Annotated in this window: 104 protein-coding genes, 1 tRNA gene and 3 riboswitches (2 of these 108 only partly in view); of the genes, 54 read left to right on the forward strand and 51 right to left on the reverse strand. The window is 70.4% G+C overall.

Features of this window, described 5'->3' with window-relative positions; genetic code table 11:
- Both N787_RS12190 and N787_RS12195 read right to left on the reverse strand, forming a co-directional pair.
- Positions 1-181, reverse strand: the beginning of a protein-coding gene (locus tag N787_RS12190; RefSeq protein ID WP_034214544.1) for a proline--tRNA ligase. Its footprint begins 1,523 nt before the window's first position; only the first 181 of its 1,704 coding nucleotides appear in the window; the start codon lies at positions 179-181; its stop codon lies beyond the left edge, outside the window.
- Between the two features lie 94 nt (positions 182-275).
- Positions 276-662, reverse strand: coding sequence for a hypothetical protein (locus N787_RS12195; RefSeq protein ID WP_034214547.1), 387 nt, complete (start codon positions 660-662; stop codon positions 276-278).
- A gap of 103 nt (positions 663-765) precedes the next feature.
- On the opposite strand from N787_RS12195, the gene pssA reads away from it, so the two are divergent.
- From pssA to rimI, 3 genes are read left to right on the forward strand one after another with little or no spacing between them, the layout of a single operon-like run.
- Complete coding sequence (gene pssA, locus N787_RS12200) at positions 766-1,527, forward strand: CDP-diacylglycerol--serine O-phosphatidyltransferase (protein WP_034214550.1); 762 nt, start codon at positions 766-768, stop codon at positions 1,525-1,527.
- Positions 1,524-1,784: a hypothetical protein gene (locus N787_RS12205; RefSeq protein WP_052575439.1), complete on the forward strand. Its 261-nt coding sequence runs from the start codon at positions 1,524-1,526 to the stop codon at positions 1,782-1,784. The genes pssA and N787_RS12205 overlap by 4 nt, the downstream gene beginning before the upstream one ends.
- Before the next feature lie 3 nt (positions 1,785-1,787).
- Entirely contained in the window at positions 1,788-2,264 is a 477-nt protein-coding gene (gene rimI / locus N787_RS12210; RefSeq protein WP_034214552.1) for a ribosomal protein S18-alanine N-acetyltransferase, read from the forward strand.
- 107 nt (positions 2,265-2,371) lie between these two features.
- Here rimI and N787_RS12215 read toward each other — a convergent pair whose 3' ends face one another.
- Entirely contained in the window at positions 2,372-5,194 is a 2,823-nt protein-coding gene (locus N787_RS12215; RefSeq protein WP_034214556.1) for a valine--tRNA ligase, read from the reverse strand.
- Positions 5,195-5,374: 180 nt separating this feature from the next.
- A complete protein-coding gene (pepQ, locus tag N787_RS12220; RefSeq protein ID WP_034214559.1) occupies positions 5,375-6,691 on the reverse strand; it encodes a Xaa-Pro dipeptidase in 1,317 nt (438 codons plus the stop codon).
- 63 nt (positions 6,692-6,754) lie between these two features.
- On the opposite strand from pepQ, the gene N787_RS12225 reads away from it, so the two are divergent.
- Positions 6,755-9,427, forward strand: coding sequence for a bifunctional diguanylate cyclase/phosphodiesterase (locus N787_RS12225; RefSeq protein WP_245594014.1), 2,673 nt, complete (start codon positions 6,755-6,757; stop codon positions 9,425-9,427).
- Positions 9,428-9,431: 4 nt separating this feature from the next.
- On the opposite strand, the gene N787_RS12230 is transcribed toward N787_RS12225, so the two are convergent.
- The 8 genes from N787_RS12230 to rph all read right to left on the reverse strand — a co-directional run bounded on the left by N787_RS12230 (position 9,432) and on the right by rph (position 18,371).
- On the reverse strand, positions 9,432-10,541 hold the full coding sequence (locus tag N787_RS12230) for an FAD:protein FMN transferase (protein WP_052575440.1): 1,110 nt from the start codon (positions 10,539-10,541) through the stop codon (positions 9,432-9,434).
- Positions 10,516-10,860 carry a PilZ domain-containing protein gene (locus N787_RS12235; RefSeq protein ID WP_034214886.1) on the reverse strand — a complete coding sequence of 115 codons (345 nt, stop codon included), beginning with the start codon at positions 10,858-10,860 and terminating at the stop codon, positions 10,516-10,518. Before N787_RS12235 ends, N787_RS12230 begins: the two co-directional genes overlap by 26 nt.
- Complete coding sequence (locus N787_RS12240) at positions 10,857-13,190, reverse strand: DUF1631 domain-containing protein (RefSeq protein WP_034214562.1); 2,334 nt, start codon at positions 13,188-13,190, stop codon at positions 10,857-10,859. The genes N787_RS12235 and N787_RS12240 overlap by 4 nt, the downstream gene beginning before the upstream one ends.
- Before the next feature lie 153 nt (positions 13,191-13,343).
- Positions 13,344-15,158 carry a TonB-dependent receptor domain-containing protein gene (locus N787_RS12245; protein ID WP_034214566.1) on the reverse strand — a complete coding sequence of 605 codons (1,815 nt, stop codon included), beginning with the start codon at positions 15,156-15,158 and terminating at the stop codon, positions 13,344-13,346.
- A gap of 140 nt (positions 15,159-15,298) precedes the next feature.
- A riboswitch (cobalamin riboswitch) is annotated at positions 15,299-15,486 on the reverse strand.
- Between the two features lie 13 nt (positions 15,487-15,499).
- Complete coding sequence (locus tag N787_RS12250) at positions 15,500-15,685, reverse strand: CPXCG motif-containing cysteine-rich protein (RefSeq protein ID WP_034214569.1); 186 nt, start codon at positions 15,683-15,685, stop codon at positions 15,500-15,502.
- A 48-nt stretch (positions 15,686-15,733) separates the two neighbouring features.
- Entirely contained in the window at positions 15,734-16,891 is a 1,158-nt protein-coding gene (gene hemW / locus N787_RS12255; RefSeq protein WP_034214572.1) for a radical SAM family heme chaperone HemW, read from the reverse strand.
- Complete coding sequence (gene rdgB, locus N787_RS12260; protein ID WP_034214574.1) at positions 16,888-17,484, reverse strand: RdgB/HAM1 family non-canonical purine NTP pyrophosphatase; 597 nt, start codon at positions 17,482-17,484, stop codon at positions 16,888-16,890. Before rdgB ends, hemW begins: the two co-directional genes overlap by 4 nt.
- A gap of 158 nt (positions 17,485-17,642) precedes the next feature.
- The gene (rph, locus tag N787_RS12265) at positions 17,643-18,371 is read right to left on the reverse strand and encodes a ribonuclease PH (protein WP_034214577.1); all 729 of its coding nucleotides are present in this window, start codon (positions 18,369-18,371) and stop codon (positions 17,643-17,645) included.
- Between the two features lie 66 nt (positions 18,372-18,437).
- Between rph and N787_RS12270 the strand changes: the two genes are divergently transcribed.
- From N787_RS12270 to N787_RS12310, 9 genes are all read left to right on the forward strand, one after another.
- The gene (locus N787_RS12270) at positions 18,438-19,301 is read left to right on the forward strand and encodes a YicC/YloC family endoribonuclease (protein ID WP_034214580.1); all 864 of its coding nucleotides are present in this window, start codon (positions 18,438-18,440) and stop codon (positions 19,299-19,301) included.
- Between the two features lie 5 nt (positions 19,302-19,306).
- Positions 19,307-19,918 (forward strand): guanylate kinase, encoded by a 612-nt coding sequence (gmk, locus tag N787_RS12275; protein WP_034214889.1) that lies wholly within the window; start codon positions 19,307-19,309, stop codon positions 19,916-19,918.
- A 119-nt stretch (positions 19,919-20,037) separates the two neighbouring features.
- A complete protein-coding gene (rpoZ, locus tag N787_RS12280) occupies positions 20,038-20,340 on the forward strand; it encodes a DNA-directed RNA polymerase subunit omega (protein WP_034214583.1) in 303 nt (100 codons plus the stop codon).
- A gap of 189 nt (positions 20,341-20,529) precedes the next feature.
- Positions 20,530-22,704: a RelA/SpoT family protein gene (locus N787_RS12285; RefSeq protein WP_034214586.1), complete on the forward strand. Its 2,175-nt coding sequence runs from the start codon at positions 20,530-20,532 to the stop codon at positions 22,702-22,704.
- A 64-nt stretch (positions 22,705-22,768) separates the two neighbouring features.
- Positions 22,769-23,152, forward strand: coding sequence for a RidA family protein (locus N787_RS12290; protein WP_034214588.1), 384 nt, complete (start codon positions 22,769-22,771; stop codon positions 23,150-23,152).
- A 4-nt stretch (positions 23,153-23,156) separates the two neighbouring features.
- Positions 23,157-25,286 (forward strand): ATP-dependent DNA helicase RecG, encoded by a 2,130-nt coding sequence (recG, locus tag N787_RS12295; protein WP_052575441.1) that lies wholly within the window; start codon positions 23,157-23,159, stop codon positions 25,284-25,286.
- A 17-nt stretch (positions 25,287-25,303) separates the two neighbouring features.
- Positions 25,304-26,239: a nucleoside hydrolase gene (locus N787_RS12300; protein WP_034214591.1), complete on the forward strand. Its 936-nt coding sequence runs from the start codon at positions 25,304-25,306 to the stop codon at positions 26,237-26,239.
- Between the two features lie 78 nt (positions 26,240-26,317).
- Positions 26,318-26,560: a type B 50S ribosomal protein L31 gene (locus N787_RS12305; protein WP_034214594.1), complete on the forward strand. Its 243-nt coding sequence runs from the start codon at positions 26,318-26,320 to the stop codon at positions 26,558-26,560.
- Positions 26,561-26,794: 234 nt separating this feature from the next.
- Positions 26,795-28,084: a citrate synthase gene (locus N787_RS12310; protein ID WP_034214597.1), complete on the forward strand. Its 1,290-nt coding sequence runs from the start codon at positions 26,795-26,797 to the stop codon at positions 28,082-28,084.
- Positions 28,085-28,229: 145 nt separating this feature from the next.
- Here the strand turns inward: N787_RS12310 and N787_RS12315 are convergent, their stop codons facing one another.
- Together N787_RS12315 and N787_RS12320 are read right to left on the reverse strand one after the other, a co-directional pair.
- Positions 28,230-28,850, reverse strand: coding sequence for a hypothetical protein (locus tag N787_RS12315; protein WP_034214600.1), 621 nt, complete (start codon positions 28,848-28,850; stop codon positions 28,230-28,232).
- Positions 28,851-28,867: 17 nt separating this feature from the next.
- Entirely contained in the window at positions 28,868-31,363 is a 2,496-nt protein-coding gene (locus N787_RS12320) for a penicillin-binding protein 1A (protein ID WP_034214603.1), read from the reverse strand.
- Positions 31,364-31,607: 244 nt separating this feature from the next.
- Between N787_RS12320 and N787_RS12325 the strand changes: the two genes are divergently transcribed.
- From N787_RS12325 to tkt, 8 genes are all read left to right on the forward strand, one after another.
- The gene (locus N787_RS12325; protein WP_034214606.1) at positions 31,608-32,666 is read left to right on the forward strand and encodes a pilus assembly protein PilM; all 1,059 of its coding nucleotides are present in this window, start codon (positions 31,608-31,610) and stop codon (positions 32,664-32,666) included.
- A complete protein-coding gene (locus N787_RS12330; protein ID WP_034214609.1) occupies positions 32,666-33,295 on the forward strand; it encodes a PilN domain-containing protein in 630 nt (209 codons plus the stop codon). Before N787_RS12325 ends, N787_RS12330 begins: the two co-directional genes overlap by 1 nt.
- Positions 33,292-33,945 carry a type IV pilus inner membrane component PilO gene (locus N787_RS12335; protein ID WP_034214612.1) on the forward strand — a complete coding sequence of 218 codons (654 nt, stop codon included), beginning with the start codon at positions 33,292-33,294 and terminating at the stop codon, positions 33,943-33,945. Before N787_RS12330 ends, N787_RS12335 begins: the two co-directional genes overlap by 4 nt.
- Positions 33,945-34,469 (forward strand): pilus assembly protein PilP, encoded by a 525-nt coding sequence (locus N787_RS12340; protein WP_052575442.1) that lies wholly within the window; start codon positions 33,945-33,947, stop codon positions 34,467-34,469. Before N787_RS12335 ends, N787_RS12340 begins: the two co-directional genes overlap by 1 nt.
- A 15-nt stretch (positions 34,470-34,484) precedes the next feature.
- Positions 34,485-36,656, forward strand: a complete 2,172-nt coding sequence (locus N787_RS12345) for a type IV pilus secretin PilQ (protein ID WP_245594015.1) — start codon at positions 34,485-34,487, stop codon at positions 36,654-36,656.
- 83 nt (positions 36,657-36,739) lie between these two features.
- Positions 36,740-37,915, forward strand: coding sequence for an EAL domain-containing protein (locus tag N787_RS12350; RefSeq protein WP_052575443.1), 1,176 nt, complete (start codon positions 36,740-36,742; stop codon positions 37,913-37,915).
- Between the two features lie 31 nt (positions 37,916-37,946).
- Entirely contained in the window at positions 37,947-39,227 is a 1,281-nt protein-coding gene (locus N787_RS12355; RefSeq protein ID WP_034214617.1) for a dicarboxylate/amino acid:cation symporter, read from the forward strand.
- A gap of 98 nt (positions 39,228-39,325) precedes the next feature.
- Positions 39,326-41,326 carry a transketolase gene (tkt, locus tag N787_RS12360; protein WP_034214620.1) on the forward strand — a complete coding sequence of 667 codons (2,001 nt, stop codon included), beginning with the start codon at positions 39,326-39,328 and terminating at the stop codon, positions 41,324-41,326.
- Positions 41,327-41,347: 21 nt separating this feature from the next.
- Here the strand turns inward: tkt and N787_RS12365 are convergent, their stop codons facing one another.
- Positions 41,348-41,683, reverse strand: coding sequence for an ArsR/SmtB family transcription factor (locus N787_RS12365; RefSeq protein WP_052575444.1), 336 nt, complete (start codon positions 41,681-41,683; stop codon positions 41,348-41,350).
- Positions 41,680-42,069 carry a rhodanese-like domain-containing protein gene (locus N787_RS12370; RefSeq protein WP_034214622.1) on the reverse strand — a complete coding sequence of 130 codons (390 nt, stop codon included), beginning with the start codon at positions 42,067-42,069 and terminating at the stop codon, positions 41,680-41,682. The genes N787_RS12365 and N787_RS12370 overlap by 4 nt, the downstream gene beginning before the upstream one ends.
- 104 nt (positions 42,070-42,173) lie before the next feature.
- Here N787_RS12370 and N787_RS12375 point away from each other — a divergent pair, with 104 nt between their 5' ends.
- Genes N787_RS12375 through trxC form a run of 5 tightly spaced genes read left to right on the forward strand, consistent with a single transcriptional unit; the run spans position 42,174 to position 48,414 of the window.
- Positions 42,174-43,442, forward strand: coding sequence for an NAD(P)/FAD-dependent oxidoreductase (locus tag N787_RS12375; RefSeq protein ID WP_034214625.1), 1,269 nt, complete (start codon positions 42,174-42,176; stop codon positions 43,440-43,442).
- A gap of 25 nt (positions 43,443-43,467) precedes the next feature.
- On the forward strand, positions 43,468-43,671 hold the full coding sequence (locus tag N787_RS12380; RefSeq protein WP_034214628.1) for a YgaP family membrane protein: 204 nt from the start codon (positions 43,468-43,470) through the stop codon (positions 43,669-43,671).
- A 9-nt stretch (positions 43,672-43,680) separates the two neighbouring features.
- Positions 43,681-44,745 carry an efflux RND transporter periplasmic adaptor subunit gene (locus N787_RS12385; RefSeq protein ID WP_034214631.1) on the forward strand — a complete coding sequence of 355 codons (1,065 nt, stop codon included), beginning with the start codon at positions 43,681-43,683 and terminating at the stop codon, positions 44,743-44,745.
- Positions 44,738-47,977, forward strand: a complete 3,240-nt coding sequence (locus tag N787_RS12390; RefSeq protein WP_034214634.1) for an efflux RND transporter permease subunit — start codon at positions 44,738-44,740, stop codon at positions 47,975-47,977. Before N787_RS12385 ends, N787_RS12390 begins: the two co-directional genes overlap by 8 nt.
- The gene (gene trxC / locus N787_RS12395; RefSeq protein ID WP_034214637.1) at positions 47,974-48,414 is read left to right on the forward strand and encodes a thioredoxin TrxC; all 441 of its coding nucleotides are present in this window, start codon (positions 47,974-47,976) and stop codon (positions 48,412-48,414) included. The genes N787_RS12390 and trxC overlap by 4 nt, the downstream gene beginning before the upstream one ends.
- Positions 48,415-48,441: 27 nt before the next feature.
- On the opposite strand, the gene N787_RS12400 is transcribed toward trxC, so the two are convergent.
- Positions 48,442-49,308 carry an MBL fold metallo-hydrolase gene (locus N787_RS12400; RefSeq protein WP_034214640.1) on the reverse strand — a complete coding sequence of 289 codons (867 nt, stop codon included), beginning with the start codon at positions 49,306-49,308 and terminating at the stop codon, positions 48,442-48,444.
- A 128-nt stretch (positions 49,309-49,436) separates the two neighbouring features.
- Positions 49,437-51,371, reverse strand: a complete 1,935-nt coding sequence (locus tag N787_RS12405; RefSeq protein WP_034214642.1) for an acetyl-CoA hydrolase/transferase C-terminal domain-containing protein — start codon at positions 51,369-51,371, stop codon at positions 49,437-49,439.
- Between the two features lie 108 nt (positions 51,372-51,479).
- On the opposite strand from N787_RS12405, the gene N787_RS12410 reads away from it, so the two are divergent.
- Together N787_RS12410 and N787_RS12415 are read left to right on the forward strand one after the other, a co-directional pair.
- Positions 51,480-51,848: a BlaI/MecI/CopY family transcriptional regulator gene (locus N787_RS12410; protein ID WP_034214645.1), complete on the forward strand. Its 369-nt coding sequence runs from the start codon at positions 51,480-51,482 to the stop codon at positions 51,846-51,848.
- Positions 51,838-53,079, forward strand: coding sequence for a M56 family metallopeptidase (locus tag N787_RS12415; RefSeq protein ID WP_169742307.1), 1,242 nt, complete (start codon positions 51,838-51,840; stop codon positions 53,077-53,079). The genes N787_RS12410 and N787_RS12415 overlap by 11 nt, the downstream gene beginning before the upstream one ends.
- A gap of 4 nt (positions 53,080-53,083) precedes the next feature.
- On the opposite strand, the gene N787_RS12420 is transcribed toward N787_RS12415, so the two are convergent.
- From N787_RS12420 to N787_RS12430, 3 genes are read right to left on the reverse strand one after another with little or no spacing between them, the layout of a single operon-like run.
- Positions 53,084-53,842: a sulfite exporter TauE/SafE family protein gene (locus N787_RS12420; protein WP_052575447.1), complete on the reverse strand. Its 759-nt coding sequence runs from the start codon at positions 53,840-53,842 to the stop codon at positions 53,084-53,086.
- A 1-nt stretch (position 53,843) separates the two neighbouring features.
- Positions 53,844-54,677, reverse strand: coding sequence for a S1/P1 nuclease (locus N787_RS12425; RefSeq protein ID WP_052575448.1), 834 nt, complete (start codon positions 54,675-54,677; stop codon positions 53,844-53,846).
- A gap of 47 nt (positions 54,678-54,724) precedes the next feature.
- Entirely contained in the window at positions 54,725-55,348 is a 624-nt protein-coding gene (locus N787_RS12430) for an OmpW/AlkL family protein (protein WP_034214647.1), read from the reverse strand.
- Between the two features lie 163 nt (positions 55,349-55,511).
- On the opposite strand from N787_RS12430, the gene gap reads away from it, so the two are divergent.
- Positions 55,512-56,525 (forward strand): type I glyceraldehyde-3-phosphate dehydrogenase, encoded by a 1,014-nt coding sequence (gene gap, locus N787_RS12435; RefSeq protein ID WP_034214650.1) that lies wholly within the window; start codon positions 55,512-55,514, stop codon positions 56,523-56,525.
- Between the two features lie 236 nt (positions 56,526-56,761).
- Here the strand turns inward: gap and N787_RS12440 are convergent, their stop codons facing one another.
- Positions 56,762-57,727: an L-threonylcarbamoyladenylate synthase gene (locus N787_RS12440; RefSeq protein WP_052575449.1), complete on the reverse strand. Its 966-nt coding sequence runs from the start codon at positions 57,725-57,727 to the stop codon at positions 56,762-56,764.
- Complete coding sequence (locus N787_RS12445) at positions 57,724-58,284, reverse strand: GNAT family N-acetyltransferase (protein WP_034214652.1); 561 nt, start codon at positions 58,282-58,284, stop codon at positions 57,724-57,726. The genes N787_RS12440 and N787_RS12445 overlap by 4 nt, the downstream gene beginning before the upstream one ends.
- Before the next feature lie 89 nt (positions 58,285-58,373).
- Here N787_RS12445 and N787_RS12450 point away from each other — a divergent pair, with 89 nt between their 5' ends.
- The 9 genes from N787_RS12450 to N787_RS14490 all read left to right on the forward strand — a co-directional run bounded on the left by N787_RS12450 (position 58,374) and on the right by N787_RS14490 (position 70,776).
- Entirely contained in the window at positions 58,374-59,549 is a 1,176-nt protein-coding gene (locus tag N787_RS12450; RefSeq protein ID WP_034214654.1) for a phosphoglycerate kinase, read from the forward strand.
- Positions 59,549-60,178 carry an HAD-IA family hydrolase gene (locus N787_RS12455; RefSeq protein WP_034214656.1) on the forward strand — a complete coding sequence of 210 codons (630 nt, stop codon included), beginning with the start codon at positions 59,549-59,551 and terminating at the stop codon, positions 60,176-60,178. The genes N787_RS12450 and N787_RS12455 overlap by 1 nt, the downstream gene beginning before the upstream one ends.
- Before the next feature lie 110 nt (positions 60,179-60,288).
- Positions 60,289-61,755 carry a pyruvate kinase gene (gene pyk / locus N787_RS12460; protein ID WP_034214658.1) on the forward strand — a complete coding sequence of 489 codons (1,467 nt, stop codon included), beginning with the start codon at positions 60,289-60,291 and terminating at the stop codon, positions 61,753-61,755.
- A gap of 140 nt (positions 61,756-61,895) precedes the next feature.
- On the forward strand, positions 61,896-62,906 hold the full coding sequence (locus N787_RS12465) for a class I fructose-bisphosphate aldolase (protein WP_034214660.1): 1,011 nt from the start codon (positions 61,896-61,898) through the stop codon (positions 62,904-62,906).
- Positions 62,907-63,239: 333 nt separating this feature from the next.
- Positions 63,240-64,304, forward strand: a complete 1,065-nt coding sequence (locus N787_RS12470) for an efflux RND transporter periplasmic adaptor subunit (protein ID WP_034214662.1) — start codon at positions 63,240-63,242, stop codon at positions 64,302-64,304.
- A gap of 19 nt (positions 64,305-64,323) precedes the next feature.
- A complete protein-coding gene (locus N787_RS12475) occupies positions 64,324-67,446 on the forward strand; it encodes an efflux RND transporter permease subunit (protein WP_034214664.1) in 3,123 nt (1,040 codons plus the stop codon).
- Positions 67,447-67,749: 303 nt separating this feature from the next.
- Positions 67,750-68,616: a TrmH family RNA methyltransferase gene (locus N787_RS12480; protein WP_425387879.1), complete on the forward strand. Its 867-nt coding sequence runs from the start codon at positions 67,750-67,752 to the stop codon at positions 68,614-68,616.
- A 37-nt stretch (positions 68,617-68,653) separates the two neighbouring features.
- Positions 68,654-69,883, forward strand: coding sequence for a M61 metallopeptidase family protein (locus N787_RS12485; protein WP_034214667.1), 1,230 nt, complete (start codon positions 68,654-68,656; stop codon positions 69,881-69,883).
- Positions 69,880-70,776 (forward strand): class I SAM-dependent methyltransferase, encoded by an 897-nt coding sequence (locus N787_RS14490; RefSeq protein WP_052575450.1) that lies wholly within the window; start codon positions 69,880-69,882, stop codon positions 70,774-70,776. Before N787_RS12485 ends, N787_RS14490 begins: the two co-directional genes overlap by 4 nt.
- Before the next feature lie 13 nt (positions 70,777-70,789).
- Here the strand turns inward: N787_RS14490 and N787_RS12495 are convergent, their stop codons facing one another.
- From N787_RS12495 to N787_RS12510, 4 genes are all read right to left on the reverse strand, one after another.
- Positions 70,790-72,205 carry a M28 family peptidase gene (locus N787_RS12495; protein WP_034214669.1) on the reverse strand — a complete coding sequence of 472 codons (1,416 nt, stop codon included), beginning with the start codon at positions 72,203-72,205 and terminating at the stop codon, positions 70,790-70,792.
- A 61-nt stretch (positions 72,206-72,266) separates the two neighbouring features.
- Positions 72,267-72,680 (reverse strand): large-conductance mechanosensitive channel protein MscL, encoded by a 414-nt coding sequence (gene mscL, locus N787_RS12500; RefSeq protein WP_034214671.1) that lies wholly within the window; start codon positions 72,678-72,680, stop codon positions 72,267-72,269.
- A 62-nt stretch (positions 72,681-72,742) separates the two neighbouring features.
- The gene (locus tag N787_RS12505) at positions 72,743-73,435 is read right to left on the reverse strand and encodes a fumarylacetoacetate hydrolase family protein (RefSeq protein WP_034214673.1); all 693 of its coding nucleotides are present in this window, start codon (positions 73,433-73,435) and stop codon (positions 72,743-72,745) included.
- Between the two features lie 81 nt (positions 73,436-73,516).
- Positions 73,517-73,783, reverse strand: a complete 267-nt coding sequence (locus N787_RS12510; RefSeq protein WP_034214675.1) for a hypothetical protein — start codon at positions 73,781-73,783, stop codon at positions 73,517-73,519.
- Positions 73,784-73,815: 32 nt separating this feature from the next.
- On the opposite strand from N787_RS12510, the gene N787_RS12515 reads away from it, so the two are divergent.
- Entirely contained in the window at positions 73,816-74,151 is a 336-nt protein-coding gene (locus N787_RS12515) for a Rieske (2Fe-2S) protein (RefSeq protein ID WP_034214677.1), read from the forward strand.
- Here N787_RS12515 and N787_RS12520 read toward each other — a convergent pair.
- The 4 genes from N787_RS12520 to thiS form a co-directional block, all read right to left on the reverse strand.
- Positions 74,148-75,986, reverse strand: a complete 1,839-nt coding sequence (locus tag N787_RS12520; protein WP_034214680.1) for an SLC13 family permease — start codon at positions 75,984-75,986, stop codon at positions 74,148-74,150. The genes N787_RS12515 and N787_RS12520 overlap by 4 nt on opposite strands.
- A 16-nt stretch (positions 75,987-76,002) precedes the next feature.
- Positions 76,003-76,710: a tRNA (guanosine(46)-N7)-methyltransferase TrmB gene (gene trmB, locus N787_RS12525; protein ID WP_034214682.1), complete on the reverse strand. Its 708-nt coding sequence runs from the start codon at positions 76,708-76,710 to the stop codon at positions 76,003-76,005.
- Between the two features lie 13 nt (positions 76,711-76,723).
- The gene (locus N787_RS12530; RefSeq protein WP_034214685.1) at positions 76,724-77,527 is read right to left on the reverse strand and encodes a thiazole synthase; all 804 of its coding nucleotides are present in this window, start codon (positions 77,525-77,527) and stop codon (positions 76,724-76,726) included.
- A 145-nt stretch (positions 77,528-77,672) separates the two neighbouring features.
- Positions 77,673-77,873, reverse strand: a complete 201-nt coding sequence (gene thiS / locus N787_RS12535; RefSeq protein ID WP_034214688.1) for a sulfur carrier protein ThiS — start codon at positions 77,871-77,873, stop codon at positions 77,673-77,675.
- A 58-nt stretch (positions 77,874-77,931) separates the two neighbouring features.
- Here thiS and N787_RS12540 point away from each other — a divergent pair.
- From N787_RS12540 to N787_RS12560, 5 genes are all read left to right on the forward strand, one after another.
- A tRNA-Gly gene (locus tag N787_RS12540) sits at positions 77,932-78,005 on the forward strand.
- 37 nt (positions 78,006-78,042) lie between these two features.
- Positions 78,043-78,492: an ATP-dependent zinc protease family protein gene (locus N787_RS12545; protein ID WP_034214690.1), complete on the forward strand. Its 450-nt coding sequence runs from the start codon at positions 78,043-78,045 to the stop codon at positions 78,490-78,492.
- Positions 78,489-79,421 carry a 30S ribosomal protein S6--L-glutamate ligase gene (gene rimK / locus N787_RS12550; protein WP_034214692.1) on the forward strand — a complete coding sequence of 311 codons (933 nt, stop codon included), beginning with the start codon at positions 78,489-78,491 and terminating at the stop codon, positions 79,419-79,421. Before N787_RS12545 ends, rimK begins: the two co-directional genes overlap by 4 nt.
- 213 nt (positions 79,422-79,634) lie before the next feature.
- Complete coding sequence (locus tag N787_RS12555) at positions 79,635-80,315, forward strand: response regulator transcription factor (protein ID WP_034214694.1); 681 nt, start codon at positions 79,635-79,637, stop codon at positions 80,313-80,315.
- 4 nt (positions 80,316-80,319) lie between these two features.
- The gene (locus N787_RS12560) at positions 80,320-81,603 is read left to right on the forward strand and encodes a sensor histidine kinase (protein ID WP_034214697.1); all 1,284 of its coding nucleotides are present in this window, start codon (positions 80,320-80,322) and stop codon (positions 81,601-81,603) included.
- Positions 81,604-81,778: 175 nt separating this feature from the next.
- Here the strand turns inward: N787_RS12560 and N787_RS12565 are convergent, their stop codons facing one another.
- From N787_RS12565 to metF, 3 genes are read right to left on the reverse strand one after another with little or no spacing between them, the layout of a single operon-like run.
- Entirely contained in the window at positions 81,779-82,696 is a 918-nt protein-coding gene (locus tag N787_RS12565; RefSeq protein WP_034214699.1) for a branched-chain amino acid transaminase, read from the reverse strand.
- Between the two features lie 53 nt (positions 82,697-82,749).
- Positions 82,750-83,433, reverse strand: a complete 684-nt coding sequence (locus N787_RS12570) for a DUF4124 domain-containing protein (protein WP_034214701.1) — start codon at positions 83,431-83,433, stop codon at positions 82,750-82,752.
- A gap of 21 nt (positions 83,434-83,454) precedes the next feature.
- Positions 83,455-84,279 (reverse strand): methylenetetrahydrofolate reductase [NAD(P)H], encoded by an 825-nt coding sequence (gene metF / locus N787_RS12575; RefSeq protein ID WP_034214703.1) that lies wholly within the window; start codon positions 84,277-84,279, stop codon positions 83,455-83,457.
- Between the two features lie 185 nt (positions 84,280-84,464).
- Here metF and N787_RS12580 point away from each other — a divergent pair, with 185 nt between their 5' ends.
- The gene (locus N787_RS12580) at positions 84,465-85,019 is read left to right on the forward strand and encodes a DUF3228 family protein (protein WP_034214706.1); all 555 of its coding nucleotides are present in this window, start codon (positions 84,465-84,467) and stop codon (positions 85,017-85,019) included.
- Positions 85,020-85,223: 204 nt separating this feature from the next.
- Here N787_RS12580 and ahcY read toward each other — a convergent pair whose 3' ends face one another.
- The 4 genes from ahcY to metK all read right to left on the reverse strand — a co-directional run bounded on the left by ahcY (position 85,224) and on the right by metK (position 88,917).
- Positions 85,224-86,648, reverse strand: coding sequence for an adenosylhomocysteinase (gene ahcY, locus N787_RS12585; RefSeq protein ID WP_034214708.1), 1,425 nt, complete (start codon positions 86,646-86,648; stop codon positions 85,224-85,226).
- A 74-nt stretch (positions 86,649-86,722) separates the two neighbouring features.
- A riboswitch (S-adenosyl-L-homocysteine riboswitch) is annotated at positions 86,723-86,810 on the reverse strand.
- A 106-nt stretch (positions 86,811-86,916) separates the two neighbouring features.
- Positions 86,917-87,225 carry a type II toxin-antitoxin system RelE/ParE family toxin gene (locus tag N787_RS12590; RefSeq protein ID WP_034214709.1) on the reverse strand — a complete coding sequence of 103 codons (309 nt, stop codon included), beginning with the start codon at positions 87,223-87,225 and terminating at the stop codon, positions 86,917-86,919.
- Positions 87,222-87,491, reverse strand: a complete 270-nt coding sequence (locus N787_RS12595; protein ID WP_034214711.1) for a YlcI/YnfO family protein — start codon at positions 87,489-87,491, stop codon at positions 87,222-87,224. The genes N787_RS12590 and N787_RS12595 overlap by 4 nt, the downstream gene beginning before the upstream one ends.
- A gap of 190 nt (positions 87,492-87,681) precedes the next feature.
- Entirely contained in the window at positions 87,682-88,917 is a 1,236-nt protein-coding gene (gene metK, locus N787_RS12600) for a methionine adenosyltransferase (RefSeq protein ID WP_034214713.1), read from the reverse strand.
- A 196-nt stretch (positions 88,918-89,113) separates the two neighbouring features.
- Here metK and olsF point away from each other — a divergent pair, with 196 nt between their 5' ends.
- From olsF to N787_RS12615, 3 genes are all read left to right on the forward strand, one after another.
- Positions 89,114-90,835 carry a bifunctional ornithine lipid synthase OlsF gene (olsF, locus tag N787_RS12605; RefSeq protein WP_084590798.1) on the forward strand — a complete coding sequence of 574 codons (1,722 nt, stop codon included), beginning with the start codon at positions 89,114-89,116 and terminating at the stop codon, positions 90,833-90,835.
- Positions 90,835-91,644, forward strand: coding sequence for a UDP-2,3-diacylglucosamine diphosphatase (locus N787_RS12610; RefSeq protein WP_034214714.1), 810 nt, complete (start codon positions 90,835-90,837; stop codon positions 91,642-91,644). The genes olsF and N787_RS12610 overlap by 1 nt, the downstream gene beginning before the upstream one ends.
- Before the next feature lie 134 nt (positions 91,645-91,778).
- Entirely contained in the window at positions 91,779-92,825 is a 1,047-nt protein-coding gene (locus N787_RS12615) for a metal-dependent hydrolase (RefSeq protein WP_034214716.1), read from the forward strand.
- Between the two features lie 33 nt (positions 92,826-92,858).
- Here N787_RS12615 and N787_RS12620 read toward each other — a convergent pair whose 3' ends face one another.
- From N787_RS12620 to N787_RS12680, 13 genes are all read right to left on the reverse strand, one after another.
- Positions 92,859-94,703 (reverse strand): serine hydrolase, encoded by a 1,845-nt coding sequence (locus N787_RS12620; protein WP_052575451.1) that lies wholly within the window; start codon positions 94,701-94,703, stop codon positions 92,859-92,861.
- Between the two features lie 113 nt (positions 94,704-94,816).
- The gene (dusB, locus tag N787_RS12625) at positions 94,817-95,815 is read right to left on the reverse strand and encodes a tRNA dihydrouridine synthase DusB (protein ID WP_034214717.1); all 999 of its coding nucleotides are present in this window, start codon (positions 95,813-95,815) and stop codon (positions 94,817-94,819) included.
- Between the two features lie 41 nt (positions 95,816-95,856).
- Complete coding sequence (locus N787_RS12630; protein ID WP_034214720.1) at positions 95,857-96,192, reverse strand: YegP family protein; 336 nt, start codon at positions 96,190-96,192, stop codon at positions 95,857-95,859.
- Between the two features lie 84 nt (positions 96,193-96,276).
- Positions 96,277-97,239, reverse strand: a complete 963-nt coding sequence (locus N787_RS12635; RefSeq protein ID WP_034214722.1) for a ribokinase — start codon at positions 97,237-97,239, stop codon at positions 96,277-96,279.
- Between the two features lie 83 nt (positions 97,240-97,322).
- Positions 97,323-98,615, reverse strand: coding sequence for a NupC/NupG family nucleoside CNT transporter (locus N787_RS12640; RefSeq protein ID WP_034214724.1), 1,293 nt, complete (start codon positions 98,613-98,615; stop codon positions 97,323-97,325).
- 66 nt (positions 98,616-98,681) lie between these two features.
- Positions 98,682-99,815, reverse strand: a complete 1,134-nt coding sequence (locus N787_RS14495; RefSeq protein ID WP_052575452.1) for a GGDEF domain-containing protein — start codon at positions 99,813-99,815, stop codon at positions 98,682-98,684.
- Positions 99,816-99,891: 76 nt separating this feature from the next.
- Entirely contained in the window at positions 99,892-100,458 is a 567-nt protein-coding gene (locus N787_RS12650) for a TMEM165/GDT1 family protein (RefSeq protein ID WP_034214727.1), read from the reverse strand.
- A gap of 93 nt (positions 100,459-100,551) precedes the next feature.
- Positions 100,552-100,647: riboswitch (yybP-ykoY riboswitch) on the reverse strand.
- Positions 100,648-100,752: 105 nt separating this feature from the next.
- Positions 100,753-101,724: a hypothetical protein gene (locus N787_RS12655; protein ID WP_034214731.1), complete on the reverse strand. Its 972-nt coding sequence runs from the start codon at positions 101,722-101,724 to the stop codon at positions 100,753-100,755.
- Entirely contained in the window at positions 101,721-102,743 is a 1,023-nt protein-coding gene (locus N787_RS12660; protein ID WP_156969029.1) for a hypothetical protein, read from the reverse strand. Before N787_RS12660 ends, N787_RS12655 begins: the two co-directional genes overlap by 4 nt.
- A 145-nt stretch (positions 102,744-102,888) precedes the next feature.
- The gene (locus N787_RS12665) at positions 102,889-104,019 is read right to left on the reverse strand and encodes a PDZ domain-containing protein (RefSeq protein WP_169742308.1); all 1,131 of its coding nucleotides are present in this window, start codon (positions 104,017-104,019) and stop codon (positions 102,889-102,891) included.
- A 65-nt stretch (positions 104,020-104,084) separates the two neighbouring features.
- The gene (locus N787_RS14500; protein ID WP_052575453.1) at positions 104,085-104,627 is read right to left on the reverse strand and encodes a hypothetical protein; all 543 of its coding nucleotides are present in this window, start codon (positions 104,625-104,627) and stop codon (positions 104,085-104,087) included.
- Positions 104,620-105,189, reverse strand: a complete 570-nt coding sequence (locus tag N787_RS12675; RefSeq protein ID WP_245594017.1) for an RNA polymerase sigma factor — start codon at positions 105,187-105,189, stop codon at positions 104,620-104,622. The genes N787_RS14500 and N787_RS12675 overlap by 8 nt, the downstream gene beginning before the upstream one ends.
- A gap of 122 nt (positions 105,190-105,311) precedes the next feature.
- Positions 105,312-107,507 (reverse strand): TonB-dependent receptor family protein, encoded by a 2,196-nt coding sequence (locus N787_RS12680; RefSeq protein ID WP_034214740.1) that lies wholly within the window; start codon positions 107,505-107,507, stop codon positions 105,312-105,314.
- A 183-nt stretch (positions 107,508-107,690) separates the two neighbouring features.
- Here N787_RS12680 and N787_RS12685 point away from each other — a divergent pair, with 183 nt between their 5' ends.
- From N787_RS12685 to N787_RS12705, 6 genes are all read left to right on the forward strand, one after another.
- On the forward strand, positions 107,691-108,683 hold the full coding sequence (locus tag N787_RS12685; RefSeq protein ID WP_034214742.1) for an extracellular solute-binding protein: 993 nt from the start codon (positions 107,691-107,693) through the stop codon (positions 108,681-108,683).
- Between the two features lie 4 nt (positions 108,684-108,687).
- Positions 108,688-110,271: an ABC transporter permease gene (locus N787_RS12690; RefSeq protein WP_034214744.1), complete on the forward strand. Its 1,584-nt coding sequence runs from the start codon at positions 108,688-108,690 to the stop codon at positions 110,269-110,271.
- A gap of 73 nt (positions 110,272-110,344) precedes the next feature.
- Positions 110,345-111,436, forward strand: coding sequence for a glycine cleavage system aminomethyltransferase GcvT (gcvT, locus tag N787_RS12695; protein WP_034214747.1), 1,092 nt, complete (start codon positions 110,345-110,347; stop codon positions 111,434-111,436).
- Positions 111,437-111,521: 85 nt separating this feature from the next.
- Positions 111,522-111,917 (forward strand): glycine cleavage system protein GcvH, encoded by a 396-nt coding sequence (gcvH, locus tag N787_RS12700; protein ID WP_034214748.1) that lies wholly within the window; start codon positions 111,522-111,524, stop codon positions 111,915-111,917.
- Positions 111,918-112,367: 450 nt separating this feature from the next.
- Positions 112,368-112,628 (forward strand): hypothetical protein, encoded by a 261-nt coding sequence (locus N787_RS15075; RefSeq protein WP_156969031.1) that lies wholly within the window; start codon positions 112,368-112,370, stop codon positions 112,626-112,628.
- A 39-nt stretch (positions 112,629-112,667) separates the two neighbouring features.
- Positions 112,668-113,074, forward strand: partial view of a hypothetical protein gene (locus N787_RS12705; protein WP_034214756.1) — the 5' portion only. It continues 28 nt past the right edge of the window; only the first 407 of its 435 coding nucleotides appear in the window; the start codon lies at positions 112,668-112,670; its stop codon lies beyond the right edge, outside the window.

The raw sequence follows: 113,074 nt of genomic DNA on the forward strand, positions 1-113,074 counted from the left end.
TTTCCTCGCGCACCACGGCCTCGACCCGGCGCAGCACCCGCAGGCCCAGCGGGCTCCAGGTGTACAGGCCGGCCGCCAGCTTGCGGATCATGCCGGTGCGGAGCATCAGCTGGTGGCTGACCACCTCGGCGTCGGCAGGGGTTTCCTTGCTGGTGTTGAGGTGGAACCGGGAAAGGCGCATCGACAGGACCCGAACCGCTGGAAGGGCCGCCATTGTAGCGGCCGTGCGGCCGGGGTGTGGGCGCCGGGGCGTGCCCGTGCGCCGGGGCGCGGGCTTACTTGGCCGGGGCGCAGTAGGCGTCGGCCTGGCGCTGGGCGAGGTCCTTCTCGGTGGCCAGCTCTTCCGGGGTGAGGTCCTCGGGGGTGCCGTCGCCATCCTTGTCGCGCTGCAGGCGCTGGCCCGAGCCCAGCAGCTCGAGGTTCTTGGTGGCGGTTTCGCAGGCCTTCTCGGCTTCGGACTTGGGCGCTTCCCCGGCCTGCGCGGGCGGCAGGTTCGGGTCGCGGCCGTCCACGCGCCGCACCTGGGCATCGCGGGTTTCCACCTGGCTGTAGACGGACGTGCCGTCGGCATTCTTCGACTTGTAGACCGTGGTCTTGTCGGCGAGCAGCGGGCCCGGCGCCAGGCCGAGGGCCAGGGCGATCAACAGGACGGGACGGGACATGGGGTGGCTCCGGGGGTTTGGCGTGGCCCCGTGATACCACCACCTTCCCCGGCCCGCAAGGCGCGGGCTATGGGGCGAATCCGGGAGCCGCTACACTTCCGGCATGGATCCCCAAGACGAACCCGTCCCGGCCCGCGGCCGCGGCATTTACCTGCTGCCCAACCTGCTCACGACGGGCGGCCTGTTCGCGGGTTTCTACGCCATCCTGGCCGCGGCCAGCGGCAATTTCGAGAATGCCTGCATCGCGGTGTTCGTCGCCGGCCTGTTCGATGGCCTCGACGGCCGGGTGGCGCGCATGACCGGCACCACCAGCGAGTTCGGCGTGCAGTACGACTCCCTGGCCGACCTGGTGAGCTTCGGCATGGCGCCCTCGCTGGTGATGTACCACTGGGCACTCGTGGGTTTCCGCGCCGACGGGCCCGTGCTGGCAAAGGTGGGCTGGGCGGCCGCCTTCCTTTACGCCGCCTGCGCGGCGCTGCGGCTGGCGCGCTTCAACACCCAGGTCGGCTCGACCGACAAGCGCTGGTTCATCGGCCTGGCCAGCCCGGCGGCCGCGGGCCTGATGGTGTCCTTCGTTTGGGCCATGAACACCTTCGGCTACGGCGGGCAGGGGCTGCGCTGGCTCGCCTTCGCGGTCACGGTGGCGGCCGGCCTGCTGATGGTCAGCCGCATCAAGTACTTCAGCTTCAAGGGTTTCCCGAAGGGCGGCCGGGTGCCGTTCTTCGTGATGGCGCTGGTGGTGGTGACGATCGCGGTGCTGTTCATCGCGCAGGCCAAGGGGCTGTTCGCGATCGCGATGGTGTACGTGCTTTCGGGTCCGGCCTGGTGGCTGTGGACCAAGCTGCGGCGCAAGCCCGCCGCATGAGCTGGCGTCCCGACCAGCAGGCGATGCTGGCGGCGATGGGCTACGCGCTCTATCGCCAGGTGCCGGCGCCGGTGCCGCCGCCGGTGGTCGTGGCGCGGCCGGCGGGCTTCCCGGAAAAGCTTTGGGAGTCGCTGGTGCGGGCGGCGGGCGGGCGCGATCCCTCGGCGCTGCTGCCGCCGGCCGAACAGCTGCGCGCGGACGCGCGGGCCAAGCGGGCGCTGTGGCCGGCGCTGCGGGCACTGCGCCGAAGGCGCTGAGCCATGAACGCGCGGCCCGCCCCGGGAAGCCAGGTCCGCCCGATGCGCCAGGCCGACATCGACGCGGTGTCGGCGATCGAGAACCGCGCCTACGTCTTCCCGTGGACCCCGGGCATCTTCCGCGACTGCCTGCGCGCCGGCCACCAGTGCTGGGTGCTGGAGGCGGGCTCGACCCTGCTCGGCTACGGCGTGCTGAGCGCGGCGGCGGGCGAGGCGCACATCCTCAATATCTGCATCGCGCCCGAATACCAGGGCCGCGGCCACGGCCGCCGCCTGCTGCGCCGGCTGGTCGACCTGGCGCGCTGGCACCAGGCCAACCAGGTCTTCCTCGAAGTGCGGCCCTCGAACCCGCGCGCGATCCAGCTCTACCGCGACGAAGGCTTCAACGAGATCGGCCAGCGCCCGAACTATTACCCCGCCGAAAAGGGCCGCGAGGACGCGATCGTGATGGCCATGGAGCTGCTTCCGCCCGAAAGCTAGGGCAAAAGCCGTACCAGGTTCATTTTCTTTTTCGATGAGACTCTGCGCTGCGCTGCGCAGCCTCGTCTCATCGAAAAAGAAAATGAACCTGGTACGGCTTTTCCGGCTCAGCCCAGCTTCGAGCGCTGCTGCTGCAGGGCGGCCTGCTGCGCGGTCCAGTCCGCCAGGCGCGCGCGCTCTTGCTCCACCACGGCGGCGGGGGCGTTCTGCACGAAGGTTTCGCTGGAGAGCTTGCCCTGGCACTTGGCGATCTCGCCGGCGATGCGCTTGAGTTCCTTGTCCAGGCGCGCGGTTTCGGCGCCCAGGTCGATCAGGCCTTCCAGCGGGATCAGCAGCTTCAGCGAACCCACGAGCGCCGCGGCGGCGGCCGGGGCCTCGCCTTCGAGCCAGGTGATGGACTCGAGCTTGGCCAGGAATTTCAGCGCCGGCGTGTAGCGGGTGGCGCGTTCGCGGTCGGCGGCGTCGCCGTCCTGCAGCAGCAGCGGCACGGCCTTCGCCGGCGCGATGCCCATCTGGCTGCGGATCGATCGCAGCTGGGTCACGGCGTCCTTCAGCCATTCGATGTCGGCGGCCGCGGCGGCGTTCTCCAGCGCGGCGTCGGCGGTCGGGTAGGGCTGGGTGCTGATGCTGTCGCCGGTGATGCCGAGCTTGGGCGCGACCGAATGCCAGATCTCCTCGGTGACGAAGGGGATGATCGGGTGCAGGGCGCGCAGCAGCTGTTCGAGCACGTAAAGCAGGGTGTGGCGGGTGCTGTCGGCCGCGGCCCGGTCATCGCCCATCAGCGCCGGCTTCGAAAGCTCGAGGTACCAGTCGCAGAACTCGTTCCACGCGAATTCGTACAGCGTCTGCGAGGCGAGGTCGAAGCGGTAGTCGGCGTAGCCCTTCTCGACTTCGCGCAGGGTGTGCTGCAGGCGGTCGAGGATCCAGCGTTCGGCGTCGGTCTGCGGGTTCGGGACTGAAGTCCCTCCTACAGAAAAGCCCTCGCAGTTGAGCAGGCTGAAGCGGGCGGCGTTCCAGAGCTTGTTGCAGAAGTTCTTGTAGCCCTCGCAGCGCTGCAGGTCGAACTTGATGTCGCGGCCGTGGGTGGCCAGCGAGGCGAAGGTGAAGCGCAGCGCGTCGGCGCCGAAGGGCGCGATGCCGTCCGGGAATTCCTTGCGGGTGGCCTTCTCGATCTTGGGCGCGTCGGTCGGCTTCATCAGGCCGGTGGTGCGCTTGGCCACCAGCGCGTCGGCGCTGATGCCGTCGATGATGTCGATCGGGTCCAGCACGTTGCCCTTCGACTTGGACATCTTCTGGCCGTCGCGGTCGCGCACCAGGCCCGTGATGTACACGTCCTTGAACGGCACCTCGCCGGTGAAGTGGTCGGTCATCATGATCATCCGGGCGACCCAGAAGAAGATGATGTCGAAGCCGGTGACCAGCACCGAGGTCGGCAGGCGCTTGTCGAAGCCGCGCTCGGCCATGGCCTGCGGGTCGGGCCAGCCCAGCGTGCTGTGCGACCACAGCGCCGAGGAGAACCAGGTCTCGAGCACGTCGCTGTCGCGGGTCAGCGCGACGTCGGCGCCGAGGCCATGCTTCGCGCGCACTTCCGCCTCGTCGCGGCCCACGTAGGCCTTGCCCGACGCGTCGTACCAGGCCGGGATGCGGTGGCCCCACCAGAGCTGGCGGCTGATGCACCAGTCCTGGATGTTGCCCATCCAGTGCCGGTAGGTGTTGATCCAGTTCTCCGGCACGAAGCGGACCTTGCCGCTCTCGACCAGTTCCAGGCCCTTGGCGCCGAGCTTCTCCATCCGCACGAACCACTGGTCGGTGAGGTAGGGCTCGATCACCTGGCCGGTGCGGTCGCCGCGCGGCACCTGCAGCTTGTGCTTCTTCTCCTCGACCAGCAGGCCCAGCGCCTCGAGGTCGGCCAGCACGGCCTTGCGGGCGGCGTAGCGGTCCAGGCCGCGGTACTTCTCCGGCGCGTTGCCGTTGATGGCGGCGTCCGGCGTGAGGATGTTGATCAGCGGCAGCGAATGGCGCTGGCCCACGGCGTAGTCGTTGAAATCGTGCGCGGGCGTGACCTTCACGACGCCGGTGCCGAAGGCGCGGTCGACGTAGTCGTCGGCGATGATCGGGATCTCGCGATCCGACAGCGGCAGCGCCACGGCCTTGCCGACCAGCGCGGCGTAGCGCGCGTCATCCGGATGCACCATCGCGGCGGTGTCGCCCAGCATCGTTTCCGGGCGCGTGGTGGCGACGACGAGGTAGTCGCGGGTTTCGCGCAGGGTTTCATTGCCGTCGGCGTCGTGCTCGACGTGTTCGTAGGTGGCGCCGCCGGCCAGCGGGTAGCGGATCGACCACAGCTTGCCGTCCTCTTCCTCGCTCACCACTTCGAGGTCGGAGATCGCGGTCTTCAGCACCGGGTCCCAGTTCACCAGGCGCTGGCCGCGGTAGATCAGGCCTTCCTCGAACAGGCGCACGAAGGTCTCGACCACGGCCTGGCTCGGGCCGGCATCCATGGTGAAGGTCTCGCGGCTCCAGTCGCCCGAGGCGCCCATGCGGCGCATCTGGCGGGTGATGGTGTCTCCCGACTCCTGCTTCCAGGCCCAAACCCTTTCAATGAACTTGTCGCGGCCCAGCGAATCGCGGGTCTCGCCCTTGCCCTCGAGCGCCAGGTTGCGCGACACGACCATTTCCGTGGCGATGCCCGCGTGGTCGGTGCCGACCTGCCAGAGCGTGTCGAAGCCCTTCATGCGGTGGTAGCGCACCAGCGCGTCCATCAGCGTGTGCTGGAAGGCGTGGCCCATGTGCAGGGTGCCGGTGACGTTCGGCGGCGGCAGCATGATGGTGTAGGCCGGGCCCTTGCCCGACGGCTTGAAGCAGCCGCTGGCTTCCCAGTGGGCGTACCACTTGGTCTCGAAGGTCTGGGGCTCGAAGCTCTTTTCCATGGGGGCTGACGGCTCTTGGCCCGGCGCGGAGGCCGGGCTTGGATGGGCGGGGAAGGCCGCAAAGCCTAGCAAATCAGGGCTTTGGCCGCGACCTGCAGCGTTGTGGGCGGGACTTCAGTCCCGATGCTTTCCGGCCAAAGGCATCGGGACTGAAGTCCCGCCCACAGGGTTCGGGCGGCCTCAGGCCTCGGCGAAGGCGTCGCGGCTGAGGTTTTCAGGCTTGCCGTCGGTGCAGTGCACCTCGTCCTCGATGCGCACGCCGCCGAAGCTCGCCAGGTGCTCAACCTTCCGCCAGTCCACGGCCTTGCCCTGCGGCGTGGCCTTGAGCTTGGCCAGCAGCGTCGGGATGAAGTAGATGCCGGGCTCGATGGTCACCACCATGCCGGGCTCCAGCGTGCGGGTCATGCGCAGGTAGGGATGGCCGGCGGGGCGCGGGATCAGCTGGCCGGCTTCGTCGGTGAAGCCGGCGACGTCGTGCACCTGCAGGCCGATGGGGTGGCCCAGGCCGTGCGGGAAGAAGGTGGAGGTGAGGCCGGTCTCGAGCATCTGGGCCGGGTCCATGTCCACGAGGTCCAGCGTGCGCAGCACGTTGCCCAGGCGCAGGTGGCATTCCAAGTGCAGGTCGCGGTAGTCCACGCCGGCCTTCACGCGCGCGCACAGGGCCTGCTGCTCGTCCTCGACGGCGGCGACCAGCGCTTCGAAATCGACGTCGCCATTGCCCCAGGTGCGGGTGATGTCGGAGGCATAACCGTCCACTTCGGCGCCGGCATCGATCAGCAGCGAGCGATGCCGGGACGGCGCGTGCGTGTCCTTGTACTGGTAGTGCAGCACCGCGCTGTGTTCGTTGAGGCAGACGATGTTGCTGTAGGGCAGGTCCAGGTCGGTGTGGCCGGTCGCCGCGAGGTAGGCCGCGTGGATGCCCGCTTCCGACAGCCCGGCCTTGAACGCTTCGCGCGCCGCCAGGTGTCCCGGCACCGCGCGACGCTGGGCCAGGCGCATCACGGCCAGTTCGTAGGGCGTTTTGTAGGCGCGGTGGTAGTGCAGCGCGGCGAGCAGGCCTTCGGGGTTGTTGGGCGTGAAGCCGGGCAGGGCGGCGTCGGCCTCGCCCAGGATGGCGGCGCGGCCGCCCGTGGGCAGGTGCTTCACGGCCTCGGCCGGGTCGGTGATGACCCGGATGTCGAAGTGTTCCACCCAGGCGCCCTGCGGCGGGGTGGGCGGCACGTGCCAGTAGTCGTCGGGCTGGTAGTAGGCCAGCACCGGGCGCTGGCCCGGGGTGTAGGCGATCCAGCAGTGCGGGTGCCGGGTCAGGGGCAGCCAGGCCTTGAACTGGGCGTTGGGCTTGAAGGGGTAGGGGCGGTCGTCCAGGAATTCGTGTTTTTCCACGCCCGACGCCACCAGAAGGTGATCGAAGCCATGTTTTTCCAGCAGCCGGTCCACCCGCGCCTTGATTGCGGACAGGTGCGCGGGATATAGAGTGGCTGTGTCCTGGGGAGTCATGGCCGGTCCTTCGTGGGCGAAGGCCCGATTTTGCCGCATCTGGCGCAGGGGCAGGAGAAGGGTTTGGAAAATCGGCGCAAAGACGGCGGCTTCCTCGGCCAGCCCGCCTGGCTGTGGAGCCTCGGGGCGCTGCTGGTCGGCCTTGCGCTCAGCCTGCTGGCCGCCAGCCTGCACCGGGATGCCCTGGCCCGCTCCGAGCAGGTCCGCCTCGAGCGCCTGGCCGAGCGCAGCTTCGACGCCGTGGACAGCCAGCTGCAGACCTGCGGCCTGCTGGTGCGGTCGGTGCAGGCCCTGTTCCTGGCCTCCGACGAGGTGACGATCGACGAGTTCGAGGCGATGTACTCGAACCTGCGCCCGCGCGAACAGTTCCCCAGCCTTCAGGCCGTCGCGTACGCGGTGAAGAGCGATCGACCGTCCCCTGACGCTGAGCCCGACGGCCAGCTGCGTTACCCCACCGTGCTGGTCGCGCCGATGCAGGGCAACCGGATGCTGCTGGGGCTCGACATCGCCACCCAGCCGGCCAACCTCGCCGCGGCCCGGTTCTCCCGCGATGCCGACCAACCGGTGATGTCGGCCGCCTTCCGGCTGGTGCAGCGCGCCAACATGCCGGGCAGCGACGACGGCCTCACCATCCGCCTGCCGGTGTTCACCCCCGGTCCGCAGCCGCGCGACCTGGCCGAGCGGCGCGCCCGCGAGATGGGCTCGCTGGCGGCCTCGTTCCGGATCACCCGGCTGATCGAGGACGCGCTCCCGCGCGAGGCGCTGGACCGCTTCGACCTCGAGGTGTTCGACATCAGCGACGGCGAGGCCAGCCCGCGCCTGCTCTACACCAACCCAAGGGAAATCGAGGCCCGGAAGGGCGTCGAAACCGCCACCTTCGTGCGCGACCTGGCCTACGGCGGCCGCACCTGGCGGATGATGGCCGACGCCGAACTGCTCGACGACGAAGCCGGCTGGCTGCCGCTGCTCACCTTCGGCATCGGCTGCCTGGCCAGCCTGCTGATGGCCACGCTGGCCCTGTCGATCGCCGGCACCCGCGCGCGGGCGCTGGCGCTGGCGCGCGACATGTCCTCGCAGTACCGCGAGAGCGAGGAGCGCTTCCGGGCCCTGAACGAACTGCTGCCGGCGCTGGTGCTGCTGGCGCGGGTGGGCGATGGCCAGCTGGTGTACGCGAACCAGGCCTGCCGCGACCGCTTCGGCATCAGCGACGAGTTCCTCAGCCCGACCTTGCCGGAGTTGGTGGAGGACCCGGCCATGCGCGAGCGCGTCGTGGGCATGGGCACGGATCCGGGCGCCATCTTCAACGAGACGGTGCGGCTGCGGGTTCCCGGGCAGGATCCGTTCTGGGCGACGCTGTCGGTGTCCCGGATCATGCTGGGCGAACAGCCGCACCTGCTGGCGGTGGCCAACGACATCACCGAACTGCGCGTGCTGAGCGAGGAGCTGAGCTACCAGGCCACGCATGACGCCCTCACCGGCCTGTTGAACCGCCGCGAGTTCGAACGCCAGCTCGACGCTGCCATCGCCGCGCTGGATGCGGGCGCGCCGCCGGCGGCGCTTCTGTACATGGACCTGGACCAGTTCAAGCTGATCAACGACACCTCCGGCCACTACGCGGGCGACCAGCTGCTGGCGCAGTTGGCGGCGCTGTTCGCCGGCCTGCTGCCGCGCGATGCGATCGTGGCGCGCCTGGGCGGCGACGAGTTCGCCTTCCTGCTCGAGCGCACCGACGAAGCCCGCGCCGCGGCGCTGGCCGAGAAGATCCGGGTCGAGATCGACGGCTACGTGTTCGGCTGGGAGCAGCGCAACTACACCATCAGCGCCAGCATCGGCGTGGTGATGATGCGCGGCCCGGGCCTGAGCCAGCGCACCCTGCTGGCGCACGCCGATACCGCTTGCTACATGGCCAAGGAGCGCGGCCGCAACCGCGTGCACCTGTTCTCGGAAGACGACCTCGAGACCACCCAGCGCCGCAGCGAGATGGAGTGGGCGGGCCGGATCCGGCAGGCGCTGGCCGACGGCCGCTTCCTGCTGCATTTCCAGGAGCTGGCGCCGCTGTGGTACGGCGAGCAGGCCGAGGGCGTGCACGTGGAGATGCTGGTGCGCCTGCGCGACGAGAGCGGCGCGATGGTGCCGCCGGGCGCGTTCATCCCGGCCGCCGAGCGCTTCGGCCTGATGCCGCAGCTCGACCGCTGGGTGGTGGACACCACGCTGGCGAACTTCAACCGCATCCACCCCTCGGGCAAGCCCGTGAAGCTGTGCGCGATCAACCTCTCGGGCCCGACCTTCGAGGACGACAGCTTCGCGGACTTCGTGCTGCAGCGGCTCGAGGACTACGGCGTGCCGCCGCAGCGCATCTGCTTCGAGATCACCGAGACCGCCGCGGTCAGCTCGATGGCGCGCGCGGTGGAGTTCATGCAGAAGCTGCGCGCGGCCGGCTGCAAGTTCTCGCTCGACGACTTCGGCTCGGGCATGGCCTCGTTCGGTTACCTCAAGAACCTGCCGGTGGACTTCATCAAGATCGACGGCAGCTTCATCCGCAACATCGAGACCGACCCGGTGAGCTACTCGATCGTGCGCGCGGTGACCGACATCGGCCACCAGCTGGGCCTGCAGGTGGTGGCGGAGTGGGTGGCCGACGACCGCGCCCGCGACCTGCTGCGCGGGCTGAGCGTGGACTACGCCCAGGGCTTCGCGATCCACAAGCCCGAGGCGGCGCTCTGCTTCCGCGGCTGAGGCGCTAGTCCGCGGTGGCCGGCGGGCCGGCGTCGCAAGCCGGCCCGAGGTCCAGCGGCGGCCCCAGCGAGACCGGGTTGCGCAGCAGCTCGACCCGTGCGGCCATCGCCGTGGTGACCATCATTTCGTTTTCTTCGGTGACCATCAGCACGCAGCCCAGCCCGAGCCGGCGCGCGGCGCGCTCGAACCCCGACGGGCCGGCGACGAACAGCGCGGTGGCGCCGGCGTCGGCCCGCACCGGGTCGCGGTGCAGCACCATCACCGCCGCCGCGCCGCGCGCCGGCCGGCCGGTGCGCGGGTCGAGCACGTGGCCCCAGCGTGCGCCGGTCGGCGACTCGCGGAACTTGTTGTAGTTGCCGGTGCTGAAGAGCGCCTCGTGGTCGTCGAGCTGGACGCTGCCCAGCGCGCCGCCGAACGGATCCTGCAGCCCCACGCGCCAGGGCCGGCCGTTGCCGTCCCCCAGCGCGACGATGTCGCCGCCCAGGCTGACCAGGGCGTGGCGCACGCCGTGGCGCGCCAGCACTTCGAGGATGGTTTCCGACGCCAGCCCTTCGGCGATGGCGCCGAAATCCAGCTGCACGGCCGGGTTGCTGCTCGACACCACGTCGCCATCCACGCGCACCTGGTCCAGCCGCGGGCGCGCCTCGCGCCAGCGCTGCAGCCAGGCTTCGCCTGGCGGCGCGGTCAGCACCGGGAAGGTCGAGGTGTGGAAGCCCCAGGCGGCCACCAGGCCGCCGACGGCCGGATCGAACAGGCCCTCGCTGGCCTGCGCCAGCGGCCGCGAGCGCGCGATCAACTCGACCACCGAGGTGGGCGCGGCAGCGGATCCGCCGGCCGCCAGCGCGGCGTTGATGCGGGTGAGGTCGGAGGGCTCCCAGGCATGCCATTCCGCCTGGCGCTGGGTCAGGAGCGTGGACACCTCGGCCAATGCGGCGCTGGATTGCGCCAGGTCGGCGCCACGGATTTCGACATCGGCCAGGGTGCCGAACACGTACAGCCGCTCCATGCGGACGGGCTCTTCGCGGCTGCAGCCGGCCGCCAGGGCCAGTGCGACGGCCAGCGCCGCCAGCGCGCAGCGGCGCGGGGATTCAGACGTACTGGCTGCCCGGCGCATCCACCCACTCCCGGATGAAGGCCACGTCCTCCGGGGCGACGTCGATGAAGCGGAAGCCGGTCCAGACCTGGCCCGGCGCCGCGGCTTCGTCCGACCACAGCTCGTGCGCGCCCACTTCGACCTGGCGCGACTTGCCGGACGAATCGTCCAGGGTGAAGCGCAGCTGGAACAGCGCGTCGCTGGTGATCGGTTCGCCCAGGATCAGCAGCATGCCGGTCTCGGAGAGGTTGCTGAGCTTGCCGATCAGCATCCCGGTCATGGTGTCGAGGACGTCGATGTTGCCGACCTTGCGGCGTTTGGCGCGGCGGTACTCGTTCATTTGGCGGGCGCCTCGGCAGGCGACTGGCCGGCGAAGGAACGCAGCGCGTTCATCACCGTGCTCCAGGCGCGATCGATCAGGGTGCCTTTCTCTTCCTCGACCACCTTCACCTGGCCCTGGACCATGGCCTTGGCCAGGCCTTCGAGCGTGTTCTCGCCGACCTTCTGGCCGCGGTGGTTCACGAACAGCACGTGGCCGGTGACGGTGGAGAACCAGGACAGGCGGCGGCGGACCTTCTCGCCCTGCTGGTTGAGCGAGAACTCGAACCAGGTGCCGAAGGGCAGCTGGCGGATCTGTTCGAGGCGCTTCTGCTCCTCGGGCGTGAGCGTGGACTTCTTGGTCTTCTTGGCCTGCTGCAGGTCCTCGCCGAGCCGGGCGCGCGCCTTCAGGCGCATGGTCAGCTCGGTGCGGCTGGCGGCGGAATCGTCGTCGGCATTGGCCTGCGGGTCGACCAGGCGCTGGGCGATCGCGAGCGCTTCCTCGGCGTGGTAACCCACCTGCGTCAGCGAGGACTGGATGTCGCCGCGCAGCGTGGTGGCGTCCTCGCTGCTGATCGGCGCGGCGCCCGGCGCCGCCTTGGCGACGCCGATCAGGCGTTCGGCGGTATCGAGGTGCTGCTTCCACTGCTCGGAGTCCTCGCCGTGGCGCAGCGAGGTCAGCGCCATCACGTCGGTCCATGCCTGGCTGAGCAGCGTGTGCGTGAAACGCGGGAGGTTCTGCTTCTTCAGCATGCCCTCGACCACGGTGGCGGCGCGCTCGCGCGCGAGCGCCAGCTTCTCCTTGCCGCGGGCGGCCTCGACGTGGCGCTTCTCGGCCACCTCGGCCTTGCGGGTCACCGTCTGCAGGTGGCCGCTGAGGTCCTCGAGCAGGTTGTTGAACAGGCCCAGGTCGCCGTCGAACTCGCGCACGGTGCGGTCGACCACCGACTGCATCTTGCCCACCAGCTGCTGGTCGGCGTCGTCCTCGCCCAGCCAGTAGGCGCCGGTCTCGGCGATGGTGTTGAGCATCTGCCGCGCCGGATGCTGCTGGCGGGTGAAGAAGGCCTTGTCCTGCAGCGCCACGCGCAGCAGCGGCACCTGCAGCTTGGCCAGCAGGGTGGACGCGGCGCTGTTGGGGCGCACGTCCTTCATGATGTGGTCGAACAGCATGCCGACCAGGTCGATGGCGTCGCCATCCTCCTCGGCCAGCGCCGGCGGCTGGTTGCCCGGGGTGTGCTGGCGCAGCTGCGCCAGGAGGTCCTGCTTGAGGTGGGTGACGGTGCGCGGCGTCGGCTTGCCGTTCACCATCATCGTGGGCGTGGCCTTCTGCTGCAGCTGGCCGAGCACGTCCTGCACCTGGTCGGTGCTGACCGGCACGCCGCCGCCACTGCCCGAAGGCTGGCCGCCTACGAGCTTGCCCAGCAGCTGGCGCCGCCCGGCGAGCAGGTGGCGCATCTGCTGGAAGGTGTCTTCGCCGCTGGCCGCCTGGCCGCCCAGGCCGCGGCCACCGGCGCCGAGGCCCGGCGATCCCCCGCCCGGACCCGCGCCGCCGCCCATGCCGCCGCCCCGCGCGCCGGCGCCAACCGCGCCCGCGCCCGTGCCGCCGGCGGACCCGGTGCCGGGACCTGCGCCCGAACCGTCCGCGACGCTACCGCCATCGCCCGGCAGGCGGATCTTCGCGGCCGGTGCACTGGCCGGGCGCGCACGCACCGGGACGTAGTGCAGGTTCGGCAGCACGCCGTTGCGCGAGAGGTAGGTGTTCACCGATTCGATGAAGCCGCCGTAGAGCGGCATCAGGTGCCGCTCGAAGGTGCGGAACAGCAGGCTGCGGTGTTCGCCCGCGAGCTCGAGGCAGTCGGCGGCCTGGCGCAGCATGCGGCACAGCGCCTGCGGACCGATCGGCAGGTTCTCGGCGTCGAAGGCCGGCTTGCCGGCCAGCACGCCGAAGCGCTGGCCCAGCAGGTACAGCGGCAGGCTGTTGCGGACTTCGGCGCGGCTGGCGATCTCCGAAAGCACGGTGGCTTCGTCGAGGTCGAGGTTCTCGACCAGCGAAAGCTCGTCGCGGGTCAGCCGGAAGCCGCCGGTGATGGATTTCGCGCCCGGCGGGTCCTTGATGCAGGCCAGCTCGGCCTCGAGCGCGATCAGGAAGCGCGGCACCAGGTCGGGGCGGGTGCGCTTGACCAGCCGCTGCGCCTCGAGCCAGCGGGTCTGGACGATGTTGCTGCGGGCCTGTTCGGCGAACTTGAAGAGTTGCTGCTCGAATTCGTTGAGCGTCGAGACCAGCGTGCGCTCGATTTCGTCGGAGGAATACTCGAGGATGCCGCCCAGAAGCCCGCGGACTCGTTCAGGCAATGGCCGCGTCGCCAGCGTCGGTGCGGACGCGTGCGGAGGTTTGGCCGATGCGGGCATGCGGCGCTCCGTGTGAATTCCCCAGCGCGATTCTAGGCACACGCGCGGCCCGGCGCATAGGGCCGGGCCAGTCCGGGGGACTGGCCCGGCAAGCCTTCACCTGCCGTTCCAGACCAGGCTGAGCAGGCCGCTGCGGCCCGGGGTGTTGTAGCCGCGCACCAGCTCGTAGTCGCGATCGGTCAGGTTTTCCAGCCTTCCCTCGAGGCGCCAGGCCGGGCTGAACTGCCAGGCCAGGCGCAGGTGGGCGAGGGCATGCGAGGGCAGCTGGGCGCCGAAATCGGGACGACCTGAGAAATAGTCTCCCTCCAGCGCGACCGACAGGCCGTTGTCCCAGCCATGGCCCAGTTCGACATGGGCCTTGCGTTTGGCCCGGCGCAGCAGCGGCCGGCCGGTGCCGGCGTCGATCGCGTCCTGCCAGGTCAGGTTGCCGCCGCCGGTCCAGCCGCCGCGGTCGAAGCGGTAGCCGAGCTCCACGCCGTCCAGCGCGGCGCGGTTGATGTTGATCGCGTTGTTGGTCAGCGGCGCGGCGAACGCTACCAGGTCGCGCACGCGGGTGCGGTACACCGAGAGCGCCAGCTGCTGGCCCGCGGCCGGCGCGTAGGACAGGCCCGTTTCCCAGGTGCGCGAATGCTCCGGCCGCAGGTCCGGGTTGCCCGCGAAGCCGAAGCCGGTGTCGGGGTAGTAGAGCTCGTTGAAATTGGGCGCGCGGAAACCTTCGCCCCAGGACAGGCGCCACTGCACGCGCTCGCCCAGGTCGACGCCCCAGCCGGCGTTGCCGGTGGTGACGCCGCCGTACTGGTTGCTGTGGTCGCGGCGCAGCGACAGGTCGAGCACGTGCCGGCCGAAGCGGCCGCCGTAGCCGACGAAGGCGGCCTGGCTGCGGCGGGTGTCGTCGAACAGCGTGCCGTTGAAGGCGTTCTCCGATTCGCCCTGCTCGCGCTGCCAGTTCAGGCCGAAGCGCAGGTGGGCGTCCTCGCCGGTGGCCAGCGTGTGCAGCCAGTCGGCGCTGGTGCGGCGGCTGCGGAAGGCATTCGGGAACGAGCCCGCGGTGTCCAGGTCCTCGCGCGCGTGGCCGACGGTGAACTGGTGGCTCCAGCGCGCGCCGAGTTCGCCGGCCAGGGTCACGCCGCCCGAGGCATTGCGGGCGTCGGTGACGCCGCGGTCGAACTCGACTTCGGCATCGGTGGCGATGGCGTTGAACGACAGCACCTGCGTGCCGACGGCGGTTCGCCCGCGCAGGCTGAGGTTGCGGTTGCGGTAGCCGTCGTCGTCGGGGTCGTAGGAGAACACCGAGTTCGGGTTGGTGGCGGAGAACCCGCGCACGCGCTGCGCGCCGGCCGTGATGCCGAAGCCGCGGCGGTCGTCGCCGGTGCCGAAGGCGGCGCTGGCGCCGACCCGGCCGTAGCTGCCCGCGGTGACGCGCGCCGAGGGCGCGGACGGGTCGCGGGTGAAGACATGCACCACGCCGCCGATCGCATCCGAACCCCACATCGACGCGCGCGGCCCGCGCACGATCTCGATCCGCTCGATCTGCTCCAGCGGCAGGTGGGCGAAGTCGAACACGCCCTGGCCGGTGGAGGTGACGCGGATGCCGTCGACCAGGATCAGGCTCTGGTTGGAATTGCTGCCGCGCAGGAACAGGGCGCTGCCGCCACCCGGGCCGCCGGTGCGGGCGACGTCGATGCCGGCCTGCCGGCCGAGCAGGTCGATCAGGTCCGGGGCCTGGCTGGCCTCGATCTCTTCGCGCGTGATCACGGTGATCGAGGCCAGGGCCTCGTCCAGCGGGCGCTCGACGCGGGTGGCGGTGACCTGGACGGCGTCCAGCGTGGCCGCGTCCCGGGCGACGGCGGCGGGGGACAGCAGCAGCGAAATCGCCGCGCAAAGCGCGGCCTGGCGTACAACGGGGTTCATCGATGGTTTCTCCTGGAACGCTCACCCGCGGGAAGCACGCGCGGGAAGCTGCCGGGGAAACGAGACGGCCGGACGCACGCGGGCGCAGGCCATGACGCCGCCCCGTCGCCCTCCGCAACGTGCCGTGGTGGCCACCCGTGGGGGTGGCCAAGCACCAGGCCGGTCTCCGGACTCGCCAGCGGCGGGGTGCGCGGGGCACCTCGCCTCCCGTCCGCCTTCCCATGCCCGGGGGCACAGTGGCTTGCTGGAGGGGTTTTCTGGCCTACCGTTGCGGGGGCAGCGCCGGACTTGGACCGGCTTCCCGAACACCTGGGGCGCGTGAAGTCTAGATCAAGACGGGGTCAGTCGTCGCGGTCGGCGTCGTAGCCGTCGAGTTCCCCGTCGCCCCCGACCCGCAGCCGCACCGTGATCGGGCGGCAGCAGACGTAGCAGTCCTCGACGTATTCGGCGTCGCCGGCCGAGGGGTCGGCCACGGTCTCGAAGGTTTCGCCGCAATGCGGGCAGGTGAGGAGGATGGTGTCGAGCATGGCGGGAGGATAGGCGGGGTCGGGGGAGCGGCGGGTGAACGGGCGGCGTCAGTCCAGGAACAAGCCGATGACGTCATTCGTGAACCGCCGCCCCAGCTCCGTCGGCCGCCAATGCTCGCCGTCCTGCTCCAGCCAGCCCCGCACGCGGGCCTCCTCGAGTTCCGCGGCGATGACGGCGCGATCCAACCCGGTGCGCGACTCGAAATCGGCCAGGCGGAAACCCTCGACCAGCCGCAGCGCATTGAGCATGTAGTCGAACGGCAGGCTGGCCGGCGCGATCGGGTCGTCGCCGCCGATGCCCTTCGCGGTGCCCGCGTGGGCGATGAAATCGCGCGGGTTCTTGGGCTTCCAGCGGCGCCGGACCTCGCCGGTGGCGCCGCTGCTGATCTTGCCGTGCGCGCCGGCGCCGATGCCGAGGTAGTCGCCGAAGCGCCAGTAGTTGAGGTTGTGCGCGCACTGCCGGCCCGGGCGCGCGTAGGCCGAGACTTCGTACTGGGCGTAGCCGGCGGCGGCCATCGCCTCGATGCAGCGCTCCTGGATGTCCCAGGCGTCGTCCTCGCCGGGCAGGCCCTCCGGGGGCTTCACGGCGAAGGCGGTGTTGGGCTCCATCGTCAGCTGGTAGTGCGAGAGGTGCGCGGGCTGCAGCGCGATCGCGCGCTCGACGTCGTGCAGGGCCATCGCCAGGTCCTGGCCGGGCAGGGCGTACATCAGGTCGAGGTTGAGGTTGTCGTAGCCGGCGTCCTGCGCGAGCTTGACCGCGCGCTCGGCCTCGCCGCTGTCGTGGATGCGCCCCAGCCGCTTCAGGCAGCCGTCGTCGAAGCTCTGGATGCCGAAGCTGATGCGGTTCACGCCCGCGGCGCGGTACTGCTCGAAGCGGCCGTGCTCGGCGGTGCCGGGATTGCACTCCATCGTGATTTCCGCGCCGGGCGCGAAGCGCAGGCGCGACGAGCAGGCGTCGAGGATCGCGCCGATCGCGCCCGGCGCGAACAGGCTGGGCGTGCCGCCGCCGAAGAACACGCTGTGCACCGTGCGGCCCCAGACCAGGGGCAGGTCCTGCTCGAGGTCGCGCACCAGCGCGGCGATGTACTCGTCCACCGGCAGCGCGCCGCTCTGCCCGTGCGAGTTGAAGTCGCAGTACGGGCACTTCTTCACGCACCACGGGATGTGGATGTAGAGCGACAGCGGCGGCGGGATCAGCGTGCTCACAGCTCGTGCAGCCGCGCGCGCAGGGCGGCCAGCGCGAGGCCGCGGTGGCTGATGCGGTTCTTCAGCGCCGGGTCGAGCTCGGCGGCGGTGTGCTGCTGCTCCGGCACCAGGAACACCGGGTCATAGCCGAAGCCGCCTTCGCCGCGCGGCGCCTCGAGCACGTAGCCCGGCCAGCGTCCCTCGACCACCAGCGGCTGCGGGTCGCGGGCATGCCGCATCAGCACGATCACGCAGTGGAAGTGCGCCCGGCGCTGTTCGCCCTCGAGCCCCTGCATGCGTTCGAGCAGCCGGGCGATGTTGGCGGCGGAATCCCCGTGCACGCCGGCATAGCGCGCGCTGTACAGGCCGGGCTCGCCATCGAGCGCATCCACCACCAGCCCGGAATCATCCGCCAGCGCCGGCAGCCCGGTCGCCGCGCAGGCGTGGCGCGCCTTCAGGATCGCGTTCTCGATGAAGCTCAGCCCATCCTCGACCGCATCCTCCACCCCCAACTCGCCCTGCGTCACCAGCGCATAGCCAGCATCCGCCAGCAACGGCTGCAGCTCGGCCAGCTTGCCCTTGTTCGACGTGGCGAGAACCAGTTGTCTTGGCATGGATTGGCGGGCCCGGTTTTTAGCCACGGATGAACACGGATGAACACGGATAGGGAAAACAGCGTTGGGTGTGCTGGCTACTTCCAGCCAACGAGCTACATCCTGGCTTTTTCTTGATCAGTGTTCATCCGTGTTCATCCGTGGCAAGAAAAACGCTCTCAGCCCGCCAAAGCCGCGCGCTGGAGGGCGACGAGTTCGGCGATGCCTTTTTCGGCCAGGGCCAGGAGGGCGTCGAGTTCGGTGCGGCGGAAGGCGTGGCCTTCGGCCGTGCCCTGGACTTCGATGAAGCCGCCGCCGTCGTTCATCACCACGTTCATGTCGGTGTCGCAGGTGCTGTCCTCGCGGTAGTCGAGGTCGAGCACCGGCACGCCCTGGCAGATGCCCACCGAGACCGCCGCCACCGCGCCCAGGATCGGGTCGCGGGTGACGTCGCCGCGGGCGCGCAGCACCGCCACGGCGTCGCACAGCGCCACGTAGGCGCCGGTGATCGCCGCAGTGCGGGTGCCGCCGTCGGCCTGCAGCACGTCGCAGTCCAGGGTGATGGTGCGCTCGCCGAGCGCCTTGCGGTCGATGCAGGCGCGCAGCGCGCGGCCGATCAGGCGCTGGATCTCCAGCGTGCGGCCGCCCTGCTTGCCGCGCGCGGCCTCGCGGTCGTTGCGGGTGTTGGTGGCGCGCGGCAGCATGCCGTACTCGGCCGTCACCCAGCCCTCGCCCTTGCCGCGCAGGAAGCCCGGCGCCTTGTTGTCGATGCTGGCGGTGCACAGCACCTTGGTGTCGCCGAAGCAGACCAGCACCGAGCCCTCGGCGTGCTTGGTGTAGTTGCGCTCGATGCGGACCGCGCGCAGCTGGTCGGGGGCGCGGCCGTCGGGGCGGGGGGAGCTGGTCATGGGGCACATCCGGCAATCTTTGGCCGGCTAGATTACCATTCGACCCCTCCAGACCCGGGACCGCCCATGATCCGCAGCATGACTGCCTTCGCCGCCTGCGAGCGCGCCGCCACCGGCGGCACGCTGGGCTGCGAGCTGCGCGCGGTGAACCACCGCTTCCATGAACTCAGCGTGCGCGCCCCCGAGGAGCTGCGCGCGATCGAGCCGGCCCTGCGCGAGCGGGTGGCCCGGATGGTCTCGCGCGGCAAGGTCGACCTGGTGCTGCGCTTCCGCCCGACCGCCGGCGGCCGCGCCGAGCTGCGCGTCAACCAGGGCCTGCTGGACCAGCTGGCCGCCTCGGCCCAGGCCATGGACGGGCGCTTCCCCGGACTGCGCACCGAGTTCACCGAGCTGCTGCGCTTCCCGGGCGTGGTCGAGGAGGACGCGCTGGACCAGGCCGGCCTGCAGGCCGAGGCCCTGGCCCTGCTCGACGAGACCCTGGCCGAATTCGTCGCCGCCCGCGAGCGCGAGGGCGCCAAGCTGGCGGCCGTGATGGCCGAGCGCGTGGACGGCATCGAGCGCATCACCCGCCAGGTCCGCGAGTGGCTGCCCGAGATCCGCGCGGCCCTGCGCGCCAAGCTCGACGCGAAGCTGGCCGACCTCAAGCTGCCGCTCGAGCCCGGCCGGCTGGAGCAGGAAGTGGTGCTGAACCTGCAGAAGATCGACGTGGACGAGGAGCTCGACCGCCTCGCCAGCCACGTCGCCGAGGCGCGGCGCGTGTTCGCCCTGCCCGAGGCCGTGGGCCGCCGGCTCGATTTCCTGATGCAGGAGTTCAACCGCGAGGCCAATACCCTGGGCTCGAAGTCGGTGGACAGCCGCACCACCCAGGCCGCGGTCGAGCTCAAGGTCCTGATCGAACAGCTGCGCGAACAGGTGCAGAACCTCGAATGAACACGATCCGCGGCACCCTCTACGTCGTCGCCGCGCCCTCGGGCGCCGGCAAGTCCAGCCTGGTCAACGCGGTGCTGGCGAAGGAGCCGGGCATCGCGCTGTCGATCTCCTTCACCTCGCGCGCGCCGCGGCCGGGCGAGCGCCACGCCCAGCACTACCATTTCGTCGACAAGCCCGAGTTCGAAAGGATGATCGCCGCCGGCGATTTCTTCGAGCACGCGCTGGTGCACGGCGACTACAAGGGCACCGCCCGGCAGTCGGTGGAGCCGCAGCTGGCGGCCGGCAAGGACGTGCTGCTGGAGATCGACTGGCAGGGCGCCCGCCAGGTGCGCGAGAAGATGCCGGACTGCCTGAGCGTCTTCATCCTGCCGCCGTCCAAGGACGCGCTCGAGACCCGGATGCGCAACCGCGGCCAGGACAGTGAGGAGACCATCGCCCGGCGCCTGGCGGCCGCCCGGGAGGAGATGTCGCACTACGACGAGTTCGACTACGTGATCGTCAACGAGCATTTCGACGCCGCCGCGGCCGAGCTGCGGGCCATCTTCGTGGCCCAGCGCCTGAAGCGGGCCGCCCAGGCCGCCCGCCACGCCACCCTGATCCGCGACCTGCTGGCCTGAACCCCGGCCCGGCGCGCCATTTGCGCCGGCCCCCGGCCCGGGCGTAGAATGCGCGGTTCGCGTAACCCCTTGATTTTCCGTAGGTGCCCTGGCCGGGCAGCCTTCGGTGAGGAGATCCAATGGCCCGCATCACCGTGGAAGACTGCCTGTCCGTCGTCGACAACCGCTTCGAGCTGGTCCTGATGGCGTCCAAGCGCGCCCGACAGCTGGCCAAGGGCGTCGAGCCGACCCTCGACAACAGCGAGCACCAGGACAAGCCGACCGTGCTGGCCCTGCGCGAGATCGCCGCCCGCCGCATCGACCAGCAGCTGATCGATGACGTCGAGAAGGCCGAGCGCGAGCGCGCCGAGCGCGAGGCCCTGGAGTGGGCCGCCGCGGAAGTCGTCGACGACGACCTGTCCAAGGGCGGCGACGACCTCTGATCCCGGCGCGAGGGGCCCCGCCCCTTGCCCAACTCCTGTGGGAGGGACTGTAGGAGGGCCTTCAGGCCCGAAGCTCTTCGCAAAGAAGCTTCGGGCCTGAAGGCCCTCCTACAGTCCCTCCCACAGTTCGTTCACGGGCCGGAAAGCCGCGGCATTGATGGGTTTCCCGCGCCCGCGTAGTCTGCCTGCATGTCATCCTTCACCAAGCCGCAGAAAGTCGCCGACATCGGCCCGGACCCGTGTCCGGACGCCGTGCTGGCGCTCGAGAAGCGGCTGTCGGACTACCTCCCGCCCGACCAGGTGCGCCAGGTGCGCCGCGCTTACGAGGTCGGCGCGCGCGCCCACGAGGGCCAGACGCGCAAGAGCGGCGAGGCCTACATCACCCACCCGGTGGCGGTGGCCGGCATCCTGGCCGAGCTGCGGCTCGACGCCGAGACGCTCTGCGCCGCGATCCTGCACGATGCGCTGGAAGACACGCCGCTGCCGCGCAGCGAGATCGAGCGCGAGTTCTCGGTCACCGTGGCCGAGCTGGTGGACGGCGTCACCAAGCTCGACAAGCTGCACTTCCGGGATCGCCAGGAAGCCGCCGCGGAAAGCTTCCGCAAGATGATGCTGGCGATGGCGCGCGACCTGCGCGTCATCCTGATCAAGCTGGCCGACCGCCTGCACAACATGCGCACGCTCGATTCGATGGCCGCCGAGTCGCGCCGCCGCATCGCCCGCGAGACCCTGGAGATCTACGCGCCCATCGCCCAGCGTTTGGGCATGAACAAGATCAAGGCCGAGCTGCAGGACCTGGGCTTCCGCGCCCTGCACCCGATGCGGCACCGGGTCATTTCCAGGCGCATCGCGGCCCAGCCGGTGATGCGCCGCGAAGCCCTGGCCACCATCGAGGCGCAGATGGCGCAGCGGCTGGCGCAGGAGGGCCTGCGCAACCACCTGGTGAGCCGGGTGAAGTCGCCCTGGAGCATCTACACCAAGATGAAGCAGGAGAACAAAAGCCTCGAGCAGGTGCTCGACGTCTTCGGCTTCCGCATCGTGGTGCCCACCGTGATGCAGTGCTACCACGCGCTCGGCGCCGTGCACTCGATCTACAAGCCGCTGGATGCGCGCTTCCGCGATTTCATCGCCATCCCCAAGGCCAACGGCTACCAGAGCCTGCACACGGTGCTGTTCGGTCCCTATGGTGCGCCGGTGGAAGTGCAGATCCGCACCGAGGACATGGACCTGGTGGCCGAGCGCGGCATCGCCGCCCACTGGGTCTACAAGAGCGCCGGCGCCGGCGGCAGCGCCGCCCAGGCGCGCGCCCAGGACTGGGTGCGCAACCTGATGGACGCGCAGCAGACCGCGGGCTCGTCGCTGGAGTTCCTCGAGAACGTGAAGGTCGACCTGTTCCCGGACGAGGTCTACCTGTTCACGCCCAAGGGCGACATCCTGGCGCTGCCGCGCAACGCCACCGCGCTCGATTTCGCCTACGCCGTGCACACCGACGTCGGTAACCATGCGGTGGCCGCGCGCGTGGACAAGAAGCTGGTGCCGCTGCGCACCAAGCTCAGCAGCGGCCAGAGCGTCGAGGTCATCACCGCGCCCTCGGCCACGCCCGGCCCGCAGTGGCTGGAGTTCGTGGTCTCGAGCAAGGCGCGCACGGCGATCCGGCACTTCCTCAAGCGGCTCGAGCACGAGGACGCGGTCGACCTCGGCCACCGCATGCTCGATCGCGCGCTGGAGGCCCTCGAGAGCTCGCTCGACCGCGTCTCGGCCGAGCGCATCGAGCAGCTGCTGGCCGACCTGCGCTACCGGCGCCTGGAGGAGCTGCTGGCCGACATCGCGCTCGGCAACCGCATGCCGGCGCAGGTGGCGCGCCTGATGGTTCACGGGCAGGACGTGCTGCCGCTGGACGGCGCCGCGCTGCCGGCCGGCACCTCCGAGCGGATCATGATCACCGGCAGCGAACGCGGCGTGCTCAGCTTCGCGGCCTGCTGCCACCCGATCCCGGGCGACGAGATCATGGGCTACCTCAGCGCCGGCAAGGGCGTGGTGGTGCACCGCGCCGACTGCCCGAACGTGGCCGAGTACCGCAAGTTCCCCGAGCGCTGCGTGCCGATGGCCTGGGACCGCAGCGTCGAGGGCGACTACCGGGTGGCGCTGCGCATCGAGGTCGAGAACAAGCCCGGCGTGCTGGCCCAGGTCGCCGCCGCCGTGGCCGAGAGCAATTCCAACATCGACGCGGTCGAGTACCGCGAGCGCGACGTGGCGGTGTCGGTGATGGAGTTCGCCATCGAGGTCCGCAACCGCAAGTACCTGGCCGACGTGATCCGCCGCATCCGCCGCCTGGGCGTGGTGCACGGGGTGCAGCGGGTCTGATCGCGCTGGCCGCTGCGGCGCGCGGCTCCTACAATCCGGCTTCCCCACCCAGACGAGGCACGCCATGTCCCGCGATCCGATCAGCACCGAGCGCGCGCCCGCCGCCATCGGGCCGTACTCCCAGGCCGTGCGCGCCGGCCAGACCGTCTACCTCTCGGGCCAGATCCCGCTCGACCCCGCCACCGGCGAGCTGGTCACCGGCGACATCAGCACCCAGACCCGGCGCGTGTTCGAGAACCTCAAGGCCGTGTGCGAAGCCGCGGGCGGCTCGCTCGATGGCGTGGTGCGGGTGGGCATCTACGTGATGGACCTGTCCGACTTCGCCCAGGTCAACGCGGTGATGGCCGAGTATTTCCAGGCGCCGTACCCGGCGCGATCGACCATCCAGGTCGCCGGCCTGCCCAAGGGCGCCCGGGTCGAGGTCGACGCGGTCCTGGTCACCGGCTGAGCCGATGGCCGCGCCGCCGCGCCGCCGCGGCACCCGCGGCCCGGAACCGGCGCTGGCGCCGTCCGGGGCCGCCGCCCTGTCGACCTTGCCGGGCGTGGGCCCGAAGGTGGCTGAAAAGCTCGCCGCGCGCGGGCTGCTGAGCCTGCAGGACCTCTGGCTGCACCTGCCGCTGCGTTACGAGGACCGCACCCGCGTGACGCCGATCGGCGCGCTGCAGCCGGGCGTGTCGGCCCAGGTCGAAGGCCGCGTCGAGGCGGTCGAGCGCAGCTTCCGGTTCCGGCCGACGCTGCGCGTGGTGATCCGGGATGGATCCTTCGGCGGCCTGGTGCTGCGCTTCTTCCATTTCAACCGGGCGCAGCTGGCGCAGTTCGTGCCCGGTCGCCGCCTGCTCGCGTACGGCGAGGCGCGGCCGGGGCAGCACGGGCTGGAGATGGTGCACCCGAGCTACAAGCTGCTGGCCGACGAGGGCGACACGGTGGTCCGCGACCGGCTCGACCCGGTGTATCCCGCGGTCGAGGGGCTGGGGCCGCAGTCGCTGTCGCGGCTGGTGGGCGAGGCGCTGCAGCGCCTGCCGCCCGCGGACGAGCTCGAGCTGCTGCCGGCGGGCCTGCGCCAGCGGCTGCAGCTGCCGACGCTGCGCGAGGCCCTGCTGACCGCGCACCGCCCGCCGCCCGACGCCGACCTTCGCGAGTTCGAACGGGGCATCCACCCGGCGCAGCGCCGTCTGGCGCTCGAGGAGCTGCTGGCCCACCACCTGAGCCTGCGCCGCCAGCGCATCGCCCTGCGCGCGCACGGCGCGATGCCGGTGCGGCCCAAGGGCCAGCTCGCCGCCGCGCTGCGCGCCGGCCTGAAGTTCAAGCTCACCGGGGCGCAGCAGCGCGTGCTGGGCGAAGTGGCGCAGGACATGGCGCGCCCCGAGCCGATGCTGCGGCTGGTGCAGGGCGACGTCGGCAGCGGCAAGACCGTGGTGGCGGCGCTGGCCGCCGCCAACGCCGTGGAGGCCGGCCGGCAGGTCGCGCTGATGGCGCCGACCGAGCTGCTGGCCGAGCAGCACCTGACCAACTTCCGCGCCTGGCTCGAACCGCTGGGCCTGCAGGTGGCCTGGCTGGCGGGCAAGGTCACCGGCAAGGCGCGCGCGGCGGTGCTCGAGGAGATCGCCTCCGGCCGGGCGCAGGTGGTGGTGGGCACGCATGCGCTGATGCGGGACAAGGTGCTGTTCTCGAGCCTGGCGCTGGCCATCGTCGACGAGCAGCACCGGTTCGGCGTGCACCAGCGCCTCGCGCTGCGCGACAAGGGCCTGAGCGGCGCGCAGGTGCCGCACCAGCTGGTGATGACCGCGACGCCGATCCCGCGCACGCTGGCGATGTCGGCCTACGCCGACCTGGATGTGTCCGTGATCGACGAGATGCCGCCGGGCCGCACGCCGGTGCAGACGGTCGCGATCAGCGGCGACCGGCGCGGTGACGTGGTCGAGCGCATCCGCGCCGCCTGCGCCGAGGGCCGCCAGGCCTACTGGGTCTGCACCCTGATCGAGGACAGCGAGGAAGTGGAGGCGCAGGCCGCGCAGACCACCTACGAGCAGCTCGGTGCGCTGCTGCCCGAACTGCGCCTGGGCCTGCTGCACGGGCGCATGAAGCCGGCCGAGAAGCAGGCGGTGATGGCCGCCTTCAAGGCCGGCGAACTGAACCTGCTGGTCGCCACCACCGTGATCGAGGTCGGCGTGGACGTGCCCAATGCCAGCCTGATGGTGATCGAGAACGCCGAGCGCCTGGGCCTGGCCCAGCTGCACCAGCTGCGCGGGCGCGTGGGCCGCGGCGCGGCCGCGTCCAGCTGCGTGCTGATGTTCAAGCCACCGCTGTCGCAGATGGCGCGCGAGCGGCTGGAAGTGATGCGGGCCAGCACTGACGGCTTCCTGATCGCCGAGAAAGACCTCGAGCTGCGCGGCCCGGGCGAGCTGCTGGGCACGCGCCAGACCGGCCTGGCCAGCTTCCGCGTCGCCGACCTGGTGCGCGACGCCGACCTGCTGCCGGAAGTGCACGTCGCCGCGGACCAGCTGCTGGCCGACGCGCCGGACACCGCCGACCGGCTGGTGCAGCGCTGGGTCGGCGGCGCCGCGCGCTTCGCCGGCGCCTGAGCCGGCATAATCGCGGCATGACCGACGACCGCATTCCGCTGCTGATCGACACCGACCCGGGCGTCGACGACGCCCTGGCCCTGCTGATGGCCTTCCACGACCCGCGCCACCGGCTGCTGGGCCTGACCATCGCCGCCGGCAACGTCGGCCTGCGCCACACCGTGGCCAACGCGCTCAAGCTCTGCGAAATCGCGGGCGTGGACGTGCCGGTGTACGCGGGCTGCCCGGTGCCGCTGGTGCACGACGCGGCCGACGCGGCCTACGTGCATGGCCAGGACGGCTTCGGCGACACCGGCTATGCGCCGGCCGCGCGCCAGGCCGAGGCCGAGCACGCCGCGCTGGCGATCCTCCGCCTCTCGCATGAACACGCCGGCCGCCTGCTGCTGGTCACGCTGGGCCCGCTGACCAACCTCGCGCTGGCGCTGCGCCTGGACCCGACGCTGCCGTCGCGCGTCGGCCGGCTGGTGGTGATGGGCGGCGCGGTGACGGGGCAGGGCAATACCTCGATCCCGGCCGAATTCAACATCGCCTTCGATCCGGAGGCCGCGGACGTGGTGTTCCGGGGCTTCCCCTCGTTCGAGCTGGCCGACTGGGAGGCGGTGGTGCGCCACGGCTTCCCGCACCGGGATTTCGAGGCCTGGCTGGGCTCGGGCGACCACCGGGCGCGGTTCTACGACGGCATCTCCCGGTTCACCCGCCAGTGGTCCGAGGGCAAGCGCGGGGCCCTGTGGCACAGCGCCGACGCCCTGGCCATGGCGGCGGCCCTGCACCCGGACGGCGTGGCCCGGGCCGAATCGCGCTACCTGGCGGTCGAACTGGAGGGCCGGCTCAGCCGCGGCGCCACCCTGGTGGACTGGCAGCAGCGCACCGGCCGGCCGGCCAACGCCCGGATCGTGATGGCCTACGACCAGGCGCGGTTCGAGGCCCTGATCCGGGCCGCCTTGGGCGCCTGAGCCCCGGACTTGCGACGGGCCCCGGGCCCGGCCTATAATTCCGGTCTTTCCCCACGCAAACCCGGCGGAGCTATTGCCATGAAGGCCGACATCCATCCGAACTACAAAGAAGTCGTCTTCCAGGACCTGTCCTCCGACTTCGCTTTCCTGACCCGCTCCACGCTCTCCTCGAAGGAGACGATCAAGTGGACCGACGGCAAGGAATACGCCCTGATCAAGGTCGACATCACCTCCGCCTCGCACCCGTTCTACACGGGCAAGCAGAAGGTCATGGACACCGGCGGCCGCATCGACCGCTTCCGCCAGCGCTACGCCAAGTAAGCGCGCCGCCCGGGCCTGGCCCGGGGCGGGCAGGAAAGGCCGCCTCCGGGCGGCCTTTTTCGTTGGCGACCCCCCGACCAAGGTTCATACCTTCGTCACTGACTTGTCCGCGGGCGCTGTGAGATACTTCGGCGCATGGTGACCGCCCCGGCGGCGCCTTCGATTCGATACCAGCGAACGCCGCGCCAGAGCCCTTCGAGGATGCGGATCGCGCCCCCTGAAAGGAGTCAGCCCGTGTCCGACAACAAGAGCGTCGTGCTCAACGCCGCCGGCAAGAACGTCGAGCTTCCCGTCTATTCCGGCACCCTTGGCGCGCCTTGCGTCGACATCACCCGGCTGCCGAAAGAAACCGGCATGTTCACCTACGACCCCGGCTTCGTGGCGACCGCCAGCTGCCGCAGCGCGGTGACCTACATCGACGGCGACGAGGGCGTGCTGCTGTATCGCGGCTACCCGATCGAGCAGCTGGCCAAGCACTCGAACTTCCTCGAGACCAGCTACCTGCTGATGAACGGCGAGCTGCCGAACCCGGCCCAGTTCGCCAAGTTCGAGCATGAAGTCACCCACCACACGATGATGCACGAGGCCTTCAAGGGCTTCCTCGGCGGCTTCCGCCACGACGCGCATCCGATGGCGATGCTGTGCGGCATGATCGGCTCGCTGGCCGCCTTCTACCACGACGAACTCGACCTCGAGGACCCGGAACAGCGCCGCATGGCCGCGATCCGCCTGCTGGCCAAGGTCCCGACGATCGCCGCCGCCTGCTATCGCTATTCGATCGGCTGGCCGGTGCGCTACCCGCGCAACAACCTCGAGTACGTCGAGCGCTTCCTGCACATGATGTTCGAGGTCCCCAGCGAGCCGCTGACCCTCAAGCCGGTCGCCGCCAAGGCGCTCGACCTGCTCTTCATCCTGCACGCCGACCACGAGCAGAACGCCTCCACCTCGACCGTCCGCCTGGTCGGCTCCACCGGTGCCAACCCCTACGCCTGCGTCGCCGCCGGCGTGGCCGCGCTCTGGGGCCCGGCGCACGGCGGCGCCAACGAGGCGGTGCTGAAGATGCTGGCCGAGATCGGCCGCCCGGAAGACGTCGCCAAGGCCGTCGACCGCGCCAAGGACAAGAACTCGGGCTTCCGCCTGATGGGCTTCGGCCACCGCGTGTACAAGAACTTCGACCCGCGCGCGACCATCATCCGCGAGATGTGCCACAAGGTCCTCGCCGACCTGGGCGTCAACGACCCGATGCTGGAAGTGGCGATGCGCCTGGAAGAGGCCGCGCTCAAGGACGACTACTTCATCCAGCGCAAGCTCTACCCGAACGTCGACTTCTACTCCGGCATCATCTACAAGGCGCTGGGCATCCCGACCGAGATGTTCACGGTGATGTTCGCCATTGCCCGCACCGCCGGCTGGGTCTCGCACTGGCTCGAGCAGCAGACCGACCCGGAAGCCAAGATCGGCCGCCCGCGCCAGATCTACACCGGCGCCGCGAACCGCGACTACGTCCCGCTCGAAAAGCGCTGATCCAAGCCAAAAAGCCGTACCGGGTTCATTTTCCTTCGCCGATGAGACAAGTCTCACCGGCGAAGGAAAATGAACCCGGTACCTTTTTTGCGAGGCGAAACAAATTAACCAGGTTCATTTGTTTGGATTGGTGGGGTTGGGTGCTTCAGTCGCCAGTGGCGATGAGCTGGCGCAGGGCGTTGGCGGTGGCGCGGCGCAGTGGCCGGTCCTCCAGGGATTCCAGCGGCGGCTGCCGCAGGGCCGACGCGGGCAGGACCCACAGCTCGAAGGCGATGCCGCCGGCTTCGAACTCCCAGCAGGGCAGGGGCGTCGCCTGCTCGCGCGACAGCCGCAGCCGGCGCGTGACCTGCGTGGCGGGGATGCGCTGGTCGTGCAGGAAGTGGGCGACCTCATCGGGATCGTCGGCATGCAGGTGCAGGCAGACCGGCGCGTGGGCGTCCACGGGCCCCTCCAGCGCCGCGCCGGCGAGGCGCGGGTCGAAGGCGCTGAAGAACGCCATCGCCTCCTGGGCGGCCTCCCGGAGCGCCTGGCGTCGGGACGGCGGGGCGTCGCCGCCGAACAGCCGCTGGTGCGCTTCGAGCGCTTCGCGGATCTCGTCGCCGCCGGGGAAGGCCGCCTCGTCGCGGATCCCGAGCCGTTCGGCGGCCTTGCGCAGGGCGCGGGCGGGATCGTGCTGCGCCCCGGTCGCCAGCAGCCTCGCGGCTTCCTGCGCCAGCTGCTGCCGGCGCTGGCGCGTACGGGGGTCATCCTGTCGGCGGGGACTCATGGCGTTCGTCCGGGCCTTCAGAAGATGTCGAAGGCCTCTTCGTTGCTCAGCTCCGGGTCGAGGTCGAAGCCGCTGCTGCTGACGCGGTCGTACTCCTCGGTCTTGAAGTAGTCGACGATCGAGCCCGGCGTGCCCTCGGGCACGATCCGGCCGCTGCCGGCGTCCACCGAGGCGACCACGATGCCCGGGGGCACCTCCGGCTCCTGCACCGGCACGCCGTCGAGCGCCGCGCGCATGTAGCCGATCCAGATCGGCAGCGCCGCGCGGCCGCCGTATTCACCCCGGCCCAGCGGGTTGAAGTCGTCCTTGCCGACCCAGACCGTGGTGACCAGGTCGCCGCCGAAGCCCGAGAACCAGGCGTCGCGGTAATCGTTGGTCGAGCCGGTCTTGCCGCCGATGTCCTCGCGCTCGAGCACGCGCGCGGCAGTGGCGGTGCCGCGCTTGACCACGTCCTTCATCAGCGAGCGCACCAGGAACGCGGTGCGTTCGTCGATCGCGCGCGGCGCCAGCACCAGCTCACCCTCGGCCACGGGCTCCGTGGCCGCCGGGGCCTCGGGCGCCGGCGCCGGGGCAGGCGCGCTGCCGAAATCGAAGCCGTCGACCACGGTGGTGTCGCGGGCCTCGCCCGCGGCCCGTCCCGGGCAGCCGCGGCAGGCGCGCGCCGGGGTGGCCTGGCTGAGGACCTGGCCGTTCCGGTCGAGCACCTTGTCGATGAACCACGGGTCGATGCGGTAGCCACCGTTCGAGAACACCGCGTAGCCACGCGCGATCGACAGCGGCGTCAGCGACGAGGTGCCCAGCGACATCGACAGGTTCGGCGGCAGGCTTTCCTGGCTGAAGCCGAACTGGGTGATGTAGCGGCTGGCGAAATCCACGCCGATGGCGTCGAGCAGGCGCACCGAGACCAGGTTGCGCGACTGCACCAGCGCCTCGCGCAGGCGCATCGGGCCGGCGAAGTTGCCGGCGTCGTTCTGCGGGCGCCAGACGTTGCCGGCGCGGTCGCGGAACACCACCGGCGCGTCGAGCACGATGCTGGACGGCGAGAAGCCCCGCTCGAACGCCGCCGCGTACACGAAGGGCTTGAAGCTCGAGCCCGGCAGGCGCTGGGCCTGCGTCGCCCGGTTGAACTTGTTCAGGCCGAAGCTGAAGCCGCCGACCAGGGCGCGGATGGCGCCGTCCTCGGGCTGCAGCGACACCAGCGCGGCTTGCGCGAGCGGCACCTGGGCCAGCACCCATTCCGGCGCCGGCGGCGGCGCGTCGGCCGGGGCGTCGGCCGCGGGCTTGGCCGGCGTCGCCACCGGCAGCGCCGCGTAGCGCACCACGTCGCCACGCTTGAGCAGCTGCCTCGGCGGCTTGCCGGCCCAGCGCGTGGCCTTGGCGTCGAGCAGCACCGGCTCGGCGCCGGCCACGAACAGCCGGGCGGACTCGCCTTCGAAGCCGGTGACGATGCCGGCGCGCAGCCCGCCCAGGGACGGGTACTCGCGCAGGCGCTGGCGCAGCGCGGCGGCGTCCTCGCCTTCGGCCAGGTCGAGCTGGGCCTCGGGCCCGCGGTAGCCGTGGCGGCGGTCGTACTCGAGCAGGCCCGCCTGCACCGACTGCGCGGCGGCGGCCTGGTGCGTCCCGTCGAGCGTCGTGTACACGCTCAGGCCGCTGGTGGTGGCCTCGGCGCCGTAGCGCTGCTCCATCTCGGCGCGCACCATCTCGGCGACGTAGGGCGCCTCGACCTCGACCTTGGGTTCATGCGGGCTGGCGTCCATCGGCTCGGCCTGGGCCGCCTGCTCCTGCGCCACCGTGATCATGCCTTCCTCGCGCATGCGCAGCAGCACGTAGTTGCGGCGCACCAGCGCGCGGTCCGGGTTGATGATCGGGTTGCCGCTGGACGGGAACTTCGGGATCGAGGCCAGCGTCGCGGCCTGGGCCAGGGTCAGTTCGTCGAGCGTCTTGCCGTAGTAGTAATCCGCCGCGGCGGCGACGCCGTAGGCGCGGTTGCCGAAGAAGCTCTTGTTGAGGTAGAGCTCGAGGATCTCGTCCTTGGACAGCTCCCGCTCCATCTTGAGCGCCAGGAAGATCTCGGTGAGCTTGCGCGTGTAGGAGTATTCCGCGCTCAGGAAGAACTGCCGGGCGACCTGCTGGGTGATGGTGCTGCCGCCGGGCACGCGCTGGTCGCTGGTGGTCGCCAGCAGCCAGACCGCACGGGTGATGCCGCGCCAATCGATGCCGGGGTGCTCGTAGAACCGCGCGTCCTCGATGGCGATGAAGGCCTGCTTCACCGGCTGCGGGACCTCCTCGATGTCGACCGGGAAGCGGCGGGTCTCGCCGATCAGCGCGATCAGCTGGCCGTCCCGGGTGTAGATGCTCAGGGGCACCTGCAGCTGCACGTTGCGCAGCTCCTGGACGTCCGGCAGGCGGGGGGCGATGAGCCAGTAGAGGACCCCGAGGGCGAGGATGCCCAGCAGGGCCAGGCCGGCGAAAAAGTAGAGCAACCGGCGCAGCAATCGAACAAAACGGGCCATCCAGGGCCTCTCCCGAGGTTTACATCGACATGGGGCAGGGAGTATAGAACGAGGCATGGCCGGGAGCCGCCTTGGGGGAGGCCGGTTTCCGGACCCGAATGCGTCTAGGAAGGGGAGCGCGAAGCAAGCTGAACAGGGGTCCCGACGTCCAAAAACGGGGGGGCATTGCCATTTGGCAATTTTTCGTTATTTAATGTAACGGCGCACCTATCGCTTGTAAGCGCCCGTCGGAAGGGGAGAAACCGTGGGTCTTTTCGGAAATACCAAGACACCGCTCGTCGGCCTGGACATCAGTTCCACGGCCGTCAAGCTTCTGCAGCTCACCGAGTCGGGCGGGCGCTATCGCGTCGAGCACTACGCGGTCGAGCCCCTGCCTCCCAATGCCGTGGTCGAGAAGAACATCGTCGAGGTCGAGGCCGTCGGCGAGGCGATCAAGCGGGCCGTGGCCCGCTCCGGCACCAAGGCCCGGCATGCCGCGGCCGCGGTCTCCGGCTCGTCCGTGATCACCAAGATCATCCCCATCCAGGGCGACCTGGACGAGGATGACCTCGAGGACCAGGTGCAGCTCGAGGCCGCCAACTACATCCCGTACCCGATCGACGAAGTCAGCATCGACTTCGAGGTCCTGGGGCCGGTGCCCAGCAACCCGGAGATGATCCAGGTCATGCTGGCCGCCTCCCGCACCGAGAACGTCGAGCTGCGCCAGTCGGCGCTCGAGCTGGGCAACCTCACCGCCAAGGTCATCGACGTCGAGGCCTTCGCGATGGAGAACGCCTTCAAGCTGGTCGCCGACCAGCTGTCGGTGCCCAAGGACGCGATCGTGGCGCTGGTGGACATCGGCGCGACCATGACCACCCTGAACGTCCTGCGCAACCAGCGCAGCATCTACACCCGCGAGCAGGTCTTCGGCGGCAAGCAGCTGACCGACGAGGTCATGCGCCGCTACGGCCTGAGCTACGACGAGGCGGGCCTGGCCAAGCGCCAGGGCGGCCTGCCGGAGAGCTACGAGGTCGAGGTGCTGGAGCCGTTCAAGGAGGCGCTGGTCCAGCAGGTCAGCCGCCTGCTGCAGTTCTTCTACGCCGGCAGCGACTTCAACCGCGTCGACCAGGTGGTCCTGGCGGGTGGTTGTGCATCGATCGCCGGCATCGCCAACCTCGTGGAGGAGCAGCTGGGCGTGCCCACCGTCATCGCTAACCCGCTCGCCAACATGGCGCTCGGCCCCCGCGTCCAGGCCCATGCCCTGGCGCAGGACGCCCCCGCGCTCATGATCGCCTGCGGCCTGGCCCTGAGGAGCTTCGACTAATGGCCAGAATCAACCTACTTCCCTGGCGCGCGGAGCGGCGCAAGCAGCGCCAGAAGGAATTCGTCAGCATGCTCGGCCTCGCGGCCGTGGTCGCGCTGCTCCTGAGCTTCCTGATCGTCATGTACTACAGCGGCCAGATCGAAGGTCAGCAGAATCGCAACGCGTACCTGCGCCAGCAGATCGTGCTCGTCGACCAGCAGATCCGTGAGATCGAGGAGCTCGACAAGAAGAAGGCCAACCTGCTCGCCCGCAAGCAGGTGATCGAGCAGCTGCAGGCCAGCCGTTCGCAGATGGTTCACCTGTTCGACGAGCTGGTGCGCACCATCCCCGAGGGCGTCCGCCTCACCTCGATCAAGCAGAACGGCCAGACCCTGACGCTCGAGGGCCGCGCGCAGTCCAACGCCCGCGTCAGCTCCTACATGCGCAACCTGGAGTCGTCCGGCTGGATGGCCAGCCCGGACCTGAGCATCATCGAGGCCAAGGGCGAGGACAAGGGCTTGCCCAACATGTTCTCCCTCCAGGTGACCTTGAAGAACCCCAGCGCCGTGGATGAGGAAGCCGCGCCCGCGGCCGCCCCGGCGCCGCCCGCGGCCGCCCCGGCGCCGCCCGTCGCCGGAGGTGCACCGTGAGCAGCAAGAAAGTCGACCTCCGCAACCTGGACTTCAGCAACTCCGGGGGCTGGCCCTTCCAGGTCAAGATCGGTGCCTGCATCCTGCTGATCCTGGTCGTGGTTGGCCTGGCCTGGTACCTGAAGGTCAGCGACCAGCGCCTGGCGCTGCAGTCCGAGGAGAACACCGAGGTCACCCTGCGCGAGGAGTTCCAGGGCAAGCAGGGCCGCGCCGCGAACCTCGAGCCGCTCAAGCAGCAGCTGGCCCAGATGGAAGTGATGCTGCAGCAGATGCTGCGCCAGCTGCCCAGCAAGAATGAAATGCCGGACCTGATCGTCGACGTCTCGCAGACGGCGCTGGCCAGCGGCATCAACAACGAACTGTTCCAGCCGGGCGCCGAGACCCAGCTCGAGTTCTACGCCGAGAAGCCGATTTCGCTGCGCATGGTGGGCACCTACCACCAGTTCGGCGCCTTCGTCAGCGGCGTCGCCTCGCTGCCGCGCGTGGTCATCATGACCATGCACGACATCCAGCTGAAGCCGCGCGGCGAAGGCGACACCACCCTGGTCCTGGAAGGTACGGTCAAGACCTACCGCTACCTGGACGAGGAAGAGGAAGCCGAAGCCGAAGCCGCCGCCGCCGGCGCGGGCTCCACCGGGGAGGTGAAGTAATGGCTGCTCCGAACTACCGCAAGATCGCCACCGGCCTGCTGCTGGCCGCCGTCGTGGTCTCCCTTTCCGCCTGCACCCGCGGCAGCCGCGACCTGGAGGCCTGGGTGGCCGAGGTCAGGGCGCGCCCGGCGCCGCCGCTGGACCCGCTCCCGGTGATGAAGCAGTTCGAGACCTTCGAATACGCCGCGCAGAACCTGCGCGACCCGTTCAGCCAGCCCAGCGCGGACCAGGACGGCGAGAACGGCCTGCGTCCGGATCCGAACCGCCGCAAGGAGGTCCTCGAGGCCTTCCCGCTCGACAGCCTGGACATGGTGGGCACGATCGGCGCCGGCGACGGGGTGGTTGGCCTGGTGATGGGGCCGGACCGCGTTACCTACCGGGTCCGGCCGGGCAACTACATGGGGCTCAGCGACGGTCGCATCACGGCGGTCTTCGAGGACCGAATTGAGATGGTCGAACTCGTACCTGATGGGGCCGGCGGTTGGCTTGAGCGTCAAGCCAAAATCGCCCTTGAAGACAATTGATTGGGGGAATGCACGATGACCGCGAATAAAACGATCGGCGAGGGGATGGGCACCAAGCGCACTTGGTTGCTGGCCATGGGAGCGCTCGCCGTCGGCCTGACGACGTCGCTGTCGGCCATGGCGGCGAACGTCCTCCAGGACGTGCGCTACGCATCGGCCCCCGGGGGCAAGGTCGACATCACCCTGCAGTTCGCAGAGCCGGTGGGCGACGTCCAGGCGTTCACGACGGATACCCCGCCGCGAATCGCCCTCGACATCCCCGAGACCTCCAACGGCCTGACCCAGCGCCGCGTGGTGATCGGCAGCGGCGCCACCTCCGCGGTCTCCGCGGTGGAAGCCGACGGCCGCACCCGCGTGGTGGTGGACCTGTTCCGCCCCGCGTCCTACACCACCCGCAGCGCCGGCAACCTGCTGGTCCTGACGGTGGATGCCGGCGCCCAGCAGACCAACGCCCTGGCCGGCGTCGCCGACCCGACCAAGCGCGTGGCCTCCGACATCGAAGTCGCCAACATCGACTTCCGTCGCGGCGAGAACGGGGCCGGCCGCGTGGTCCTTCGCTTCAACAGCGACGGCGCCACCGCCGACATGCGCAGCGAGGGCAACCGCGTCGTGGTCGACGTCGCCAACGCCAGCATCCCGGAGAACCTGCGCCGGCGCCTGGACGTGACCGACTTCGCCACCCCGGTGCAGAGCCTCGAGCCGAACGCCAATGCCGGCAGCACCCGCCTGGTGATCAACACCAACGGTGCCTACGAGTCGATGGCCTACCAGACCGGCAACGAGTACGTGATCGAGATCGCGCCCAAGCGCGGTTCCGTGATCGCCGCCGCCACCCCGGCCCGCGCCGCGGGTGCCGTGGCGGGCCAGGCCGCGCCGCAGCGCTACGCCGGCCGCCCGGTCACGTTCAACTTCCAGGACGTGCCGGTGCGCACCGTGCTGCAGCTGATCGCCGAGGAGTCGGGCCTGAACATCGTCGCCTCCGACACCGTCGCCGGCAACGTCACCCTGCGCCTGATCAACGTGCCCTGGGACCAGGCCATGGAGATCGTCCTGCGCGCCAAGCAGCTCGACCAGCGCCGTGACGGCAACGTGGTCTGGGTTGCCCCGCAGAAGGAAATCGCCGACTTCGAGAAGGCCAAGGCGGACGCCCGCATTGCCAACGAGCAGCGCGAGGAGCTGGTCACCGAGTACATCGCGATCAACTACGGCAATGCCGAGGAAATCGCCCGCCTGCTGACCGAGGACAGCAAGTCCAGCAGCGGCGGCGGCGGTGCGGCCAGCGGTGGCGGCGGTGGCCTGCAGCAGGCGGCCAAGGGCTTCCTGTCGGCGCGCGGCAGCGTCAGCTTCGACAACCGCACCAACACCCTGCTGCTCATCGACACCGCGAAGAAGATCCAGGAGATCCGGACCCTGCTCGCCACCCTCGACCGCCCGGTCGACCAGGTGCTGATCGAGGCCCGCATCGTCGTGGCGTCCGAAGTGTTCGCCCGCGAACTCGGCGTGATCTTCGGCGTCCAGGATCGCGTGGGAACCCTTGGTGCGGCGGCTGAAGCCGGCGAATCCACCAGCGACTCGGGCTTCCTGGTCGGTCTCCCCGCCAGCACCCCGGCGGGCCTGCTGAACCTGAGCATCCTGCGCAGCGACATCTCGCTCGACCTCGAGCTGTCCGCGCTCGAGGAAGAAGGCCGCGGCGAAGTGGTGTCCAACCCGCGCGTGATCACCGCCAACCAGCGCGAGGCCATCATCCGCCAGGGTGACGAGGTGGGTTACCTGACCATCCAGCCGTCGACCACGCCGGGTGCGGTGCCGCAGGCCACGGTCGCCTTCAAGGAAGTGCTGCTCGAGCTCAAGGTCACCCCGACCATCACCCAGGACGGTCGCGTCTACCTCAACCTGATGGTGAAGAAGGACGAAGTGGACGAGCTGGTCGCCAACCCGGCCGGTGGCTTCGTGCCGCAGATCTCCAAGCGCGAAGTCAGCACCGCGGTGCTGATCGACAACGGCCAGACGGTCGTGGTCGGCGGCGTCTACGAGTTCAGCTCGCGCGAAGACCTGCGCAAGGTGCCCTTCCTGGGCGACCTGCCGGTCCTTGGCAACCTGTTCAAGAACAAGTCCAAGAGCAGCGACAAGGCCGAACTGCTGATCTTCGTGACCCCGCGCATCCTGCCGGTGTCGCGCGGCGGCTGAACCCAGCCTCGCCTGGAACCACGGACAGGGCCGCGAAAGCGGCCCTGTTTCGTTTTGCAGGGCATGGCGCACAGGAAGCAGGCATGACCAAGCTCAGGATCCAGCTCGCGCGCGGCGAGGTGCTGTTCCGCGAAGGCGAGGACCCGGGGACGGCGTTCCTGATCGAGTCCGGCGAGATCGAGGTGCGTACCCGCCAGCGCGGCCGCGACGTGCTGCTGAGCGTCCTGGGGCCGGGGGAACTCGTGGGCGAGATGGCCGTCATCGACGAGTCCCCGCGCACCGCCACCGCCCGCGCACTGGACGATTGCGTGCTGTTCGCGATCGACCGCCACCAGATCGCCGAGCGCCTGGCCGCCACCGACCCGATCATCCGCTCCCTCCTGGAGGGCCAGCTCAAGCGTTACCGCGGCGCCCTCGCCGCGCTGCAGGGCAAGCAGGCCGCGCCCGATGCCCTCTCGCCGTCCGAGCGGCTGGGCATCAGCCGGATCCGGCTCGAAGCGCAGCTGCGCGAAGCCCTGGCCGAGGGACAGCTCGAACTGAGCCTGCAGCCCCTGCTCGACGTGCCGCTGGGACGCATCGCGGGTTACGAAGCCCTGGTCCGCTGGGACCATCCCGAGCGCGGCCCGATCTCGGCGGCGGAATTCGTCGCGCTGGCCGAGGAAACCTCGCTGATCGTGCCGGTGGGCGAGTACGTGATCGACACCGCCTGCCTGGCGATCGCGCGCCTGGTCGCCGCAGGCGCCGATCCGTCGCCATTCGTGGCGGTGAACGTGTCCGCGCGCCAGATGGCGCATCCGGGCGTGATCGAACGCATCGTCGCCCGCGTCGATGCCGCCGGCCTGCCGCGCGGAAGCCTGAAGCTCGAGATCACCGAAAGCGGCGTGCTCGACTACGGTCTCGCCGCGGGCCTGATCGAGCTGTGCCATCGCCATGGCATCCGGGTGGCGCTGGACGACTTCGGCACGGGTTACGCCAACCTCTGCCACCTGCACCGGCTGCCATTCGACACCATCAAGGTGGACCAGTCGTTCTCGCACGACATGCTCGATTCGCCGCGGGCGATGGCGATCGTCGAAAGCGCGGTCCGGCTCGGTCGCGCGCTCGGCGCGGAGATCGTGGTCGAGGGCATCGAGACGCCGGAGCAGCTGCAGGCCCTGCGCCGGCTCGGATGCCGGTATGCGCAGGGTTACCTGGTCGGACGGCCGCAAACGCTGGCGCAGCTGCTCGCGCATCCCTGGGATCCGGCGCGCTTGGTGTAATCTCCCAAGGGTTCCCGCCGGAGTATCGCCGATGCCAACGTTGCCGCTGCACACCCGCATGCTTTTGGGTTTCGTCGTGGGCGTCTGCCTGGGCCTGGTCGCCAACCTGATGTTCGCCGAGGCGGCCTGGCTCGAAGCGCTGGTGAAGTACGTCGCCGACCCGGTGGGTCAGGTGTTCCTGCGGCTGTTGTTCATGTTGGTGATTCCGCTCGTGTTCTCGGCCCTCGTGCTGGGCGTGGTCGAGATCGGCGACCCGAAGTCCCTCGGCCGCATCGGCGGCAAGACCCTGGCGTGGATCCTCGCGGTCACCACGATCGCGGTGCTGATCGGCATGGTCACCGTGAACGTGATCCAGCCCGGGCGCGGCATCCCGCCCGAGCTGGCCCAGGAACTGATGGCGCAGACCAGCGAGCGCGCCTCGCAGATCGCCGCCGGCCGCGAGGCCGTGTCCGGCATCGACGTGCTGCTCAACATCGTGCCGCGCAATCCCGTGCAGGCCGCGGCCAACGGCGACCTGATCGCGGTCATGTTCTTCGCCCTGATGTTCGGCATCGGCGCCACGGTGATCCGCAGCGACGGCACCCGCGCCTTCGTCGCCGCCACGCAGGGCGTCTACGACATCTGCCTCAAGCTGATCGACTGGGTCATCCAGCTGGCGCCCTACGCGGTGGCGGCGCTGTTGTTCTCGATCACGTCCAAGCTGGGCTTCGACGTGCTGGTCCAGTTGGCGCGTTTCGTCGGCACCGTGCTGCTGGCCCTGGGCATCCATTTCTTCGTGGTATTCCCGATCCTGCTGCGGGTGTTCGGCGGCATGTCGCCGCTGGCCTTCTTCCGCAACGCCCAGCCGGCCATCCTGACGGCCTTCTCCACGTCCTCCTCCAGCGCCACCCTGCCGACCACCCTCAAGGTGACCGAAGAGGCGCTGGGCGTGCCGCGGCGCGTGGCGCGCTTCGTCTGCACCCTGGGCGCGACGGCCAACATGAACGGCACGGCCCTGTTCGAGGGCATCACGGTGCTGTTCCTGGCCCAGTTCTTCGGTGTCGAGCTGAGCGTCTTCCAGCAGGCGCTGGTGCTGGTGATGTGCATCCTCGGCGGCGTCGGCGCGGCCGGCGTCCCGGGTGGCTCGCTGCCGGTGATCGCGATGATCCTGGCGATGTTCGGCATCCCGCCGGAGGGCATCGGCCTGATCCTGGGCGTGGACCGCCTGCTGGACATGTGCCGCACGGTGGTGAACGTCGGCGGCGACATGGTCGGCTCGGTCGTCATCGGCCGCAGCGAGCCGGTGGACCGGGGCACGGCCGGCCCCGCGTAGCACCCGCGGCCAGCCCGGCGCAACGGAGACACGGGCCGCCGGGTCGGCGACAATAGCGCCCCGTCGGCCCGGCCCCGGGCCCCGATCTGGACGCCCCCATGACCACGCCTTCCCGCCGCGAGCTCGCCAACGCCATCCGCTTCCTGGCCATCGACGCCGTGGAGGCCGCCAAGTCGGGCCATCCCGGCATGCCGATGGGCATGGCCGACATCGCCGAGGTGCTCTGGAACGACTTCCTGAGCCACAGCCCGAACAACCCGAAGTGGTTCAACCGCGACCGCTTCGTGCTGTCCAACGGCCACGGCTCGATGCTGATCTACGCGCTGCTGCACCTGAGCGGCTACGACCTGCCGATCGAGCAGCTCAAGCGCTTCCGCCAGCTGCACAGCAAGACCGCGGGCCACCCGGAGTTCGGCCACACGCCCGGCGTCGAGACCACCACCGGCCCGCTGGGGCAGGGCCTGGCCAACGCGGTCGGCATGGCGCTGGCGGAGAAGCTGCTGGCGCAACGCTACAACCGCCCCGAGTTCGACATCGTCGACCACCACACCTGGGTCTTCCTGGGCGATGGCTGCCTGATGGAAGGCGTCTCGCACGAAGCCGCGTCGCTGGCCGGCACCTGGGGCCTGGGCAAGCTGATCGCCTTCTGGGACGACAACCGCATCTCGATCGACGGCGACACCTCCGGCTGGTTCACCGACGACACCGCGGCGCGCTTCGAGGCCTACGGCTGGCAGGTCATCCGCAACGTGGATGGCCACGACCCGGTCGAAATCACCCAGGCGATCAAGACCGCGCAGGCCGAGACCGGCAAGCCGACCCTGGTTTGCTGCCGCACGACCATCGGCTTCGGTTCGCCCGGCAAGGCCGGCAAGGAATCCAGCCACGGCGCGCCGCTGGGCAAGGACGAAGTGGCCGCGACCCGCGCCGCGCTCAACTGGCCGCACGCACCCTTCGAGATCCCGCAGGCCATTTCCGACGGCTGGCGCGCCGGCAACACGGGCCTGGTGCGCGAGGAGCAGTGGAACCGCCTGTTCGACGCCTACGCCAAGGCCTACCCGGCGCAGGCCGCCGAGCTGGTGCGGCGCTCGCGCGGCGAACTGCCGGAGGACTTCGAGGCCGCCGCCCGGGCCTACATCGAGAAGCTGCAGCTCGACGGGCCGGTCGTGGCCTCGCGCAAGGCCTCGCAGATGGCGATCGAGGCCTTCGCGCCGCTGCTGCCGGAGCTGATCGGCGGCTCGGCCGACCTCGCCCACTCCAACCTCACGCTCTGGAAGGGCAGCAAGTCGGTGACCTCCGACGACGCCAACGCCAACTACGTGCACTACGGCGTGCGCGAGTTCGGCATGAGCGCGATCGCCAACGGCCTGGCGCTGCACGGTGGCTTCATTCCCTATGACGCCACCTTCCTGGTGTTCTCCGACTACTCGCGCAACGCGCTGCGCATGTCGGCCCTGATCCCGACCCGCGCCATCCACGTGTTCACCCACGACTCGATCGGCCTGGGCGAGGACGGCCCCACCCACCAGCCGGTCGAGCACCTGGCCTCGCTGCGCTACATCCCGAACAACGACGTCTGGCGTCCCTGCGACGCCGTCGAGTCCGCCGTGTCCTGGCAGTCCGCGATCGCCCGCGCCGACGGCCCGAGCTGCCTCGTGTTCAGCCGCCAGAACCTGGCGCACCAGCCGCGCACCGCGCAGCAGGTCGCCGACATCGCCCGCGGTGGCTACGTGCTCTCGGATCCGGGCGAGGCGCGCTTCGACGTGCTGCTGATCGCCACTGGCTCCGAGGTCGAGCTGGCGATGGAAGCGATGCGCCGCCTCGCCGGCGACGGCATCAAGGCGCGCGTGGTGTCCATGCCCAGCACCGAAGTGTTCGACCGCCAGCCGCTGGAATGGCGCGAAGCCGTGCTGCCGTCGTGGTGCCGCAAGCGCGTGGCGGTGGAGGCCGGCGTCACCGGCTTCTGGCACAAGTACGTGGGCCTGGACGGCGCCGTGGTCGGCATCGACACCTTCGGTGCCTCCGCGCCGGCCGACCAGCTGTACGCGCACTTCGGCATCACCGCGGACGCGGTGGTCGCCGCCGCCAAGGCGCTTTGAAGACGCGCCCGGCGGGCCGGCTCAGCCGGTCCGGCCGGGCGAGCAAAAGGCGGTGTGCAGGGTCTCGATGATGTCGTGCACCAGTCCGTCGCTGACCGCGTAATACACGGTCTGGGCCTCGCGCCGCGTGCTGACCAGGTTTTTCTCGCGCAGCACCGCCAGGTGCTGCGACAGCGCCGACTGGCTCAGGTCGACCAGGGCGTTGATCTCGCCCACCGACATCTCTCGCTCGATCAGCAGGCACAGCACCCGCAGGCGCTGCGGGTTGGCCATGGCCTTGAGCAGGTCCGACGCCGCCTCGGCCTGGGCCTGCATCTGCTGGCCGGCGTTGGCCGCGAGGGTGCGGGCCGGGCTCATGCGCCTTCCACCGCGCCACCGCCCTCGGTCCAGGCCAGGTAGCCGCCGGCCAGCGACAGCGGCTCGGCGAAGCCCAGCCGCTGCAGGGCCTCGGCCGCCAGGGCCGAGCGGCCGCCACTCCGGCAGTAAACGACGATGGGCTGGTCCCGGTGGGCCAGGGCCGGGTCGCGCGCGCAATTCACGGCCGGGTGGCCGTCGATCTCGAACTCGAGCACGCCGCGCGGGATGTTGCTGGCGCCGGGGATGCGGCCAGCCGCGTACTCGGCCGGCTCGCGCACGTCCACGACCGGCACGCCGCGGGCCTGCAGGGCGCGCAGTTCGTCGGCAGTGATCTCGCGGATCCGGGACTTGGCCTCGGCCAGGAGCTGTTGGACGGTTTGACGCATGTCAGGGCACCTCCGTGGGGACGGGAGCATTATGCTTGAAATCTAATTAAGATATCACTAATATACGAATCGCCGGTTCATCCCCCGGCCAGCAGGAGGTTCCCGTGGCGAACATCGTGGTCCTGGGTGCAGGCATCGGCGGCATGAGCGTCGCTTACGAACTGCGGGCGGTCCTGGGCAAGGGCCACGGTATCACCGTGGTCGGCGAGGGCCCGCTGTTCTCGTTCACCCCGTCCAACCCCTGGGTGGCGGTGGGTTGGCGCCAGCCCAGGGACATCCAGATCCAGGTCGAGCCGCACCTGGACAAGCACGGCATCGCCTTCACCGGCGCCGGCGCCGAGCGCGTGGTGCCGGACGAAAACCATCTGGTGCTGCGCGACGGCAGCCGCCTGGACTACGACTACCTGGTCATCGCGACCGGTCCCCGGCTGGCCTTCGACGAAGTCCCGGGCCTGGGGCCGGCCGGCCACACGCACTCGATCTGCACCACGGCCCACGCCACCGAGGCCTGGACGGCCTACCAGGCCTTCCTGGCCAACCCCGGCCCGATCGTGGTCGGCGCGGCCGCCGGCGCCAGCTGCTTCGGCCCGGCCTACGAGTTCGCGATGATCCTCGATGCCGACCTGCGCAAGCGCAAGCTGCGCGACCGCGTGCCGATCACCTACGTCAGCAGCGAGCCCTACGTGGGCCACATGGGCCTCGGGGGCGTCGGCGATTCCAAGGGGCTGCTGGAGTCGGAGTTCCGCCAGCGCCACATCAAGTGGATCACCAATGCCCGCATCACTTCGGTCGAGGCCGGCACGATGCACGTGGACGAAGTGGACGCGCGCGGCCAGCCGCTGGCCACGCACGCGCTGCCGTTCGCGTATTCCATGGTGCTGCCGGCCTTCACCGGCGTGGACGCCGTGCGCGCCGCGAAGGAGATGTGCAATCCGCGCGGCTTCGTGCAGATCGATGCACACCAGCGCAACCCGACCTACCGGAACGTGTACTCGGCCGGCGTCTGCGTCGCGATCCCGCCGGTGGAGGCCACCCCGGTGCCCACCGGCGCGCCCAAGACCGGCTTCATGATCGAGTCCATGGTCACCGCGATCGCCGCGAACATCGCTTCCGACCTCGCCGGCCAGCCCGCCGTGGCCAAGGCCACCTGGAACGCGATCTGCCTGGCCGACATGGGCGACACCGGCGCGGCCTTCGTGGCGCTGCCGCAGATCCCGCCGCGCAACGTTACCTGGGCGAAGGTGGGCAAGTGGGTGCACCTGGCCAAGGTCGCGTTCGAGAAGTACTTCCTCGCCAAGATGCGCTCGGGCAACACCGAGCCGGTCTACGAGAAGTACGTGTTGAAGCTGCTCGGCATCGAGCGGCTGAAGTAAGTCCAACCCCAGACAGGAGAACACCATGAACATCGACCGTGCCGTGATGGCCTTCGCCGGCGTGATGATCCTCGCCAGCGCCGCGCTGTCCTATTTCTTCAGCCCGCTGTGGCTGCTGCTCACCGCCTTCGTCGGCGTGAACCTGCTGCAGGCGGCCTTCACCGGTTTTTGCCCGGCGGCCATGTTGTTTGGCAAGCTGGGCTTCAAGTCTGGCTGCGCCTTCAAGTGAGTTGAGCCCATGACCCGCCTGCGCCCGCTGTCCCTTGCCGTGCTCGTCGCCGTGGCCCTCGCGGGCTGCGGCGCGGAGCCTGTCGCCCCCGGCGACGCCCCGCCCGTGGCCTTCGAGACCCTGGTCGTCGAGGCCCGCGACAGCGCGCGCGAACGGCGCTGGGATGGCGTGGTGGAGGCGGTGAACCAGGCCACGCTGTCGGCCCAGACCGCCGGCCGCGTGCTGGAGCTGCCCTTCGACGTCAACGACTACGTCGAGGCGGGGCAGGTGGTGGTGCGCTTCACCGACGTGGAGCAAGTGTCGGCGCAGCGGCGTGCCTCCGCGGCCGTCAATGCCGCCCAGGCCGCGGCCGCCGAGGCCGAGGCCGACTTCAAGCGCACCGAAGAGCTGGTGGCGAAACAGCTGCTGGCCCGCGCCTCGCTCGACCAGGCCCGCGCCCGCCGCGACGCAGCGCGGGCCGCGCTCGAGGCGGCCCGCGCCGGCGTCAGCGAGGCCGGCGAGCAGGTCGACTACACCGTGATCCGCGCGCCGTACTCCGGCATCCTCACCGAGCGCCACGTCGAAGTCGGCGAAGCGGTGCGCCCGGGCCAGCCGCTGGTATCCGGCCTGTCGCTCGACCGGCTGCGGATCAACGTCGAAGTGCCGCAGAGCGACATCGCCGCGATCCGCGAACACGGCGCCGCCGCGGTGCGGCTGCCCGACGGCCGCCGCATCGAGGCCGAGCGCGTGGTCGTGTTCCCTTACGCCGATCCGGCGACGCACAGCTTCAAGGTCCGGGTGGAGCTGCCGCAGGCGGACACCGGCCTGCAGCCGGGCATGACCGTCAAGACCGCGTTCAAGACCGGCGAGGCCCGCCACCTGTGGGTGCCGCGCTCGGCCCTGGTGACGCGCAGCGAGGTGACGGCGGTGTACGTGGTGGACGCACGCAACCGCGTGGCGCTGCGCCAGGTGCGCCTGGGTCATCGCGACGGCGACGCGGTCGAGGTACTGGCCGGCCTGGCCGACGGCGACCGCATCGCGGCCGATCCGGTGGCCGCGCTGGCCCACCTGGCCGGGGCGCGCGACGATGGCTGAGCCGCGCTTCGGCCTCTCGGGCCGGCTGGCCCGCGCTTTCCAGGCCAATCCGCTGACGCCGGTGCTGGCGATCGCGGGCCTGCTGCTGGGCCTGTTCGCCACCATGATCACGCCGCGCGAGGAGGAGCCGCAGATCGACGTGACCATGGCCAACGTGATCGTGCCGTTCCCCGGCGCGCCGGCCGAGGACGTCGAGAACCTGGTCAGCTATCCGCTGGAGCAGGTGCTGTCCGAGATCGAGGGCGTCAAGCACGTCTATTCGACCAGCCGCGCCGGCTCGGCGCTGATCACGGTCGAATTCGCCGTGGGCGTGCCGCGCCAGGAGGCGCTGGTACGGCTGTACAACCAGGTGTATTCCAACGCCGACTGGGCGCCGCCCGGCCTCGGCGTCGGCCAGGCGCTGGTGCGCCCGATGGGCATCGACGACGTGCCGGTGATGGCGCTGACGCTGTGGACCGACGACCCCGCCCGCGGCGCCACCGAGCTGGCCGAGGTCGCGCATTCGCTGGAAGCCGAGATCAAGCGCGTGCCCGGCACCCGCGACGTCTACACGATCGGCGCGCCCGAGCGCGCCGTGGTGGTCGAACTCGACGCCACCCGCCTGGCCTCGCACGGCATGACCGTGGACGACCTGGCCGGCGCGCTGGCTGCGGCCAACACCGTCACGCAGGCCGGCGACCGCGTGGCCGCCGGCCAGGTGCTGCCGCTGACGGCGGGCCAGTACCTCGCCGATGCGCAGCAGGTGTCCGAGCTGGTGATCGGCCTCGCCGGTGGCCGCCCGCTCTATCTGTCCGACGTGGCCGACATCCGCCGCGGCGCCGACCTGCCGGCGCAGTACGCCTGGTACACCGCGCCCGAAGGCAAGGCGCGCCCGGCCGGCGGCGTGGCGCCCGCGGTCACGATCGCCGTGGCCAAAAAGCCGGGCGCGAACGCGGTGGACATCACCCGCGCCATCAGCGACCGGCTTGAAGGGCTCAAGACCACGCACATCCCCGACGGCGTGAACGTCAGCCTGACCCGCGACTACGGCTACACCGCCAACGACAAGGCGATGAAGCTGATCCAGAAGCTGGTGTTCGCGACGCTGTCGGTGGTGCTGCTGGTGCTGTTCGCGCTCGGCTGGCGCGAGGCCATCGTGGTCGGCAGCGCCGTCATCCTGACCCTGGCGCTGACGCTGTTCGCGTCGTGGGCGATGGGCTTCACCATCAACCGCGTCTCGCTGTTCGCGCTCATATTCTCGATCGGCATCCTGGTGGACGACGCCATCGTGATCGTCGAAAACATCCACCGGCACATGCGCCTGGGCGGCAAGAGCCTGCGCGAGGCGATCCCGCCGGCGGTGGACGAAGTCGGCAGCCCGACCATCCTGGCCACCTTCACCGTCATCGCCGCGCTGCTGCCAATGGCCTTCGTCTCGGGCCTGATGGGGCCCTACATGCGGCCGATCCCGATCAACGCCTCGGTCGGCATGCTGCTGTCGCTGGCGATCGCGCTGACGGTGACGCCGTGGCTGTCGCTGAAGCTGCTCTCGCGCCATGCCCACGACGGCCACGCAGCGGGCGAGGGCAAGGCGAACGAAGGCATCGCGGACCGCCTGCGGCGCCTGTTCGAGCGCCTGCTGCGGCCCTTCCTGCACGCCGGCGACGGCGCCCGGCGCCGCAAGTGGCTGTTCGCGGGCATCGGCGCCGCGGTGCTGGCGGCCGCCGGCCTCGCCGTCGTGCAGCTGGTGGTGCTGAAGATGCTGCCCTTCGACAACAAGTCCGAGTTCCAGGTCGTGGTCGACCTGCCGGAAGGCACGCCGCTCGAGCGCACCAACGCGCTGCTGCTGGAACTCGCGCAGGAGCTTTCGGCCGTGCCCGAAGTGCTGGACATGCAGGGCTATGCCGGCACCTCCGGCCCGGTGAACTTCAACGGCCTGGTGCGCCAGTACTACCTGCGCGCCGGTGCGAACGTGGGCGACCTGCAGGTAAACCTGGTCGACAAGCACGACCGCGATCGCCAGAGCCATGAGATCGCGCGCGCTGTGCGCCCGGCGCTGGCCGCGATCGGCGCGACCTACGGCGCCTCGGTCAAGGTGGTGGAAGTGCCGCCCGGCCCGCCGGTGATGTCGCCGCTGGTGGCCGAGGTCTACGGTCCCGATGCCGCCCGCGCCCGCGCCATTGCCCGCGACCTGCAGGCGCGCTTCAGCGCCACCGAGGGCATCGTCGATGTCGACAGCTCGCTCGAGGCCGAGGCGCCGCGCGAGCTCGCCCTCATCGACCGCGGCCTGGCCGCGAAGCTGGGCGTGAGCCAGGCGGCGATCGCCCAGGCGCTGCAGCTCGGCGTCGGCGGCCGCGATGCCACCTACCTTCGCGACGGTGCCTCGAAGTACGCCGTGCCGGTGCGCCTGCGCCTGCCGGCCGGCGACCAGGCCAGCTTCGAGCAGCTGCTCACCCTGCGCGTGCGCGCCGGCGACGGCCGCCTGGTGCCGCTCTCGGAGCTGGTGCAGGTGGTGCGCCTGCCCTGGGAGCCGATGATCCACCACAAGGACCTGCTGCCCGTGGTCTACGTCACCGGCGACGAGGCCGGCGAGCTCGATAGCCCGCTCTACGGCATGTTCGACCTGGTGGGGCAGGTGGGCGAGGCGCCGCTGGCCGGCACCCCGGTGGAGCAGCGCTTCCTGTCGGCGCCGGACTCGGGCCTGGGCTTCGCCATCAAGTGGGACGGCGAATGGCAGATCACCTACGAGACCTTCCGCGACATGGGCCTGGCCTATTCGGTTGGCTTGTTGCTTATTTACCTGCTGGTGGTGGCGCAGTTCCGCGACTATCGGGTGCCGCTGGTGATCATGGCGCCGATCCCGCTCACCGTGATCGGCGTGATGCCGGGCCACGCGCTGCTCGGCGCGCAGTTCACCGCCACCAGCATGATCGGCATGATCGCGCTGGCCGGCATCATCGTGCGCAACTCGATCCTGCTGGTGGACTTCATCAACCAGTCGATCGCCGAGGGCCAGCCGCTGGCCGACGCGGTGATCGAGGCCTGCGCGGTGCGCGCGCAGCCGATCGCGCTGACCGGCCTGGCGGCGATGGCGGGTGCCTTCTTCATCCTCGACGACCCGATCTTCAACGGCCTGGCGATCGCGCTGATCTTCGGCATCCTGGTCTCGACCCTGCTGACCCTGGTCGTGATCCCGCTGCTGTACTTCGTGCTGCTCAGCGCCCGCGCGCGCCGGCAAGGAGCCACCGCATGACCGACAACCTCGTGCTGGCCTGCCCGCATTGCCACGGCATGAACCGCGTGCCGCAGGCGCGGCTGGGCGAAGGGCCGACCTGCGGCCACTGCCGCCTGCCCTTGTTCTCCGGCAAGCCGATGACGCTCGGCGTGGATGACTTCCGCATCCACGCCGACCGCAGCGAGCTGCCGCTGCTGGTGGACTTCTGGGCGCCGTGGTGCGGGCCCTGCCAGATGATGGCGCCGCATTTTGAACGTGCGGCGGCGATGCTGGAGCCGCAGGTGCGGCTGGCCAAGGTCGACACCCAGGCCCAGCCCACGCTGGGCCAGCGCTACAACATACGCAGCATCCCGACGCTCGTGCTGTTCCATGCCGGGCGCGAGATCGCGCGCCAGTCCGGCGCCATGGACGCCAGCAACATCGTGCGCTGGACCCGCCAGCAGCTGGGCGCCTGAGCAACGCCTTCCGACGCCGCCGGCCCGCTACAGCGCGTCGATCGGCAGCTTGAGGTAGCGCACGCCGTTGCCTTCCGGCTCGGGCAGCTCGCCGGCGCGGATGTTCACCTGTACGGCCGGAAGGATCAGGGTCGGCATGGCCAGGGTGGCGTCGCGCTCGGTGCGCATCTGCACGTACTGCGCCTCGCTGGTGCCATCGCGGACGTGGATGTTGGCGCGCCGCTGCTCGGCGATGGTCGTTTCGCAGCGCACGTCGCGGCCGCCGGGGCCGTAGTCGTGGCAGACGAAGACACGGGTGTCGCCGGGCAGCTCGAACAGGCGCTGGATGGACTGGAACAGCGTGGCCGCGTCGCCGCCCGGGAAATCGCAGCGGGCGGTGCCGCCGTCGGGCATGAACAGCGAGTCGCCGGTGAACAGCGCGTCGCCGACCAGGTAGGCCACCGAGTCGCTGGTGTGGCCGGGCACCGGGATCACGCGCGCCTCGAGCACGCCGATGGCGAAGCGTTCGTCATCGGCGAACAGGTGGTCGAACTGCGAGCCGTCCACGGGGAAGTGTTCGCCGAGGTTGAAGATCGGCCGGAAGGTTTTCTGCACCTTGCGGATGCCCTGGCCGATGCCCAGGCGCGCCTCGGGCAGCTTCGCCTTGAGCCAGTGGCCGGCGCTGAGGTGGTCGGCGTGGGCGTGGGTCTCGAGGATCCAACGGACGGTGGCGTCCCGCTCGCCGATCGCAGCCAGCAGGGCCTCGGCGGAGGTCGTGGACGTGCGGCCTGACTTGGGGTCGAAATCCAGCACCGGGTCGATCACCGCCGCCTCGTTCGTGGCCGGGTCGGTGACCAGGTAGGTCCAGGTGCTGCTGTCTTCGTGGAAGAAGGGCTGGACGTCGGGCGCGGGCATGGGCGTGACCTTTCGAGCGGCGTGGCGTCAGTCTAATGCGGAAGGGTGCGAAGCGGCCGTCCGGAAGCCTTCGATATGGCCGCGCACCTGCGCGGCGGGACGCGGGCGCGCGCTCTCGTCGGCGCCGATCAGTCGGTCGCGGTGCGGCGCAGGGCCAGCGCCAGCACCCGGGCCTCGAGTCTTTCCGACAGGCCGCGCGGCGCGTCCAGCCCCATGCGCGCCATCGCCCCGGCATCCCGCGGGGCGCCGCCGGCCAGCGCCTGCAGCAGCAGCCTGGCCTTGGCCAGCCCGGCGGCCCGGGGCTTGAGCCAGGCCAGCGCGCGCACCAACCGCTGCTCCACGTCGGTGAAGTCGCTGCCCATCGGGTAGTCGGGCAGCACGCCGGCGCGGCGCAGCGGCGCGAGGCGGCGCGAGAGGGCGAGGGCGTTGTTCTCCGGGATCACCAGCGCCCGGCCTTCGCCCAGCTTGCCGGCCTTCAGGGCCGCACCGGCCAGCGCGGCCTGGTGCGCGGCGTCGGTGATCGCCAGCATCGCGCGCACGCAGTCCTCGTCGTTGCGGCCACGCAGGTCGGCGATGCCGTACTCGGTGATGGCGACGTCGCGCAGGTGGCGCGGGATCGTGGCGTGGCCGTAGTTCCAGACGATGTTGCCGGCCTTGCCGCGGGTGGCGCGCAGCATCAGCACCGAGCGCGAATCATGCAGCGCGTGCGCCATCGCCACGAAGTTGTACTGGCCGCCGACGCCGGACACCACGCGGCCATCGGCCAGGCCGTCGGACACCGCGGCGCCGAGCGCGGTCATCATCATGCAGGTGTTGAAGAAGCGCGCATCGCGGCGCTGCTCGCGCTCGAGCGCCTCGTTGTTGCCGTACAGCTCGTTGATGTGCGAGACGCGGGTCATGCCGATGCCACGCGCCTGCTCCGGCGGCAGCCCGCGCAGCCAGTCGTAGAGCGCGTGCGAGCCCAGGTAGAAGGCGCCGTCGAGGTAGCGGCCCTCGGTCTCGAGCCGCTCCAGGTCGTGGGGCGTGGCCTGGCCGCGGTTGATGCGCGCCATCGCCGCGGTCTCGTCCAGCACCTTGCGCGACAGCACGCCGGCTTCGGCCAGCCGGCGGAAGCCGTCGTTCACCATCTCGCTGGCGCCGTACAGGCCGAGCCTGAAGGGCTCGGTGCCGCCGGTGTTCCGAACGAGTTCCGAAGCCGCCAGCCCGGGCGAGAGCGCCTCGAGCGCCGCCAGGTAGTCGGCGTTGCGCGTGTGCCGCAGCACCAGTGCATGGCAGAGCGCATCCGACAGCGAGCCGATGCCGATCTGCAGCGTGCCGCGGTCGCGCACCAGGGTGCTGGCGTACAGGCCGATGGCATAGTCGGCGTCGCCCACCGGCTCGCGCACCAGCGCGAACAGCTTCGGCGCCTCGCCGGGCAGGTCGAGCACGGCGTCGAAGAAGTGCGCCTGCACCGCGCAGGGGCCGTCGAGCCAGGGCAGGTTCGGATCCACTTCGGCCACGAGATACGGCCGCGGCTTGCCGAGCCGCGCCGTTTCGTCCAGCAGGTCGAAGGTGAGGTCTGGGTTGCAGCTCAGGCTCAGGCGCGTGCCGCCGGGCTCGCGCGCGACTTTCTGCACCACGGCGTTGGCGCCGCGCTCGGCCACGGCGCGGGCCACGTGGGTGTAGTTGAGGCTGGTGTAGTGCCGCTGCGCCTGGCGCGAGCCGAGCAGGGCGCCCGACTGCATGTAGAACTCCTCGACCACCACGTTCGGCGGCAGCGCATCGCGGCGCATCGCCTGCGCGTAGTCGAGCGCCGGGAAGTCATCGCCGAAGTGGCGCGACAGGAACGGCGCGAGGAAGCGCTTCTGCAGCCCCTGGCCGGCGGACGGCGGCGTGAGCGAAAGCGCCGTGAGCAGCTTCAGGGACAGCGACGGATTGGCGGCCACGCGCCGGGTGATCGCATTGAGCAGTCGGTGCGGCTTTCCCAAACCCAGGGGAGCGGCGAGCACCAACGCGGGGCCGCTGGCGGCGAGCAGGGCATCCACGCAAGCGTCGAGCGATTCCATTGCGAGCGGTCGGTGCATGCCTTCCTCTTCCCCGGGATGTGCCGCCAGTATCGCACCGTGCACCGAGCGTCTTGACAAATACGATTACGGGCGTAATCTGAGGTTACATTTACATTCGTAATCATTATGCAGATCAGCGAAGCCGAATCCGTGGTCATGCAGGCGCTGTGGGCGCGCGGCCCCCTGACCGCCGAACAAGTGTTCGCCGAGGTGGCGGCCGGGCAGGGCTGGCAGGAGCCCACGGTGAAGACCCTGCTCAATCGCCTGCTCACCAAGGGCGCCATCAGTGCGACTCGCGAAGGACGCCGCTACGTGTACGCCGCCGAGCTGAGCCGCGACGCCTGGCTGGGCCAGGAAAGCGAAAGTCTGCTCGATCGCCTTTTCGGCGGGCGCGTGGCGCCTTTGGTGGCGCACTTCAGCGAGCGCAGGCGACTGGGCAAGAAGGATCTCGCGGAACTGAAGAAGCTGGTTCGGGAGCTTGATGATGAATCGTGAACTGCTGGGCCTGCTGCTCGAGGTTACGGTGGCGGGCAGCGCCGCCATCCTCGTTGTGCTCCTGCTGCGCCGCCCGATCCTTGCCTGGTTCGGCGCCAGCATCGCTTACGCCAGCTGGTGGCTGGTGCCGGCGACCCTGGCAGCGGTCGCATTACCCGCGACCGTGGTGCCGACGCTGCCCTTGCCTTCGGTCGCGATGGCGACGGCGTGGGGCGAGGCGCCCGCACGGATCGTGGCGGCGGTTTCGTTTGATGCGACGCCCTGGGTGCTGGCGACCTGGGTCATCGGCTTCGTGGTCGCGGGCTGGCGGCTCGTGGCGCAGCAGCGCCGCTTCGTCCGCAGCCTTGGCGAGCTGTGTCCGCGCGCCGATGGCCTGCTGCAGAGTACGGCGAGCCTGGGCTTGCCGGCGGTGGTGGGGTGGCGGGCGCGGATCGTGTTGCCCGCGGACTTCGAGCGTCGGTATGCACCACGCCACCAGCAGCTCGTGCTTTGCCATGAGCAGGTGCACCATCGGCGCCGGGACCATTGGGCGAATGCGTTCGTGGCGGGCCTGCGTTGCCTGTTCTGGTTCAACCCCCTGGTGCATTTCGCCGCGGGACGCTTCCGGCAAGACCAGGAGCTGGCCTGCGATGCGGTCGTGCTGACGCGTTTTCCCGGCCAGCGCCGTGCCTACGGCGAAGCCCTGCTCAAGCCCCAGCTCGCCATCGAGCCTTTGCCCGTCGGTTGCCATTGGTTTGGATCCCATCCCTTGAAGGAGCGCATCGCCATGCTTACACGTCCCTTGCCCAGCAAGCCCCGCTGGATCGCCGGCCTCGCGCTGGTCGCAGCACTCACGCTGGTGGGTGGCTGGACGGCCTGGGCGGCGCAGCCCGGGCGGGGCCTGCCGGCCGCTGCCCCCGAGGCAGGCGAAGTCGGGCTGGCGATGACGATCAAGTTCGACGGCAAGGGTGAGAGGACGGAATCGCTGAACCTCCCGGCCAAGACTCCGCGCACGCTGGAGTACCAGCAGGATGGCCAAGCCTGGCGCGTCCAGGTCGCACTCTCGCCGCTGGACGACGGCACGGTGTTCGTGGTGATGGACATCCATCGCGATGGCGTACGCCAGGGTCAGCCGAAGATGGTGATCAAGCCGGCGTCGGGGGGTGCCATTGGCCTTGGCGAGCGGCTCCCGGATGGCCGCTGGAAAGGCGTCGAGATCGAATTGCAGGTGACGCTGCCGCAGGCTGGCTGAGCAATCAGCCGAGCAGCAGTTTGGCCGCGGCCACCAGCAGCACCAGCGCGAGTGCGTAGCGAAGGCCCTTCAGCGGCAGGCGGTGGATGCCCAGCTGGGTGCCGAGCAGGGCGCCGATGCCGACCGCCAGCAGCCACCCCGGCAGCGCGGCGGGCAGGGCACCGGTGGCCGACCACAGGCCGGCCAGGCCGAGCGCGGAGTTGATCCAGACGAAGGCGACCGAGACGCCGGAGGCTTCGCGCGAGTGCGTCCAGCGCATCAGCAGCAGCAGCGGCGTCAGGAAGATCGCGCCGCCGGTGCCGGTGAGTCCCGACAGCGTGCCGATCGCGGCGCCCGCCGCCAGCGCCGGCAGCCAGCGCACGGGCCGCAGCATCACGCCCGCGTCGTCGTCGCCCACCCGGGCGGCGCTGCGCCACACCGCGACCGCGGAGACCAGCAGCAGGCCGCCCAGCAGCAGCGAATAGCTGGCCTTGTCGATCGGGTAGCGCGCTGCGAAATAGGCCGCCGGCGCCGAGGCCAGCACGAAGGGCAGCACCTTGCGGAAATCCACCAGCCCCGCGCGATGGAAACGGTAAAGCCCGATGCCACCGACCAGCAGGTTCAGCGCGAGTGCGGTGGGCCGCATCTGCTCGGGCGCGAAGCCCAGCAGGGCCATGGCCGCGAGGTAGCCGCTGGCGCCGGCGTGGCCGACGGAGGAGTACAGCACCGCGACCAGCAGGAACAGCCCGGCGAGGATCCACTCCACCTCGCCCATCGCCGGCATCTCAGGGCTGCGGGGCGAGGGCGTCGTTGATCAGCTTCGCCAACCGGTCGCCGGCCTGGCGGATGCGGCGCTCGGCGGTGGGGCGGTGCTGGTCGAGGTAGGCGTCAGTGAGCGTGGTGCCGGGCTTGCGCGGGTAGGCCTTCTCGCTGGCGATCAGGCGGCAGGATTCCAGCGTCCACGCCAGCGCCGGATTCAGCGATCCAAGCGCCGGATCGGCCGGTACCGGCGACTGCAGCAGCTTCTCGACGTACTTGGGGTTGTCCAGGCCGGCGCTCTGCAGGATCCAGTAGTCCCAGACGCCATGCAGGTTGGTGCCCTGGCCCTCGGGCAGCGCCTTGCCGCGGTAGCGGACCTGGAAGCTGTTGCCGCCGCGGTCGTGCGCGAAGCCGGCGTGCATCGGCTGGTGCGCATCGCCGACGAAGTGCACGACGAACTTGAGCGCGTTGCGGCGATCTTCGTCGCTGCGGCTGCGGTCGGCCAGGATCGCGGCCTGGGCGTTGATGGCGCCGATGACGCAGTTGCCGTCGGGGCAGTCGCGCGCGGCCTGGTAATCGCAGCCTTCGCCCGGGAAATTGACGTAGTGCCAGCGGCTGCTGAGCTCGCCCAGCTTGTTGCCGGTGGTGCGGCTCTCGGCGCGGATCTCGTCGGCCCAGACCGAAACGCCGGCCAGGGTGGCGATGGGCTCGCCATCGAGCAGGCGGCGGACCTCGGCCAGCGCGACGGGATCGAGCTCGCGCTCGGCCAGTTCGCCGACCAGCTGGTGGCCCTGCTTGCTCCAGGCCAGGGCCTGGCCGGACAGCGCCAGGAGCAGAAGTGCGGAAAGGGTCTTTTTCATGGCCGCCGACTTTACGCCAGCGGCCATGAATGCCGCTATCACCGGGCTCAGAACGCCCAGACGAAGGCGGCGCCGTACACCACCGGGTCGATCTCCACCGTGCCGACGTCGGCGCCGTTGACCTTCACGTCGGTGTCGATGTCCATCCAGCGGGCATCCACGCGCAGCCACTTGGCCTTGCCGATGGCGAAGTCCAGGCCGGCGTGGGCGGCCAGGCCCAGGGAGTCGTCGAGCTCGAGCTCGGTGCCAGCCAGCGGGCCGCGGGTCTGCTCCTCGAAGAACAGCGTGTAGTTCAGGCCGGCGCCGATGAAGGGCTTGATCCGCTGGGTGCCCTCGAAGTGGTACTGCAGGGTCACCGTGGGCGGCAGGTGCTTGGTGGATCCGGCGGCCGCGCCGTTGAGGCGGATGTCGTGCTCGAACGGCAGCGAGGCCAGGACCTCCAGGCCCAGGCGCGGGCTGAAGAAGTACTCGGCGGTGATCGTCGGGCGCCAGTCGCTGCCTACGTCGGTGGCCAGGGCGCCGCCGGCAAGGGTGCCGTTGTCCGAGGCCGGGTCGACGACGTGGGCGCCGACCGAGAAGGTCCAGTCGCCGGCCTCCTGGGCCATGGCGGCGGGGGCGAGGGCCAGGGCCGCGAGCGCGGCCAGCGGGGCGAAACGGGCGGAAAAGCGCATCGGGACACTCCAGTGGGGAACTGGCGCCAGTGTCCTCCCGGGGCCGGCCGGGCCATTTGAGGCGGGTCAAATCGCCCGCGGGTCGTGCCGGGCGCCCGGGATTGCTAAAATGCCGGGCTTTCCACCCCAACCCCCCGGCGCGTCGCCGGCACCAGGAGCCTCCATGTCCATCAAGGTCGCCATCAATGGCTACGGCCGCATCGGCCGCAACATCCTGCGCGCGCTCTACGAAGCCAAGCGCAACCACGAGATCACCATCGTGGCCATCAACGACCTGGGCGACGCCGAGACCAATGCCCACCTGACCCAGTACGACACCGCCCACGGCAAGTTCCCGGGCACGGTGTCGGTGGACGGTGGCGACCTGATCGTCAACGGCGACCGCATCAAGGTCTGCGCCGAGCGCGACCCGTCCAAGCTGCCTTGGGGCGCGCTGGGCGTGGACGTGGTGCTCGAGTGCACCGGCCTGTTCACCACCAAGGCGAAGGCCTCGGCCCACCTCACCGCCGGCGCCAAGAAGGTGATCATCTCCGCCCCGGGCGGCGCCGACGTGGACAACACCGTCGTCTTCGGCGTCAACCACGGCAACCTCAAGGCCTCGGACACCGTCATCTCGAACGCGTCCTGCACCACCAACTGCCTGGCGCCGCTGGCCATGGTGCTGCACGAGAAGATCGGCATGGTGCACGGCCTGATGACCACCATCCACGCCTACACCAACGACCAGGTGCTCACCGACGTCTTCCACAGCGACCTGCGCCGCGCCCGCTCGGCCACGCAGTCGCAGATCCCGACCAAGACCGGCGCCGCCGCCGCGGTCGGCCTGGTGCTGCCGGAGCTCAATGGCAAGCTCACCGGCTTCTCGATGCGCGTCCCCACCATCAACGTCTCGGTGGTCGACCTGTCGTTCGTGGCCGCGCGCAACACCACCAAGGAAGAAATCGACGCCGTCATCAAGGAAGCCAGCGAAGGCCGCCTGAAGGGCATCCTCGGCTTCAACACCAAGCCGCTGGTCTCGATCGACTTCAACCACGACCCGCACAGCTCGGTCTACGACAGCACCCTGACCCAGGTCATGGGCGGCACGCTGGTGAAGGTCTGCTCGTGGTACGACAACGAGTGGGGCTTCTCGAACCGCATGCTCGACACCACCCTGGCCCTGATGGCCGCCAAGTAACCCCGAGACATCGCGTCACCCCGAAGCCCCGGCCCCGCGCCGGGGCTTTTTCATGGCGGGCATCGCGGTGGAGTGGTGGTAGGGATTTTTGACGCGGATTTACGCGGATAAACGCGGATAGGGCAAAAGATTGGAGTGGATTTTCGCCCGCCGGTCCGGCGCGCGAGGAGCCAACCCAATTTCTTTTGATCTATCCGCGTTTATCCGCGTAAATCCGCGTCAAAAAGGCTGTCGCTTCAAGGTGCGTCATCGGGGAGGCCGGCGCCGGCGGCGGAGCGGCGGAGGCGGTCGTGCACGGCCAGCCAGGCTTCGCCTTCGGGCGGGCGCTCGGCGAGCAGCAGGTTGACGCCGCGGGCGTCGAGTTCGCGCAGGCCGGCGTAGAGGCCGTGGGCGTAGCCGGTGGCGTCGGCAGGCAGGGCGAGGCCGTCGACGCCTTGCGGCAGCGTGCCGAGCGCAAGCACTGCGACGCGCTTGCCCAGCGCCTGTTGCTCCAGCGCTTCGTGTTCCAGCGCCGTGCGCGCCAGCATCAGCAGCGGCGTGCGCGGGGCGTAGTGGGCCTCGAGCGTGCCCGAGGCGCGCGGGCTGTGCGCGTCGGCGCCGGCTTCGACCGGGCCGATGACGGCCTCGAGTTCGGCCCGGGAAATGCGGCCCGGCCGCAGGATGCGCGGTGCCGCGCCGGAGAGGTCGAGGATCGTGCTTTCGATACCGACCTCGCATTCGCCGCCGTCCAGCACCACCGGCACCGCGGCGCCGAACTCCTCGCGCACGTGCGCGGCGGTGGTCGGGCTGATGCGGCCGAAGCGGTTGGCCGACGGCGCCGCGAGGCCGCCGCCGAAGGCGCGCAGCAGTTCCAGCGCCACCGGATGCGCCGGGCAGCGCAGGCCGACCGTGGCCTGGCCGCCGGTGACTTCGTCGGGCACCCGTGGCTGCTTGCGCAGGATGAGCGTCAGCGGGCCGGGCCAGAAGCGCGCGGCCAGTCCGCGGGCCGCGTCGGGAACGTCGCGGGCCCAGGCGTCGAGCGCGTCCGCGCCGGCCACGTGCACGATCAGCGGATGGTCGGCGGGCCGGCCCTTCAGGGCGAAGATCTTGCGCACCGCCTCGGGGCGGGAGGCGTCGGCCGCGAGACCGTACACGGTTTCCGTGGGGAGCCCGATGGCCTCGCCCGCACGCAGGGCCGTGAGCGCCTGTTCCAGCGTGCTCATGCGGCCCCCGCGTATTCGCGGCGCAGCAGGCCGAAGATCACCGAATCGGCGAACTCGCCGCCCACGCGCCAGCGGTCGCGCAGCACGCCCTCGCGGCGGAAGCCGAGCTTCTCGAGCAGGCGGCAGGAGGGCGTGTTGCGCGGGTCCACGTCGGCTTCGATGCGCTCCAGTCCGAGCACGTGGAATGCATGGTCCAGCGCCAGCCGCACCGCTTCGCTCGCCAGGCCCAGCCCCTGGCGCTCCGGCAGGAGCGAATAGCCCAGCTCGGCCCGGTGCATCGGCCCGGCCAGCGCGAACAGCGCCGTGGTCCCGATGAACCGGTCGTCGCGCCGGTCGGCCACGGCCCAGCCGTAGACCGAGGGCGGCCCCCAGGGCATGCGCTCCGCCAGCCACGCCTCGGCCTGTGCGCGCTCGGTCCAGGTCGCGAAGCTCCAGTAGCGGGTGACCTCGGGCGAGCTGTACAGCGCGAACACGTCGTCCACGTCGTCCGCGCGCAGCGGCCGCAGGCGCAGGCGCTCGCTTTCCAGGACCGGCAGGGGCGGGGACGGGTCGGGCATGGCGCATTCTCCCACGGTCGCCGCCGGGTTTGCCCCGGGCGGTGCGGGCGGGGGAAAATGCCGGTCTTCCCCCGTTCCCGGAGCCACCCATGACCCTCCTCCGCATGGCCGACCTCGACCTGGCCGGCAAGCGCGTGCTGATCCGCGAAGACCTCAACGTGCCGGTCAAGGACGGCGTGATCACCTCCGAACAGCGCATCACCGCCGCCCTGCCGACGATCCGGCTGGCGCTGGAGAAGGGCGCCGCGGTGATGGTCACCTCGCACCTGGGCCGCCCGAAGGAGGGCGTGTGGACGGTCGAGGACTCGCTGGCGCCGGTCGCCGCGCGCCTGGGCGAGCTGCTGGGCCGCGAGGTGCCGCTGGTGAAGGACTGGGTGGACGGCGTGCAGGTCGCGCCCGGCCAGCTGGTGCTGCTGGAGAACTGCCGCATGAACGTCGGCGAAAAGTCCGACGACGAGGCGCTGTCGAAGAAGTACGCCGCACTCTGCGACGTCTACGTCATGGACGCCTTCGGCACCGCGCACCGCGCCCAGGCCTCCACCCACGGCGCCATCCGCTTCGCCAAGGTCGCCTGCGGCGGCCCGCTGCTGATGGCCGAGCTCGACGCGCTGGCCAAGGCGCTGCTGGCGCCCGCGCGCCCGCTGATCGCGATCGTCGCCGGCTCCAAGGTCAGCACCAAGCTCGAGCTGCTCTCGAACCTGGTGTCGAAGGTGGACCAGCTGATCGTCGGCGGCGGCATCGCCAACACCTTCATCGCCGCCATGGGCCACCCGGTCGGCAAGTCGCTGTGCGAGGCCGACCTGCTCGACACCGCACGCCAGATCATGGCCGACGCCAAGGCCCGCGGCGCCGACATCCCGGTGCCCACCGACGTGGTGGTGGCCCCGGCCTTCGCCGCCGACGCGCCCGCCACGGTGAAGAAGGTCTCGGACGTCGGCCCCGACGACATGATCCTCGACATCGGCCCGGAGACCGCCGCGCGCTACGCCGGCATGATCCGCCAGGCCGGCAGCGTGATCTGGAACGGCCCGGTCGGCGTGTTCGAGTTCGACGCCTTCGGCAAGGGCACCGAGGTCCTGGCCCGCGCCATCGCGGACTCGGCGGCCTTCTCGATCGCCGGCGGCGGCGACACCCTGGCCGCGGTCGACAAGTACGGCGTCGAAGCCGGCATCAGCTACATCTCCACCGGCGGCGGCGCCTTCCTCGAGTTCTGCGAAGGCAAGGAGCTGCCGGCGGTCGCCGCGCTCAAGGCGCGCGCGGGCTGATGGCGACGCTCTTCTTTGACCTCGACGGCACGCTGATCGATTCCGCCGTCGGCATCACCCGCTGCGTGGCGCATGCCCTCGAGCAGCTGGGCGAGCCGGTGCCCGACGACGCGGCGCTGCGCCGCTGGATCGGGCCGCCGCTGCGCGACAGCTTCGGGCCGCTGCTGAACGACGCCGCCCGCACCGAAGCGGCGGTGCAGCACTACCGCGACCGCTTCGAGACCCACGGCTGGGCCGAGCACGAGGTCTACGAAGGCATCGGCGAGGCGGTGCTGGCGCTGTCCGCGGCCGGCCACCGCCTGGCCGTCGTCACCGCCAAGAACGAGCCGCACGCGCGCAAGATCATCGACCACCTGCCGTTCGGCCACGCCTTCGAGGACGTGATCGGCGCCACCCACTGCGGCCGGCTCAGCCACAAGCCCGAGCTGATCGCGGAGGCGCTGCAGCGCCTGGGCCTGGCCGCCGAGGGCGCGTGGATGATCGGCGACCGGCTCATGGACATCGAGGGCGCCCGCCACCACGGCATGGGTTCGGTGGGCGTGCTCTGGGGCTTCGGCGGCGAGGCCGAGCTGCGCGCCGCCGGCGCCACCCGCCTGGTCGCGACGCCTTCGGAGCTGCACGGCTTCTGAGGCTTGTCGCGGCGCCCGGCAGCCGCCCGGCTTACGGGGCGGGCGGGCGCGCGGCGCGGTCATGGCGGTGTGCTAGCGTTGCGCCGATAGCCCACGACTTCCAAGAACCCATGAGCCACGCCCTGCGCCGCACCAAGATCCTCGCCACCCTCGGCCCAGCCACCGACGCGCCCGGCGTGCTCGACGAGCTGGTGCGCGCCGGCGTCAACGTGGTCCGCTTGAACTTCTCCCACGGCACGCCCGCCCACCACGCCGCCCGCGTAGCCGCGGTGCGCGAGGCCGCCGCGCGCGCCGGCCGCGAGGTCGGCATCCTCGCCGACCTGCAGGGCCCGAAGATCCGCATCGAGAAGTTCGAGGAAGACAAGGTGCTGCTCAAGGCCGGCCAGGACTTCACCCTGGTCTGCCGCGCCGACGCGCCGCTGGGCGATGCGCGCCAGGTCGGCGTCAGCTACCTGGGCCTGGTCAACGACGTGCACCCGGGCGACACCCTGCTGCTCGACGACGGACTGATGGCGGTCGAGGTCACCGCGGTGGAAGGCGCCAACATCCACACCCGCGTGCTCACCGACGGCGTGCTGTCGAACCGCAAGGGCCTCAACCGCCTCGGCGGCGGCCTGTCGCTGGGCGCGCTCACCGACCAGGACAAGGAGCACATCGAGATCGCCGCCAAGCTCGGCGTCGATTTCCTGGCGGTGTCGTTCTGCCGCTCGGCCGCCGACATGGACGAGGCCCGCGCGCTCGCCCGCGCCGCCGGCTCCGACGCCTTCCTGGTGGCCAAGATCGAGCGCGCCGAGGCGATCGAGAACCTGGTCGAGATCACCATCGCCTCCGACGTGTTGATGGTGGCCCGCGGCGACCTGGGCGTGGAGATCGGCGACGCCGAGCTGCCGGGCCTGCAGAAGAAGATCATCCGCACCGCGCTAGAGCACAACCGCGTCGTGATCACCGCCACCCAGATGCTGCAGTCGATGGTGGACAACCCGATCCCGACCCGGGCCGAGGTGCTGGACGTGGCCAACTCGGTGATCGACGGCACCGACGCGGTGATGCTCTCGGCCGAAACCGCCTCGGGCAACTATCCGGTGAAGGCGGTCGAGGCGATGGTGCGCATCTGCCTGGGCGCCGAGCGCCAGTTCGACCACGACACCGACTTCGAGAAGGCGCCGCGCAACCTGCAGGCCGCCGACCAGGCCATCGCCATGGCCAGCATGTTCCTGGCCGAGCACATCCAGGTGCGGGCGATCATCGCGCTCACCGAGTCCGGCGGCACGGCGCGGTATCTCTCGCGCTTTCGCTCGGCGGTGCCGATCTACGGCCTCTCGCGCCACGATGGCGCCCGCCGGCGCATGGCCATGATCCGCGACGTGTTCCCGGTCCACTTCGACAGCTCCGGCCTGGCCACCCGCGAGGCCGCCCGCGGCGCCATCCGGCAGCTCTTCAACGCCGGGCTGCTGGCCCAGGACGACCGGGTCATCATCACCAGCGGCGACCACATGGAGCTGCACGGCGCCACCAACACCCTGCGCCTGCTCAAGGTCGGCCCCGACGGCACCGCCGAGGGCCTCGGCGAGCTTTGACCCCTGCTTCCTGTGGGAGGGACTTCAGTCCCGATGCTTTCCAGCCAGGAGCATCGGGACTGAAGTCCCTCCCACAGGGCTCCGGGGGAAGGGTTGGGCTATAATGCCGGCCCTCTCCAGCCAACCCCGGGAACCCGTCCATGAGCATCGACCAACTCGCCGAAATCGCCCAGGCCATGGTGGCCCCGGGCAAGGGCATCATCGCCATCGATGAGTCCACCGCCACCATCAAGAAGCGGTTCGACGGCGTCGGCATCGAGTGCACGGAGGAGAACCGCCGCGCCTACCGCGAGATGCTGCTGACCACCCCGAAGCTGGGTGACTACATCTCCGGCGCCATCCTGTACGACGAGACCCTGCGCCAGAGCACCAAGGCCGGCGTCCCGTTCACCAAGGTCATGATGGACAACGGCATCCTGCCGGGCATCAAGGTCGACCTCGGCGCCAAGCCGCTGGCCGGCTTCCCGGGCGAGCTGGTCACCGAGGGCCTGGACGGCCTGCGCGACCGCCTGAAGGAATACGCCAAGCTGGGCGCGAAGTTCGCCAAGTGGCGCGCCGTGATCACCATCGGCGAGGACGCGCCGTCGGGCACCTGCATCGAGGCCAACTGCCACGCCCTGGCCCGCTACGCCGCCCTGTGCCAGGAAGCCGGCATCGTGCCCATGGTCGAGCCGGAAGTGCTGATGGACGGCGAGCACGACATCGACACCTGCTACGAGATCACCGAGGTCACCCTGCGCTCGCTGTTCGGCGCGCTGTACGAGCACAACATCATGCTCGAGGGCACCATCCTGAAGGCGTCGATGGTCGTCTCCGGCAAGGACTGCCCGGAGCAGGCCAGCGTCGAGGAAGTCGCCGAGATGACCCTGCGCTGCCTGAAGTCGGCCGTGCCGGCGACCCTGCCGGGCATCGTGTTCCTGTCGGGCGGCCAGAGCGACGACGACGCCACCGCCCATCTGGACGCCATGAACCGCATGGGCGCCAAGCCCTGGCCGCTGAGCTTCAGCTACGGCCGCGCCATGCAGTCGGCCGCGCTGAAGCTGTGGTCCAAGGACCTCACCGGCAACATCGCCGCCGCCCAGCAGACGGTGTACGCCCGCGCCAAGGCCAACGGCCTGGCCGCGCTGGGCAAGTGGACCAAGGGCGCCTGAGCCCCGCGGCGGGCCCCCGGGCCCGCCCGCCACACCCTGTGGGAGGGACTTCAGTCCCGATGCTTTCCAGCGAAAGGCATCGGGACTGAAGTCCCTCCCACAGGTGTTTTCGGGGGTCGGCGTTGCGGGGGCGTCAACGCTTCGTGCCGGCGCGCGTTCCCCGTCGGATGGACCCGTTCGCGCCCCCGTGACGCCCCGGCCGTAGAATCCGGGGCGAGATCGTGCCTCCCGGCCGGTGCGCTGAACTTTCGCGCCGGGGCCGGGTCCAGACTGCACCCCGATACCGGCGCTGCGCCCCGCGCGCGGCGCCCGCCAGACCAAGGAACCCACCCGATGAAGCCGTTCCCGCGACTCCCGTTCGCCCTGCTGGTCGTCGCCCTGGCCCTGGCCGGCTGCGAGGCCGAGCAGGCCGCGCCGTCCGGCCCGCCGGCCGCCACCGTCACCGCCACCGACGTCGCGCTGCAGCCCTGGTCGGACACGCTCGAGGCCCTGGGCACCGCCCGCGCCAACGAGTCGGTGATGGTCACCGCCAAGGTCACCGAGACGGTGGTCAAGGTGAACTTCGAGGACGGCGACCTGGTCGAGGCCGGCGACGTGCTGGTGGACCTCTCGGGCCGCGTGGAAGTGGCCGGCCTGGCCGAGGCCGCCGCGGCCTACCGCGAGGCCCAGCAGCAGTACCAGCGCCAGCAGCAGCTGGCGGCGCAGAAGCTCATCCCCGCCGGCCAGCTAGACACCCAGCGCGCGGCGATGGAATCGGCCCGCGCCCGCCTCGACGGCACCCGCGCGCGGCTCTCCGACCGCGTCATCACCGCGCCCTTCGCCGGCGTGCTCGGCTTCCGCCAGGTCAGCCCCGGCACGCTGGTGACGCCGGGCACGGTGATCGCCAGCCTCGATGACGTCTCGGTCATCAAGCTCGACTTCGCGGTGCCCGAGGCCTTCCTGTCGGCCGTGTCCGCCGGCCAGGCCATCACCGCCGGCAGCGCCGCCTGGCCCGGCCGCGAGTTCAGCGGCGTGGTCACCACGGTGGACTCGCGCGTGGACCCCGTGACCCGCGCGGTCACCGTGCGCGCCGAACTGCCCAACCCCGAGCGCGAGCTGCGCCCGGGCATGCTGCTGACCGTCCGCCTGTTCCAGCCCGAGCGCCAAGCGCTGGTGATCCCGGAGATCGCGGTGATCCAGGTCGCGCAGCGCGCGCACGTGTTCCGGATGAAGGACGACGGCAGCGTCGAGCAGGTTTACGTGTCGCTCGGCCAGCGCCGCCGCGGCGAAGTGGAGGTGGTCGAGGGCCTCTCGGCCGGCGACCGCATCGTGGTGGACGGCGTGGTGAAGCTGCGAGACGGCGCCCGCGTCACCGAGGTCGCCGCCCCGGCGGCCGCCACCGCCGACAAGGCCGCCTGACGGCGTCCCGGAGCCCGCCATGATCCTCTCCGACGTCTCGATCAAGCGCCCGGTCTTCGCGACCGTGATGAGCCTGCTGCTGGTGGTGCTGGGCGTGATCGCCTTCACCCGGCTCACCCTGCGCGAGCTGCCCAACATCGACCCGCCGATCGTGTCGGTGGAGGTGGCCTACCCGGGGGCCTCGGCGGCAGTGGTGGAAACCCGCATCACCCAGATCCTCGAGGACGCCGTGGCCGGCATCGAGGGCATCGAGACGGTGGAGTCGCGCAGCCGCAACGGCCAGGGCCAGGTGACGCTGGAGTTCTCGCTCTCGCGCGACATCGAGGCCGCCGCCAACGACGTGCGCGACGCCATCAGCCGCATCGGCGACCGGCTGCCGCCCGAGGCCGACCCGCCGGAGATCGAGAAGGTCGAGTCCGACGCCGAGGTCATCCTCTGGCTGAACATGAACTCCTCGAACATGGACACGCTGGCGCTGAGCGACTACGCCGAGCGTTACGTGGTCGACCGCCTCTCGAGCATCGACGGCGTGGCCAACGTCCGCGTCGGCGGCCAGCAGCGCTACTCGATGCGCGTCTGGCTCGACCGCGAGGCCCTGGCCGCGCGCGGGCTCACCGTCAACGACGTCGAGAACGCGCTGCGCCGCGAGAACGTCGAGCTGCCCGCCGGCAGCATCGAATCGCAGGACCGCGACTTCACCCTGCGCGTGATGCGCAACTACGCCGAGGCCGAGGACTTCGCCCAGCTCACCCTGGCCAAGGGCGAGGACGGCTACCTGGTGCGCCTGGCCGACGTGGCCAAGGTCGAGCGCGCCTCCTCCGAGCGGCGCGCCTACTTCCGCGGCAACGGCCAGCCCAACATCGGCCTGGGCGTGGTCAAGACCTCCACCGCCAACAGCCTGGACGTGGCGCGCTCGGTGAAGGCGGCGCTGCCCGCCATCCAGGACACGCTGCCCGGCGGCACCGACATCTTCGTCGCCTTCGACAGCACCATCTTCATCGACGCCGCCGTGGACCGGGTGTACTGGACCCTGTTCGAGGCGGTGATCCTGGTGCTGGTCGTGATCTACCTGTTCCTGGGCAGCGTGCGCGCCGCGATCATCCCGGCGGTGACGGTGCCGATCTGCCTGATGACCGTGTTCATCGCGCTCTGGGCCTTCGGATTCACCATCAACCTGCTGACCCTGCTGGCCCTGGTGCTGTGCATCGGCCTGGTGGTGGACGACGCCATCGTGGTGCTGGAGAACGTGCAGCGCCGCGCCGACCTCGGCGAGCCGCCGCTGGTGGCCGCGCGCCGGGGCACGGCCCAGGTGGCGTTCGCGGTGATCGCGACCACGGCGGTGCTGGCGGCGGTGTTCCTGCCGGTGGGCTTCATCGAGGGCAATGCCGGCCGGCTGTTCCGCGAGCTGTCGGTGGCGATGGCGGCGGCGGTGCTGATCTCGGCCTTCGTGGCGCTGACGCTGACGCCGATGATGTGCTCGAAGCTGATCCGGGCGCATGACGAGCCGCGCGGCCTCAACAAGTGGGTGCAGGGCCACCTCGAGTCGCTGGGCCGCGGCTACCGCGGCGCGGTCGAGCGCACCGTCGGCCGGCCGCTGCTGATGGGCGGCGCCCTGCTGGGCTCGCTGGGCCTGGCCTGGTTCATGGTGCAGCTGATCCCGGTGGAGCTGACCCCGCCCGAGGACCGCGGCGCCTTCTTCATCAGCGTGGTCGGCCCCGAGGGCGCCGGCTACGACTACACCGTCAACCAGATGCAGGAGGTCGAGAAGCGCCTGTTCAAGTACGTGGGCGAGGGCCAGCCGATCGACCGCGCCAACACCCGCGTGCCGGGCGGCTTCGGGCCCGGCGGCGACATGCACACCGGCCAGGTGATCGCCCTGCTCAAGCCCTGGGACGAGCGCGACACCGGCACCGCCGAACTGGTGGAGAAGATCCGCGCCGAGATGGCCTCGCTGCCGGGCGTGCGCGCCAACCCGCAGGTGCGCTCCGGCCTGGTGCGCAGCGGCGGCCAGCCCTTGCAGGTCGTGCTCGGTGGCCCCGACTACGAGGAGCTGGCCGACTGGCGCGACCGCGTGCTCGCGCGCATGGAGGCCAACCCGCGCCTGTTCAGCGCCGACTCCGACTACAAGGAGACCCGCCCGCAGCTGCGCGTGGAGATCAACCGCCAGCGCGCCGCCGACCTCGGCGTGTCGGTGCAGGAAGTGGGCCGCACGCTCGAGACCATGATGGGCTCGCGCCGCGTCACCACCTACGTCGAGGACGGCGAGGAATACGACGTGATCCTGCAGGCCCAGCAGGAGGACCGCGGCTCGCCCTCCGACCTGGCCAACCTGTACGTGCGCTCCGCCACCACCGGCGAGCTGATCCCGCTGTCGAACCTGGTCACGCTGACCGAGCTGGCCGAGCCGGGCCAGTTCAACCGCTTCAACCGCCTGCGCGCGATCACGATCTCGGCCGGCCTGGCGCCGGACTACCCGCTGGGCGAGGCGCTGGCCTGGATGCAGCAGGTGATCGACGAGGAGCTGCCCGAGCGCGCCCAGATCGACTACAAGGGCGAGTCCCGCGAGTACCAGACCGCGGGCAGCGCGGTGCTGTTCACGATGGCGATGGCGCTGCTGGTGGTTTACCTGGTGCTGGCGGCGCAGTTCGAGAGCTTCCTGCACCCGGTGGTGATCATGCTGACGGTGCCGTTCGCGGTGCTGGGCGCGCTGATCGGCCTGTGGCTGTTCGGCAGTTCGCTCAACCTGTTCAGCCAGATCGGCATCGTGATGCTGGTGGGCCTGGCGGCCAAGAACGGCATCCTGATCGTCGAGTTCGCCAACCAGCTGCGCGACGAGGGCATGGCCATCCGCGCCGCCATCGTCGAGTCGGCGGCGGTGCGCATGCGGCCGATCCTGATGACCTCGATCGCGACCATCATGGGCGCGGTGCCGCTGGTCGTGGCCGGCGGTCCGGGCTCGGCCAGCCGCGCCACCATCGGCATCGTCATCATCACCGGCGTGGCGTTCTCGACCGTGCTGTCGCTGTTCGTGGTGCCGGCCTTCTACGCGCTCCTGGCGCCGTACACGCGCTCGCCGGAGGCGGTGGCGCGGACGCTGGAGAAGCTGGAGTCCGAGACCCCCGCCGTCGGGGGCCATGCCTGATGATCCGGCTTACGCCTGATCATCCCCACGATTCCTGACGGAATCGTGGGCCCCTAGGCGCTTTGCTTCCGATCCCCGCGCCTTCGGCGCGCCCCCTTACCAAGGGGGCTTTTCACTTGGGGGCATCCGGTAGACTTGGCGGGACTTTTTGGGGGCTGCGAGATGACTGACCGAAAGCCGCCGCAGGGCGATTCTCCTTATCGTGGACCGCCGCCGGGGAAGCCTCGGGACAAGCGGGAGCGGGAGCGTGATCGGCAGGTCCGTGGCCCGGCTGCGCCCGAGGCGGGAACGCGCCGGCCAGCCGTGGACGCGGGTTCCGGTCGGCGAACAGCGGCGCACGGAGGCGGTCCGCGTCGGCCGCCGTCGGCGGAGGCGCTGGCGCGCGAGGAGGCGGATGCGGAGCTGCTGCGCGGGACCGTCGCGGGGCCGCGGGCGCCGCGGGAGCAGCGCATCCATGGGTTGAATGCCTGCCTGGCGATGTTCGCGCGGCGGCCGGGGGACCTGCGCAAGGTGTGGCTGCTGGAGTCCCGGATTCCCGCCCTGAAGGCCGTGCTGGCGCACTGCGTGCAGCATCGGCTGGGCTACACCGTGGTCGGGGACGAGGACCTGCGCAAGCTCTCGGGCAGCGAGCACCACGAGGGCGTGGTGTTCGGCGCCGTGCCCGCGCCCGAGCAGAACCTGTCCGAATGGCTGCGCACGCTGCCGCCCGGGCCGCAGCTGGCGATCTGGCTCGACGGCGTCGGCAACCCGCACAATCTCGGCGCCATCCTGCGCTCGGCCGCGCATTTCGGCGCCGCCGGCCTGCTGCTGCCCAAGGACTCGTCGCTGGCGCTGTCCGGCGCCGCCGCCCGCGTCGCCGAGGGCGGTGCCGAGCAGGTGCCGCTGGTGCGCCTGGGCCGCGGCGACAACAGCCTCGCCCAGCTCGCCTCCGCGGGCTTCCAGGCGGTGGCGACGGTGGTGCGCGGGGGTGAGTCGCTGTACGGCGGCGCGCTGCCTGGCCGCCTGCTGCTGGTGATGGGCGCGGAGCAGTCCGGCCTCGACCCGGCGCTGGCCGCCGCCGCGGCCCGCCGCGTCGGCATCCCCGGCAGCGGCGCGGTCGAGAGCCTGAACGTCGCCTCCGCCACCGCCGTGTTCCTGGGCGAGTGGTGGCGGCAGCACCGCGCCGGCTGAATCCGGGGTTCATGGCGGACTTGGCATAATCGCGCGCATGACTAATTTCCGCTCCCTGCTGCTGGCCTTGCTGCTGTCGCTGCTGGCCACGCCCGCCGCCGCCGCGCGGCTGGACTACGACGTCGACTACACCGTGCAGTTCCTGCCTGCGGCAGGCGAGGCGGCGGTGACGATCCGCATCACCCCGGGCGAGGGCTCGGCGCGCCGGCTGCGGCTGCACATGCCCGAGGCGCGCTACTCGAACGTGCGCGGCGACGGCGACATCAGCCGCAAGGGCGACACCGTCACCTGGGTGCCGGCCCGCGACAAGGCCTCGCGCCTGCGCTTCCGCTACCGCATCAACCACGAACGCCGCGGCGGCGGCTACGACGCGCTGATGACCGAGGACTGGGTGATCGTGCGCGGCGACGACCTGGTGCCGCGCGCCGCGGTCAGCGCCACCAAGGGCGCCGACTCGCGGGCGCGCCTGCGCTTCATCCTGCCCAAGGGCTGGAGCAACGTGGACACGCCGTTCCGGCGCGCCAACAACGGCAAGTCCTTTGTCATCGTCAACCCGGAGCGCAACTTCGACCGCCCCACCGGCTGGATCATCGCCGGCTCGGTCGGCACCCGGCGCGAGGAGATCGAGGGCACCGAGATCAGCGTGGCCGGCCCCAAGGGCGACGTGATCCGCCGCAACGACATGCTGGCCTTCTTCAACTCGCTGGTGCCGGAATTCAAGCGCGCCTTCGGCGAGGTGCCGCGCAAGCTGCTGATCGTCAGCGCCGGCGACCCGATGTGGCGCGGCGGCCTGTCGGGCCCGCGCTCGCTGTTCCTGCACGCCGACCGGCCGCTGATCAGCGAGAACGGCACCAGCACGCTCACCCACGAGCTCACGCACGTGATCACCCGCATCCGCGGCGCCGAGGATGACGACTGGATCGCCGAGGGCCTGGCCGAGTTCTACTCGATCGAGCTGCTGCGCCGCGCCGGCCTGCTCAGCGATTCGCGCGCCGACAAGGCGCACGACTGGATGGCCAACCACGGCCGCGACATCAAGACCTTGTCCTCGAACCGCTCGCACGGCCCCCGCACCGCGCGCGCGGTGCAGCTGCTGCGCGCGCTCGACGCCGAGATCCGCCAGGCCACCCGCGGCAAGCGCAGCCTGGACGACGTGGTGCAGGCCCTGCTGCCGTTGCGCGAAGTCTCGCGCGAGGACCTGCGCAAACAGGCCGAGGCCGTGATCGGCCGTCCGGCGCGCGCGCTCGACACCGCGCTGCTCGAATGAGGCGGCTGCTCGCCCGCTGGCGCCGCCCGGCCGCGCCGGCCCGCGCGCTGGCCCCGCCGGATACCGACGCCTTCGCCTCGCTGGAGGAATGGCGCCAGGCCCCTGCCGGGACGTTGGCCTGCCGCGCCGCCAGGCATCGCCTGCAGCAGGAAGTCGGCGCCGCGGCCGGTGACGCCGGCTGGCCCGGCCGCTGCGGGCTCTGCGACCGCGACGTCGCCTTCGCGCTGTCCCCCGCGGCGCCGAACCTGCGCGAGGAGCTGGCCTGCCCGCACTGCCGCCTGACCGCCCGCAACCGCGCCGCGATGGCGCTGATGCTTGCGTTGCCCGACCCCGGCAACGCGCGCATCTACCTCACCGAACAGGCCTCGGCCGGCTTCGTCTGGCTGCAGTCGCGCCATCCCGGCGCGCTGGGCAGTGAGTTCGGGCTAGATCCGGCCACCCGTTCGCGATTGCAGGGCTGGTACGAACACCTCGGCGGCCGCGGCGCGCTGGTGGAGCGCGACGTCACCCGGCTGGATTTCGAAGACGGCCGTCTCGACGCCATCGGCAGCTACGACGTGCTCGAGCACGTGCCCGACTACCCCGCGGCCCTGCGCGAGTTCGCGCGCTGCCTGCGCCCCGGCGGTCGCCTGGTGCTGACCGTGCCCTTCCTCGAGGACAGCGAGGCCACCGTGGTGCGCGCGCGCCTGCGCGACGACGGCGAGGTCGAGCACCTGCTGCCGCCGGAGATCCACGGCGACCCCGTGGCCGGCGGCGTGCTCTGCTTCTACCACTTCGGCTGGGACCTGCTGGCGGCCTGCCGCGCGGCGGGCTTCCGCGAAGCCCGCTGGCACCAGGCCTGGCGGCCGGACCAGGGCCTGTTCGGGCTCTGGACCCTGGTGGCGCTGCGCTAGCGGCGCGCCGGCCTCACGGCGCGGCCTTCGCCGGCGCGCGCCCGAAGTCGACCTCGGTCTCGGCGGCCAGCCAGGCCAGCACGGCATAGGCCGCGACCTGCTGGTCGAGCGCCTTCGGGTCGATCTTGTCGAGGGTGTCGTTCGGCGTGTGGTGGTAGTCGAAGTAGTCGGTGCCGTCCTGCGCCAGCTGCGCCCACGTGGCGCCCTTGGCGACGATCGGGCCGACGTCCGGGCCCGGGCTGCCGACGCCGGCCTCGGTCACCACGCCCAGCGGCGCCAGCACCTCGCCGATCTTCTCGATCACCGGCCAGGCGGCCGGGTCGACGCCGGCGCGCAGCGCATACACGCGGCCGGCGCCGAAGTCGCTCTCGGCGCTGAGCTGGTGCGCGTCGATCTCGCCCGCGGCCTCGCGCGCCTCGGCGTAGGCCTTGCCGCCGTACAGGCCCTGTTCCTCGTTGGCGTAGGCGATCACGCGCACGGTGCGGCGCGGCGCCTGCGGCAGCTCGCCGATCAGCGCGCCCGCCGCCATCGTGATGCCGACGCCGGCGCCGTCGTCGATCGCGCCGGTGCCCTGGTCCCAGGAGTCGAGGTGGCCACCGAGGGTGACCACTTCGCCCGGCAGCTCGCGCCCGGTGATCTCGCCGATGACGTTGTGCGAGGTGTAGGCCTCGCGCGTCTCGGCCGAGAGGTCCAGGCGCAGCGTGACGGGCTGGCCGCGGCCGAGCATGTTCACCAGCAGGTCGGCGTCGGGGTTGGACAGCGCGGCGGCCGGGATGCGCGGCACGTCCGGCAGATAGCGCATGGTGCCGGTGTGGGCGAAGCGGTCGTTGCTGGTGCCGATCGAGCGGATCACGATGGCCACGGCGCCCTTGCGCGCCGCTTCCACCGCGCCATTGCTGCGCGCACCCACCGCCGGGCCGTAGCCGCGGCCGTCCTTGAAGCGGACCATGCGGTTGGAGATGAAGGCGATCTTGCCGGCCAGGCTGCCCTCGGGCGCGGCCTTGAGCGCGTCGAGGTTGGCGAACTCCGCCACCTCGGCGTCCAGCGGCTTCTCACCCGTGCCGATGCTGCCGCCCAGCGCCGTGACCACCAGCGGCTGCGGGAAGGGCGCCAGCACCTCGGCGCGCTCGCGTTGGCGCAGCCAGACCGGGAAGGTGACCGGCTCGAGGTAGACCTTGTCGAAGCCCATCGCCCGGAACTTGGCCTCGGCCCAGCGCACCGCGCGCGCATCGGCCTCGGTGCCGGCCAGGCGCGGGCCGACCTCGGTGGTCAGCGACTCCACCACTGACCAGGCGGCGCTGCCGGCCATCGCCTTCCCGCGGAGCGACTCGGCCACCGCGAGGTCGCCGGCATCGAGCCCGGTGCCGTCGGCGGCAAGGGCAGGGCCGGCGAGCAGGGCGGCGGCGAGGAGGGTCTGGGTGAGTCGCATTCGGTGTCTCCGTCAGCAGGACGCCGGCCACGGGGGCCGGCGTCGGTGGGGTTTTCCTGGTTCAGCGCTTGAGCGCGTCGCGGATCTCGGTCAGCAGCTTGACCTCGGCGCTGGGCTCGGCCGGCGCCGCGGGCGCGGCCTCTTCCTTGCGCTTGAGCGAGTTGATCACCTTCACCGCCACGAAGATCGCGAAGGCGATGATCAGGAAATCAACGATGGTCTGGATGAAGGCGCCGTACTTGATCATCACCGCGGCCACTTCCGCGCCGGCGGCATCGACGCTGGCCGGCTTGAGCTCGAAGGCCAGGTCGCTGAAGTTGACGCCGCCGACCACGTAGCCGATGGCCGGCATGATGATGTCGTTGACCAGCGAGGCAACGATCTTGCCGAACGCGGCACCGATCACCACGCCCACGGCGAGGTCGACCACGTTGCCGCGCATTGCGAATTCCTTGAACTCCGAAACCATGCCCATGCGTTCTCTCCCCGTTCGATGGATGGCGTTGCCGCCCCCGTAATCTACACCGGACGCGCCGCTCAGGCGATATCGCCCTCGAGCACCAGCAAGCCTTCGACCTCGGCGCGGAAGCGGTCGCCCGGCACCAGCGCGGCCACGCCCGCCGGCGTGCCCATGAAGACCAGGTCGCCGGCCTTGAGCGCGTAGAGCTTGGAAAGTTCGTGCAGCACTTCGGCCACCGTGAAGACCATGGTGTCGAGCGGCGCCTGCTGCCGCAGCTCGCCGTTGACGCGAAGCGACAGGGTGCGCGCGAAGACATCGCCGGCGGCGGCCACCGGCACCAGCTCGCTGGCCGGCGCGGAGTGGTCGAAGCCCTTGGCAGTGTCCCAGGGCAGGCCCTTGGCCTTTGCGTTGGCCTGCAGGTCGCGGCGCGTGAGGTCGAGGCCGACGCCGTAGCCGAATACCAGCGCGGGCGCGTCGTCGACGGAGGTGACGCCGTTGGCATCGCGGCCCAGCGCCACCACCAGCTCCACTTCGTGGTGCAGGTCGCGGGTGCCGGGCGGGTAGGGCACGCGGCCGCCGCCGGCGACGACGGCATCGCCGGGTTTCATGAAGAACACCGGGTTGCCGCGGTCCACCGTCGCGCCCATTTCCCTGGCGTGGTCGGCGAAGTTGCGGCCCACGCAGTAGATGCGGCGCACGGGGAACACGGCCTCGCTGCCGCGCACGGGCAGGGTGGTCGGGGCGGGAACGGGGATCACGGTGGCGGTCATGGCGCGGCTCCGGAAGGACCGGCCAAGTTTAACGTCGCGACGGGTGTGCGGACCGGGAAGACGGTCCGGGTTCCGATGGGCTCAGCGCAGGCCGAGCGGGGTGCCGGCCTTGCGGACTTCGACGAACTCGCCTTCGATGACACCGGCCTCGGCGCGGGCCTTGGCGGCCGTGGGGCGCATCAGGCGGCGCACCGCCGCGAACAGCAGCATGCCCAGCCCCACCACCAGCCCGACGGCGACCAGCACCAGCAGCAGCGCGAGGCCAAGCACGCCCACCAGCAGCTTGAGCAGCGGGCTGCGGGGCTTGCTGGGGCAGTAGCTGAAGAATCGTTGGGCGCGGAAGAGCATGGGGGGCGTGGCAGAATGCTGGGAGACGGAGTATGGCGAGGGCGGATGTGAAAAGTGTAAGCGGTTCGTTAATCCGGCTGCCCGTGCTGCCGCCCGAGGGGCTGTCGGAAACCGAGGTCGAGATCGACGGCGAGCCGCAGTCGCTGGTGCTGCGCCGCCACGGCGACCAGCTCAAGGCCTGGCTCAACATCTGCCCGCACGCCGGCCGCCGCCTGGACTGGGCGCCGGGTCGCTTCCTCGTGGACCAGGGCCGCCTGGTGTGCGCCGCGCACGGCGCCAGCTTCGAGATGGAGCACGGGCAGTGCGTCGCTGGTCCGTGCAAGGGTGCGTCGCTGGTCGCCGTCGCGGTGACCGTGGACGCCGCCTAGAACATCAGGTTGATGACGAGCAGCACGACGCCCAGGTAGACCAGCGTCAGCGGCGCGCCGATGCGCCACAAATCGCGCGGGCGATAGCCGGCCGGGCCGGTCACCATCGCCAGCACCGGGTTGGACACGCTCAGGAAATTGTTCGAGGCCGACAGCGCCACCACCAGCGCGAACGCCACCGGGTTGCCGCCGACCGCCAGCGCGATGTTGATCGCCATCGGCACCATCACCACGGTGGCGCCGACATTCCCGATCACCAGGGTGAAGGCGGTGGCCAGCAGGCCGACCGCGGCCTCCAGCACCCACACCGGCACGTCCGGCCCGATGCGGTCGAGGATCACCTGGGCCACCCAGCTCGCGGCGCCGGTGGAATCCATCGCCCAGCCCAGCGGGATCAGGCAGGCCATCAGGAACACGGTCTTCCAGCTCACCGCCGAATAGGCCTCGTCCATGTTCAGCACGCCGGCCAGCATCATCGCGGCGGCGCCGGTCATCAGCGCGATCGGCACCGGCACCAGGGTGGTCAGCGCCAGCGTCATCGCGCCGGCGAACACGCCCAGCGCCCACCAGAATTTCTGCGGCCGCTGCTCGCCCTTGGGGTAGTCGGTGACGACCACGAAGTCGCGGCTCTCGCTGGCCTGCGCCAGGTCGGTCCAGATGCTGTGGAAGACCAGCATGTCGCCCGCCTTGAGCGGCATGCGCCGGATGTCCTCGCGCCAGACCTGGTTCTCGCGGTTGATCGCCAGCAGGCTGATGCCGAAGCGCTTGCGCAGCTGCAGCTGGGCCTGGGTCTTGCCGAGGAAGGAGGACGTGGGCGGGATCACCGCCTCGGAGATGCCGGAGCGGCTGGGGTTGAACAGGTCGGCGAAGTTGCGCAGGCGCGCCGACATGCGCAGCAGGTTCTTCTGCGCGTAGTCCTGGATCGCTTCGCGCGGACCCATCACGCCCAGCACGCTGCCGACCCAGATCATCTGGTCGGCCGGCGGCGCCAGCCGCGACTCGTTGCCGCTGAGCAGGGCCAGCAGCAGCGGCGCGTCGCGCTGCGCCTCGGCCTCGCCGACCGACATGCCGACCAGCGGGCTCTCGGCGGTGACGCTGAGTTCGAACACGTCGCCCTCGATGCCGTAGGCGCTGGCGAAATAGCTTTGCGTGCGGCTGGGCGCGACGCTCTTGTCCTCGCCCTTGCCCAGCATGCGCGGCCCGCGCCAGCGGAAATAGGCCAGGCCCACCAGCAGCAGCGCCACGCCGATCGGCAGCGGCCCGAACATCGGCAGCGGCTCGAGCGTGGCGGCGCCGGAGGGCAGGTTGCGGTTGGCGGCCACCAGCAGGTCGTTGAGCAGCATCAGCGGCGAGCTGCCGATCATGGTGAGGCCGCCGCCCATCACGATCGCGGCGGCGACCGGCAGCAGCAGGCGGGACAGGCTGATGCCGGAACGACCCGACACGCGCGAGACCACCGGCAGGAACAGCGCCATCACCGACGGGTTCTGCATGAAGCCCGAGATCACGCCGGCCATGGTCGAGGTGAGGAAGATCAGCCGCTCCTCCATGCCCTTGGAGACGCGCAGCAGCCACACCGCCAGCCGGTTCAGCGCGCCGGTCCGGTCCAGGCCGGCGCCAAGGATCATGGTGGCGATCACGCTGATCACCGCGTTGCCCGAGAAGCCGTTGAACAGCTGGTTGGCCGGCACCAGCCCGGTCAGGCCCAGCACCACCAGCACCACCAGCGCGGTCGCGTCGGCGCGGATGCGCTCGATCATGAACATGGTGATCGTGAAGCCAACCAGCCCCAGCACGAGCATCATGTCGCGGGTGAGGGTGAGGCCGGTCTCCATGCGCGTGCGGTCGCCCCTAGGTCCGGTCGTACAGCAGGTCCCAGACGCCGTGGCCCAGCTTCAGGCCGCGGGTCTCGAAGTGCGTTTGCCGCCGCCAGTCGGGCCGCGGCGCGGTGCCGCGCGGGCCGGCGCGATTGCGCAGGCGCGGCTCGGCGTCGAGCACGTCCCACAGGTGTTCGGCGTAGTTCTCCCAGTCGGTGGCCAGGTGCAGCAGGCCGCCGGGCTTGAGCCGGTCGCAGAGCAGCGCCACGAACTCCGGCTGCACCAGCCGCCGCTTGTGGTGCCGCTTCTTGTGCCACGGGTCGGGGAAATAGATGCGCACCTCGTCGAGCGAGGCGGGGGCGACTTCATGCTGCAGCACTTCGACCGCGTCGTGCTGGTACACGCGCAGGTTGCGCAGGCCCTCGGCCGCGGCGGCATTGAGCAGGCGGCCGACGCCGGGGCCGTGCACCTCGATGCCGATGAAGTCGCGCCCGGTTTCGCGGGCGGCGGCGAACAGCAGCTGCTCGCCGTTGCCGAAGCCGATCTCGACCACGCGCGGCGCGTGGCGGCCGAACACGGCGTCGAAGTCGCGCGGCTCGCCGCGGTAGTGCAGGCCCAGTGCCGGCCAGTGCAGGTCGAAGGCGCGCTTCTGCGCCTCGGTCTGGCGGCCCTGCCGCAGCACGAAGCTGCGGATCGGGCGGTGCCGGCTGGCGGCTTCGGCTTGGTCGGGGCTGTCGCTCATCCCGCCGCCGGCCTCAGAGGAAGTGGCCGTCGAGCGGCGAGGAGGCGTTGGCGTTGCGCTTCTTCGGGATGCGGCCGGCCAGGAAGGCCTCGCGGCCGGCTTCCACGGCCTTGCGCATCGCGCTGGCCATCAGGATCGGATCGCGGGCGCCGGCGATGGCGGTGTTCATCAGCACGCCGTCGCAGCCCAGCTCCATCGCGATCGCGGCATCCGAGGCGGTGCCGACGCCGGCGTCCACCAGCACGGGCACTTTGGCGTTCTCGACGATCTCGAGGATGGACCAGCGGTTCTGCACGCCCAGGCCCGAGCCGATCGGCGCGGCCAGCGGCATCACCGCCACGCAGCCGATTTCCTCGAGGCGCTTGGCGATGATCGGGTCGTCGGAGGTGTAGACCATCACCTCGAAGCCTTCGGCGACCAGGGTTTCGGCGGCCTTGAGCGTCTGCACCACGTCCGGGTAGAGCGTGCGCGCATCGCCCAGCACCTCGAGCTTGACCAGGCGGTGGCCGTCGAGCAGCTCGCGCGCCAGGCGGCAGGTGCGCACCGCGTCCTCGGCGGTGTAGCAGCCGGCGGTGTTGGGCAGCAGGGTGTAGCGATCGGGCGGCAGCACGTCGAGCAGGTTCGGCGCGTTGGGATCCTGGCCGAGGTTGCTGCGGCGGATGGCGACGGTGACGATCTCGGCGCCGGCGGCCTCGGTGGCCAGGCGGGTCTGCTCGAAATCGGCGAACTTGCCGGTGCCCGTGAGCAGGCGCGAGCGGTAGGTCTTGCCGGCGATCACCAGCGGATCGGCGGGCGAGGGGGATTCGGGGCGATTCATGCCCGGATTATGGCCCGATTGCGGGTCCGCGTTAACCCTTTCTTAATCCCGCATTCACCGTGGGAGACCCCTGTAGGAGGGACTTCAGTCCCGAAGCCCTTCGTCGAAAAGCTTCGGGACTGAAGTCCCTCCTACAGGGCCAGGACTAGCCGCCGCCTATCGCGTGGATGATTTCCACCCGGTCGCCGTTGGCCAGCAGGTGGCTGGCGTGCTGGCTGCGCGGCACGACGTCGAGGTTGACCTCGACCGCGACCTTGCGGCCGGCGTAACCGGCGGCGTCGAGCAGGGCGGCGAGGGTGGTGCCCGCTTCGATCTCGCGGGGCTGGCCATTGAGCTGGATTTGCATGGCCCGGATTTTATCGCGTTGCGGGCGCCCGCGGCGCTCGCCATAATCGCCGCCAGACGCGGGTGTAGCTCAATGGTAGAGCTGTTGCTTCCCAAGCAACTGACGAGGGTTCGATTCCCTTCACCCGCTCCATCCCGCTGCCCCGGCCCTGCGCCATCCTGGAGGACACATGCCGCACCCCGTCCCCCTGGGCTGGCGTGAGTGGCTGTCCCTGCCTGACCTGGGCATCGTCGCGGTGCGCGCCAAGGTCGACACCGGCGCCCGCTCCTCCGCCCTGCACGTGCTCGACCAGGAAAGCTTCCGTCGCGACGGCGCCGAGTACGTGCGCTTCGTGCTCGACACCGGCGTGCACGGCCAGGGGCCGCAGCCGGCCGAGGCGCGGGTGATCGACCGGCGCCGCGTCACCGACTCCGGCGGCCACGTCACCGAGCGGCCCTTCATCCTCACCCGGCTGTGCCTGGCGGGGCAGGAATGGGAGGCGGAAGTGAACCTGACACATCGCCGGAACATGCTCTTCCCCATGCTGCTTGGCCGCACCGCGCTGGCCGGGCGATTCCTGGTCGACCCGGCCAGCTCCTTCCTGCAGGGCGACCGGCCCGAAGGCCAGCCCCCGCCGTGAAACTCGCCATCCTCTCCCGCAACGCAAAGCTCTACTCGACCCAGCGCCTGGTCGAGGCCGGCCGCCAGCGCGGCCACGTGGTGCGCGTGCTCGACCCGCTGCGCTGCTACATGCAGATCGCGCCGGGCCAGTTCCTGATGCGCTACAAGGGCAAGCCGCTCAACGGCATCGACGCGGTGATCCCGCGCATCGGTGCCTCGGTGACGCGTTACGGCAGCGCCGTGCTGCGCCAGTTCGAGCTGATGGGCACCCACACGCCCAACGGCTCCGACGCCATCCTGCGCGCCCGCGACAAGCTGCGCTGCCACCAGATGCTGGCCGGCGAGGGCCTGGGTCTGCCGCTCACGGTGTTCGGCGACAACCCCGACGACACCACCGACCTGCTGGGCATGCTCGGCAAGCCGCCGCACGTGATCAAGCTCAACGAGGGCACCCAAGGCGCCGGCGTGATCCTGGCCGAGAACGCGGCCGCCTCGCGCAGCGTGGTCGAGGCCTTCCGCGGCCTGTACGCCAACTTCCTGGTGCAGGAGTTCATCGCCGAGGCCAAGGGCGCCGACCTGCGCTGCTTCGTGGTCGGCGACCAGGTGGTCGCGGCCATGCGCCGCCAGGCCGGGGACGGCGAGTTCCGGTCCAACCTGCACCGGGGCGGCAAGGCCAGCCCGGTCAGGCTCAACGAGGATGAGATCGCCACCGCCCTGCGCGCGGCCCGGGTGATGGGGCTGGGCGTTGCAGGCGTGGATCTTCTGCGCTCAAAACGGGGTCCATTGGTGTTGGAAGTGAACTCCAGCCCCGGTCTGGAGGGCATTGAAGGCGCCACCGGGGTGGACGTGGCGGGCGCCATCGTCGACTTCGTGGCCGCCGGAGTCCGGCCCCGGCCGAAGGCGCCCCGGAAGGCGCCGGCCCGGGCCCGGAAATTAACCAAAGCCTGAGCCAGATTTAACGACTCTTTAATGCCTCCCGGCCTAGCCTTGCGGGGCCGGTAAACCTGCTGGGAACTCCTCGTCAGACGCACCATCCAAGGATTACGGCAATCGGGGCAGTAGCAACCTTTCGGCCCGGGCTGGCGCCTTCGAGCGTCCCCGGGCCTTTTTCTTTTATCCTGCGCCAAGCACGGGGCCGCCTGCCCTGGAAGAAGTGACCGCATGCGAATCCTGGTCGTCGAGGACAACCGAGACATCGCCGCGAACCTGGGGGACTACCTCGAGGACCGCGGCCACACGGTCGACTACGCCGCCGATGGCGTCACCGGCCTGCACCTGGCGGTGGTGAACGACTTCGACGCGATCGTGCTCGACCTCAACCTGCCCGGCATGGATGGCCTGGAGGTCTGCCGCAAGCTGCGCCAGGAAGGCCGCAAGCAGACGCCGGTGCTGATGCTCACCGCGCGCGACTCGCTGGACAACAAGCTCGAGGGCTTCGAGTCCGGCGCCGACGACTACCTGGTCAAGCCCTTCGCCCTGCAGGAAGTGGAGGCGCGCCTGGCCGTGCTGGCCCGCCGCGGCAAGGCCGCGCAGCCGCGCGTGCTGCAGGTGGCCGACCTGGAATACAACCTCGACACGCTGGAGGTGCGCCGTGGCGGCAAGCTGCTGCAGCTCAACCCGACGGCGCTGAAGATCCTGCAGTCGCTGATGGAGGCCTCGCCCTCGGTGGTGACGCGCCAGGAGCTCGAGACCCGGGTCTGGGGCGAGGAGCTGCCGGACAGCGATTCGCTGCGCGTCCACATCCACGGCCTGCGCGCCGCGGTGGACAAACCCTTCGACAAGGCGCTGGTGCAGACCCGCCACGGCATCGGCTACCGGATCGCCGACCCCGAGGCGAGCTGAGCGCATGCGCTACCGGCGTAGGCTTCGCAGCCGGATCATCCTGTCCTTCTTCCTGTTCGGCCTCGGGCTGACGGGCCTGTTCGCCGCGGCCACGGTGCTGCTGCGCGAGCGGCTGGAGGACCAGCTGATCGGCGAGGCGCTGTTCGAGAACGTCACCGACTACGCCGACGCGTTCTACGTGAACCCGGAAAGCACCAACTTCCGGTTCGAGAAGATCTGGGGCATCACCTACAGCAAGCGCCGCTTCGGCAACGTGCCCTTCAATTGGCGCGACCTGCCCGAGGGCGTGCATGAGATCACCGACCGCGACGAAAACGGCCGCCCGCGCATCTACAAGCTGGCGGTGAAGAAGGACGAGGAGTACTGGTTCTTCCTCAGCTACGACATCGCCCAGGAGCGCGCCAGCCAGAAGCAGCTGTCGTACGCGCTGGTGGGCGTGGTGTTCGTGTTTTCGCTGCTGTCGCTGGTGATCGGCTTCTGGTCGTCCAAGCGCGTGATCAGCCCGCTGACCGAGCTGGCCCGGCGCGTGCGCGCCCTGGCCGGCAGCGAGCGGCCCGAGAAGCTGGCCCCGCACTTCGCCGACGACGAGGTCGGCCAGCTGGCGGCGGTGCTGGACGATTACGCCGAGCAGATGACCTCGCTGGTGCGGCGCGACCGCGAGTTCAACTCCGACGTCAGCCACGAGCTGCGCACGCCGCTGGCGGTGATCCGGGGCGCCACCGAGCTGCTGCTGGCCAAGCCCGACCTGCCCGACAAGACCCGCCAGCGCCTGCAGCGCATCGAGCGCGCGGCAATCCAGAGCACCGACCTGACCACGGCGCTGCTGCTGCTCTCGCGCAACGAGCGCGGCATCGGCCACACCTTGCTGCTGAAGCTGTGCGAGCAGTTGGCCGACGCCAGCCGCACCCAGTTGGGCGGCAAGCCGGTGGACGTGGTGGTGGAAGGCGATCCCTGGGCGGCGGTGGACGCGCCCGAGGCGGTGCTGTCGGTGGCGCTTGGCAACCTGATCGGCAATGCCTGCAAGTACACCAACGAGGGCGAGGTGCGCATCATCGTCGAGGCCGACCAGGTCCGCATCGAGGACACCGGCCCGGGCCTGAGCGAGGAAGACGCGGCGCGCCTGTTCGAACGCGGCTACCGCGGCTCCGGCGCCGGCGGCACGGTCGGCGGCGGCATCGGCCTCTCCATCGTCCGCCGCCTCTGCGAACTCTACGACTGGCAGGTCTCCATCGCCCCCCGCCCCGAACACGGCGCCGTGGCGGTGCTGCGATTCACCGCTAGTCCGTAGTGGTTTTTGCCACGGATTTACACGGATAAACCACGGACGCTCACGGGTAGAGCGAAATCATTTTGAGTGGGTTGTCGCGGAGTCGATCAATCCTGCGACAAACCAACCCTTGAAGGCGTTTTCACCATCCGTGAGCGTCCGTGGTTTATCCGTGTAAATCCGTGGCCAACCTTTGCTACACGTACTCGAGCCAGCCGTGGTCGTCGGCGGTGCGGCCGTCGAAGAGGCCGAAGTAGAGGTCCTGGATGCGCCGCGTGAGGTCGCCCGGCTTGCCGGTGCCGACCTGGCGGCCGTCCACCGAGCGGATCGGGGTGATCTCGGCCGCGGTGCCGCACATGAAGAGCTCGTCGCACAGGTAGAGGTATTCGCGCGGGATGTCGCGCTCGACCACTTCGATGCCGCGGGCCTTGGCCAGGGTGATGATGGTGTTGCGGGTGATGCCGTTGAGCAGCGCCGCGCTGACCGGCGTGGTGTGCAGGGCGCCGTCCATCACCAGGAACAGGTTCTCGCCGGCGCCTTCGCTGAGCAGGCCGGTGGAGGCGAGCGCGATGCCCTCGCCGAAGCCGAGGCGCCGCGCCTCGCGCGCCACCAGCTGGCCGCTGAGGTAGTTGCCACCGGCCTTCGCGCCCGCGGGGATGGTGTTGGGTGCGAAGCGCTGCCAGCTCGAGACGCAGGCGTCGATGCCGGCTTCCAGCACGTCGGGACCCAGGTACGGGCCCATGTGCCAGGCGGCGATGGCGAGGTCGGTGGGCGTGTCGGCCGAGAGGCCGAAGCCGCCGAGGCCGCGGTAGGCGATCGGACGCAGGTAGGCGCGCTCGAGTTTGTTCGCGGTGATGACGTCGCGGCAGGCCTGGGCCAGGGTGGGCACGTCGTAGGGCATCGGCATGTCGTAGATCTTGGCCGAGGCGTACAGGCGCTTGAGGTGGTCGGTGAGGCGGAAGATCGCCTGGCCCTTGGGCGTGGCGTAGCTGCGGATGCCCTCGAACACCGACGAACCGTAGTGCAGGCCGTGCGCCATGACGTGCACGGTGGCCTCGGCCCAGGGCTTGATGCGGCCGTTGTGCCAGATGTGTTCGGGGTACTGCATCGCCATGGCGGACTCCTGCGGGGAAGCGCGCAGTTTATCCGTTCGGCCGGACGCCCGCGTCAGAGCTCCAGCCACCAGCAGCCGACGTGGCGCTGCAGGCGGAAGCGGGTACTGCGGCTGCCGGCGTCGGCCGCGCCCGCCATCTGCTCGACGTCCAGCCCCACGGGGCGCGGCCCCGGCGCGGGCGCCGGAACGGGGTCAGGTTCACTTCCCGTGGCCATACTGGCGGTGTCTGTTTGGGAAACTGGCCCCGCTCCCCGGGACCTTTCCGGCGCCGGGTTCGGCAAGCCGGATGCGGGGTCAGGTTCCGAACCTGACCCCGGGCCGAAAGCGAGCAGGGGGTCGGCGAGGACTGCCTCGGCCGGATAGGCCAGGGACACCGCGACCAGCGGCCGATGGGCGATGGCCTCGAGTTCATCCATCACTTGCCGGGCGCCGCGGGTCCCGGTGCCGGCCCAGTGGTAGTAACTCGCGAGTCGGTTCACGTCGCGGGCCTCGAGCGAGGTGCGCACGCCGAGCAGCAGGGCGTCGGCGGTGCGGGCGCAGCCGCGGGGCGCGAAGCCGGGCGAATACGAGCCCGGGGCCGGCGCAGGCGCGCCCTTGGGCACGGCATCCACGCTGGCGCAGGGGCGGTCGGTGAAGACGGTGTTGCCCTGCGCGTCGGTGCAGCGCTTCACGCCCTGGGCCGCGGCGGGCGCGGGCAGGGCGAGGAGGGCCATCAAGGCGGGCAGCAGCAGGCGCATGCCCGGAGCCTAGCGCGAAGCTCAGCCCAGGCGTGAGATCACGGCTTCGGTCGGCTTGGCGAGGTTCAGGGTGTAGAAATGCAGCTCGGGCGCGCCGCCTTCGATCAGGCGCCGGCACATCGCCGCCACCACGTCGGACGCGAACTCGCGGATGGCCTCGGCGTCGTCGCCGTAGGCCTGCATGCGCTTGCCGATCCAGCGCGGGATTTCGGCGCCGCAGGCTTCCGAGAAGCGCCGCAGCTGGGTGAAATTGGAGATCGGCATGATGCCCGGGATCACCGGGATGTCGAGGCCGGCCTTGCGCACGTCGTCGACGAAGCGGAAGTAGGCGTCGGCGTTGAAGAAATACTGGGTGATGGCGGAGTCCGCGCCGGCGTCGACCTTTTCCTTGAAGCGGCGCAGGTCGGCCAGGGCGTCCTCGGCCTGCGGGTGGGTTTCCGGGTAGCAGCCCACTTCGATGTGGAAGTGGTCGCCGCACTCGTTGCGGATGAAGCGCACCAGATCCGAGGCGTAGTGCAGGTCGCCGGGCCGGGCCATGCCCGAGGGCAGGTCGCCGCGCAGCGCGACGATGCGGTCGCAGCCCAGGACCTTGTACTCGCCCAGCAGCTGGCGGATCTCGTCGCGGGTGCCGCCGACGCAGCTCAGGTGCGGCACGCCGTTGAGGCCGTGGTGCTCGCGCAGCCGCCGCACCGTCTCGCCGGTGTAGGACAGCGTGGAGCCGCCGGCACCGAAGGTCACCGAGCCAAAGCGCGGCGCGTACTTCTTCAGCCGGCCGACGGTGCGGTCGAGCTGCTGGCGCTGCTCCTCGGTCTTGGGCGGGTAGAACTCGAAGCTGAGCTGGGGCATCGGGCACCTCGGTCGGATGCCTGAACTATATCGCTCCATCCGGATGAAAGGAACAACAAATGGACAGCAAATGAACCAGGTTCATTTAGCCGGCCACGGCCTTGGCTAACGCCGGCAACCGGCCAGCTAAATGACCCTGGTTCATTTGCTGTCCCTTTGTTCCCGCCGGATGCCAGAATTCCGGCATGAACATCGCTCTTACCGACTTCGCCCGCGCCCGCCTGTTCCCGGCCGACGGTCGCCGCACGGCCATCCAGGACATCACGCCCGCCCAGTTCGTCGAGCGGCTCAACGCCGAGGCGCCGGAACGGGTGATTCCCGGCTACGCGCCCTTCTGCCGGCTGCACGTGCACCGCAACTGGACCTCGACGAAATGCTCGGTGATCCCGATCACCGGCGAGAACCGCCACCAGCTGCGCAGCGCCTACGAAGCCCGCACGCGCGAGGAGCTGCCGGTGCTTGTGCGCTGGTTCGAAGGCCTGGAGCCGCCGGTGGCCAACTACCTGGTGCCCATCCTCTACAGCCGCGAGCAGATGGCGAAGGAGGACACGCCGGTGGACGCCGACTGGGGCATCGTCGGCTGCCTGTACACGATGGACCCCGACGAAATCCCGATGGTGCCCATCACCATGATGCGCAACGCCCTGGGCGTGGAAGAGGGCGGCTCCGGCGTTCCCCTCGACCGCACCGCCTACCGCCGCAGCGTCGCCTTCTGGACGTCCCACGCCAACTGGCGATAGTTTTTTTGCCACTGATGAACACAGATGAACACGGACAAGTCAAAAGCGCTTAGCTCAGGCTTGGGCTTCGCCAGCGAATGAATCCCGCGAAGCCCCACCTCTGCCTTTCGCTCCATCCGTGTTCATCTGTGTTCATCAGTGGCTAAAAGCCCTAAAAAAACGGGCGCCCGAGGGCGCCCGTTTGGGTGAAGCGGTAGCGGTGGATCAGTAGCGGTAGTGGTCGGGCTTGTAAGGGCCGTCCTTCGAGACGCCCAGGTACGCGGCCTGCTCGTCGGTCAGGGTGGTCAGCTTCACGCCGATCTTCTCGAGGTGCAGGCGGGCCACTTCCTCGTCCAGCTTCTTGGGAAGGATGTAGACCTTGGCCTCGTAGCTGTCCTTGTTGGCCCACAGGTCGATCTGCGCCAGGGTTTGGTTGGCGAACGAGTTCGACATCACGAACGACGGGTGGCCGGTGGCGCAGCCCAGGTTCACCAGGCGGCCTTCGGCCAGCAGGAAGATCGCATTGCCGTTCTTGAAGGTGTACTTGTCGACCTGCGGCTTGATGTTCAGGCGCACGGCGTCCGAGGTGTTCAGGCGGTCCACCTGGATCTCGTTGTCGAAGTGGCCGATGTTGCAGACGATGGCCTGGTCCTTCATCTGCGACATGTGCTCGAGCGTCAGCACGTCCTTGTTGCCGGTGGTGGTGACGTAGATGTCACCGCGGCCCAGGGTGGCCTCGACCGTGTTGACCTCGAAGCCTTCCATCGCCGCCTGCAGGGCGTTGATCGGGTCGATTTCGGTGACGACCACGCGGCAGCCGTAGGCGCGCAGCGAATGGGCCGAGCCCTTGCCGACGTCGCCGTAGCCGCAGACGACCGCGACCTTGCCGGCTAGCATCACGTCCATCGCGCGCTTGAGGCCGTCGGCCAGCGACTCGCGGCAGCCGTAGAGGTTGTCGAACTTGGACTTGGTGACCGAGTCGTTGACGTTGATGGCCGGGACCAGCAGCTTGCCGGCTTCCAGCATCTGGTAGAGGCGGTGCACGCCGGTGGTGGTCTCTTCCGAGACGCCCTTCCAGTCCTTCACCACGTTGGTCCAGAAGCCCGGGCGCTCCTTGGCGACGCGCTTGAGCAGGTCCTTGATCACCTGCTCTTCGTGCGAACCCGAGGGCGAGTTGACCCAGGCGGTGTCGCCCTTCTCAAGCTCGTAGCCCTTGTGGATCAGCAGGGTGACGTCGCCGCCGTCGTCGACCACCAGCTCCGGGCCCTTGCCGCCCGGGAAGGTGACCGCGTCGAGGGTGCAGTCCCAGTACTCTTCCAGCGTCTCGCCCTTCCAGGCGAACACCGGCGTGCCGGTCTTGGCGATGGCCGCCGCGGCGTGGTCCTGGGTAGAGAAGATGTTGCACGAGGCCCAGCGCACGTCGGCGCCGAGATCCTTCAGGGTCTCGATCAGCACGGCGGTCTGGATGGTCATGTGCAGCGAGCCGGTGACGCGCACGCCCTTGAGGGGCTTGGCGGCGGCGTACTTCTCGCGGATGGACATCAGGCCCGGCATTTCCTGCTCGGCGATGTCGATTTCCTTGCGGCCCCAGTCGGCCAGCGAGAGGTCGGCGACCTTGTAGTCGTTCTTGAGGTTAACCACAGCGTTCATTTGGGTATTGCTCCGTTGTGTGGGACGGCCGGGGACCCCTGTGGGAGGGGCTTCAGCCCCGACGGGCCGTCTCAATCTAACGGGCGCGGTTGGTACGGAACCTCAGCCGAGCCTGATCCCTTGTCCGCGGTGCGGACCGGGCTTGCAGCGCCCCTCGGCGGAGGGTCCGGCGGGCCGCGGGGCGGCTGCCGGGGGTGCGGGTCTTCACAGACCGGCCGCCATTGTATCGCCAGTTCGCGATGGAGGGATGAATGCGGGCAGGCCCCGCTCAGCGGTAGTCGTCTTCACGCTGGTGGCGGACGGCCAGGACGGTCACGGTTGCGGCATCCTCGATTTCGAACAGGACCACGTAGCCCGATGCGCCAAAGCCGATCACGAGCTCGCGCAGGAAGGCATCGCCCCCTTCCGCGCGCCGGCAGGCAAAGGGTGAAGTCTCGAGCAGGGCGATGCCCCGATCGATGGCCTTCAGCGAGGCGCGGGCCTGCACGAGGTCGAAGCCGGCCTGCTGCAGCTTGAAGGCGTTCAGGCGCTCGAGGTCATCCAGTGCTTCCTCCGTGAAGCGGACCTCGAAGCTCATTCCTTCCTCTTTCCGGCCTTCTTGACCTGGGCTTCCAGTCGGGCGAGCACCTGCGCCGCCGGCACGTAGCGACCGCTTTTCCTGGCGGCCTCGCGCGAAGCCAGTCCGCGGGCCAGGAAGTCCGCTTGTGTACGGCGCTGTTCGATTTGCGCACGCAGGGCCGCTTCGACGAAACCGGAAAGCGACTCGCCTTCCCGTAGGACGTCTTCGGCGGCTTCACGGAGTTCGGGGGCGACCCGCAGCGAGGGGATGGTGGCGGTCTTCACGGAAGGGATTCCTTGCGTTGCATTTGCGACGCATCTTGCGCCCGCGCGCTGTCGGGCACAAGCGCTCGCGGGCCAGGCGCTCGGCGGTGCCTTGGGTGCTCCGGCTGCGGAAAGCAGAACGGGCCGCTTTCGCGGCCCGTTCTCCCTCTCCCCGGCCCTCTCCCGCGTAGCGGGAGAGGGAGCAGGGCGATTACTTCTTCTTGCTGGCGACGGGCTTGTCGAGGCCGGCGGCCTTGCGCAGGGCGTCGGCCTTGTCCGTCTTCTCCCAGGAGAAGGCGGTGGCGGTGTGCTTCTTGCCCTTGCCGTCGGTGTAGGTCACCTGGAACGGCTTGCGGCCGAAGTGGCCATACGACGCGGTGAGGCGGTAGATCGGGTGCAGCAGGTCCAGCATCTTGGTGATGCCGTACGGGCGCAGGTCGAAGTGGGTGCGGATCAGCTTCTCGATCTTGTCGTCGCCGATCTTGCCGGTGCCGAAGGTGGTGACCGAGATCGAGGTCGGCTCGGCGACACCAATCGCGTAGCTGACCTGAACTTCGCACTTGTCGGCCAGGCCGGCGGCCACGATGTTCTTGGCCACGTAGCGCGCGGCGTAGGCGGCCGAGCGGTCGACCTTGGACGGATCCTTGCCCGAGAACGCGCCGCCGCCGTGGCGGGCCATGCCGCCGTAGGTGTCGACGATGATCTTGCGGCCGGTCAGGCCGGCGTCGCCCACCGGGCCGCCGATCACGAAGTTGCCGGTCGGGTTGATGTGGATCTTCGACTTCGGCAGCGCCTTCAGCCACGCCTTCGGCAGCACGGGCTCGAGGATGTGCTTCATGACGCCGGCCACGATGTCCTTGTGCTTGACGTTCGGGTCGTGCTGCGTGGACAGCACCACGGCGTCGAGGCCGACGATCTTGTCGTTCTCGTAGCGCAGGGTGACCTGGCTCTTGGCGTCCGGGCGCAGCCACTTGAGCTTGCCGGCCTTGCGGACCTTGGCCTGCTGCTCGACCAGGCGGTGCGCGTAGTAGATCGCGGCCGGCATGTATTCCGGCGCCTCGTTGCAGGCGTAGCCGAACATCAGGCCCTGGTCGCCCGCGCCCTGTTCTTCCGGCTTCTTGCGGTCCACGCCCTGGTTGATGTCGGGCGACTGCTTGCCAATCATGTTGACGATGGCGCAGGTGTGGCCGTCGAAACCAACGTTCGAGTTGTCGTAGCCGATGTCGTTGATCACGCCGCGGGCCAGGGCTTCGATGTCCACCCAGGCGCTGGTGGTGATCTCGCCGGCGACGATGGCGGCGCCGGTCTTCACCAGCGTCTCGCAGGCCACGCGGGCCTTCGGGTCCTGGGCGAGGATCGCGTCCAGCACCGCATCGGAGATCTGGTCGGCCATCTTGTCCGGGTGGCCTTCGGAGACCGACTCGGAGGTGAAGAGGTAGCTGGACATCGTCGCTTATATCCCTTGATTGAGATGAAAGGATGGGTGGGGCGCGCATGATACACGCCCGGACCCCCGGGTGCATCCTGCGCCCCGCCATGTTGCCTCCCGGTTAAGCCGGCTGTCACCCCGCTGACGCCGGGGTTTCACCGGGCTGTCAGGCGCGGGCGCGAAGCTGCCGCCGTCGCAAGCACGGGGGCTGTCCATGATCGAGCTCGAGCGTCGCCTGGCCGAACGCTATCCGAAGTGGTTCGAGGGCCCGCAGGGTCGGCTGGCGCGGCCGCTGGTGCGCGGGCTGGGCAAGTGGTCGGGGCTGGACGAGGCCGAGCGCTTCCTCGCGGACAACGCCCACCTGCGCGGCCACGCCTTCGTCGAGGCGGCGCTGGACCACCTCGGGGTCCGCTACACCGTCGACCAGGTCGAGCGCGAGCGCATCCCGCAGACCGGGCGCGTGCTGATCGTCGCCAACCATCCCTCCGGTGCGCTGGACGCGCTGGCGCTGCTGCACCTGGTCACCGGCATCCGTCGCGACGTGCGCATCCTGGCCAATGATTTCCTCGGCGCGGTGGAACCGCTGCGCGAGCTGCTGCTGCCGCTGCGCATCCTCGGGGGCAAGCCCGACGCCGACAGCCTGACGGCGGTGGACGCGGCGCTGGCGCGGGAAGAGTGCGTGATCGTGTTCCCGGCCGGGGAAGTCTCGCGGCTGGGCCTGCAGGGCGTGCGCGACGGGCGCTGGCGCAAGGGCTTCCTGCATTTCGCGAAGGCGAGCGGGGCGCCGGTGCTGCCGGTGCGGATCGGGGCGCGCAATTCGGCGCTGTTCTACGGCGCGTCGGCGCTGTTCAAGCCGGCGGGCACGGCGCTGCTGCCGCGCGAGCTGTTCGCGCGCCGGGGCAGCCGCATCGCGCTGCGCATCGGCCGGCCGCTGACGCTCGAGGCCGACCAGCCACCGGCGAACGCGCTGGCCTCGGTGCGGCAGGCGCTGTACGCCATCGGCTCGCGCCGCGAGGCCGCGGCGAAAGGCCCCGAGCCGCTGGTGCATGCGGTCGACCGGCGTTTGCTCGTGGACGCGCTGGCGAAGCTGCCGCTGCTCGGCAGCACGCCCGACGGCAAGCGCATTCACGCCGGCCGGCTCGACACCGATTCGCCGCTGCTGCGCGAGATCGGCCGCCTGCGCGAGCTGACCTTCCGCGCGGCGGGCGAGGGTACCGGCCGCAAGCTCGACCTCGATGCCTACGACAGCTGGTACGACCACCTGGTGCTGTGGGACCCGGAGGCGCTGGAGATCGCCGGCGCCTACCGCATCGCCGACGGCGAGCGGGTGCTGGCCGAGCGCGGCCGCGAGGGCTTCTACACCGCGTCACTGTTCCGCTACCCCTGCGAGCTGCTGCCGCGGCTGGCGCAGGGCATGGAGCTGGGCCGCAGCTTCGTCGCGCCGGCCTACCAGGGCACGCGCAGCCTCGATTACCTCTGGCTCGGCATCGGCGCCTACCTGCGCGCGCATCCGGGCGTGCGCTACCTGTTCGGGCCGGTGACGATCAGCGCCGAGCTGCCGATCGCGGCGCGCGAGCAGCTGGTGGCCTACTACGACCGCTACTTCGGCGGCCACCGCGGCGAAGTGGTGGCGAACCGGCCGTTCCGCTTCCTGGCCGCACCGCCGGCCTGGGGCGAGCTCGGCGCCGAGGAGGCGTTCCGCGTGCTCAAGGCCAACCTCGGCGCGCTCGGCACGCGCGTGCCCACGCTCTACAAGCAATACACCGAACTGTGCGAACCCGGCGGCGCGCGCTTCCTCGCGTTCGGCGTGGACCCGGCCTTCAACAATGCGGTGGACGGGCTGGTGGAAGTGGACCTGTCGCGGGTACGGCCGCGCAAGCGCGAGCGCTACCTCGGCCCGGTGCCCGCGGCGCTGGCGGCGGGCGAGGCGGCGTGATGGCCGCCGCGACGCTCCGGCAACGCGCGGTCTTCCTCTCGGACGTGCACCTGGGTTCGCGCAACTGCCATGCCGCCGAGCTGGCGACCTTCCTCGACGGGCTGAGCACGCGGCGCCTGTACCTCGTCGGCGACATCGTCGACCTGTGGTGGATGGCCCAGCGGCGCGCCGCCTGGGGCGCCGACCAGAACCGGGTGGTGGAGGCGCTGCACGAGTTGGCGCGCGCCGGCAACGAACTGATCTACGTGCCCGGCAACCACGACCGCCCGATCCGACGCTTCTGCGGGCTGATGCTGCCGGCGATGCAGGTGCGGCGCCGCGCCATCCACCAGCTCGCCGACGGCCGCCGGCTGCTGGTGACGCACGGCGACGACTACGACGCGGTCACCCACTTCGGCGGCTTCCAGGTGCGCTTCGGCGACTGGCTCTACGACCGCATCCTCGCCGGCAACCGCGTGACCAATCGGGCGCGGCGTCGTTTCGGGCTGCGCTACTGGTCGCTGGCCGATTTCCTGAAGCGGCAGAGCGGGGCGGCCGAGCGCTACATCGCCCGCTTCGTGCAGGCCGGGCTGGACGACGCCCGCCGGCGCGGCCTCGACGGCGTGCTCTGCGGCCACATCCACCGCGCGGCGCTGCGCGAGGTGGACGGGCTGGTCTACGGCAACGACGGCGATTGGGTCGAAAGCCTGACGGCGCTGGCGGAGGATGCCGACGGCAGCCTGGTGCTGCTGCGCCACGACGGCACCGAGCTGGAGCGCCTGCCGCCGCGCGCGCCGGTGCGGCGGCTGGCGCTGGTGCAGGCGGCCTGAATCCGGGCAGGGCGCGCGCCAATCGGCGCAGGCGAGGGCGTGTTCGTGGTGGAATGCGCGCCGGTGTCCGATGCAGCCACCGCGTCACCGCCGCGTCACGCCACGGCGACCGCATCGTCGATTAGCATCCAGGCATGGATTCCCTCTCCCAGATCGTCCTCGGCGGCGCCCTCGCGGCGGCCGTTGCCCCCGCCGGCCACCGCCGCGCCGCGCTGCTGGCCGGCGCCGCGCTGGGCACGCTGCCCGACCTCGATTCCTTCGCGATGCTGCCGTTCGGGCTCGACCCCGTGGCGATGATGACCTGGCATCGCGGGCCCTCGCATTCGCTGTTCGTGCTGCTGCCGCTGGCCTTCCTGGTCTGGGCCGGGTTCCGGGCGCTGGGCGGGCGGGTGGCCGAATCGCCGGGGCGATGGTTCGCGGCGATCGCGCTGGCGCTGGTCACGCATCCGATCCTCGATGCCTTCACCGTGTACGGGACGCAGCTGTGGTGGCCGATCCCGGTGTCGCCGGCGATGTGGTCGAGCCTGTTCATCATCGACCCGCTGTACACGCTGCCGCTGCTGGTGGCCTGCGCGCTGGCCTGGTCCTGGCGCGAGCGCGACGCGGCGCGCAAGGCGCTGGTGGTCGGGCTGGCGCTGAGCACCGCCTACATCGGCTGGTCGCTGACGGCGAAGTGGCTGGTGGATCGCCAGGCCGAGCGGACGCTCGCCACGATGGGCCTGCAGGATGCGCCGCGCTTCTCGGTGCCGATGCCGTTCAACACGCTGCTGTGGCGGGTGGTGGTGATGACGCCGGACGGCTTCCTGGAGGGCGAGCGTTCGCTGGTGGCGGACTCCGGGCCGATGGTTTTCCGGAAGTACTCGTCCGATACCGCATCGCTGGCCCGCGTCGCCGACTACCCGGCCGTGCAGCGCCTGCTCTGGTTCAACCACGCCTTCATGAAGGCTGAGGTGCGCGATCGCCAGCTGGTGCTCAGCGACCTGCGCATGGGCGCCGAGCCCGACTACACCTTCCGCTTCGTCGTGGCCGAGCGCGATGGCCTGCGCTGGCGGGAGATTCCGCCGAAGCAGGTCAGCTGGCCTTGGGAAACCGAGCGACTGCTCTCGCAGTTGTGGCACCGGATCTGGGAGGCGCCGCCCGCGCCCGAAGCGGACGGGGCGGCGACCCAGGCCGCGCGCTAGCCGGCAAGGCGGCGCGCGGCAACGCCTTACCGGTCAGAACAAGTCGATCGCGGGCCAGTTGCTGACTTCGTCAGCGATCGAATCCATCATCGCCTTCATGTCGTCGGGACTGCCGCCGCGGGTGTTGCTCACGGCCACCAGGCCGAAACCGCCGGCGCGCTGGTCGTAGGTGGCGAGCGTGCCGCTCATGGCGCCGTTGTGGTAGTACGGCGCCAGGATGCCGTCGGTGTGCCGCATGAAGCGCAGCAGGTCGATCGGGCGCGCGATCCAGCCGCCGTGCGAGTCGAAGCGCTGCGGCTTGACGCTGGAGTAGGCGCCGCTGCCGTAATAGACCACCTCGTCCGGCTTGCGGTCGGCAAGCTTGTCGCCGCCGATCACGATGTCGCCGGCGCCGGCGGGCGTGAGCAGGGTGTCGCGCACGTAGGCTTCGTAGCTCTTGCCGCTGCGCGCCTCGATCACCCGGCCCAGCAGGCAGTAGCCGAAGTTCGAGTAGCGGTCCTGGCCGGTGAGGTTGGCCGGCGCGGTGCCGGGCGTGTAGCCGAGCGGGTATTCCTCGAGCGCCCAGTTGATCAGGCCCGCATGGCCGGTGCCGCTGTAGTCGAACATCGGGTCGCTGTTGGCGCCGTCGGCGTTGATGCGGCGGAAGCCGGCGCGATGGCGGATGAGGTGGTCGACGGTGATGTCCTCGATGTCCGGGTTGCTGTCCGGCGTCTCGAAGGTGCCGCCGAGGATGCTGTTGTCGCCGAATACGCGATCCCCCAGCTCCAGCGAGGTCGTGTTGGCCAGGTTCACCACGGCGACGTGGGTGATGGGCTTGGACACGCTGGCGATGCGGAAGCGGTGGCGCGGGCTGACCGGCATGCCGCTGTCCTTGTCCGCCACGCCGAAGCCGGCCGCGTACACCAGCTTGTCGTTGCGCATCACCGCGATCGACAGGCCCGGGATGTCATTGGCGCGCATGTAGGCGCGCGCCTTGTCCTCGATCAGCTTCAGGTCCTTGGCGGCGAAGGTGGTGTTGCGCCAGATCGTGTTGAAGCGCACGCCGTCCTGGCCGTTGAAGGCCTCGACGTAGTCCGGCTCCCACGACTGGTAGCGATGGTTGTCGAACACCGACTGGTAATGCGCCGCCGGCGTGCCGTGGCGCGCCGACCACTGCGGGCCGCCGGCCTTGGTCCAGACCGCGGCGTAGCGGTCGCTGCCGCCGTCGCGGTAGCCGCTGACCACGCTGAGCCGATAACCCTGGCCGGTGAACTCGTCGAACGCCGCCTGGTACTGCGACGCGGTCAGGCCATGGCGCGCGACCCAGGCCGGGCCACCCTTCTCGAAGATCGCGGCGAAGCGCGGCGCGTTGCCCACCGTGTAGGCGCTGACGTGCTTGAGCGCATAGCCCTGGCCGGACAGCTCGGTCACCGCCGCCTGGTACTGCGCGCCGGTGAGGCCGTGGCGCGCGGCCATCGCGGGCCCGCCGGACTTGGTCCAGATCGCGGCGTACTGCGCGGTGTTGCCGACCGCGTAACCGTTGACGAAGGTCAGCCGGTAGCCCTGCTGGTTGAACTGGTTGAACGCGGCCTGGTACTGCTCGGCGCTCAGGCCGTGGCGCGCGGCCCAGGCCGGGCCGGCCTGCTTCTTCCAGACCGCGGCGTAGCGGGCCTGGCCGCGGCCGCCGTCGTAGCCGCTCACCGATACGAGGCGGAAGCCCTTGCCGGTGAATTCCTCGAAGGCGGATTGGTATTGCGCGGGCGTCAGGCCGTGGCGTGCGACCCATTCCGACGCCAGCGCGGGGGCGGTGGCGGCGAACAGCAGGGCGGCGGCGAGCAGCGCGCGCCACGGGGACGGCCGGTCGGCCGTCGCGGGGACAACGGGGGTGTGCGGACTCATGGGGGGGCTCCGGGGGTGGCGAACAGGGGATGCGCCCGTCGCGATCGTGCGCTCTCCAATGAACGGCGTGTGGCGCGGATTCCGGCCTTGCCCCTTGCCGCGTAAGAAATTTCTTACGCTGCGGCCGCGGCATCCCAGGGCACGCCGGCCACCAGCGCGTCGAAGTATTCGCGCGTCAGCCGGAGCTGCGATTCGGTGTCGTCGGCACGATTGACGACGGCGCGGAAGGCGGCGTTCTCCGGGCGATCCTTCGCGTACCAGCCCAGGTGCTTGCGCGCGATGCGCACGCCCGCGACGTCACCGTAGAAGGCATGCAGGTGGGCGAGGTGGCCCAGCAGCACGTCGCGCACTTCCTGCAGCGTCGGCTCGGGCAGCTTCTCGCCGGTGGCGAGGTAGTGCGCGACCTCGCGGAAGATCCACGGGCGGCCCTGCGCGGCGCGACCGATCATCACCGCGTCGGCGCCCGTGTGGCGCAGCACGAAGGCCGCCTTCTCGGGCGAATCGATGTCGCCGTTGGCCAGCACCGGGATGCGCAGCGCGGCCTTCACCGCGGCGATGGTGTCGTATTCGGCCTGGCCGGTGTAGTGCTGGTCGCGCGTGCGGCCGTGCACCGCCAGCGAGGCGATGCCGCTGTCTTCGGCGATGCGCGCGATGGTGAGCGCGTTCTTCTGGTCCGCGGCCCAGCCGGTGCGGATCTTCAGCGTCACCGGCACGTCCACCGCGGCCACCACGGTCGAGAGGATGCGGGCCACCAGCGGCTCGTCGCGCATCAGGGCCGAACCGGCCCAGGTGTTGCACACCTTCTTCGCCGGGCAGCCCATGTTGATGTCGATGAGCTGGGCGCCGTGGTCGACGTTGTAGCGCGCGGCCTCGGCCAGCATCACCGGGTCGGTGCCGGCGATCTGAACGCTGATCGGGTCGGGCTCGCCGGCGTGGTCCATCCGGTGCAGCGATTTGTTGGTGTGCCAGAACTTGGGATCGGAGATCGTCATTTCCGACACGCACAGCCCCGCGCCCAGGCGCTTGCACAGCATCCGGAAGGGCTTGTCGGTGACGCCGGCCATCGGGGCCAGCACCACGCGCGGTTCGATGCGATGGGGGCCGATCTGCATGGGGCGGCATTCTAGCCGCCCCGTGCGTCGGCTGCCGGGGCCTAGTCGATGGTGTCGTCCACGGTGGCGCCCGGGGCGTTGTCCATCACCGAGCGGATGCCGTTGTCGCGGCCGCCCGTGTCGGCGTACATCTGGCTCTGGCCGATCACCTGGCCGTTGCTGGCCTTGAGGGTGAAGTAGTGGCGCCCGTCCTTGGCCTCGTGGCGATGGAAGTTGGACTCGGCCGTCGCGTGCTTGCGCACCGACTCGACGCCGTTGAGGCAGGACGCCTTGGCGGCGTAACCCTCGCTGGACAGGATCACCTGGCCGTTGCCGGCCTTGAGGTTGAACTGGAACTCGCCGTTGGCGCGCTTGCTGACTTCGAACTTGCCGGCCATGTCGTCTCCTCCTTGCAGGTGAAGGGGCAGACTAGGCAGGGCGGCGTTACCGCGAGGTTAAATTCTCTTGCCCGGTTAGGGCCGCTAGCCGGACGCGATGAGCTCCGAAAGCCTCGGCATTGCCAGCGCCGCCCCATGCCGTTCGGTGGAGCGCGACGCGAACCGCGTGGCGAAACGCACGGCGTCGGCGAACGGGGCGTCGGTCGTTGCCCGGGCCAGGGCGGCCGCGAGGGCGCCGCTGAAGGCGTCGCCCGCGCCGGTGGTGTCCACCGCTTTCGCGGGCTCGGCCGGCACCCGGTACGCGCTGGCGCCGTCGCCGCGCAGCGAGTCGCCGTGCGATACGAAGGCGCCCGCGGCCCCCAGCGTAATCACCACGGTGGCGCGGGGCGCCAGTGCGCGGCACAACGCGTGCAGTTCGGCGTTGGGACATGCCGCCAGCGTGTCCGGGTCGACCTCGCGGCCCTCGTGCCGCGCCAGCATGGCGGCGAACTCGGTTTCGTTCGGGGTCAGCACGTCGGCGACGGCGAGCATCGTGTCGGTGGTGGGCGCGTTCGCGGGCGCGGGGTTGAGGATGGCCAGGGCGCCGGCGGCACCGGCGGCGTCGAGCGCGGCCTGCACGGCCTCGGCGTCGACTTCGAGCTGGGCCAGCACCACGCGGGCACTTCCGAAGGCGTCGGCCTGGCACCGGACGAAACCGGAGGAAAGCGCGGCGTTGGCGCCGGGCGCGACCACGATGACGTTGCGCCCGGACGCATCCACGAAGATGCCGGCGGTGCCGGTGGCGAGCCCCGCGTGCACCTCGTCGCGCAGGTCGATGCCTTCGGCGGTGGCCAGCAATCGCGCGCCGGCCGCGGTGTCGTCCGCGCCGAGCCCGGTGATGAAGGTCGTGCGGGCGCCCGCCCGCGCGGCGGCAACGGCCTGGTTGAAGCCCTTGCCGCCGGGTCCGCCGGCGAAGGTGCCCAGGCGCGTGGCGCCGGGCGCCGGCAGTTGGTCCGTCGTCCAGACGAAGTCCTGGTTGTAAGACCCCACGACGACGACGTTGGACATTCGCAATCTCCTGTAGGAGGGCCTTCAGGCCCGAAGCTTTCTGGCGAAGGGCTTCGGGCCTGAAGGCCCTCCTACAAAATCGATCAGGCGCCGAGGGTGGTGAGGACGCCGGCAATGGTGGCGGTCATGAAGGTGGCCAGGGTGCCGCCCAGCACGGCGCGCAGGCCGAACTTGGCCAGGTCCTGGCGACGCTCGGGCGCGAGGCCGCCAATGCCGCCGATCTGGATCGCGATCGAGCTGAAGTTGGCGAAGCCGCACAGCGCATAGGTCGCGATCAGCTTGCCCTTGTCGGTCAGCGCCACGCCCTCGACGTTGCCGTTCACGATCTCGGCCAGTTGCAGGTAGGCCACGAACTCGTTGAGCACGATCTTCTGGCCGATCAGGCCGCCGACGGTGGTCGCGTCCTGCCACGGCACGCCGATCACCCAGGCGATCGGGGCCAGCAGGTAGCCCAGCAGGGTAGCCATGTCGGTCGGGCGGCCGAGCGCCTCGGCCAGGCCGGTCACTTCGCCGATCCAGGTCAGCGGCCAGTTCAGCATCGCGATCAGGGCGATGAAAGCCAGCAGCATCGCGCCGATGTTCAGCGCCAGGCGCAGGCCGTCGGCCGCGCCGGCGGCCGCGGCGTCGATGATGTTGCTGGTGGTCTTCTCGACCTCCATCTTCACCGTGCCGCGGGTGAGCGGGTTGCCGGTCTCCGGGATCAGCAGCTTGGCGATCACCAGCGTGGCCGGCGCGGCCATGATGGACGCGGCCAGCAGGTGTTTGGCGTAGTAGGCCGATTCGGCCGGATCGCCGCCGCCGAGCATGCCGACGTAGGCCGCCAGCACGCCGCCGGCGATGTGGGCCATGCCGCCGATCATCATGGTGATGAGCTCGGATTCGGTCATGCGGCCGATGTAGGGGCGCACCGTGAGCGGCGCCTCGGTCTGGCCGATGAAGACGCTGGCGCAGACGCTGGTGGTCTCGGCGCCCGACACCTTCATCACCTTGGTGATGGCCAGCGCCATGACGCGCACGATGAACTGCATCACGCCCAGGTGGTAGAGCACGCCCATCAGCGCGGCGAAGAAGATGATGGTGGGCAGCACCTGGAAGGCGAAGATGAAGCCGTAGGTGTTGACGTCCATCAGGTTGCCGAAGATGAACTTCGAGCCTTCGCCGACGAAGCTGAGGATCTTGACGAAGCCGTTGCCCAGCGCGTCGAACACGTCGCGGCCACCCGGCACCAGCAGCACCAGCGCGGCGAAACCGACCTGCAGGGCGATGCCGGTCAGCACCAGGCGCCAGTCCACCGCACCCCGGTTGTTGGAGAACAGCCAGGCGATGAAGATCAGGACGGACAGGCCGAACAGGCCGAACAGGATGCTGGTGATCATTGAGCGAAGGAACCCCCGGGACGATGCGGCAGGGTAGAGCAGGCCCCCCGCCCGGGCAAGGCGCGCTCAGCCCTCGTCGCGGGCCACCACCCGGTTCCGGCCGGCCTGCTTGGCCACCTGGAGGCGCTGGTCGGCCCGTTTCATCAGGCCCGAGAGGTCGTTGGCGTCCTGCGGGCAGCTGGCGAGGCCGGCACTGAGGGTCATCCGGCGCGGCTCCACGCCGGCCTCGGGCAGGAAGGGCGCGGCCTCGAGCTTGCGCCGCAACACCTCCAGCCGCTCCCAGGCCGCCCCGATCGGCAGCCGCAGCACCAGCACGAACTCCTCGCCGCCGACGCGGATCATCGGCTCCTCGCGCGCCAGCTCCTTGCGCAGCACCTTCACCGCGTGGCGCAGGGCGCGGTCGCCGGCCAGGTGGCCCAGCTCGGCGTTGATGTGGCGGAAGTTGTCCAGGTCCACCAGCGCCAGGCTGACGGTGTGGCCGTTGGCCCGCGCGTCGCGCACCAGCTGCGGCACGCGGGTGTTGAGGTAGTTGCGGTTGGGCAGGCCGGTCAGGCCGTCGGTGGCGGAGAACTGGGTCAGGCGCTGGGCGCGGAACACCACCATCGCGGTCACCAGCGTCACCGCCAGCAGCAGCACCAGGCGCTGCACCTGGGTGGACGTGCTGACGGTGCCGTAGGCGGCCGAGACCAGCGGCCCCTCGGCCAGCGCCACCACCGCGGCCCACAGCAGCCCGCTCTGAACCATCGCCAGCGCGCCGGCGAACAGGGTGACGCGGACGTCGTGCCTGAGCGCCGTGGCGAAGATGGCCAGCGGGTAGCAGCCCCAGACCACGGCGCTGTTGATCGCGGCCACGGGGGATTCCAGCGACAGCAGCGCCAGCACGAGGGTGACCATGGTGACGTCGGAGGCCGCGGTGACGGTGGCCAGGCCGGCGACGCGCCGCGGCCGCCGGGCCAGGCGCAGCCACAGCGCGCTCAGTCCCAGCGCCAGCAGCGCGCCGACCAGGCCGGCCAGGGTTTCGTGCAGGGTGCCGCCGGCCCAGCGGTTGAGCAGGGGCAGCAGGAGCAGCAGGCTGGCGACGCCGACGCGCAGGTGCGCCACCAGCAGTTCGCCGCCCGCGCCGACTTCCAGCAGGATCTCGTCTGGCGGCTGGCGCAGCGAGGCCGCCAGGTCTTCGAAGGTTTCGCGCAGGGTACTCACGCGGGGGGTCGTGGCCTGTCAAGAACTGGCCGGAGCATAGCCGGGCCGCTGGCGCGCTGTCAGGCCGGGTTTCGGCTCAGCCCGGCAGGCCGCGCAGGGCGACCCACAGCGCCAGCGCCGCGAACAGCGCGGCCGCGGCCCAGCGGGCGGCCTTCAGCGGCAGCTTCGCGGCGAACTTCGCGCCCAGCAGCACCACCGGCACGTTGGCGATGGCCATGCCCAGCGTGGTGCCCGCGACCACCTGCCACAGCGGCGAGTACTGCGCGGCCAGCACCACCGTCGCCACCTGGGTCTTGTCGCCGATCTCGACGATGAAGAACGCGATCGTGGTGGCCAGGAAGGCGCCAAACCGCGAGGCCTTCACCTCGCCGTCCTCGAGCTTGTCCGGCACCAGCGCCCAGGCCGCCACGGCGGCGAAGGACAGCACCACCGCCCAGCGCAGCACCTCGGGACTGACGAATTCGGTGACCCAGGCGCCGATCCAGCCGGCGAGACCGTGGTTGGCCAGCGTGGCCACCAGGATGCCGGCGATGATCGGCCAGGGCTTGCGGTAGCGCGCGGCCAGCATCAGCGCGAGCAGCTGGGTCTTGTCGCCGATTTCAGCGATGGCGACCGCGAAGGTGGAGATGTAGAGAGCGTCCAATGAATGACTCCGGGGCCGGGACGCGGTTTGGACGAAGGCCGGCGCCTCGCGGCCCGGCCCGGGTTCGCGACGCGCTGGCCTTCGGTCTTGCCCGCAAGGCGCTTGCCTTGCCCGCGCACCATGGCGATCGCCAAGTATGTTGATGCGAGGCGGCCCGGAGGGCCTGGGCTACTCCCCGAAGCCAGGGAAAGCGCCCACAGTATACCCGCTGGCCAAAAACCTGTGGGAGGGACTTCAGTCCCGATGCTTCTCGCTCCGGAACATCGGGACTGAAGTCCCTCCCACAGGGGCCGCTCAGGGGTCGCGGCAGAAGTCGTGGGTGGCCTGGCCAGTCAGCGGCTGTGCGTAGGCGGGGAACGGATACGGGTAGCCGCTGAAGGTCCGACCCTGGAAGTACCTCAAGTGCATCGCTTCCGCCTCCCGGGTGGCCCGGGCCTGGGAGGCGGCGTCCATGTCCCGGTAAAGGCCGGTCATGCCTCGGCTTCCGTATAGCCTGGCGTGCAGCAGGTTCATCACCATGGATTGATAAGGGTCGTTGGGGACCAGGGCCGCGTGGAAGCCGAAGTCGTCCTTGTAGGCGATCATCAGCAGGAAGGCCGAGCCCGGATAGCCGCGTTCCAGTGCCCGCTGCATCATGCCGGGCGCGTTGCGGCGCCAGCGGTCGAAGTCCTGGCCGACCATCATGCCGCGGCCGGACGGGGGCCAGTGGTGGCCCTCGGCGTAGCGGACCATGGCCTCCGGCTCGCCGGCGAGGGCCGCCTGCTCCAGGTATCGCGGGCCTTCGCTCAGCAGGGCAGCGGGCACGGCTTCGCATTGCTCCAGCCGCTCCAGGATCCAGGTGCGCTCGCGCGCCATGTAGTCCTGCACGGCGCTGCGCTGCTTTCCCGTCGCGGCGTCTTCGTCTTTCGGCGGATCGCTCGGCGCCGTCATTATCGACGCGTAGTCCTCGAGCTGTTCGCAACGAAGCAATTCCATCGCGAGCCGGCAGGCGGCCTTGCGGTCGCCGGCATCGGCGCGCGCGGCCAGCGGGGCGATGACGCCAGCCAGCGGCGCGTTTTCCGGTGGCAGGGGCTCGATCGCCACGACTTCGGTGCCCGGTGCAGCGGGAGGCGGTGGCTCGGCAACCTTCGGCTCGGCGTCGGCGGCGGCGCGTGCCGCCGAGGACGGTCCTTGCGGCGCCTTCGCCGGCCAGTTGAGCCACAGCGCCAGGGCCACCAGCGCCAGCACCGCCGCGAGGCCGACCCTGCGCCGGGTGCGCGGCGTCATCGCAGGCCCTCCTGCGGCAGGCAGCCCTGGCCCACGGGCACCGTGAAGCCCGGCCGCGGCCACTTGTTGAAGCCATGGGCGTCATGCAGCGGCACCAGGCCATGCGCGGCGCGCGCGAAATCCTGCGGTTCGCCATCGAAGTGCCGCGCGTGCATTTCCGCCGCCCGGCGCTCGGCCTCGGCGCGGTGGCGCGGATCGTCGCGGACCTTTATGTCGAACCGGCTGGCGTCGAAATCCTCGCCGAACACGCGGCGCGCCAGCGCCAGGCTGGCTTCGGCGGCGTCCGGGTCGTGCGGCGTCAACCAAGGCAGGAAATAGTTCGTCGAATGCGTCTCCAGCATCAGCAGGACGGCGCCGGGCTGGCCGGCCTCCAGTGCACGCTGGACCATGGCCGGGGCTTCGCGCCGCCATTGCTCGAATTCGGGCGTGGTGAGGTAGGCATTCGAACCGGTGATCCGGAAGGTGCCGCCCGTGGCGTACCGCACCACGGCGTCGGGCTCTCCGGCCAGCGCGGCCTGGCGCAGGTAATGCGCGCCGCGCGCGATGAGGTCGTCGTCCAGCCCGGCGCAGGTCCGCTTCAGCTCGGCGTGGCGAAGCAGCATCGTCGCGGCCTCGTTGGCCTGTTCCAGCTTTCCTTTTTCCGCGTGCGCACGTTCCTGGTTGGCCAGTCGCTCGAGCTGCGCGTCATCGAGCTGGGCCAGGAACTGGCAGCGCAACAGGTCCGTGCCCAAGCGGCAGGCGGTCCGGGCGTCACCGGCATCGGCGCGCGCCTTCAGGGCGGGGGCGATGTCGGCCAGCGTGGTTTCGCTGGCGCGGGGAAGCGTGGGTTCACCCGGTGGTGGTGTTTTCGGTGCGGAGGCCGTGGCGGGTGGCGCGGACGCGCCATCGACTGCCGCAGGCGACGCGGCGGGTCGAGGGGAGTCGAGGGGTGCGGACGCTGGCCACCACGCGCGGAGGGCGGCGATGCACAGGACGACGGCCAGCAGGAGCGCGGGGGCGCGGCGGAGGCGGCTCGTCAAATTCGGGGGCCTGCGGGCGACGGGGAGCGGGAAGTAAACCGGCTACCGCGTCCCGTGGCAACCAACGGACTGTGGGAGGGACTTCAGTCCCGATGCTTTTCGCCACAGAGCATCGGGACTGAAGTCCCTCCCACAAAGGCATGCGTCAGATCGCGGTGAGGGGCTTGGGCGGTGCGGGCGGGGCCGGAGGCGCCGGCGGGGCGGCGGCGGGCGTGCGCGGGGTGGGCGGCGTCGGGGCCACCGGCGGTGCCGGCGGCGCGGGCGGGGGCGGCGGGGCGAACCAGCGCAGCGGCGGGGCGTCGGGCACGGTCACTTCGACGGTGCGCGGCTTGCGGTCGCGCAGCACCTGCACGCTCACTTTTTCGCCCGCGTCCTGCTCGCGCAGCGCGCGCATGGCGTCGCGCGGGGTGGCGACGGCGTCGCCCTCGATGCGCTGGATCACGTCGCCGGGTTCCAGCGTGTCGAGCCCGGCGCCGCCGCTGAGCACCAGCACGCCGCGGTCGGTGCCGAAGTAGCGGCCCAGCTTGGCGTCCACCGAGGCCAGGTTCAGGCCGCTCCAGCGGAAGGCCTGGCTGAGCACGGGCAGCTGGCAGTCCTCGCTGCCTGGCGCGCAGGGGGCGGTGCGCAGGCGTTCGATCTCGATCGCCACGCCCGGGTCGATCAGCGGCGTGCCCTCGGCGCGCTCGAAGGCAAGCGCGCGGGCGACGGCGCCGTCCGCGCGGTTGAAGACCATCACGCGGCCGATGTCGTCCACCACCACGTTGGCAGTGCCCGGCTTGCCGTCGCGGGTGTAGCCCAGCGCCAGTTTCTGGCCCTTGCTCAGGCCGCCGAGCGACTCGCGGGCCTGGGTGATGGCGGATTCGCCGCGCTGGTCGAGGGCCTTGCCGTCCACCCGCACCAGCACGTCGCCGCTGCGGAGGCCGGCCTTGGCGGCGGGGCTGTCGGGCGTGACGGCGGCGATGCGCACGCCGGGGCCGGCTTCGTTCTCGGCCATGACGATGCCGACGCCCGGGCGGCGCAGGCCTTCGCCGGCTTCCGACAGGTTGATGCGCAGGTCGTCCACGTCCAGCAGGTTGCCGCCGGGGCCGACCACGATGGCCTGGCGATACGCACGCACGCCGTCCGACTCGCCCAGCTCGCGGCTGAGCTCGGCGACGCGGCGCGCGCTGCGCGCCAGTTCGGCGCGGGCTTGTTCCAGCTCGGCGCGGGCGGCGGCTTCGTCCTTCGGCGCATCGGCGCCGAACGCAGCGGCGGGCAGCAGGGCAGCGGCGATCATCAGTGACACCATTCGAAGCTTCATGCGGGCATTCCTCAAAGGAAAAACGGGGTCAGGTTCACTTCTCAGAACGTGGCGACCAGGGCGCCATCCACGGTGTTGCCGTCGGCGGCCAGGTATTGGCGGGTGCCCTGGAAGCCGGCGTATTCGCGCAGCAGCGAGACGCGTAGCTGCCAGAGGGCGGCGCGGCCGTCAGGGCCGAGCGCGGGGTCGGAGAGCGCGGTGTCGATCTGCTGCAGGCGGTCCTCGAACTCGAGGCCGAGCAGGGTGCCGCTGGCCGAGGCCATGCCGTCGGGGGAGACGGCGCTGACCAGGTGCTCGAGGCGCGCGGATTCCGCCATCAGTGCGTCGACGTCGGGCGCCGCTACGCTGGCGACCGGGTCCGGCGCGGCGGGCGGCGTGGCGATGCGGCCGGGCAGCAGCGCGGCCAGGGCCAGCACCGCGGCGGCGGCCAGCGCGAACGGCCAGCGAACGCGCGGCTTGCGTTCGCGTGCGGCAAGCCGCTGCTGCAAAAGCGGCCAGGCGCTGCGGTCCGGGGTTTCCAGCGGCAGCCGCTGCAGCGCCTCGGCGATCGGCAGGCCGGGGTCGTGGGCGCGGGCGTCAGGCATGGGACAACTCCTGTTCGATCTTCAGCAGTTCGCGCAACTTGCGGGTGCCGCGCGCGAGCTGCGATTTGGAGAAACTCGGCGTGCGGCCCATCAGGCCGGCGATCTCGTCGTGGGTGTAGCCCTCGGCGTGGTAGAGCCAGAGCACGCTGCGGGTGGCGTCGGCCATGCGGCCGAGTGCGCGGGTGAGCAGGGCGGCATCGGCGGCGGCGGCCGGCAGCATCACGTCGTGGCACTCGAGCTCGGCGTCCACCGCCTCCTCGGTCTGCGGCAGCCGGCCGCGGCGGCGCAGGCGCATCAGTGCGTCGTTCACCGCGATCTGGCGCAGCCAGCCCCAGAACGGGGAATCACCGCGGAACTCGCCCACGCGGTCGAACAGCTTGAGCATCGTGTCCTGCAGCAGGTCCTGGGCCTCCTCGCGATCGCCGGTGAGGCGAAGCGCCAGGGTGAACACCGGCCGCTCGAACAGGCGGTAGAGCTGCTCGAACGCCCCGGCGTCGCCGCGCCGGGCGCGGTCGACCAGGGCGGCCGGGACATCGATGGCGAAGGAGGAGGGGTGGCTCACATCGGTCAAGGATGCGGCGGGAGCCCAAAGCGTCGCACAAAAAATGTAGGAGGGCCTTCAGGCCCGAAGCTCTCGGCGAGAAGCTTCGGGCCTGAAGGCCCTCCTACATTGAGAAAAAGGGATCAGAAGCCGATGCGCATGCCCACGAAGGCGCTGCGGGGCTGGCCCGGGCGGGCGCCGGCCGGGCGGCGGGCGACGACGTAGGTTTCGTCCGACAGGTTCTCGACCCGGGCGTAGAGCTCGACGCGGTCGTTGAGCTGGAAGCCGCCGGTCAGGTCCCAGACCACCGCCGAGTCGGTGCGCTCGCCGGGGCCGGTGCCGGCCTCGGTGCGCATGTCGTCGAGGTAGTTCGCGGCCACGCCCAGGCGCCAGCGCTCGCCGGCCAGGCCGAGCTCGGCGTGCACCAGGTGCTCGGGCAGGTAGGGCAGCTGGTCGCCCACGGCCACCGTGCCCCACTCCTCGAAGGAGGACACGAAGGCATTGCGGAACTCGGCCTTCGTGTAGGTGTAGGCCAGCGAGAACGGCACCGAGACCGCGCCGCCCTCGTTGAAGTCGTAGCCGAGGCTGGCCTCGAGGCCGCTCACGCGCGCTTCGCCGCCGTCGAACTGGTCGCCCAGGTTGCAGTTGCCGCCGCTCGAGGCGGTGCAGGTGCCGACCAGGTTCGAGTAGTCATTGACGAAGCCCACCAGCTCGACGCCCATCGCGCCCTCGTTCCAGCGCAGGCCGAACTCGCCGTTCACGCTCTTCTCGGACAGCGCGCCGGAAGCCGGGCCCGGCGGGTTGAAGCCGCGGTGCACGCTGCCGAACAGCGTCAGCGAGTCATTGAGCAGGTAGGTGGCGCCGAAGCCCGGGATGACCTCGTCCACTTCGGTCTCGACCTTCGACAGCACCACGTCGCGCCGGCCGGTGGCGGTGGAGTAGCGGGTGCTGGCCAGGTCGATGCGCTCGTAGCGCACGCCCGGGGTCAGGATCCACTTGCCGAAGCTGATGGTGTCGTGCACGAACAGGGACAGCGCCTCGGCGTCGCCGACGCGGTTGTCCTGGGTGCCGGGCGCGCCGTCGCGGGTCAGCACGAACTGGCCACCCTGCAGGCGGTAACGGTCGTCGTCCTGGTAACGGTCTTCCTGGTCGCGGTGCACGCGCAGGCCCACCTCCAGCTCGTGGCTGGCGGCGCCGGTGGCGAAGGTCGTGCCGAGCACCGTCTGCAGGCCCTGGGCGTAGTAGTTGCGGTTGTTGTTGCGCAGGCGCAGGGCGTCGGCGGGGCTATCCTCGCCGGTGAGCCAGGCGTACTGGTCCGACCAGGTGGTCGGATCGGCCAGGATGGTGCCGATGCCGACGTAGCTGCCGGTCAGCGGGTTCAGCACGTCGTTGAGCTTGTACCAGTTGCGCGAGAACTCGGTGCGGTAGGCAACGGTGTTGAGCGTGGTGTTCTCGCCGAGCTCGATCAGGTGGCGCAGCTCGAGGAGGTTCTGCTCGGTCTGGATGTTGTCCAGGCGCGAACCGGCGTAGCGGCGGTTCGGGTCGGTGCGGAAGTCCGCGTCGGCCAGGCCGAGGTAGGTCTCGTGGCTGTCCTGGGTGTTGTGGCCGAACTTGAGGTCGAGCTGCTGGTACACGCCCGCGTCCGGCGCGCTGACCCAGCGCAGCTTGGCCACCACGTCGTTGAGCTCGTAGCCCGCGTCGCCGCCGCCGTCGATCTGCTTGAAGCCGTTGGTCGACTGGCGCACCGCCTCGACCATGCCGCCGAAGCGCTCGCCCATGCCGCCGGCCCAGCCGTGCGCCAGCACCGTGGCGTCGGAGCCGTAGGACAGGTCGAGTTCACCGCCGGGCTCGCCCGGGATCGGCGTGGAGATCAGGTTGATGGCGCCGCCGGTGGTGCGCGGGCCGGCCTGGATCGCCGACGAGCCCTTGCGGATTTCCACCGCATCGATGCGAGCCATGGTCGGGAAGTAGTACGCGGCCGGGGCGGCGTAGGGCGCCGGCGCGATCAGCACGCCGTCCTCCATCACCGTGATGCGGCTGTTGCGGTCGGTGCCCGAGCCGCGGATGCCGATGTTCGGGCGCAGGCCGTAGCCTTCCTCCTCGACCAGGTACACGCCGGGCACCTGGCGCAGCACGCGGTTGATGTCGCGGTAGTTGAAGCGCTCCAGCGTCTCCTGGTCGACGTAGTGGGCCGAGCCGGCGGCCTTCTGGGTGTCTTCGGCGGTGCCGAAGACATTCACGCTGTCGAGCCGCTGCAGCTCGGGCGAGGGCGCGCCGCTGGCGAGGGCGGCGGTGGGCAGCAGGGCGAGGGAGATCGCGAGGCGCAGGGTAGGCGACATGGCAGGGAAATCTCTGGGCAAGTTAAGGAAATCGGGGGCCGGGGCCGGAATGGCCGAAAGGTTACTGCAAGCGAGAATGATTCGCAATAGCGAAGGCCGGCGGCAGGCCCCTCGCCACGCCCCGGCTTTGCGGCTAGGATGAGAATCATTATCATCTTTCCCATCCCCGGACCGGAGCCCGCCATGTCGCGCCTTACGCTTTCGCTTCTCCTCGCCAGCCTGCTGGCCCCGGCCGTGCAGGCGGCCGAGCTGGTGGTCTACAGCGAGCGCAAGGAGCCGCTGGTCAGGCCGCTGTTCGAGCGCTACGAGCGCGAGACCGGCACGAAGATCCAGCTGCTGTCCGACGGCGCCCCGGTGCTGATCGAGCGCCTCGCCGCGGAAGGCGACAACACGCGCGCCGACCTGTTCATGGCCGTGGATGCCGGCAGCCTGTGGCAGGCGGCGGAACGCGGCCTGCTGGCGCCGGTGCAGTCGCCCGCGCTCGAGGCGGCGATCCCGGCCAACCTGCGCGACCCGCAGGGCCGCTGGTTCGCGCTGTCGCAGCGCGCGCGCACCATCGTCTATTCCACCGAGCGCGTGCAGCCGTCCGAGCTGTCGGGCATCGGCGACCTGGCGCGGAAGAAGTGGCGCGGCCGCCTGTGCCTGCGTTCTTCCAAGAAGGTCTACAACCAGTCGCTGGTGGCCACGCTGATCGATCGCATCGGCGTCGAGCACACCGAGACCGTCGTTCGCGGCTGGGTCGCCAACCTGGCCACCGAGCCCTTCGCCGACGACACCCTGCTGGCCCAGGCCATCGCCGCCGGCCAGTGCGACGTCGGCATCATCAATACCTATTACCTCGGTCGCCTCCAGCATGACGACCCGGCGTTCCCGGTGCAGGTGTTCTGGGCGAACCAGGCCGGCGTCGGCGCGCACGTGAACGTCTCGGGCGCGGGCATCGTCGCGGCCTCGAAGCAGAAGGACGAGGCGCGCAAGTTCCTCGAGTGGCTGGCCTCCGAATCCGTGCAGGCCGACTTCGCCAGCGTGAACTTCGAGATCCCCGCGCGTCCGGGCGTGGCGCTGGATCCGGTGGTCGCCGCCTGGGGGCCGTTCAAGGCCGACCCGGTGAACGTGTCGGTGGCGGGCGCGCGCCAGGCCGAGGCCGTGAAGCTGATGGATCGCGCCGGCTGGCGCTGATCCCATGAGCGCCGCCGTCGCGCGCACCGCCTGGCCGCGGGTGCTGGCCTGGGCGCTGGCGCTGCCCTTGCTGCTGCCGGCGCTGTGGCTGGCGAGCGCGTTCGCGACGCCGGCGCCCGACGTCTGGCCGCACCTGTTCGCACAGGTGCTGCCGGGCGCGGTGCGCAACACGCTGGCGCTGCTCGGGCTGATCGCGACGCTGTCGCTGCTGGTGGGCGTCGGCCTGGCCTGGGCCAGCGCGCGCTACGACTACCCGGGGCGCCGCTTCCTTGATTGGGCGCTGGTGCTGCCGATGGCGCTGCCCGGCTACGTGGTCGCCTTCGTCTACGTCGGGCTGACCGATTACGCCGGGCCGCTGCAGTCCGCGTGGCGTGCGCTGGGCGGTGCGGCCAACGGCTTCCCCGAGCTGCGCAGCGTGCCGGGCGCCGCGCTCGTGCTCTCGCTGGTGCTCTATCCCTATGTGTTCCTGATCGTGCGCGCCGCCTTCCTCCGGCAGGGCAGCGCGGCGATGGATGCGGCGCGTTCGCTGGGGCACGGGCCGCTGTCGGCCTTCTTCCGCGCGGCGCTGCCGATGGCGCGACCGGCCTGGGTGGCCGGGTTGAGCCTGGTGCTGCTCGAGGCGCTGGCCGACTTCGGCGCGGTCAGCATCCTCGGCGTGGATACGCTCGCGACCGCCATCTACAAGACCTGGTTCGGCCTGTACTCGCTCACGGCCGCCGCGCAGCTGGCCTGCGCGATGGTGGCGCTGGTCGCGCTGGTGCTGGTGCTCGAGCGCATCGGGCGTGGTCGCGGCCGCCACGCGGGCCCGCAGCTGATGCCGCCGCCGCGACGGCCCTTGTCCGGCTGGCGCGGCTGGGGCGTGTCGGCGCTGGCGCTGGCGGTGGTGTCGCTCGGGTTCCTCGTGCCGGTGGCGCAGCTGCTGGCCTGGTCGTGGCAATCGCGTTCGGCGCTGCCCGACGTCGGCGCGCCGGCGCTGAACACCGCCCTGCTCGCCGCGATGGCGGCGGGGTTGGTGCTCGTGATCGCGCTGGCCTTCACCTTGCTGGGCCGGCGCGGTGGCGGCGACCGGATCGTGCAGGCGGCGGGGTTCACGGCTGGCCTGGGTTACGCGGTGCCGGGCACGGTGCTGGCGGTCGGCGCGATGTGGCTGCTGGTCGCGGCCGAGCGCGCGATGCCGTGGCTGGGCGGGCTGGCGCTGAGCTCGAGCCTGGTGGCGGTGCTGCTGGCGCTGTCGGTGCGCTTCCTGCGCGTGGGCCACGAGGCGACCGAGTCCGCCTTCCAGTCGCTGCGTCCGTCCCTGCTGGAATCGGCGCGCGTGCTCGGCGTGCCGGCCGGCGCGCGCCTGCGCCGCATCGTGCTGCCGCTGCTGCGTCCCGGCCTGGTCGCGGCGCTGCTGCTGGTGATCGTGGAGACCGTGAAGGAACTGCCCGCCACCCTGATGCTGCGTCCCTTCGGCTGGGACACGCTGGCCGTGCGCATCTACGGCTACACCACCGAAGGCCTGTGGGCCCAGGCCGCGTGGCCCGCGCTGTGGCTGTGCCTGGTCGGCCTGGTCCCCGTCTGGTGGCTGGTCAAACAGCAGAAGTAGCCAGGAACGGGGTCAGGTTCCGAACCTGACCCCGTCCTATAATGGCGGCCTTCCCCGAACCTACTGGCAGGCCATGAGCAAGAAGACCGTCCTCAACGATACCCACCGGGCGCTGGGCGCCAAGATGGTCGACTTCGGTGGCTGGGACATGCCGATCAACTACGGCTCGCAGATCGAGGAGCACCACCACGTGCGCCGCGACGCCGGCATGTTCGACGTCTCGCACATGACCATCCTCGACCTGCGCGGCGACAAGGTGCGGCCCTTCCTGCGCCAGCTGGTGGCCAACTCGGTGGACAAGCTGCAGAAGCCGGGCAAGGCGCTGTACGCCTGCATGCTCGATGCCAACGGCGGCGTCATCGACGACCTGATCGTCTACTTCATGGCCGAGGACTTCTTCCGCCTGGTGGTCAACGCCGCCACCCGCGACAAGGACCTGGCCTGGATCACGGCGCAGGCCGCGCCCTTCGGCATCACGATCCAGGAGCGCCGCGACCTGGCGATCGTCGCGGTGCAGGGTCCGAACGCCCGCGACAAGGTGCTGGGCCTGCTGTCGCCGGAGGCCGCGCAGCGCGCCGGCAAGCTGGGCAAGTTCGTCGCCTGCGAGGCCGACGGCCTGTTCGTCGCCCGCACCGGCTACACCGGCGAGGACGGTTTCGAAGTGATGGTGCCCGAGGCGCAGGCGGTCGAATTCTGGAACCGGCTGCTGGCCGCGGGCGTCAAGCCGGCGGGCCTGGGCGCGCGCGACACGCTGCGCCTCGAGGCCGGCATGGCGCTGTACGGCCAGGACATGGACGAGTCGGCCACGCCTTACGAAGCCGGCCTGGCCTGGACGGTCGCGCTGGACGAAGGCCGCGCGTTCACCGGCCGCGAAAAGCTCGAGGCACAGAAGGCCGCCGGCGCCGCCCGCCAGATGATCGGCCTGGTGCTCGACGAGAAGGGCGTGCTGCGCCACGGCCAGCAGGTGTTCACCGCCGCCGGCGAAGGCGAGATCCTGTCCGGCACCTTCTCCCCGACCCTGGGCAAGGCGATCGCGCTAGCGCGGGTGCCGGCCGGCGAGGTCGGCGCGGTCGAGGTCGACATCCGCGGCAAGCGCCTGCCGGTGCGCGTCGTGAAATATCCGTTCGTCCGCGACGGCGCCGCCCAGCCGGGCGTCCTGGCCTGACCCCGCGCGCGCCGGATGCCATTGCGCGCGCTCCCCGCTAGACTACTGCCACCCCTGCCGCACACCGACCATCGAGGCCCCTGTCATGAGTGAGATCCCCGGCGACCTGAAGTTCCTCAAGTCCCACGAATGGGCCCGCGTCGAAGACAGCGGCCGCATCACCGTCGGCATTTCCGACCACGCCCAGGGCCTGCTCGGCGACCTGGTCTACGTCGAGCTGCCCAACGTCGGCGACAGCCTGGAGCAGGGCGCGGCCGCCGCCGTGGTCGAGTCGGTCAAGGCCGCCAGCGACGTCTACGCCCCGGTCGCGGGCAAGGTGGTCGAGGTCAACTCGGCGCTGTCGGACAAGCCCGAGACCATCAACGAGGACGCCTACGGCGAAGGCTGGCTGTTCGTGCTCGAGGCCAGCGAGCCGGAGCAGCTCAACGAGCTGCTCTCGCCCGACGACTACGCCCAGCTGCTCGAGGACGAAGGCCACTGACGGCCCGTCCGACCGAAGCATCCGACACCGGCCGCCACGTGCGGCCGGTGTCGTTTCCGGGTCTCGGAAAGTGGGTGGCGGTGTCGGCGGCTGCCGCGGAAGTTCGCGCAGTTCGGCCATCCGGGGCATCGAAACGTGCCGATCCGGCACCCCGCCGGAAATTATTTTTCGGGCGTGCCGGGCGCGCTTTCCCGACCGCCGGAGTGCATGTCGCGCACCGGCGTCGCGCGTGCGCCGCGCCACGCATCGCGACGCGCGTGGCTTTTTTCCAGCACTTTTTTTGCATGCCGTTTTTTCGCACGCGTCGCGGGTGGTTCTTCCGAGTCGCGCCGACCACGCGTTCGACGCCGGAACATGGCGAGGGGCCCTTGAAATTTTTTCTGCAAAGTTGTTGACATCAAGATTTCCCGTGATTAGCTTTCGCCCAGCAGATGTCAACTGCGGAAAAGAGTGATCAGGATCGAATCGACAACGCGGGCCACAACACCGAACTCCACCCGGACTCCGTCGTCGGTGGATCAGGGCAACCATCCCTCCGCGAAATCGAAATCGAGCTTCCGCAAGAACCGCCATTCCAACGCCCGGGCCGGTCATGGCCCGGGCGTTTTCATTTCCGGCGCTGCCCCGCGCCGGACCCGATCCGTCCACGGCGCCTTTGGCGCGGTGGCGGTGCTGCGTCGCGGGAATCCTCCCGCGGCGATGCTTTTGTGACTGGGCAGTCCAAACGCCAACTGACGAGGAGTTGACACCATGGCTACGAAGAAAGCTGCGAAGAAACCGGCCAAGAAGGCCGCGAAGAAGTCCGTGAAGAAGACGGTCAAGAAGGCGGTCAAGGCCGTCAAGAAGACCGTGAAGAAGGCGGCCAAGAAGGTCGCCAAGAAGCCGGCCAAGAAGGCCGCGAAGAAGGTCGCCAAGAAGCCGGCCAAGAAGAAGGTTGCCAAGAAGGCTGCCAAGAAGGTCGCCAAGAAGCCGGCCAAGAAGGCCGCGAAGAAGGCTACCCGCAAGCCGGCCGCCAAGAAGGCTGCCAAGAAGTCGGTCAAGAAGACCGCCAAGAAGGCTGCCAAGAAGCCGGCCGCCAAGAAGGCTGCCAAGAAGCCTGCTGCGAAGAAGAAGGCGGCGCGCAAGCCCGCTGCCAAGAAGCCGGCGATGGCGATGCC

This window comes from Arenimonas metalli CF5-1 (assembly GCF_000747155.1).
GTDB lineage: Bacteria > Pseudomonadota > Gammaproteobacteria > Xanthomonadales > Xanthomonadaceae > Arenimonas > Arenimonas metalli.

Coding starts and splice junctions, on each gene's coding strand:
- N787_RS12385 (WP_034214631.1), top strand. CDS start 43,681: ATGACCCGCCTGCGCCCGCTGTCCCTTGCCGTGCTCGTCGCCGTGGCC.
- pssA (WP_034214550.1), top strand. CDS start 766: ATGGATCCCCAAGACGAACCCGTCCCGGCCCGCGGCCGCGGCATTTAC.
- mscL (WP_034214671.1), bottom strand. CDS start 72,680: ATGGGCATGGTTTCGGAGTTCAAGGAATTCGCAATGCGCGGCAACGTG.
- N787_RS12510 (WP_034214675.1), bottom strand. CDS start 73,783: ATGCTCTTCCGCGCCCAACGATTCTTCAGCTACTGCCCCAGCAAGCCC.
- N787_RS12355 (WP_034214617.1), top strand. CDS start 37,947: ATGCCAACGTTGCCGCTGCACACCCGCATGCTTTTGGGTTTCGTCGTG.
- pepQ (WP_034214559.1), bottom strand. CDS start 6,691: ATGACTCCCCAGGACACAGCCACTCTATATCCCGCGCACCTGTCCGCA.
- N787_RS12635 (WP_034214722.1), bottom strand. CDS start 97,239: ATGTCCAACGTCGTCGTCGTGGGGTCTTACAACCAGGACTTCGTCTGG.
- tkt (WP_034214620.1), top strand. CDS start 39,326: ATGACCACGCCTTCCCGCCGCGAGCTCGCCAACGCCATCCGCTTCCTG.
- N787_RS12245 (WP_034214566.1), bottom strand. CDS start 15,158: ATGAACCCCGTTGTACGCCAGGCCGCGCTTTGCGCGGCGATTTCGCTG.
- metF (WP_034214703.1), bottom strand. CDS start 84,279: ATGCCCCAGCTCAGCTTCGAGTTCTACCCGCCCAAGACCGAGGAGCAG.
- thiS (WP_034214688.1), bottom strand. CDS start 77,873: ATGCAAATCCAGCTCAATGGCCAGCCCCGCGAGATCGAAGCGGGCACC.
- rdgB (WP_034214574.1), bottom strand. CDS start 17,484: ATGCCAAGACAACTGGTTCTCGCCACGTCGAACAAGGGCAAGCTGGCC.
- N787_RS12305 (WP_034214594.1), top strand. CDS start 26,318: ATGAAGGCCGACATCCATCCGAACTACAAAGAAGTCGTCTTCCAGGAC.
- N787_RS12315 (WP_034214600.1), bottom strand. CDS start 28,850: ATGAGTCCCCGCCGACAGGATGACCCCCGTACGCGCCAGCGCCGGCAG.
- N787_RS12655 (WP_034214731.1), bottom strand. CDS start 101,724: ATGACGCCGCGCACCCGGCGCAGGGTCGGCCTCGCGGCGGTGCTGGCG.
- rph (WP_034214577.1), bottom strand. CDS start 18,371: ATGACCAGCTCCCCCCGCCCCGACGGCCGCGCCCCCGACCAGCTGCGC.
- rpoZ (WP_034214583.1), top strand. CDS start 20,038: ATGGCCCGCATCACCGTGGAAGACTGCCTGTCCGTCGTCGACAACCGC.
- N787_RS12195 (WP_034214547.1), bottom strand. CDS start 662: ATGTCCCGTCCCGTCCTGTTGATCGCCCTGGCCCTCGGCCTGGCGCCG.
- rimI (WP_034214552.1), top strand. CDS start 1,788: ATGAACGCGCGGCCCGCCCCGGGAAGCCAGGTCCGCCCGATGCGCCAG.
- N787_RS12565 (WP_034214699.1), bottom strand. CDS start 82,696: ATGGCGATGCAGTACCCCGAACACATCTGGCACAACGGCCGCATCAAG.
- N787_RS12290 (WP_034214588.1), top strand. CDS start 22,769: ATGTCCCGCGATCCGATCAGCACCGAGCGCGCGCCCGCCGCCATCGGG.
- N787_RS12455 (WP_034214656.1), top strand. CDS start 59,549: ATGGCGACGCTCTTCTTTGACCTCGACGGCACGCTGATCGATTCCGCC.
- gcvH (WP_034214748.1), top strand. CDS start 111,522: ATGAGTGAGATCCCCGGCGACCTGAAGTTCCTCAAGTCCCACGAATGG.
- N787_RS12370 (WP_034214622.1), bottom strand. CDS start 42,069: ATGCGTCAAACCGTCCAACAGCTCCTGGCCGAGGCCAAGTCCCGGATC.
- N787_RS12215 (WP_034214556.1), bottom strand. CDS start 5,194: ATGGAAAAGAGCTTCGAGCCCCAGACCTTCGAGACCAAGTGGTACGCC.
- N787_RS12410 (WP_034214645.1), top strand. CDS start 51,480: ATGCAGATCAGCGAAGCCGAATCCGTGGTCATGCAGGCGCTGTGGGCG.
- N787_RS12560 (WP_034214697.1), top strand. CDS start 80,320: ATGCGCTACCGGCGTAGGCTTCGCAGCCGGATCATCCTGTCCTTCTTC.
- N787_RS12230 (WP_052575440.1), bottom strand. CDS start 10,541: ATGCGCCGGGCAGCCAGTACGTCTGAATCCCCGCGCCGCTGCGCGCTG.
- trxC (WP_034214637.1), top strand. CDS start 47,974: ATGACCGACAACCTCGTGCTGGCCTGCCCGCATTGCCACGGCATGAAC.
- N787_RS14500 (WP_052575453.1), bottom strand. CDS start 104,627: ATGCCTGACGCCCGCGCCCACGACCCCGGCCTGCCGATCGCCGAGGCG.
- N787_RS12610 (WP_034214714.1), top strand. CDS start 90,835: ATGGCCGCCGCGACGCTCCGGCAACGCGCGGTCTTCCTCTCGGACGTG.
- ahcY (WP_034214708.1), bottom strand. CDS start 86,648: ATGAACGCTGTGGTTAACCTCAAGAACGACTACAAGGTCGCCGACCTC.
- N787_RS12440 (WP_052575449.1), bottom strand. CDS start 57,727: ATGAGCACGCTGGAACAGGCGCTCACGGCCCTGCGTGCGGGCGAGGCC.
- N787_RS14490 (WP_052575450.1), top strand. CDS start 69,880: ATGAGGCGGCTGCTCGCCCGCTGGCGCCGCCCGGCCGCGCCGGCCCGC.
- N787_RS12320 (WP_034214603.1), bottom strand. CDS start 31,363: ATGGCCCGTTTTGTTCGATTGCTGCGCCGGTTGCTCTACTTTTTCGCC.
- N787_RS12520 (WP_034214680.1), bottom strand. CDS start 75,986: ATGGAGACCGGCCTCACCCTCACCCGCGACATGATGCTCGTGCTGGGG.
- N787_RS12450 (WP_034214654.1), top strand. CDS start 58,374: ATGACCCTCCTCCGCATGGCCGACCTCGACCTGGCCGGCAAGCGCGTG.
- N787_RS12485 (WP_034214667.1), top strand. CDS start 68,654: ATGACTAATTTCCGCTCCCTGCTGCTGGCCTTGCTGCTGTCGCTGCTG.
- metK (WP_034214713.1), bottom strand. CDS start 88,917: ATGTCCAGCTACCTCTTCACCTCCGAGTCGGTCTCCGAAGGCCACCCG.
- pyk (WP_034214658.1), top strand. CDS start 60,289: ATGAGCCACGCCCTGCGCCGCACCAAGATCCTCGCCACCCTCGGCCCA.
- N787_RS12285 (WP_034214586.1), top strand. CDS start 20,530: ATGTCATCCTTCACCAAGCCGCAGAAAGTCGCCGACATCGGCCCGGAC.
- N787_RS12470 (WP_034214662.1), top strand. CDS start 63,240: ATGAAGCCGTTCCCGCGACTCCCGTTCGCCCTGCTGGTCGTCGCCCTG.
- N787_RS12345 (WP_245594015.1), top strand. CDS start 34,485: ATGACCGCGAATAAAACGATCGGCGAGGGGATGGGCACCAAGCGCACT.
- N787_RS12445 (WP_034214652.1), bottom strand. CDS start 58,284: ATGCCCGACCCGTCCCCGCCCCTGCCGGTCCTGGAAAGCGAGCGCCTG.
- N787_RS12270 (WP_034214580.1), top strand. CDS start 18,438: ATGATCCGCAGCATGACTGCCTTCGCCGCCTGCGAGCGCGCCGCCACC.
- recG (WP_052575441.1), top strand. CDS start 23,157: ATGGCCGCGCCGCCGCGCCGCCGCGGCACCCGCGGCCCGGAACCGGCG.
- N787_RS12250 (WP_034214569.1), bottom strand. CDS start 15,685: ATGCTCGACACCATCCTCCTCACCTGCCCGCATTGCGGCGAAACCTTC.
- N787_RS12400 (WP_034214640.1), bottom strand. CDS start 49,308: ATGCCCGCGCCCGACGTCCAGCCCTTCTTCCACGAAGACAGCAGCACC.
- N787_RS12690 (WP_034214744.1), top strand. CDS start 108,688: ATGAGCGCCGCCGTCGCGCGCACCGCCTGGCCGCGGGTGCTGGCCTGG.
- N787_RS12505 (WP_034214673.1), bottom strand. CDS start 73,435: ATGACCGCCACCGTGATCCCCGTTCCCGCCCCGACCACCCTGCCCGTG.
- N787_RS12405 (WP_034214642.1), bottom strand. CDS start 51,371: ATGCACCGACCGCTCGCAATGGAATCGCTCGACGCTTGCGTGGATGCC.
- N787_RS12420 (WP_052575447.1), bottom strand. CDS start 53,842: ATGCCGGCGATGGGCGAGGTGGAGTGGATCCTCGCCGGGCTGTTCCTG.
- N787_RS12390 (WP_034214634.1), top strand. CDS start 44,738: ATGGCTGAGCCGCGCTTCGGCCTCTCGGGCCGGCTGGCCCGCGCTTTC.
- N787_RS12620 (WP_052575451.1), bottom strand. CDS start 94,703: ATGAGTCCGCACACCCCCGTTGTCCCCGCGACGGCCGACCGGCCGTCC.
- N787_RS12685 (WP_034214742.1), top strand. CDS start 107,691: ATGTCGCGCCTTACGCTTTCGCTTCTCCTCGCCAGCCTGCTGGCCCCG.
- N787_RS12495 (WP_034214669.1), bottom strand. CDS start 72,205: ATGCGACTCACCCAGACCCTCCTCGCCGCCGCCCTGCTCGCCGGCCCT.
- N787_RS12555 (WP_034214694.1), top strand. CDS start 79,635: ATGCGAATCCTGGTCGTCGAGGACAACCGAGACATCGCCGCGAACCTG.
- N787_RS12640 (WP_034214724.1), bottom strand. CDS start 98,615: ATGATCACCAGCATCCTGTTCGGCCTGTTCGGCCTGTCCGTCCTGATC.
- N787_RS12235 (WP_034214886.1), bottom strand. CDS start 10,860: ATGAACGAGTACCGCCGCGCCAAACGCCGCAAGGTCGGCAACATCGAC.
- N787_RS12515 (WP_034214677.1), top strand. CDS start 73,816: ATGGCGAGGGCGGATGTGAAAAGTGTAAGCGGTTCGTTAATCCGGCTG.
- N787_RS12475 (WP_034214664.1), top strand. CDS start 64,324: ATGATCCTCTCCGACGTCTCGATCAAGCGCCCGGTCTTCGCGACCGTG.
- olsF (WP_084590798.1), top strand. CDS start 89,114: ATGATCGAGCTCGAGCGTCGCCTGGCCGAACGCTATCCGAAGTGGTTC.
- N787_RS12465 (WP_034214660.1), top strand. CDS start 61,896: ATGAGCATCGACCAACTCGCCGAAATCGCCCAGGCCATGGTGGCCCCG.
- N787_RS12380 (WP_034214628.1), top strand. CDS start 43,468: ATGAACATCGACCGTGCCGTGATGGCCTTCGCCGGCGTGATGATCCTC.
- N787_RS12630 (WP_034214720.1), bottom strand. CDS start 96,192: ATGGCCGGCAAGTTCGAAGTCAGCAAGCGCGCCAACGGCGAGTTCCAG.
- N787_RS12430 (WP_034214647.1), bottom strand. CDS start 55,348: ATGCGCTTTTCCGCCCGTTTCGCCCCGCTGGCCGCGCTCGCGGCCCTG.
- N787_RS12205 (WP_052575439.1), top strand. CDS start 1,524: ATGAGCTGGCGTCCCGACCAGCAGGCGATGCTGGCGGCGATGGGCTAC.
- dusB (WP_034214717.1), bottom strand. CDS start 95,815: ATGCAGATCGGCCCCCATCGCATCGAACCGCGCGTGGTGCTGGCCCCG.
- gap (WP_034214650.1), top strand. CDS start 55,512: ATGTCCATCAAGGTCGCCATCAATGGCTACGGCCGCATCGGCCGCAAC.
- N787_RS12615 (WP_034214716.1), top strand. CDS start 91,779: ATGGATTCCCTCTCCCAGATCGTCCTCGGCGGCGCCCTCGCGGCGGCC.
- N787_RS12300 (WP_034214591.1), top strand. CDS start 25,304: ATGACCGACGACCGCATTCCGCTGCTGATCGACACCGACCCGGGCGTC.
- N787_RS12330 (WP_034214609.1), top strand. CDS start 32,666: ATGGCCAGAATCAACCTACTTCCCTGGCGCGCGGAGCGGCGCAAGCAG.
- N787_RS12570 (WP_034214701.1), bottom strand. CDS start 83,433: ATGCGCCTGCTGCTGCCCGCCTTGATGGCCCTCCTCGCCCTGCCCGCG.
- N787_RS12350 (WP_052575443.1), top strand. CDS start 36,740: ATGACCAAGCTCAGGATCCAGCTCGCGCGCGGCGAGGTGCTGTTCCGC.
- N787_RS12580 (WP_034214706.1), top strand. CDS start 84,465: ATGAACATCGCTCTTACCGACTTCGCCCGCGCCCGCCTGTTCCCGGCC.
- N787_RS12545 (WP_034214690.1), top strand. CDS start 78,043: ATGCCGCACCCCGTCCCCCTGGGCTGGCGTGAGTGGCTGTCCCTGCCT.
- N787_RS12365 (WP_052575444.1), bottom strand. CDS start 41,683: ATGAGCCCGGCCCGCACCCTCGCGGCCAACGCCGGCCAGCAGATGCAG.
- N787_RS12425 (WP_052575448.1), bottom strand. CDS start 54,677: ATGAAAAAGACCCTTTCCGCACTTCTGCTCCTGGCGCTGTCCGGCCAG.
- N787_RS12340 (WP_052575442.1), top strand. CDS start 33,945: ATGGCTGCTCCGAACTACCGCAAGATCGCCACCGGCCTGCTGCTGGCC.
- N787_RS12665 (WP_169742308.1), bottom strand. CDS start 104,019: ATGATCGCCGCTGCCCTGCTGCCCGCCGCTGCGTTCGGCGCCGATGCG.
- trmB (WP_034214682.1), bottom strand. CDS start 76,710: ATGAGCGACAGCCCCGACCAAGCCGAAGCCGCCAGCCGGCACCGCCCG.
- N787_RS12530 (WP_034214685.1), bottom strand. CDS start 77,527: ATGAATCGCCCCGAATCCCCCTCGCCCGCCGATCCGCTGGTGATCGCC.
- N787_RS12590 (WP_034214709.1), bottom strand. CDS start 87,225: ATGAGCTTCGAGGTCCGCTTCACGGAGGAAGCACTGGATGACCTCGAG.
- N787_RS12415 (WP_169742307.1), top strand. CDS start 51,838: ATGAATCGTGAACTGCTGGGCCTGCTGCTCGAGGTTACGGTGGCGGGC.
- gcvT (WP_034214747.1), top strand. CDS start 110,345: ATGAGCAAGAAGACCGTCCTCAACGATACCCACCGGGCGCTGGGCGCC.
- N787_RS12680 (WP_034214740.1), bottom strand. CDS start 107,507: ATGTCGCCTACCCTGCGCCTCGCGATCTCCCTCGCCCTGCTGCCCACC.